The organism is Chryseobacterium lathyri (assembly GCF_030812195.1).
Classification (GTDB): Bacteria; Bacteroidota; Bacteroidia; order Flavobacteriales; family Weeksellaceae; genus Chryseobacterium; species Chryseobacterium lathyri_A.
On sequence record NZ_JAUSSF010000004.1, the window covers coordinates 1 to 115343 of the forward strand.

Below are 115343 nucleotides of genomic sequence, written 5' to 3' on the forward strand. Positions count from 1 at the left end.
GACTAGATTATCATAAACCCACCCACACAAAAAAAAAAAAAAAACAAAAACCAAAACAAAACCTGCCCCGGCCCCAACGTCGGGGGGGGGGGGGGGGGGGGGGCCCCCCCCCCCCCCCCCCCCCCGAAACCTACACCTAAACTTTTGAAAAATCTTATTTCCTACTAATATGAACTTGTTATCTTCAAGTCAATAAACTTTTTTAAATTATCTGTCCTAAAAATTTAAGAACCACAAAATATTTTGTGACTTTTGTGGTTAAAATTTAAATCAGGAATGCTAAAATCTTCTTCCATGCTTCCAGTTTCTTTTCAAAAGATACGGTATGAAGAGGGCTTGTGGAAGGAAGCTGAAAAATGGGTAATTTAAAGCTTTTTCCTAAAAGCTTCTGCAGGTTCTTGTATGATTTTCCTCCGTTACAAAAGATAGCTTTAATATTGGGATATTCCTCTAAAAGTTCAGCAATTCGGTTAGCTTCTTCATTTTTGATCTCCGAATCCAGACTTCCTTTTCTCTCACAGGAGTCGATAACGTCCCAGACTGCTATATGATGTTTCTTTAAAATATTCAGCCGTTCAGAATAATCTTCAGTAAATTTTTCATTGAACAGCTCAAAAATAATGGTCCAGAATTTATTCTGCGGATGCGCATAGTACTGTTGTTTTTCCAAAGATTTCACTCCGGGAACTGAACCTAAAATTAAAATTTCGGACTTATCGTCAATTATTGGTGGAAACGAGGAAATTCTGTTTTGCATATTCAAATATATAAAATTTGGCTAAAGCCTCTCAGATCTGAAAACAAAAAGCGGGCTAAAGCCCGCTCCTATTGAATTTTGAACATTTGAAATTGATATTTTCATCTATTCATTTACATTTTTAATTACAAAGTTTCCTTCAACCAGTCGAAGAATTCTCTCTGCCATACCAGTCCGTTTTGCGGATGAAGTACCCAGTGATTTTCGTTCGGGAAATAAACTAATTTAGATTTCAGTCCTCTTAACTTGGCTGCCTGAAAAGCTTCCTGTCCTTGCTCGTAAGGTACACGGAAATCGATTCCTCCCTGAACAATCATGATAGGTTTATTCCATTTTTCAACAAAATTGCTTGGATTGAATTCTGTATAGGCTTTGGGAAGCGGTTTTTCCCATGGGGAACCAAGATCCCAGTTCGCAAACCAAAGCTCTTCAGTAGTAAGGTACCACGATTTCATGTCGAACAATCCATCATGTGCAATGAATGTTTTAAATCTGTTTTCATGGATTCCGGCTAGCATAAATACACTGTATCCTCCGTAGCTCGCTCCTACTGCCGCGACTCTTTCACCATCTACATACGGTAAGGTCTTTGCAAAGTCTGTCGCTGCCAGATAATCTCTCATTGGCTGTCCGCCCCAGTCTTTAGAAATTTCTTCATTCCATTTTGTTCCCCATCCCGGCATTCCTCGTCTGTTTGGAGCAACGATGATATATCCGTTGGCTGCCATTAAAGAGAAGTTCCATCTTGTACTGAAATACTGTGTGAGTGCAGATTGCGGGCCTCCCTGGCAATATACCAGTGTAGGATATTTTTTATTCGGGTCAAAGTTCGGCGGATAGTGGAACCATACACCCATTTCTTTACCGTCTGATGTTTTCACCATCTTCAGTTCAGATTTACCCTGAGCCAGCTTTGCATAAGCATCTTTGTTGACTTCGGTCACCTGCTTCATTTCACCGTTTTTCAGATTGACAGAGAATAATTCCGTTGCATGGTTTATATCTGTTCTTCCTACTAAAAGTGAAGATTTATTGTCGGTAAAGATTTCGTTAACGTCAAAATCACCTTTTGTGATCTGCTGTACTTTTCCGGCCTTAGGATCTAAGGAGAAAAGCTGCTTTGTTCCTCTGAACGCTGCTGTAAAATAAATGGTTTTTGAATCACCACTCCAGAATACATCTCCGGAAACACTTTCATCCCAGCCAGCAGTAAGATTCGCTATCTTCCCAGACTTCCAGTCCATGATTTTCACATCATTCTTATCCGCTTCATAACCATCTCTGGCCATGCTTTGCCAAACCAGTGATTTCCCGTCCGGACTTAATTTTGGATTAACATCATATCCTTGGTTCGATTCTGTTAAATTCTTTGTTGTTCCTGAAGCCAGGTCGTAGGTAAAAATGTCTGTGTTGGTGCTTGTAGAATATTCTTTCCCGCTTTTAGGTTTTGTAACATATAAAAGTTGAGAAGAATCCGGGCTCCAGATAAAATCTTCTGCTCCTCCGAAGGGTCTTTGAGGAGAATCCCAGGTTTTACCTTCCAATAAATCTTTTGCAGATTCTGCCTTGTCTGTAGCGTTAACGACAAACACATGGTTGTATTTTCCTTCATTGAAGTAATCCCAGTGTCTGTGATTAAGATCTGTATATACCTGAGCTGTTGTTTTAGGGGTATCACTGTATTTATCTTTCCCCATTAACTTTTCTACCAGAACCTGTTTGCTGAACGCAATTTTTTTACCGTCCGGGGAGATTACAATATTGTCAACTTCTCCAATGGTGTAAAATTCTGACCAGGTTTTCCCATTGTCTTTTGAAAGGAAAATTTTATCTCCTTCCTGAGCATAAATTCCGTTCTTATCCCACTGAATTAAAGCTTTTTTACCGAAATCTATTTTGGAAGACTGGGTATTAAGAACATTGAGAAAATAGTTCTCATTTTTTGTTTTTTCTGTTTTCAGATCTACCTGTCCCACTTTATAGATCAATGAAGACTGATCCGGTGAGACGGCCTGTACTCCTACTTTTTTCAAAGTCCAAAGAATTTCAGGCGTCATTAACTGTTGTGCATTCATTAAGAGTGGAGCTGCCAGAGCCAGCAGACTGTACTTAAGTTTCATATATTGATATTCATTTTTAACGGAATTATAAATCGCGCTGATCTTATCATTCCTTTAGTTTATTTCAAAGATGGCCAAAGTTAATATTTAAAATAAAAAGGAGCGAAAGAATTAACATTAAAGTTTTGATTTTTCCTGTTCAAAAGCAATAAAAAAGTCTGCCGTAAAAAACAGCAGACTTATGATTGTATCTTAATATTGGATCAATTAATCTCCATCTGAAAACATAGAATTGGCCAGAGAGGTGACAAAGGATAGCAATATACTGAAGATCAGTGCCCACCAGAAGCCGTCTACCACCATACTGTCTATAAAATAATCTGCGATCAAAATGATCACGGCATTGATCACTAAAGCAAACAACCCTAATGTAATGATCGTAAGCGGCAGACCAAAAAGTCCCAAAATAGGTTTTACAAAAATATTTAATACTCCTAATACAAGGGCAAAAATAATTGCCGAAGAAAATCCTTCGAAATGTACACCAGGAAGTACCTTGGTCAAAAGGTATGCAATGATTGCTGTAATGAACAGCCTGATAATTAAGTTCATATTATTATTTTTTAATGTTTATGGTGTTTACTGAGCAAAACCTGTTCCATTTACATTGAAAAAAGCCTGTCTGGCTCCTTGTTTACAGAATATTTTAATCTATACAGCGGTTATTTTATCCTCATCATCGTTACCAGAGAAGTTGCTACATGACTTTCCGAACCCGTATTTTCATCAAGAACATATATTTCTGTCCTTACCACAATGATTTTTGCACCTCCTTTGATAACATAAGACCGTGATATCAGGGCATCTCCCATTGCAGGGCGAAGATAATTGACCTTCAGTTCCACAGTCACCACATAACAGTCGTCTTTATAATGGCTTACCGATGCATATCCGGAAGAAACATCCACGAGGGAAGCAATCATAGCTCCATTGAACATTCCGGCTTTCCGGGTCATCATTTCCATTTTAGGAATTTTGATGGAGACGAAATCGGTGTCTATTTCCAGCAGTTCGGCCTTATAAAATTTCAATGTTTCTGAGCGACCGAAGCTGTCTGTCATGAGTTTCTTTTTTTCCGGAGTCATGAATATTTATTTAATTTGAATGCAAATACAAAGTACACAAATGTTTTTCAGAAATGCCAGAAAATTTGGAATAAGTTTACTTCTTAATTCTTAATTTCAATGTTTTTACCGTTGTGAAAACAAGAGCAGATAGCAAAAAAGATTTCATGGAAACTTAAATATATTTTTATACTCAATGTATTTAACTTAAAATATTTAAGTGTCCAGTAAATTTTTGCGACTTTTGTGGTTGAATAACAGGATTCATAAAACACTTACAAAATAGTAAATTTGCAGTAAACAGTATTCATATGACCATAACAAAGATCTTCACATTTTTAAGCCTCCTGGTTTGCTGTATTTTTCAGGCTCAGACCTTGCATCTGTACGGCGGTTCCAACCAGGATCAATATCTTGGCTGTCTAAACTGTGATACTTTTGACAAAAATTCGATCTGGAATCCTTACAGTGACTATGGAAATATGCTCAGCTCAAAATCTATATGGAACGGTAATGGAAACTACGGAAGTTCATACAGTACGTATTCTCCGTGGAGCAGTTATGCATCCTATCCACCTGCAATTGTTGATCAGGATGGTCATTTTTTCGGTTATCTTACTTTAAACAGCTACAAATCCGAAAGATCAGAGCTGGAACTGGCGCAGATCTTATGTAAATACCATGATACCATCAAAAAAGACATCAGTGGGTGGTACGATAAATTGTTTCGTTAATTTTTAAGCAAGCTGTACCTGAAAATCTTCTCCAAGCGCTAAAACTCCCTCTGTTAAAGCTTTAGAGTGTGCAGTGAATCCTTTCAATTTTGAAGTTTTCCCTTTTAAAACAAGATCTAAAAGCTGCTTATCTGATAATTTCTTACCGAAAATATCAAAAGTAATTTTAAAACCGCAGTTCTTGAAATCAGAGCATCCTACAGCTGCTTTTCCTTTGATCAGGTGATGTTCTTTACATTTCGGGCATTTTGTTTCTTCCCAGGACTGAAGCTCTTTTTTTACAGCAGGCTCCCGCTTTTTCTTTTCTATAACTTCTTCTTTTTCTTCGTATAATGTAATTACTTTTCCTTTTCCGTACACTACTTTTTCAGTCAGTTCCGTTACCATCTGGATCAGTTCTTCTTTAAACTGATTGGCTTCATATTCACCGCTTTCAATTTTACGAAGCTTTGATTCCCATTCTCCAGTTAATTCAGGGCTTTTCAGAAGTTCGTCCTCAATGGTATCAATTAACTGAATTCCGGTTTGGGTGGCGATCAGATTTTTTCTTTTCTTCTCAATGTATTTCCTTTTAAAAAGGGTTTCAATGATATTGGCACGGGTAGATGGTCTTCCTATTCCGTTGTTCTTCAGAAGTTCACGCAATTCTTCGTCCTCTACTTGTTTTCCGGCAGTTTCCATTGCCCTCAGCAAAGTTGCTTCTGTATATGGTTTTGGTGGTGTGGTTTTACCCTGGTGGATCATCGGATCGTGAGGTCCGCTTTCTCCAACGGTAAACTCAGGAATGGTCTGTTCTTCTTCTTTCTCTTTTTCTTTATCTGTAGATTCTTCTTTGGGCTCTTTGGCATAAACAGCTCTCCATCCCGGTTCCAGGACCTGTCTGCCGCTTGTTTTGAAGGGAATGGTTCCGACTTTTCCTTCTACCAGAGTATTTGAAATTTTACATTCCGGATAAAAAACAGAAATAAAACGTTTTGCAACCAGATCATAGATCAGCTTTTCTTCCCTGCTAAGATTTTGAGAGGGCGGAACTTCAGTAGGAATAATCGCATGGTGATCAGTGACTTTCGTATCATCGAAAACAGCTTTTGACTTAGGAATAGGTGCTTCCAGCAATGGGGAAACCAGCTCCTGGTAAAAATGCATTTTCCGAAGAATTCCTTCTATTTTCGGATACAGACTTTCGGATAGATAAGTGGTATCCACACGCGGATAAGTGACATGTTTCTTTTCGTACAGACTTTGAATATAATTTAGGGTATTTTCTGCAGAGTAGCCATATTTTTTGTTGGCTTCCACCTGAAGTCCTGTTAAATCAAAAAGTCTCAGATTTTTTTCTTTTCCTTCTTTAATTTCAAAAGAGACAATCTCAAAAGGATTTAATTTAAGATACTCAAGTCCTTTTTCGGCGCGGTCTAGAGTTTTTAAACGGTCAATCGCTGCATTGAAAATAACGTCACGGTATTTGGTTTTAAGTTCCCAATATTCTTCGGTATTGAATGCATCGATTTCCTTCTGACGCTGAACGAGCATTGCCAACGTAGGTGTCTGCACTCTTCCAATGGAAAGAACCGCTTTATTACCACCAAACTTTTTGGTAAATAACCTCGTTGCATTGATTCCTAAAAGCCAGTCGCCTATAGCCCTGGCATTTCCTGCCAGATAGAGATTTTTATAATCTTCAGCTGGTTTCAGATTGTCAAAACCTTCTTTAATGGCTTCTTCAGTAAGGGACGAGATCCATAAACGCTGAACAGGTTTGTTACATTTTGCTTTCTGTAAAACCCATCGCTGAATCAGCTCTCCTTCCTGTCCGGCATCACCACAATTAATGACCTCATCACATTCTTCTACTAATCTTTCAATGACTTTAAACTGGTTCTCAACACCTTTATTGGGAATTAATTTGATCCCAAAACTGGCTGGAATTATGGGTAATAAAAACAAATTCCAGGATTTGTACTGAGGACCATAGTCGTGAGGCTCCTTTAAGGTACACAGGTGCCCGAATGTCCATGTCACACAGTATCCGTTACCTTCCATATAGCCCTGTTTAGGCGTGGTAGCACCTAATACTTTGGCGATATCTCTGGCAACACTGGGCTTTTCGGCAATACAAAGTTTCATGAATTTCGGGATTATTGAAGGGGGACAAAAGTCGGAATTTTTTTTGGATTAAGCTAATTTAGTAAGGAGTTGTTAAAGACTGACTAAGGTTATAGAAAAATAATGGTTAAACGTCTTTCTTAATAATTTAAATAAAGTTAAGCATTAAAAAAGTTTGTTATCTATGAATATTAACAAAATTTAAAACAAAATAACCCACTGAAAAACAATTGATTAAAAATCAGGGAAAACAAAAAATATAAAAAGTCTATTATTTAAGTAGACTAATGAAAATATATGTCCTATATTTGCAACCGTATTCAGGAAAATAAAATGATACAAGGATTTAAACATCAGTCAGTGCAGAAACAGACCATCAAAACTATGATGATGTGCAACTGTATGCCTATGCATCAGAAATTCCGTGGCTGACCTTAATTAAATATACCATATTCTAAAGGCCTTACCACGTTGTAGGGCCTTTTTATTTTAATATACATCAGACAAGAACATTCAAAATGATAGAAATCAAGAACATTTCAAAAACATTTCACCAGAAAAAACAGTCCTTCAAAGCTCTGGATCAGGTAAGCCTGAGTATAGAAAAAGGAGATATTGTGGGAATCATCGGGTTTTCCGGAGCCGGAAAAAGCACCCTGATCCGGACTGTAAATCTCCTGGAAAGACCTGATGAAGGGCAGATCATTATCAACGGAAAAGATTTCACCAAATTAAACTCAAAACAGCTTGCAGGTGAACGGAAAAAAATCGGAATGATTTTCCAGCATTTTAACCTGCTTTCATCAAGAACTGTTTTTGATAATGTAGCCCTTTCATTAGAACTGGATTACGTCAGTAAGAATGAGATCAGCAGAAAAGTAAACGAACTGCTGAAAATTGTAGGACTGGAAGACAAAGCCAATGATTATCCAAGAAGCCTTTCGGGCGGGCAGAAACAGAGAGTAGCCATTGCAAGGGCATTAGCGAATGATCCGTATCTCCTTCTCTGCGACGAGGCTACCAGCGCGCTGGATCCGGCCACTACACAATCCATCCTGCAGCTTTTAAGAGATATCAATCAAAGGCTTGGCATCACCATTCTTTTAATCACCCACGAAATGGAGGTTATCAAGGCGGTCTGCAATCATGTAGCTGTCATAGACAAAGGAAAATTATTAGCAAAAGGAACATTAAGCGAGATCATCTCGGATAAAGAAAATCCGGTGATCCGACAATTTATAAATTCAGATATCATGACTATTCCTCAGGAACTAAATAAAAAACTGCAGAAAGAACCACGGGACGGTTTATTTCCGCTGGTTGAAATAGAACTCAATGAACATATCAGTGTTGAAAAACTTCTTTCGACACTTTATGACCAATATAAAATACCTTACCGACTTCTGAAAGCCGATGTAGAATATCTCGGCAACTCAAACTTCGGAAAACTTCTGTTGCAGCTGCAGGGAGAAACCGAGGAAAACCAGAAGGCAATCTATTATTTTAACCAGAATAAAATTCAAAATACAGTAAAAGGATATGCTTAGTGATGCAGTAATTTCTCTTTTGGGAAAGGGACTTTGGGAAACAGTTTATATGACGTTTGTCTCAGGATTTTTTGGATTTGTTTTAGGTCTTCCGGTTGGGATTCTCTTATTTTTAACAAGGAAAGGACAATTGCTGGAAAATGCAGTTTATTATAGAGCAATCTCTATTCTGGTGAATATTTTCCGGTCTATTCCTTTTATTATTCTGATTGTCTGGATGATCCCTTTCACCAGAGTGATCATAGGAACGTCTATTGGAATGAATGCTGCCTTAGTTCCACTAAGTGTAGGAGCAGCTCCGTTTATCGCCAGACTGGTAGAAAACAGCCTTCTTGAGGTTCCATATGGTTTAATAGAAACAGCCAGAGCTTTGGGTGCATCCCCTTTACAAATTATTCAGAAAGTCCTGCTTCCTGAAGCGCTTCCTTCCCTGATCAACAATGCAGCGATCACCCTGATTACTTTGGTGGGTTATTCTGCTATGGGTGGAGCACTGGGAGCTGGCGGACTGGGCCAAATTGGCTATCAGTACGGTTATATCGGTTACGATGCGGTGATTATGAATGTGGTACTCGTACTGTTGGTAGCATTGGTATTTATCATACAGTTTGCAGGAGACAGATTGGCGAAGAAATTTGATCACAGGTAAGCGAAAGTACATGCAAATTAATATTAAATCAAAATAACACAGGTGGATTCGATAGCCTCAATCACCTTTAATAATAAAAAATTCTAATGAAAAAGATAAAAATAATAGGCATTTTAGCTGCCGGGCTTTTCATATTCAATGCATGTTCCGGAAAGAAAGACGATCCGAATCATATTGTGGTAGGAATTACCTACGGTCCGGAACTCGAAATTGCCGAAGCAGCTAAAAAAGTAGCCAGGGAAAAGTATAATCTTGATGTAGAACTAATTCCTTTCAATGATTATGTAGTTCCGAATGAAGCATTGAACAACGGAGACATTGAAGCGAATGCTTTCCAGCATGTTCCTTATTTGAATGAGCAGTCCAAGCAGAGAGGCTATAAACTGGCTGTGGTAGGAAATACTTTCGTCTATCCTATTGTAGCATATTCTAAGAAGATCAAAACGATCAACCAACTTCAAAACGGAAGCACCATCGTTATCCCAAATGATCCAACCAATGGTGGACGTTCCCTCCTGCTACTTCAGAAAAACGGACTTTTAAAATTAAAAGACGGCATCGGACTCCTTCCAAAGGTCACAGATATTACCGAAAATCCGAAACATTTTAGAATCCTAGAGATTGAAGCTCCACAGCTTCCAAGAGTGCTGGATGATAAAGAAGTAGTGATAGCCATTATCAATAACAATTTTGCTTCACAGGCTGGACTAGATGCTGCCAAACAGGGGGTCTTTAGTGAGGATAAAGATTCTCCATACGTCAATGTAATTGTTGCTACCCATGACAATAAAAATTCCACCAAGGTTAAAAACTTTGTAAAGGCCTATCAGTCTGATGAAGTGGCTAAAAAAGCTGAGGAGATCTTTAAAGGAGGTGCAGTGAAGGGATGGGAGAATCATTAAGTGAGATGTGATGAGTTTGTTGCCGGTTGCAGGGTACGAGTTTTGAGTTACGGGAACAGGATTCGGGTAGGATATGTTGTAGCAGAATGCTCAAAATCAAGTAAGGTTTTATATTTCTGATAAAAGATAGGAAACTGCTCCGATAACGGCCACCCAATATTTCTATATCCGCAACCTCAAACGCTTAAACCCTGAAATACCAAACTCTCAACCCCGGAACACGAAACTTATCCGCCTAACCTTAAGATTAAAAAATTTATTGGTTAAAATTATTTTCTCAATTTGAGATAATAAAAATTTTACTTACTTTTGTTGTTAATCAATAAAAAGGCATTTTATGTTCAAGAAAACCGCCATTGTAAGTTTATTCACCCTTATTGCCGCTTCATATATGGCTCAGAATCATACTCAACCCGTTTATTTAGATGAATCAAAACCTGTAGAGCAGCGTATTCAGGACGCTCTTTCGAGAATGACCGTGGAAGAAAAAGTGGCTATGCTGCATGCACAGTCCAAGTTCAGTTCGCCCGGAGTTCCCAGACTGGGAATTCCTGAATTCTGGACAACAGACGGGCCTCACGGTGTACGTCCGGAAGTGATGTGGGATGAATGGGACCAGGCCGGATGGACCAATGACTCGATCATTGCCTATCCTGCCCTTACGGCACTTTCAGCAACATGGAACAAAAAAATGTCCTGGAATTACGGGAAAGCTTTGGGCGAAGAAGCCCGATACAGAAAAAAAGATATTCTTCTCGGACCTGGTGTCAATATCTACAGAACACCACTGAACGGAAGAAACTTCGAATATATGGGTGAAGACCCTTACTTAACTTCAACAATGGTTGTTCCGTACATCAAAGGAGTACAATCCAATGGTGTGGCGACTTCTGTGAAGCATTTTGCCTTAAACAATCAGGAGATGTTCCGTCATACAAGCAATGTCAATATTGATGACAGAACACTTTATGAGATTTACCTTCCACCTTTCAAAGCAGCGGTAACCGAAGGTGATTCGTGGACGATAATGGGCGCTTATGATATGTACAAAAACCAGTATGCCAGCCAAAACCAGTATCTTTTAAATGACATTCTGAAAAAGGAATGGGGCTACAAAGGTGTTGTGGTATCAGACTGGGGAGCGGTAAACAATACGGAACAGGCGATCCACAACGGATTAGACCTTGAATTCGGAAGCTGGACGAACGGACTTTCTGCAGGAACAAAAAATGCGTACGACAATTATTATTTAGCAAAACCCTATTTAGATTTAATCAAAGCTGGAAAAGTAGGAACACAGGAGCTTGACGACAAGGTAACCAGATTACTTCGTCTGGCCTATAAAACTACAATGAACAGGAATAAACCTTTCGGGAATATTGCTTCTGAAGAGCATAAAGCAGTAGCAAAAGAGATCGGAGAAGAAGGAATTGTATTGCTGAAAAATCAAAGTAATGTACTTCCAATTGATATCAATAAGGCTAAAAAAATTGCCGTTATTGGTGAAAATGCCATCAAAATCATGACCGTTGGTGGTGGCTCTTCCTCTTTAAAAGTAAAATATGAAACACTTCCATTGGATGGAATTAGAACCAGATTTGGAAAGCAAGCCGACGTGCAATATGCAAGAGGTTATGTAGGAGACATCGGTGGAGAATATAACGGGGTAAAATCTGGGCAGAACCTGAAAGACGACCGCTCTGCAGCTGAATTACTGAACGAAGCTGTGGAGCTGGCCAAAAAATCCGACTATGTGATTTTCGTTGGAGGATTGAATAAATCTGATTTCCAGGACAGTGAAGGTAATGACAGAAAAAGTTACGGACTTCCCTACAATCAAGACAATTTAATTTCTGCATTAGCGAAAGCCAATAAAAATCTAGCAGTGGTTCTGGTTTCCGGAAACGCGGTAGCTATGCCTTGGATTAAAGAAGTTCCTTCTGTTGTACAGTCGTGGTATCTTGGTTCCGAAGCCGGAAATTCTATCGCTTCCGTTTTGGCCGGTGATGCCAACCCATCGGGAAAACTTCCGTTTACTTTCCCTGTGAAACTGGAAGATAATTCGGCACATCAGTTGGGTGAATATCCGGGACAAAAAGACGAATTGGCTGCCGGAAAAGGAAAAGACCAGAAAAACCCGATCAATATTACCTATAACGAAGGTGTTTTTGTAGGATACCGTTGGCACGACACAAAAAAGATCAAACCTTTGTTCAGTTTCGGACATGGATTGAGCTACACGACATTTGAGTTTGGAAAGGCTTCTGCTGATAAAAAAATGATGTCTCAAGACGATAAGATCACATTCACCGTGACTGTAAAAAATACAGGAAAGAAAGCGGGTGCTGAAGTTGCCCAACTATACATAAGTGACATCAAAGCTTCCGTACCCCGCCCTGCAAAGGAACTTAAAGGTTTTGAAAAAGTATATTTAAATCCAGGTGAACAGAAGGAAGTGACTTTCACGATTGATAAAACAGCTTTGAGTTATTTTGATGCAGATAAGCATGAATGGACGGCTGAGCCCGGGGATTTTGAGGCACAGATCGGGAATTCTTCAGATGCAATTAAGACGAAAGTGAAGTTTACGTTGAAATAGTTTATTATTGATATATTTTAAACATCAAAGCAGGTTCTGAGGAATCTGCTTTTTTCTGTAAAAACATTCTGCATTATTTAATATATTCTTTTGTCTTGAAGTAAAAGACCAAAAGTTCAAGATTTAGAACCTTCCGCTAAAAATGAAATCTGTTCTCTAAAAACTCTAAACTCGTGTGGTAGCACTCTATATTAAGAATCATAATTTTATCCCGCACTCAGACAGAAGAGTTTTTTTAACATTCACAGAATTCATTTTCTTAACGCTCCAGTTTCTTGGGTCAATGATTGGTCGGTATTACAGGTTGAAGAAGCTACTTATAAAATTTACTTTTTTTAGTTTCTTTTTTGCACTCAATTCCTTCGTCAGTATTGATTTCAATTATAATTTCTTTACCTCAATCCACAAAAAATGCCCAGAGATATCCGGGCACCGCATAGCAAATTCACAAGGATTAAAAAATAGATATGCTAGTTGACATTCTCAAAATAATGGATCATCCCACCTTCCGGAAGATGATATTTCTGTATATCAATTTCTGATTCGCTGTTTCCACTGTTTTCCAGAAAAGAATTACTGAACAGGGCATAAGACGGCTGCTCGGCAAATTCATTCTTCAGCATCTGATGGGCCTCCACTATCGTTTTTCCATAAAGCTTTTTAAAACTTCCGATCCTATACTGCGAAAACTTCCCATAGTGTACTATAAATTTCAACGACATGTCGATGGCTGTACTGAGTTCCTTGCTTAGCTCTTTAATCTTTTGGTTAAAGGCATTCCGCATATTCCAGAGTATTTTTGAAATATGCTCATAAGACGGATGATTATCGTATCTGTAAAATAAAATGGCATCACCCTCGATCTCTGAAATTTCAAAATACTGATCATTCATATCGATTAGCGTAGATAGTAGTTGTCTTACAATATATTCTCCTGTATAAAGTTTTGTATTGAACACAAATTCAGTAAACCCGCTGAAATCAGGAATAAGAATAATACCTTCATGTATATTTGTATTCTTCATAATGATTTAGTTTAAAAACCTGCTGCATCATCATAGACGAAGCAGGTTTCATTTTACTTTATTGCCAGCCGCCGCCTACTGCCCTGTACAGAGAAGTAATGGCATTCAATCGTTGTGCTTTCACGGAAGCCAGATCCAGTTCTGCCTGAAGCTTATTGCTTTGTGCGATAATCACCTCCACATAGGTCACTGAATTGTATTTAAATAAAATATCAGCTTTTTTCACGGCCTCACCGGATTTCACAGCCAGCCCTTCTGCAATTTTCTGCTGTTCTTCCAGTTTCTGAATCTGGACCAGCGCATCAGAAACTTCTCCAACCGCTTTTAAGACAGATTGTTTAAAATTAATTTCAGCCTGATCTGCCAGCACTTTAGACTGCTCATACTGCGTTTTTAATTGTTTTCCGTTTAAAATAGGCTGTGCAATCATTCCTGCCGCCATTCCGAAAAGCGAACCCGGAACACTGAACCAGTGACTTGCCTGGAACGCATTTAGTCCGCCCTGAGCAGTAATATTCAGGGAAGGATACATACTCATTTTTGCCACATGGATCGCAGCAGCATTTTTTCTGACTTCAAGTTCTGCGGTTTTAATATCCGGTCTGTAGCTTAACAGTTCCGATGGAATTCCTGCTGCAATTCTGTCCGGTGGCTGTACATTATTCAGACTTGTACTTCTTTCAATCCTATCAGGCATTGAACCTGTCAGAAGGCTTAATGCATTTTCCTGAACCGTTATAGAACTTTCAATAGCAGGAACGGTTTTTAAAATCTTATCTTTTACAATTTCCTGTTGCTGTACAGCTAAAGCGGTCGTTAAACCTAATTCCTGCTGCTTGGTTAAAAACTTCAAGGTTGTATCAGAATACTCCAGATTGGATTTTGTGATCTGCAATTGGGTATCCAGCAGAAGTAAGTTGTAATATCCCTGCACTACTGAAGCTACCAGCTGGGTTTTCACTGCCTTTGCAGCTTCCTGAGTTTTAAGATATTCCGTCAGAGCCTGTTCTTTTCTTCCTCTGATCTTTCCCCAAATGTCAGCTTCCCATGAAATGTTGACCGATGTGGTATAATCTTCCGTATATTTTCTTCCCATGAACTGTCCGGCCATCATTCCGTTCATACTGTTGTCTGAAGGCCTGCTGATGCTCGCGTTCGCAACGGTAGCGCTGATTGTGGGAACATTCCCCCACTTGCTCTGATTATAAGCAAGGGAGGCATATTCTATCTGTTTTAGTGCCACCAGAAAATTATTATTCTGTGCAATGGCTTTATCAATAAGATTGACCAGAACCGGATCTTTGAAGAAATCTCTGTAGCTGATTTTTGCTATATTTTCCTGAGCGTCTGCAACGATGCTGTCGCTTCTGAAAACTTCAGGCATTTTCACTTCAGGCTGTTCATATTTCTGAACTTTGCACGAAACGGCAGCTCCTGAGATCAATGCGATATATGCTATATTTTTAATTGAATTCATTTTAATAATCATTTGGATTAATATTCCCAGTCGGCTTCCGTTATTACTTTTCCGCTCATTCTTTCATGTAAAGCCTGGAAGACCACAAACAGTACCGGTACTACGAAGATTCCTAAAACAGTTCCGAAGATCATCCCTGAAACGGCAGCATATCCAATAGAATGGTTTCCTAATGCTGATGGTCCTATAACAAACAGTAATGGAAGAAGTCCCGCAATAAATGCCAATGATGTCATCAGAATCGGACGTAAACGGGCTTTGGATCCTTCTACCGCAGAAGCGATAAGGCTTTTCCCTGCTCTTCGACGCTGAATGGCAAATTCTACAATCAGGATTCCGTTTTTCGCCAAAAGACCGATCAGCATGACCAAAGCAATCTGAACATAAATATTGTTGGAAAGATCCGCCATTGTAATTCCTACAAATACCCCTGATAAACCTACAGGAATCGCGATCAGTACAGCAAACGGAAGTACATAACTTTCATACTGCGCCGATAAAAGGAAGAATACAAACACAATACATAATCCGAAGATCATCACCGATTGTGACCCTGCACTTACTTCTTCACGGCTCATTCCTTTGTAATCGTACGTATATCCCGGAGGGAGTACCTGTTTGCTTACCTCATCAATCGCTGCCATCGCTTGTCCCGTACTGAATCCCGGAGCCGGCATTACCGTTAGATTTGAAGAGTTGAACAGGTTGAAACGATCTACTACTTCTGCTCCTGTTACCTGTTTTAAGCTTACCAGTGTATTGATAGGAACCATTTCGCCCGAATTATTTTTAACGAAAATACCGTTCAGTGATTCTTTATCTTCTCTCATTTCCGGAGTAGACTGAACCAGTACTTTGTAATATTTCCCGAATCTGTTGAAATCCGAAGACTGAATACTTCCGTAATAGCCCTGCATTACACCCAATACATCAGAAACATTAACGCCAAGCTGCGCTGCTTTCACTTCGTCTACCAGCACTTCAAACTGCGGATAGGTTACATCAAACGTTGTAAATGCTACCGCTACTTCCGGTCTCTGCATCAACGCGCCCATCATTCCGTAAGAGATATTTCCAAGATTCTGAAGCTCCCCGTTCGTACGGTCCTGAAGAACAAGCTCCATACCGCTGGTATTTCCGAAACCATCTACCGTAGGTGTATTAATGACTAGGAAATTCGCTCTTTTATCCTGTGAAAGTGTTCCCTGTACCTGACCGATTATATCATTGATATTACTTACATTTCCTCTTTCTTCTGTTTTTTTCAGTTTAACGAAAATAGAAGCCGCGGAAGATGACATGGATCCACTGAATAAGTTCAGCCCGTCCACCGAAATTACTTTTTCCACTGCCGGATTTTTCATTAACAGGTCTTCGGTATCAGAAACTACTTTGGATGTTCTGTCTTTGGATGCTCCTGGAGCAAGATTGGCTGTTACGATGATAAAACTTTGATCTTCATCTGGAATAAATCCTTTAGGCGTCGTCATAGACATCCACACAAACAGCCCTCCGAATGCAACAATAATGATCCCTGCTACCCATCTTTTCTTTAACAGGAACAGAATTGCTTTTCCGTAACGGAAGGTCAGTTTATTAAAGCTTGCATTAAAACCGGCAAAGAAACGGTCTTTGAAATTCATTTTCTCCTGGGTCCCCGGATGATGCTGTTTTAAGAATATAGCACACAAAGCAGGGCTCAAAGTCAAGGCATTAATAGCTGAAATCACAATGGCAATCGCCAATGTCAGGGCAAACTGCTGGTAAAACAATCCTGTAGAACCACTCATAAAAGCTACCGGAACGAATACCGCAGACATAATCAGGGTAATTGAAACAATAGCTCCTGTGATCTCACTCATCGCCGACATGGTCGCAGCCCTTGGATTAAGCTTTTTATGTTCCATTTTAGCATGGACTGCTTCCACGACGACAATGGCATCGTCCACCACAATACCAATGGCCAGTACCAGGGCAAACAACGTCAGGATATTAATAGAAAAACCAAACAAATTCATAAAGAAGAACGTTCCCACAATAGATACTGGAACTGCAATAGCCGGGATCAACGTAGAACGGAAATCTTGCAGGAAGATATACACCACGATGAATACCAGAATAAATGCTTCAATAAGGGTATGAATCACCTGATCTATGGACTGGTCCAAAGCTTCTTTTGTAGCATAAGGAATTTCATAGGCCATTCCTTCCGGAAAGGATTTCTCAAGCTCTTTCATTCTTTCCTGAAGAGCAATCTGTACCTCGTTGGCATTAGATCCGGCCATCTGGAAAATAGCCATCGTGACTGAAGGTTTCTTATTGAAATTAGAAGAAACGGTATAACTGTACGCCCCGAATTCTACTTTGGAAACATCTTTTAGCTTTAAAACAGAACCATCGTTCAATGCTTTAATTGTAATATTCTCATACTGTTCAGGCTCAGTGAATTTTCCTTTGTAACGGAGGACATATTCCATCGCTTCCTTACTTCTTTCCCCGAATCTTCCGGGCGCCGCCTCAAGGTTCTGCGTCTGAATCGCCCGTGAAACATCTGCCGGCGTAAGATTGTAAGAGGTCAGTTTATTGGGATCAAGCCATACTCTCATGGAGTAATCCTTGTTTCCGTATACCATGGCATCTCCTACTCCTTTTACTCTTTTCAGGTCTGGAACAATGTTGATTTTAGCATAATTTTCAAGAAAAAGGTCATCCATCTTACCATCTTTGCTGGTTAATGAAACCATTGCAATCATACTGTTCTGCCTCTTCACCGTTGTAATTCCGGCCTGAATAACTTCTGCGGGAAGCTGATTCGTCACCTGCGCGACTCTGTTCTGCACGTTAATTGCAGCCTGGTCCGGGTCCGTACCCAGTTTAAAAATTACGGTAATACTTAAAGTACCGTCATTACTGGCTGTGGACGTAATATAGTCCATATTTTCAACTCCATTGATGGCGTTTTCCAAAGGCGGTGCCACGGATCTCGCAATCGTTTCTGCGTTGGCTCCCGGATACGCTGCAGTTACCATCACAGTGGGTGGTGCGATATCGGGAAATTTTGTGATCGGCAGACTGATCATACCGACGATACCCAGAATAACAAGCAATACGGAGATAACCGTTGCCAGTACGGGCCTTTTTATAATTGTCTTTAACATGATTTTTTCTTACGATTTTTTCGATTGAGCATTCTTTTTCTGCGCCACTACCGGAGTTCCCGGCTGCAGTCTGTCGAAACCTGTTACGATGTACTCATCACCGGCTTTTAACCCTTTTGATACGATGAAATTATCACCTGCTTTTCCTGTTATTTCAACCGGAAGCATGACTGCTTTTCCACCTTTGATAGTGAACACGAAGATCTTATCCTGAATGGTTCTTGTAGAAGCTATCGGAAGAAGAACGACATTGCTGTAAAACTGTTCCATGACGATCTTTCCGGTATTTCCGCTTCTCAAAAGATTGTCCGGATTGTTGAATTTTGCTCTTAAAGTGATAGAACCGGTGGTTTTGTTGAACTGTCCTTCCACTGCATCTATTTTTCCGGTCTGCGCATATTTTTCGCCTCCCGAAAGCAGAAGGGAAACTGCCGGTGTATTTTTGATGATCTCATTGATATTGCTTCCTGCCTGTTGTTTCTGGAAATTATTGAAATCATTTTCACTCATGCTGAAATAGGTATAAACCTCATGAATGTCTGATAAAAGTGTAATCGGCTCCTGATTAGAAGGGGTCATCAAACTTCCCAGACGGTAATTGAATCTTCCGATAAATCCACTTACCGGTGCTTTGATCGTAGAGAAATTAAGATTGATCTTTGCAGATTCAATCGCAGACACCGACTGGCTTACGGCACCTCTTGCTGCGTTGTAAACTGCTTCCGCTTCTTTCACCTGGATATCGGAAACCATTTTGTTCCTTAATAATTCCTTTTTTCTGTCGAGATCAATTTTGGAAGTGGAAAGATTAGCCTGAGCTGTGATCAAAGCTGCCTGGGCACTTTTCATCTGCTCTCGGAAGATCTGGTCTTCTATTTTAAACAGAGGCTGTCCCGCTCTTACATAATCCCCTTCATCTACGAAGATTTTGCTTAAATATCCTGTAACCTGTGGTCTGATCTCTACATTGGAGATGCCTTCTACGGATGCTGCATATTCTCTGGAAACAGAAGCATCTCCCTGCTTCACTTTTTCTATTGGAAGTTCAGGGGCCTGCTGTTGAAAAGCCTGGTTTTGATTGTTTTTCCTGCACCCCGCCAAGACGATTAGCGAGAGGAAAAGTATAGTTGATTTTTGAATAAAAAATCTCTGCATAACAATATTCCTTTTAAATTTACTGGGCAAAATTCGCCCTAAAAAAATTCAATAGAAATATTCAAAAAACTCCTTGTTTTGTCAAAAAGACTCCCAATTATTTAAAACATGAGAAATGTCATTTATTACCTTAAATAGAATACATAAATAATATAATTCCATTTTTTGCATCAAAAAACAGCGATAATTTAGCAAAAAGACATCAATTCTATAATTTCAAAAACACAAAACACTGATTATCAATACAAATCATCTTTCTTATACTCTATTGGTGACTTGCCTGTATGTTTTTTAAAGAATTTGCTGAAAGAGGCCTGGTCAGAAAACTTCAGCTGTACGGCTACGTTATTGACATTGAGATTGGGATTCCTTAAAAGCAGTCGTGCTTCTACAGCCAATACCTGATGAATAATATCTCTCGGCGGCTTGAACATGGTTTTATTGATGACTTTGGTCAGATACTTCCGGCTGATACACAGCTTGTCGGCATAGAACTGCACATTATGCTCTTCTTTGAAATGTTCCCGAACCAGCGTAAAGAAACTGGTCGTCAGCTCATCCTCACGGTGGGTGACCTGGTGGGTTTTTTCAATTTTTTTGAAATAATTGTCTATTTCATAAATCACCAGAGAAAAGTGGTGCCAGATCATTTCATTGAAATAATAATCTTCTTTCTCCGTATTGTTCAGGGCCTTCAGCTCATCAAGGTGGAAATTCATTCTTCGGTACAGATCAGGCTCATTTCTGATGATATGGGTAGGATCCGATGAAAGGCTTTTCAGTACATCATTTGATTTATAATTAAATCCTGCATCAGAAATAAAGTCCAGGGAAAAGAAGATATATTTTGCTTTGTAATCCTCTGAGATCATATCTACCCAGAATATTTCTGAAAAAGGACAGAAAATAACATCGCCTTCAGATACGTCATAGCTTTTGTCATCCAACCTGAACTGGATACTCCCCTGCTGGACCATAAAAATGCAGAAATAATCTGAGCGGTATGGGGTATTGAGCTTTATGAGATAATTAGCCTTATCGATTTCCATGACCACAAATTCTTTTACCCTGAGATCAAACTCTACGTCCCGAAGAAGTTCTTCAAAAGTAAACAGGGATACAAATTCTGAGGAGGTTGCTGTGGACTTTTTAGCCATGAAGGATGAATTAGAGTACGAAATTAGGGTATTTGAGTGAAAGGGGCAAAATCAAAAAGATCAAGCGGATAGAGAAAACTTTTTGATTTTACAATTCAATGATCAGCTCTTTTTCATACCCATTATATTTTTCATCGATATAGCCATGCGGGTTACAGATCACCCCGGTTTTCCCAATAGTATATCTGCATGGTGTATGGATGTGCCCATGAATCCAGTACAGCGGCTGATGTTCTGTGATGAAATCTTCCAGATTGGAGGCATAAGCAGAAGTCACAGGATCTTCTTTGTACTGTTCCGGAACAGACTGAATGCTTGGTGCATGATGGGTAATGACAATATTCTGCAATCCCGCAGAACTTTCCAGGCTTTCTTTTAACCAAAGCTTTGAAAACTGATGAATTTTAAAGGTATCAATGGTCCTCATTTTTGAATAGGAAGGATCCCGTCTGATCTTTTTATAATCATTCATTATCGGCTGACAGATCATTCCGTAATGTATAGGATTTCCAAAGATAGAAAAATCCGTCCACAGCGTGGCTCCATGAAAACGAACGCCGTCAATATCCACAGATTCATTTTCAAGAACAAATACATTTGAATCTACAACAGCCTGTTTGATTTTATGCAATGTTTTTGGATAAGAACCTTTATAATATTCATGGTTTCCCAGAACATAAATGACAGGCTTATTTCCTATTTTTAATTTGATCCATTCAATTCCTTTGGTCCCAAGATTAACATCTCCGGCCAATACGACAACGTCTGCATGATCAAAAAATAAATCAGTCGATCCGAATTCCTGATGAAGGTCGCTGATGATCTGTATTTTCATACTGCTAAAATAAAAAGAAACGACATGATAATGCCGATCCTTTTTCATATAGTTGGTATATTTTTAATCCGTTTATGAAACAGCTATTTCCGTCTGCCGGATTTTTAAACTTTTGAAGATAAAATACAGGAGCATTCCAAGAGCCAACAGCGCATATCCAACCAGAATAATCAGGCTTAAATCTCCAACCGCATATTTTGAAGGAAAGATCTGACTCATCAAAGTCATAAACGAAAGTCCGATACCTGCTCCCAGAAAGTAGCTGGTAGAGCTCAAACTGGACGCCACTCCGTAATGAGAAGGCGCTACATCCTGGATCCCCATCACCGAAAGTGCTGTAAAGCAAAATGTCATTCCTATTCCTGAAATACAGGCCGCTCCCAGTAAAACAACAGCCAACGGATGTCCTGTATACACAGCAATCAGTAAAGACAAAGCTCCCGCCAGCATAAAACTCCAGCCGAATACACCCATCTGGGAAGAAGTTAATCTTCTGGAAATACGGGGCAAAACAAATTTAGCTGCCAATGCAGACATAATACTGAACGGCACAAGCATTAACCCAGCTGAAGCCGCACTGTTCCCCATATCTTTCTGAAGCATTAGTGAAATAAGGAACAAAAATCCTATAAAAAACGCTCCCAATGTAAAGAAAACCGCATTCGAAATCATTAAAGACCTATGCTTAAATAACTGCAGATCGATTAGTGGCTGAGCCACAGATTTCAACCGGATAAATACAGCTACCAAAAGCAAAACAGCAAGTACCAGAGAACCGATGATCATTATTGGATTTTCTTTGATATGAACCAATTCATGGGTTCCGTAGGTAAGACTTAGCAGGCCTAAAACAAGCAGTACTCCTGATATAAGATCTGTTTTCTGACTGTTTTCACTTTTTTCATCTGAAGGCAGATATTGATAGGCAAAAATTAAAGTCAGTAAAAGAACAGGAACATTGATCAGGAAAACCCAGTGCCAGCTCAGATAAGTACTGATAATTCCTCCTATGGAAAGACCGCTTCCGGAACCGATCGCCGCAAAGGAGCTGAAAATTCCAATTGCACGGTTACGTTCCTGCTCTCCTCTGAACGTATTGGTCACAATGGACAAAGCGGAAGGCATGATAAAAGCTGCTCCCAATCCCTGAAGGGCACGAAATATAGCCAATGCCTCAAAGCTCTGCGAAAGTCCCGCTCCCAAAGATGTCAACATAAAAATAAGAGCTCCGATGAGGAATATTTTCTTACGCCCGATCTGATCGGAAAGCTTCCCGCCAATGATCAGGAAACCTCCAAAGAAAAGTACATAAAGAGTCTGTAACCACTGCACGGTTTCAGCTCCAATATTGAACTGTTCCTGAATAGAAGGAATGGTTAAATTAATAATGGCAATATCCAAAGCCTCCACAAAAGTTCCTACTGATGCTAATATTAATATTAAATTTTTCCTTGTACTCATTGTATTCAAATTTCCTGCAAAATTAATTTTAAAAGAACATATTTGAAAATTTTATATTAAATTTGGAACAAATTTGTTTATTAATTAATTTTAAAAGAACAAAATTACTACCACCATCAATAGCAAGCTTAAAAACAGAACAAATGACTGCAGAACATTATACTCCCGATGAAAAAGACCTTTCCATCCTTCGTTTGTTGCAGAAGGATGCCAAAATGAGTGTGCGTGATATTTCAGCAAGAATCAATCTAAGCCCTACTCCTACTCATGAGCGCATCAAACGAATGGAAAAACTTGGAATTATCAAGGAATACACAGCTGTATTGGACCGCAAAAAAGTAAATAAAGGCATGATGGTTATCTGTATGATCGCCCTTAATGTCCACAATAAAAAAACGGCAGGAAAGTTCATTGAAGAAGTTGGTAAGCTGAAGGAGGTTGTAGAGTTTTACAATATCAGCGGGGATTTTGATTTTATGCTTAAGATCCTTGCCCCGAACATGGATGAGTTCCATGAGTTTTTTGTGAATAAACTTTCTGAAATTGAAGGCATCGGGCAGACGAAAAGTATCTTTGTAATGAACAGCATTAAGGAAAGCGTACAGATTTTATAAGGTTTGTAAGACTAAATCTTTAACGTGAGCTTTTTTGTCCCTCGCAGATTTAGCGGGTACACAGATGTTTTAAATATTAATAAAATCTTTATTTTCTATTATTTATTAATTTTAGATAACTATATATTTAATTCCTTTGTACAATTAAATATATAGTTATCTAAAAAAATAAACACATTTAAGATTCTTTTAATAGTTAAATTTCTTCCTTTTATTACAGATTGAGTAAATTGTATCCACATTTTAAAATTACAGAATATGCCCTGGAACCCTGACGTTTATAATCAGTTTAAAAACATCCGTTTCAAACCTTTTTATGACCTTGCAGAGCTAATCATCGATGAAAATAACATGAAAGCAGTAGATATCGGTTGTGGAACAGGTGAACAAACTGCTATTCTTACAGAAAAATTTCCCAATGCTGTATTTACAGGGATCGACTCTTCTCCCGAAATGCTTGAAAAGTCCAGTACCCTGGAAAATGAACGTCTTCATTTTAAAATATCAACGACTGAAACAATGCTTGCTGCCGATGAAAACTGGGATCTTATTTTCAGTAATGCTGCCCTGCAATGGTCCGACAACCATCAGGATCTGTTTCCAAAGTTGATCTCCAAACTTAATACGAATGGCCAGTTGGCAGTACAAATGCCATATCAGCCAGGAAATATCCTGAATAAAATTCTATTTGAGCTGGCAGATGAAGAACCTTTCCGTAAACAGCTTAATGAATGGAACCGCCCTTCCGCGGTACTTACCATTGATGAATACGCCCAGATCCTTTTCAATAACGGCATTCAGGATCTGAATCTCTCACAAAAGGTATACCCTATTATTGCCGAAGATCATGAAACTTTATTCAGCTTTATCTCAGGATCAGCCTTGATCCCTTATTTGGAAAAGCTTGATGAGGAACAGCAAAAAACCTTTACGGAGGAGTTTAAACAGCGTATCAGGAAGAATTTCCCAAAACTTCCGGCTATTTATGCTTTCAAAAGAATTCTGTTATATGGAAGGAAAAAATAAAAAGAGCCCTGTTTATTATTTAATACAGGGCTAATCTTTAATATTACTATTTCCAATAATTCCAGACCGTTCCATCAAACACAGCAAAGGTTTTACTGACTGTATCGTAACATATCATTCCCGGGTACGGATTTTTCACATTAAGATGTGGCGAAGATATCTTGGGAAGAATCATGGCTTTATCAGACGATTCCAGAACGAGTACCCCCTCCGCACTTCCTTCTTGGGTGCCGATCACCACTCCATTTCCTGTTTCATCCGAACCGTTAGTTATTGTTGCTGCAGAATTTCCCACATCACTAAGAGCTTTCCATGTATTATTTTCGTACATCTTCACTTTGTTATCTAATCTATCAAATACGAATGTTCCATTTGCCGGAATGCCCACAGGAAGCCCCTGAGTAGCAGGAAGAATAAGACCTTTTGCATTGGTGGAGGTATTATTAAAATCCAGTATGGTGCTCCTGCCGTCAATGGTTTCTTTCCCTATAGCCACCTGAGCATAAAAAGAATTAAAAATTAATAACGTCACAACAGCACTTATGCTTTTTATATGTTTCATAATATATACAAATTAGATTAATCATTACAGCTTCTTTCGATACATTTCCATTGGGTGCCGTTGTACAGTTTAACACAGCTATCCTGAATATCATAAACAATCATTCCTTCTTTAGGCTCTGCAACAGCATCTCCTGGCTGAGGAGTCTGGCTTACATGCTGTACTCTGGTGATAACTAGACCTTTATTTTTTGATTCCAATGCGAGAAAACCATTAGGAATATTCTCAGGCCAGTTATTGGTTTTCTGCTGTGTAGTGATTCCCATTTTGGTATAACTGTCAGGAGTTCCCGAGGCTCCGGGCTTGGTACAGTAATCATCTAATTCATGAACGATCTCATCTGCAAAACCGCAGGCAAATTTATCATTGGGAAGCCCGTCAGGCCACAGATCCGGGCATGAAGCCTGAGTAGCATTAGGTCCGCAGAAGCTGGCATTTCCAGGAGTAAGCCCTGTCACCGTATCCATTGCAATGGCTATAATCTGACTATCATTACTGAGTATGGAGCTTCCTCCTCCATTTACCTGGGCTTTGGCAATACAATAGGCTTTTCCCAAAGGAGCACCAACATAGTTTATAAAAGGATAGGTAATAGACTGCTGGCTGAAAGTTCCGCATATTTCTACAACGCTGTATGTTCCCATATCAATGGTTGAAGTAGCTCCAGGAAATGTTCCCATGAATGAAGGGTCCCCTTGGGAAACCGAACCGGTAAGAGAAAGGTATGCTTTTGTTCCCAGCTTCACTTTTGAGTTCTTCTGGCTTCCGAAAACGCCTATTATTATTGACCCCTCAGATTTTACACTGGCAGCGCTCCTGATCTCAAGGTTACCGTTTACCGCAATACCTTTTACAATAAGTGCACCTCCGGGCTCAATAATAAGAAGTGCATCCTGCGGGATGGTAATATCGCTAGCCAGAGTAAGATTTCCTGTAAGGCAGTAAGTTTGCCCGGGATTCATTACCTGACCTGTGTAAGCTGTGCATTGTGCGTTCACAACACTGTAAAAAAGAACCATTAACAAGAAAATGAATTTCCTATTAATGGCCTCAAAATTTGAATTATCCATATGATTTTATAATAAATTAATATTTTTCAAATAATTTAATAGATCAAAAATAAAATTTTAGTTAGCCCTCTATTCAACAATTTATATACCAAAATTTTATTCAGAGCTCCATCTTAGCTTGAATTATTTCGGTTAAATACACTTAATCGACGCAATGATAGGAAATTAAACAAATGTTTAAAAAATTAAAATTATTTTTAAAAGTAAGATCAGTATTTGCAAATTCAGGCTTGATTTATTTTTAACAGTATTCATAAAAAACAGCCTCGTTATATTGTATTTTTGAATTATGATTTAGAATTATTCACTTCCAGTTTCATTTAAGGCTGAAAAACAATCCTATCTCCATATGATCTGTATTGAAGAGGTTTTCAAACTAATTAGATGATACAAATAAAATATATAGAAATTAATTATAATACACAGATTCCTCTTTATCATTGAACTTTAAACAATAATCAAACCTTTAATATCACATCGAAGTGATAAAAATTTAATTTCATTGATAATATTTCATACTTTAGTGACAACTAAAACCATCAAAATTCAAATTTATGAAAACATCATTATTCTCCATGAAAAGTGGCCTGGCATTAGCTATGCTTCTTTTGACAGGAATTGCCAATGCCCAGCAATGGCAAATCACCGGAAATGCAGGAATTACCGCAGCAAACTACGCAGGCACAGTAGATCCAAGGCCTTTTTTCCTACGAACGAACGGAGCCTCTTCCAATCCGGGACAGGCTATTTTGAATGAAACAGGCTCGTTTATTGTAGACGCCGTAAACAACTCCAATATCGCCAAAGTAAAAGGAAGCATCGTTACCGGAAGCTCCAATATTCTTGGAGGACTGGCCAGCAGTTCCATAGTAAGCGGCTGGGGAAACGACCTCACCAACGGCGGAGGTGCTAATCTCGTGAGCGGACAGGACAACATTGTTCTGAATAATGCCGGTAAATCTGTAGCTCTTGGCTGGAAAAACATCATCAGAAACCAGAATCAGTTTGCATTAGGGGTAGGAATCGATCTTAAGGATGTATATTCCGGCGGATTCGGCATTGATTTGGCGGCTACCGGAAACCGTTCTTTCGTGATCGGATCAGGAACGGGAGGAGTGAAACTGACCAACAATATTCCGCTGTCTATTATGTTTGGATTATCTCCTACATCAACAATGCTGATCAAGGATAAAAGTGTCGGTATTCTTACGCTTGTCCCTACTGCCAATTTCCATACGGTGGGGACGGTAAGACATGAAAATCTACCCACAGGAAGCGGCCGTGCCTTGGTTGTAGATACAAGTGGAAATGTAATGGTTTCCAATACACCACTCAATAGAAGTGCTTCTTCCGATGAAACGATCCAGCAGCTGGAAGACCGTATTCACAATCTTGAAAATACTGTGGAAGAACTGAAACAACTGCTCTTAAACAAAGGTATTTCATCAACTGAGACCTCTTCGGACGTGGCGAAATTAGCTCAGAATGTTCCTAACCCCACAAAACATGAGACAAGCATCGGCTACTATCTTCCAAAAAGTGCAAAAACAGCTTCTATTGAAGTATACAATATCTCCGGTCAGCTGGTGAAATCCCTTCCACTCCGTGAGAAAGGCAACGGGACGATCATCTTATCAGGTTCAGAACTGCAATCCGGCACCTATGTGTATACCATGACTACAGACGGAAAAGTGACAGGTTCTAAAAAGATGGTTATCCGGGATTAAATTCTTGATATAATATTTTCAAAAAGCAGCTGGAGGAGAGACCCTCAGCTGTTTTTTTATTACAAAAAAATCTTATGTTCCAGTGTTAATTGCTCTTAAAGAAAAATCAGTTGTTTCTTTACCATTCCTTTATTACCTATGAACCCTACATTTAACAATCATTGTTTAATTCAATACCAAACACTCCAAATTCGCAATGAATTGATCCAGTATTTTACCATAACTTTTATTTGCTTTTTTATTTCAGATTGGAATGGATGAACCAGCTCAGCCAAAGACAGAAGAGAATTAGTTTCTTTATAGCCCCTTGCTTATCAAAAATAGGGTTAAAGATTTCAGAGGCAAATAAGTATTATAAAATAGCTATCACAGCCCCTTCTTCCCCTCCATCCAATACGCCTGCGACCTTATACACTTCCCATTCACCCCCTTCGCTTTAAGAAACTTCCGGATCATAGACATCGCATTTCCGTTTCCTGTAAGATAAAAAACCACTTCATTATTGTAAACAGCCTGTTTTTCCTCTTTCAAAAAGTCGTTTAAAGCTTCCATAATGCTCTGAATATCATTTTTGGGAGCGTGATAACCGTAAAGTGCTAATTCCTTCAAAACCGATGAATCTTCCAGTTCGTGAAGACAGACAAACGAACCACCTATCTCTTCCGCAGCTTCTTTAATGGAAAGAGAGCTTCCCAGCGAAGTTTCATCACCTATGGAAAAATGGATTTCTGCATTGGGTTCAAAGAAACGTTTTCCTCGCGGCAATAATATCTTTATAGTTTCGCCTGCCGAAAGGCTGCCTGCAAAACTACTTCCTACAGAATTGATATCATGGAGATGGAAAATTACATCGAAGGTTCCGGTGTATTTATTAAAATTGAATGGTGAATAATTGCGGTAATCCCTTTCATTGACCCTTATTCCTATAGCATAAGCAGGTTCAAAGTGAACGTCTTCCAGGCCGGCAGCAAAACGGATAAGGCGAAGATCTTTTGAAACAGATTCTGTATAGATAACGGTGCATTCTTTAAATTTTGAGGACATGACATTTTCTAACGTGTCATTGATCCATTTCGGTAAGCTTGGCATAAATAATTTTTAATGCAAAGGAAGCTTCAAAATGAATGCAGACCGATAGCCTGATCAGGGTATTAGTTGGACAATTCGTGGTTTACTGCCTGCTTCGGTATTTATCACGGAATTCTGTCGGCGGACAGCCTTCAACCTTAGAAAATAAGCGGGAAAAGTAGGCATGATCACCATAGCCTAGCTCATACGCAATTTCTTTTACACTAAGCTGAGTGAAGAACAAAAGCCTTTTGGCTTCTATCAAAACTTCCTGATGGATCCAGTGCTGTGCAGATTTACCTGTTACCTCACGAATAACCTCGGTCAGATATCCAGGTGAAATATTCAAAATCCGGGCATAAGCTGATGGACTTTTCAGGGTTTTAAATTCTTTTCTTATCAAAATCCTGAATTTTCTGGTCAATTGAACAGCACGGCTTTCACTGGATGTTCCTGTATGGCTTCCGCCTAAAAAGATAAGGGCATACAGGCCTGTAAAAGCACTCATTAATGACTGAACAACAAGAAATCCTTCTTTGGTAGCCAACATTTCTTCTGTACAGGACATCTGAAGCATTCCGGCGCAGGTATTGAGCTTTTCAATCCAGCTATGATCAACAGTTACCGGCTGTATATCTACTAAAGATTCTTCAAAAACCGATCTTACAGCATCAGGCAACAGGTCTGCTTTAACTGCAATAAACCATCCGGTAACTTGTTCCATTAAAATCCCCTGATGAACCTGCCCCGGCAGCAGAAAGAAAATAGCAGAATCCCAGGCCTCTATCACTTTAAAATCAACCATCATCTTGGCTCTGCCACTTTCCAGAAACGTAAAAATATAATGACTGTCCCGATGAATTCCTTTATCAAAAAGATTATCTGCGGAACTCATCGTCCGCTTTTCAATTCTTTCGATCAGAATGCCATGCTGGGTAATACTGTTTAAATCGTAGGTAGGGATGCTCTGTTTCATACTTTGGAATCAGTTATTGATACAAAATCATACAGCAACAAGCCGTATGCCCGGCTTATTTAGCTCTTGACAAAGCCATTTTTACAGCTAAATAAGTAAGTACACCCGCCATAAACCATTTCTGAGCCTTCACCCAAAACGGATTATCGGCAAAAAATGCCGCCACTTTTGCTGCAGTGAGCACAATTATAAAATTAACGCTGAAACTTACAAAAACCTGAACAATTCCCAGTTCAAAGCTTTGCATTAAAACAGAACCATATTCAGGTTTAATGAATTGCGGGAAAAAGGACAGGTAAAACACAGCCACTTTCGGATTAAGCGCACTTGTAAGAAAGCCAACAGTAAAAAGCTTTTTGACACCATCAGGCGGACTGTTTTTATCTACCTCAAATATATTTTTACTCTTTGGTTTTACTGCCTGGTAAGCTAAATACAAAAGATAAACGGTTCCGAGCGTTTTCAGGACAGTATAAGCGACCGGAACTGCCAGTAATACAGCTGTAAGTCCAAAAGATACCATGATAATATGGAACATAAAACCACAAACCACGCCTGCCAGAGAAATCATTCCGGATTTTTTTCCCTGCGTAATTGACTTTGAAATAAGATAGATCATATTGGGGCCGGGACTTATCACCAAAACAAGGGCAGCCAGGACAAAGAATAAAAGCTCGTGAAGTGGAATCATCTTTTATGCAGTTATTTATTTAAATATTCTGTACTAGAGAGGTACCTCAGATACGGAGAATAATGGAACAAATATATTGATTTCATTCAAAGCTGTACTCATTTTTTATCCTGCAGTGATCATTTAACATTAAGATGGCCATAAAATATAAGGCTGATAGTCGTATTTTATTATTTTTGTATTCCCGAAAGAGGGATTTTTTCTACTTTTTCTCAGATAACCACACCAAAAACTATGAACCGAAATCAATTGCTGCCTGCTGGCTATTCAAATATTCAGGAAACAATCTGCTGTAAAAGATTGAGAATGCTTCTTCCTATTTTATTATTTGACAGAATATTTTTCAATGTCAGTAATATCATTTAAGTTTTTACGTTTGACAGTAAACTGAGAACCATTTACCTAACATTAAAAGTTTCATTCATCTAATTTACTTTTCTGTAATTGGCTTAGCATCAATCAACCAAAATATACTATTTGATAGGATTTTTACTACATTAAAATTTAAACTCAATGCAAAAATTGTTTTTTAAAACTGCCGTCACCGCTGCTGTACTCTGTTTCAGCTCTGTGGTGCTGGCGCAGCAGAAATATTCAGTAAGTGGTACTGTGAAGGATCACAAGAATGGAGAGCTGCTGATTGGAGTTACTGTAAAAGTAAGTGAAGATCCTTCTATTTCTGTGGTTGCCAATGAATATGGTTTTTACTCACTGTCCCTTCCCGAAGGAAGCTATACACTGATCGTTTCCTATCCGGGTTACCGTGATTTTGAGCTGCCTGTAAAGGTTGAGCAGAATACAAAGCTGGATCTGCCGCTCGACCAGGAAGAAAAAGGGGATGAAAAGGTGGGGAAAATTGACGAGGTCGTTATTTCAGGGATCAAAAAGGATAAAAATCTTACTTCGGCCCAGATGGGAACTGAAACTTTAAGCATTAAAAATATAGAAAAGCTGCCGGTTTTATTCGGGGAAAAAGATGTTATGAAAACGATACAGCTTTTACCGGGAATCAAAAGCAATGGTGAAGGAAGCAGCGGATTCAGCGTAAGGGGCGGAGCTACGGACCAGAACCTGATCTTACTGGATGAAGCACCTGTTTATAATGCTTCGCACTTGTTAGGTTTTTTCAGCACCTTCAACAGTGATGCATTGAAAGACGCCAGCATTATCAAAGGAAATAGCCCGGCTCAGTACGGAGGCCGTCTTTCTTCGGTAATGGACGTTAAGATGAAAGACGGGAACAATAAGGATTACAATGTGAATGGAGGAATTGGACTGATCAGCAGCAGATTGAGTGTGGAAGGGCCTATTCAGAAGGAAAAATCTTCATTCATTGTTTCCGGAAGAAGAACATATGCCGATCTTTTTCTTAAGACGAGTGATGATTATAAGGACAGCAAACTTTATTTCTATGACCTGAATCTGAAAGCCAATTATCAGATCAATGAAAGCAACCGTCTTTATCTGTCAGGCTATTTCGGAAGAGATGTCCTGGGATTGGGTGATACATTCTCAACAGACTGGGGAAATACAACGGCTACGCTCCGCTGGAACAGTATCATCAGCAGTAAACTGTTTTCCAATACTTCATTAATTTACAGCAATTATAATTACAAGATCAGCCTGAAAAACAATGATAATACGTTTGGTTTGGATTCTCAGATCGAGGACTGGAACCTTAAGCAGGATTTTACGTGGTTTGCCGGAAATAAGCATTCGGTGCGTTTCGGACTTCAATCTATTTACCATACGATCACTCCAAGCAGTGCTTCCGGTACAAGTGTGAGCAGTTTTCCGAGAAACCCGAGAAAATCATGGGAAAATGCAGTGTATATTAATGATGATTTTAAAGCCTCTGACAAACTGACCGTGAATTATGGTTTAAGGCTTTCTACTTTCAGCATTTTGGGAGGTGACACATATAATACCTATGACAATGGAGTGATTACAGACAGCCGGTTTCTGGAAAAAGGTAAATTCGGAAAGACCTACTTTAATCTTGAACCGAGAATTACCGCCAATTACCGTATCAATGAGGTAAGCAGCATCAAGGCAGGATATTCCCGCAACACACAGAATCTCCATCTTCTGAGCAACAGCAGCAGCGGAAATCCTACGGACCAGTGGATTGGGAGCAGCTACAGCGTAAAGCCGGAAATAGCCGATCAGATCAGCGCAGGATACAGCAGAAATTTCAATAACAACAATTATGAACTGAATGCTGAGATTTATTACAAATCCATGCAAAACCAGATCGACTTTAAAAACGGCGCGCAGATTACCTTTGATACGGCAGCAGATATAGAAAGCGAATTGCTGTATGGCAAAGGAAGGGCCTACGGACTGGAACTGATCGCCAAGAAGAAAAGCGGAAGACTTACAGGATGGATTTCCTACACATTGTCTAAAACAGAAAGAAAAATAAACGGAATCAATGATAATAAATGGTATAACGCCAGAATGGACAAAACCCATGACCTGTCTATTGTAGCCACTTATGAGCTGAATAAAAAATGGTCATTATCCGGATTATTCCTTTACAGTACAGGAAATGCCGTTACTTTTCCTACCGCAAAGTATGAGCTGAACGGGCAGACTATATTTCAGTACAGCAGCAGGAATGCAGACCGTATGCCCGCCTACCACAGAATGGATCTGAGCGCTACCTATGAACCGGAGTCTACCAAGCGCTTCAAAGGCTCATGGTCATTCGGTATTTACAATCTCTACGGCCGGGAAAATGCCTATACGATTACGTTTGAAGACAACCCGAACAACCCGGGAACAACACGCGCTATGCAGACCTCACTTTTCCGTTGGGTACCCAACATCACTTATAATTTCAAATTTTAGATCATGAAGAATATCATTTTTATCATATTATCCCTGTTTTTACTATCTTCCTGTGAAAAGGAGATCGATCTTGATCTGGATGACAAGAGTGGAAACATCGTCATAGAAGGCAATATAACGAATCAGCCGGGACCGTATATTGTAAGAATCACAAAATCTGTAGCTTTTACACAAAACAATCAATATCCTGCAATCACTGATGCACAGGTTGTTGTAAGTGACAATACAGGTCAGACGGAAACTTTACAGTATGTAGGCGACGGAAAATATATAACCACAGCTTTTACCGGGGTAACCGGCAGGACCTATACCCTGAAAATACAGGCTGAAGGAAAGCAGTATACAGCTCAAAGTACCATGCCTGATGTTGTCAGTTTTGATGGCCTGACACAGGATTCTTTTACCTTCGGAAGCGATACTACCTATACCCTTTTACCTGTTTTCACTGATCCTGCAGTACTGGGAAACCGTTATCTTTTCAATTTTACCATCAATAACATGACGAAAAAGACGTTTGAGGTATTTTCGGATAATGTAAATAACGGAATGGTTAACCAAAGACCTTTGTTTCTCCCGAATGAAGATAATGATGATGACCCTACGGACCATAAGGTAGTGCCCGGAGATACTGTTTATGTAGAAATGCAATCCATCGATCATACTATATTCACCTATTATTCCGCCCTTCTGCAGATTTCAGAGGACGGCGGACCTGGCGGAGGCGTTACACCTTCCAATCCTCCAAGTAATATTGACAATGGAGCTTTGGGCTATTTCTCAGCGCATACGGTGCAGAAAAGAAGTATTGTCATTCAGTAAATTATAATCACCAAGCTATAAAGAAGGCTACTCCTAATGATTGGAGTAGCCTTTTTTTAATCACTGCCAAAAATTATTTTCCTAAAATTTTATCAGAATTGTTTTATCAGAATTCATATTTACAGAATAGATTAAAAAATTCACAAAACCCTAATAAACAACCGATTATCATTATTAAGTATTTCTACTGAAGTTCATATTTGGTTATTTACACGCTAAAATCCGGACCTTTTTCTTCGTTCCTTTGAGTTGTTCAATAACTAATTACAAACACCAACTAAAAAACAAAACAATGGAAACTATTCAAATTACACAGACCGAAGTGGGTTTCAAAGATCCGTTCGAACGCGTTATTTCAACCTCAAAAGCAGGAGGAGAATCCAAAGAGTCTTATTCTATCGAAGTAGCGGGGGAAGGACAGCTTACAGGGCTTTCCTATACTGTACCGCCATTCACTCAGGGAAGGATCACAGCTTCTCTTCAGGTATCTGCCATGTCCAGCCAGGATGTGAAAAATCTGAATGACCTGGCGATGAGCATGCTGAGTGCCAGCTACAAAGAAGAAGTTAAAGAGTATGAAAAAACATCGGCAAGTGCCAACTTATCCGTTTGGACGTGGTTCTTCGGCGGCGGCGGAGCTTCTGCTTCTTATGAAAAAACAAAACAATCTATGAAGTCCAAAGGGCTTACGGAAGCTCAGATCACCACATTAATGGATGCTTTTCTTGAAAAGGCAAAGCAGATGTCTACTGTAAATATTGACTTTTACGTGAATAATTCGGCCAATGACTTTGCCGTTTCGGGTGATCTGTATCTGTATACGGTTTCAGGAACGATCAAGACTGAAAAAGGAACTGCGCAATACCGCATGCTGGCTGATCAGGCTTCTGCAGGTGGACCTCCCCCTTCTGGTGGCGGAGCACCTTCTGCGGGAACCATTAAACTGAACTAACAGTCAGTTTATTGAGATGATTAGAGTTCGGAACGGTAATGCCGTTCCGAATTTTAATACAATAATTATTACCTATCCTATTTATCAATCCAATAAAACCACCAGATCATGAAACTAAGTAAAGAAGAACTGGCTCTGCACGATGAAATGGCCAGAAAACTCCCTGAACTCGTTGAAGAATATTTTAAAAGACCCGAGATCACTTCTTTAGGTGTCTCTTTAAAAACAGTGAATGATAAACTGATCCCAAGTCTTAGCTATACTTTTGGGGTAAAAAAGAAACTGCCTTTAGCCAAAGTGAGCAATCCAATTCCGGCTGTCCTTTTGGGCTGTCCTACAGATGTTGTGGAGTTTGAAATCCAAGACAATAACCTGGCTGCACCGGATGCTGTGGCAGATGCGACCAGAAACGAAAAAACAGATCCACTGATCGGAGGAATCAGTATTTCCGCAAACGGTGAGCTGATGCAGGGAGGAAAAGAAATTGCAGGCAACGGTACACTGGGAGTGATGATTAATAAAAAAGGGGATAAAAATCCTTATATGATCACCTGTGCCCATGTGCTGGCGGGCACTACTACAAAACTTGACTCTGATGTATGCCAGCAATCTAAGTGGCAAACAACTTTAAACTATTGCCATGACTGCGCTTCACTAAAAGATTATTACCGTGAAAATGTCTTTTTTGAAAGAGATTCAGACACTATAGATGCATGGCTGGACTGTGCTATTGCAAGGAAAGGATATTTCAGAAATGCTGATATTGGAAAAGTATATGGAGTAGGAAATATCATTTCAGGATTTGCAGAGATCAGTGCTGCTCTAATCGGTGAAGAGGTTATGAAAAGCGGGATCACTACTGAAATTACAACAGGTGAAGTCAAAAGCATTACTGAGTCTTTAAAAGTTAAAAAATTTGACGGAACAGAAACCGTTGCCCATAATGTAATCACCATCAGGGGCGATGGTGGTTATTTTTCAAGGCCGGGCGATTCGGGAGCCGCCGTTTTTAAGACGGATGACTCTACAATGATTGGTGTACTCTTTGGATCTGCCGCTTCAAGTGGACTGGGTTTAGTATCTCCAATCGATGCTGTTTCAAGTAAATGGCCTGATTTACAGTTCTGATTTAACAGGAAAATCAGGAGGCAACTCCTATTAAAATTATATTGTGAACAAAGAAAAAACAGAATGGTATCCTAACTTTATAGGTAACCATTCTGTCTGATTTTTAAGCTTAAGGAAGTTATATTCCTAAGCAGTAGGCCATTCTGCTTTGTAAGAAGAATTCCCTAAGTCAATCTGCTCTGCACTTACGATGAAGCTGATGTACATACTGTTTTCATCTACTGCATTGAAATCTACTTCGTGCTGGATTACATATCCGTTCTCCCATTTCAAGGTAGTCAATGTTCCTTCTTCGTGAGATTTGTTGAATGTTACTTCACCGCTTGTAGGCTTGTATTTTCCGTTCAGAAGACTTTCCAGAATATCTGATTTTTCTGTAGCTTCCACTGTGATTTTGATGAGAGCATTAGAAGGATCTGATGCCACTCTTCCTGATACGTCCGTAGAACGTGATACACTGTAGTGAAGTTTTAGCAGTTTCTGCCCTTCTCCACCATTAAATTTTAAGATTCCTCTTGAATTTCTTTCTGCCATGATTTGTAAATTAATGGTTAATATTTTGTGATCTGATGTTATTCTATTTCACCAAATATAGAAGTAGTTGCGCTATAAAAAGGACATTTTATGATTTATCTGAGAAAGTGTAGTAGTAGTACGACTAACAAGTGTTAGGTTTTTTTTATTAATTATAAATCAAATATTTATAATTTTAAAGGAAAGATCAGATTTCATTTTATCTGTCTTTGAAATATTTTTTAAGATCTGATATATTCTTTATTTGAAGGTCCTGAGACTGCTTTCTGCGCATCATCAAGGCATAGGAATTATTAAATCCAAGAGGTTTAAGCCATTGAATACCGTACTGTTTTTGAAACTCCGAACTGACATAGCTGTATGTTTTATCAGGACTCTGAGTGACATTCTTAAGGGTTTGATCTGAAGGCTTTAAAAGCACCAACAGTCCGGTCCCCGTATATTCAGGATAAAAATCAATCCCATCATTCATTAAGGCATCAAAACAGATCTTGGTGCCACCCAGCCCTGTTTTCGTTTCCACTTTATAGTCCGTATAGCCTTCAATAAGCATTTTATACATTTCTGTGAGGATATACTGCTCGCCAAAAATCTTTGACCCAATCCGTACCGTCCCCGCATTTCCTTTTCTGGAATTTTTATATAAATTATTTTTAATTAAAAAATCCTTTGCTATTTTTTCCGGAGTCTGGTTAAGGTAATCAGATTTATAATTCAGATCGGTCATTATTGAATCATTGAATTTACCGGCCAGAAGATCAAGGGTTTCTTCCAGCTCAGGAAATTTCTTCAGTGTTTTTGTTTTAATAATTGGTGCTGCAAAATAGGGTGGAAATATTTTTTTATCATCATTCAGAACATACAGATCAAAAGCTTTGATCCTTCCATCGGTAGAATATCCGCTAATGAGATCCAGCTCCTTTTCGTACGCTGCCTTGTACATAATGGCATCGTTTACGACAGCAGGATTCACATCAAGGCCGTACACCGAACGTAAACCAAGATCACCATCCTGTCTTCCCATAAATTCAGGGGTAAAACCTGCCTTGATTTTATTCTTTGACACGGAGGTAAACAGATAAGCTGCCCCAACAACAATAAGGACAGCAGGAATTATATATTTCAACTTCTGAAACAGGCGATAACCGGACTTCTGTACAATAGCAATGGTTTGATCGAGCAAAACAGCCAACAAAGCCGAGGGAATAGCACCTGCCAGGATCATATTGGTATTATTCAGTGAGATTCCTCCAAAAATAAATTCACCCAAACCACCCGCTGCCACAAACGATGCCAATGTAGCTACTCCGACATTGATCACCGCCGCCGTTCGGATTCCGGCAATAATAATAGGCATGGCCAGAGGAAGTTCCACTTTAAAAAGGAGCTGTCTCCTGTTCATCCCCATTGCTTTTGCCGTCTCTACAACAGTAGGGTTTACTTCTGTAATTCCTGTATAAGTGTTGCGAATGATGGGTAAAAGAGCATAAATTAGCAATGCAACGATCGCCGGCCTGACCCCGATTCCAAAAACTGGAATCATAAAGCCCAACAGGGCAATACTCGGAATAGTCTGCAAAATACCGGCAAAACCAAGCACAGGACTGGAAAATCTTCTTTTTCGGGCAATCAATATTCCTAAAGGTACCCCAACAACAATAGCCAAAATTAATGACAGAAATGTAAGCCCCAGATGTTGCACAACCTGGGTCAGTAGTTTTTCCTGCTGTTCTATGATAAACTGCCAAAGACCTTGCTGCGTCATATGATCTGTAATTTCCTATATTCATTGAATGCTCTGATCAGGCCTTCATAATACTCCATATTTCTGTGATCCGAGCTTAATTTTTGCAAAGCATTCCAGACATTGGTATTTTCAGTAAAGCCAAATTCACTGTACAGGCTTTCTGAATTAGTAAGATCCTTCAAAACTGTAATTTTATATTCAAGCAAAAGCCTGTTTTCGGCAAAAAACTCATTAACAAAATTGTTTTGAGGATGATAAAGCATTTCTTTAGGGGTTCCTGTCTGGATAATTTTTCCTTTATCCATCAGGCATATGCGTTGTCCCAGTTCAAAAGCTTCCTGGACATCGTGGGTAACCAGTATGATGGTTTTGTTTTTAAGCTCTTCCAGGGATTTAAATTCTGAATGAATATCAGCCTTAGTAATATTGTCCAGTGCTCCGAAAGGCTCATCCATCAGTAAAACGGGTGTATTCGCGATCAGGGCTCTTGCAATTCCTACTCTCTGCTGCTGTCCCCCGCTCAGTTCATTGGGAAACCGAGAAAGTACATCTTCTGAAAGATGAAGTTTGCTGAGCAGTTCATGGGTCCGGTTTTCTGTTTTTTTCCTGTCCCATTTCAGCAATTCCGGAACTACAGCAATATTCTGTTTGATGGTGTAATGAGGAAACAGCCCGGAATGCTGCATCACAAAACCGATTCCCATCCGCAATTCTTCAGGTTTCTGATCACGGATATTTTTACCGTTGACCAAAATATTTCCTGAATCCGCTTCTACAAGCCGGTTGATCATTTTAAGAGTGGTCGTTTTTCCACAACCGCTCGTTCCCAAAAGGACTAAGATTTCCTGATCATGAGCCTGAAAAGAAATATGGTCCACTGCAAGTCTTCCGTTAAAATTCTTTGAAACTGATTCAACTGTAATCATCGGCAAAAATTATTGAGCAAGTCTGATTCCTGTAAACTGCCATTTCAGGTTGGTCTGAAAGAAATTGCGATAGGTATTCCTGCTGTGTCCGGCAGGTGTAGCCTCAGAAGCACCACGCAAAACCATTTGATTGACCATGAATTTCCCGTTATATTCTCCTACAGCTCCTGCTTCTTTTTTGAAGCCGGGATAAGGCAAATAGGCAGAATTGGTCCATTCCCAGCGGTTTCCCCAATTAAATTTGCCAGATGCCACTTCCCACTCTGCTTCTGTAGGCAGACGCATTCCTTTCCAGGATGCAAAAGCAGAGGCTTCATAAAAATTGATGTGGCAGACTGCCTCATTAAGATCAACTTCCTGCAAACCATTTAGAGTATAATTCATCCATTTTCCATCAATAAAATGCCAGTACAGTGGAGATTTCGTATTGCTCTGCTTTACCCAATCCCATCCCTCAGCATGCCAGTGTCTGAAATCGGCATATCCCCCAGCTTCCATAAACTGCAGATATTCTTTGTTGGTAACCAACTGATCTGCAATTTCAAAGTCATTAAGATAGACTTTATGCCTGCCCAGTTCATTATCAAAACAGAAACCTTCTCCTTCGAACCCAATTTCATAAATTCCTTCGGAAAACTTTAGCATTTCAGTGTGTCCATAGCTTTCTTTTTTTGAAATCATTTCTTTTTTATAGGCTGGAAAAAGCGGATTGTGCCCTAAGATGTATTTAATATCGGTAATTAATAATTCCTGGTGCTGCTGCTCATGATTAAGCCCCAATTCTAAAAGCGGTTCAACGGTTTCAGTCATAAACCTACTCTGAAGAAATATTTTCATATGCTCATCCACATATTGCCGGTATTTAAAGATATCCGAAACGGAAGGGCGGCTGAGATTTCCACGGTCGGTACGGATTACTCTTGCCCCGATAGTTTCGTAATAGCTGTTAAAGACAAAGTTATACTGCGCATCGAAAACTTTATAATCAGGAAAATTGGGAATCAGAATAAAAGTCTCAAAAAACCAGGTAGTATGGCCAAGGTGCCATTTCGGAGGGCTTGCATCTATGATGGGCTGCACTACATAATCCTCGATTTCCAAAGGAGCACAGATTTCTTCGGAGTGCTTTCGGATATCTGTATACTTTTTCACTAAATCCGGTGTCGCTATATTCAGTGTCATGTTCTTTAGTTTTAGTAGGTTATATAACTTAGTGTTAAATAAATATACTTCTTATTTTTACTCTTGCAGATTAAAAGAATATATGCTTCTGTAGATATTCATGTTTTATTTTTCTTTATTTTACTTGCCAAACGGTATCTACAAACCATTTTTTCGAGTCCTTGGTCTCTCCTACCCGTTTAAAATCGGATTTCACTCTTAATTCCTCAATTCTTTCTTCGGAAAATTTTTGAGAGATTTCCATGTCAATGAGTTCATTTTCTTCAAATGAAATGCTGTCAATTCCTATTTTTACGGTCTGCTTTTGAAGGCTTACGAGATAGCTTTTGCAGGATCCGCTTATGGGATCGTAGGTTTGATAATGTTGGAATTGTTTCAAGTCAAAATCAGCATCAAGTTCCCTGTTGATACGGGTCAGCAGATTAAGATTAAATGCAGCTGTAATACCTTTCCGGTCATTGTAAGCATTTAAAATGGTATGAGGGTTTTTCTTGAGATCAAAACCAACCAATACTCTATCACCGGAATTCAGGTTCTGGTTTAAACTTTGGCAAAAATTTTCAGCTTCTTCAGGATTCATATTGCCTATATTGCTTCCTAAAAACAAGATAACCTTCTTTCTTGTGGACAGTGAGGCTGTTTTCTGAAGCATTTCAAAATATTCTCCTTCTAAAGCCAGTATCTCCAGGTCCGGAAGCTCCCGGCTCAGCTTTTCTTTCAATATGGAAAGGATATTGCCTGAAATGTCGATAGGCATATAGGTGAATTTAATTCCTTTTTGTACGAGATGCTTCAGCAAAAATGTAGATTTCATGGCATCACCTGCCCCCAGTTCGATCAAATCGAATGGTTCGTTTTCAGGAATGATAAGATGTGCGAGATCGGTTGTTTTATTTTTGAAGATGTCGAGCTCACACTGAGTGAGGTAATATTCAGGCATTGCCATGATTTCCTGGAAAATGCGGTCTCCGGTTTTATCGTAAAAGTATTTTGAAGATAATCTTTTGGGAGTGGTTTTTAAGCCTTCCAGGACATCCGTTCGAAAGCTGTCAACATGATGATTTTCAACCTTTTGGCATTGGTTTAACTGTAAATTCATATGTTTTAATTTGTGTGGTTGTTAATTCACTACAACTATCTTGCCGCCTCAACACTGAATTTACAAAAAATATTTTTTACTCTTGTTTCATTAACTTAAATATCTGCTTAATTGGTATAACTGATTGATCGTTCTAAGCCTCTATTTCTGCAGCTCATATTCAATTTCACCGTCATTTAGATCTGCTGTTTTTACAAAGCTAAGCCGTTCCAGCAGTTTAATTGCAGGGCTGTTTTGTTGACTTGTTGCTGCCCAGATACGTTTAAGACCTAATGTATGCAGTCCGAAATCAATGGCCAGCGACATTCCTTCAGTCATATATCCTTGGCCGTAATATTGCGACAATAAAACACAGCCCAGTTCACCTTCTCCTTTATCCAGCCCCCGGTAATACCCACAGGTACCAACAATATTGTGGTTTGCATTGTCTACGATGCCCCAATGAATAGAGTTTCCGTCCAGGTAATCCTGATTAATCTTTGACTGCATTTCCGCTGCCTGCTGAACAGTTTCTGCCCGGATAGCATCATAAAACGAAATCTCAATAAGATCTTTAATATCTGTTTCCAGAATCTGTCGTAATGACACTCTGCTGCCTGTCACTTGTGGGAAATTGTCGTATTGAAATAGTTTCATGATGATAGAGTTATTAATTTTGGCGGTTCGCATCACAATGAATACATCTATAATGTATGGCAGCTGATATTATGATTGCATAAAAATACTATTAATTTTACTATAGAAACTAAAAATGCATCTAATCTTTTGACTGAAACCGGAAGTATGGATATTTAATACTAATGCAAAGGATTACAAATAATGCCTGTATATTAAAAATAACAGAGAAATAGCCGGCTTCACTGATCTTATTAAGGCTGGTTTTATAACGTTATTATAGAAATTATTCTGAAAGTTTCTGTTCAGACTTGATTTTATTCACCAAAGGGTTCGCATACATGGCCAGGAAATAGTCTTTGGAAATGGCATCAGAAGGATCTATACGCATTTCAAGTCTCCGTACAAACAGCTGTTTTTCCTGTTCTGTATATTGATCAGCATAGGTATCGGTGTTGTGAAGCAGGTCGTAAGCTATAAATTTAGTAGGCCAAAGCTTATAATTCTGAATGATTGAATCATCAATGATCTGAGCAATAGCCTGAAGCTGCTTGTTTTTATTTTCAAAATTGGCCGAAATATCATCCAGTTCAGTATCAAGGACATCGCCGGCATGCAGGTGAATCCGTTTTTTCTGACCTAAAACTCCGCTGAGCATGGTCATAAAATCCTCATCTTTACCTTTAATATACTCCTCATCTCTGTGCTTTGCCAGAAGCTGCGGCATTTTTAAGGAATCTGTAGGATCGTATTCGTAGGAAATGGATACGGGAACAATTCTCAGTGTTTTAAAATAATCTGCCAAAGGTATATCTTCTGCCGCCATGGCAAGCATTTTTAGGACTCCTTGCTGGGTGACATCGTTTCCGTCTTTTGTACGTCCTTCGCGCTGGGCAATCCAGACGGAACGGTTTTCTTTATGTAAAAGTTCCTTAATATATTCAGACATAATCTGGGAGCTCTTCAGCTGTTCACGAAGCGGCAATCCTCTCTGAACTAAAAAATTACGGTTCAGTTTGGCCAGGTCATGTAAAAAAGTTTTCTGAACAAGATTGTCGCCGATCGCTGAAGCTGTCATGATAAGGCCTTTCTCTAAAAGCACCAGATTGATCAGTGAGGTATCTAAAACGATATCCCTGTGGTTCGAAATGAAAAGGTATGGTGTCTGTTTATCCAGCTTATCAAATCCAGAAGTTGTAAGCCCTTCAGAACTTTTCACAAGGATCTGGCGAATGGTATAAGCAATAAAATTGTGCTGAAAATCACTTACAGAGTGGATATTCTTAAACTGTTCCCTCCAGATTTTCTTATCTGTATCAGGAAAAGTAAAACTCATCAGTGCATTCATCATCGGATCACGGGCTATTCCAAGTAAGGCTTCATTCACTTCACTGTCATCAAAAAACCGGATCTCATCGAACTTCGACATGCAATTATGTTAAAATTAAACTTTTTGCAAAAGAACAAAAATTTATTGAGGGTACATTACAATGTTTGTTAAAGTATCGCATTTGCCATCAAAGCAACTATGCTCTACATATCATTGTGTACATAATTAAAGGTTATTATTGTATTGACATAGTCGGATAGGCTGCCATATAGGTTTTCAGCAACTTTCCTTTAGCGGAGTATTCTGAAATCTGATATCCTTTATTGGTATCTATCATGATTTCGTAACTGTTGTCTTTTTTGATTATTTTCTTTTTGCCTTCTCCATATTTTATTTCCTTATTGATAAGTGTGCCTTTTTCATCAAATTTCTCTTCCATCCATGTGGCATCTTTTTCAAGGTTTTTAGTGCTGGTACGGCTTTCTATTTTATTGGTCTTGCCATAGTAAAATGTACGTGTACCTTTTATATCATCCTGAACATCCCAGCCGGAAAGGTTCATGCTTTTTGAATAAATAAGCGTTCCATCCTTGGCTCTGGATTCACTTTTAAAATCACCATTCGTTTCAAACTGCTTTTCATAGAAGATATCCTGATCAAAGTAACTGGTTTCTATAAGGGTTCCGTTCAGTTTTTTGTCGATTCTGATTAGAACACCGTCTTTGTATAGAGCCTTTACTACAAAATTCTTATCAGGAATTTCAAAGTTCATTTCACCGTCAATATTGCCTGAAACATTCACTTCAAATAATGATTTAACCGTTTTATCATTTTCCCCTTCTTCATCCATGAGCATGATGTATTTGCCGGGAGCCAGTTTCTTTCCGTCCTTATACAGGATGTGCTGCGGCTCATGCTTTTCCATTTCCTTCCCGATACTGAAATCCTGCAGATCACTTTGTTTAATACTGATTTGTGCCTTTGCACAGAAAGCAATCATCAAAAGGGAAAGGATATATATTTTAAGCTTCATCGTATTATTGTATTCGTTTTGTCCGGGGTTAAGATAGGGATAATATTCTACAACATTTCCCAACAGAACTGTAATAAGCTACAGCTTCCTTCTTCATAAGATGATAAGAGCATACAAGAGGAAAATACAACAGATGGGAATGCCTAATTGGGTATAGTAATCGATACTATCCTAAAAAGTATTGAATTAAAAAAGCCAGGTCCCGGATTTATACTCTGAACCTCTATTTTACTTTTTCCAGGAGATATAATTTAGTCCCTGAAAAAGCAAGTTTAGGCATCAGGTTTCCTTCCAATACCATTGTCTTATTATTGACATCAATCACAGAAATGTAATTATTGGAATTATACTCTATATAATTTTCTTTTTCTTTGGTCAGAGGATTTTTCCCGAATTCCATAGAATATTTCACCCAGTCTTCTTCATCAGAACTGCAGTGTACCGGTTTGAATTTAGATTTTTTAGCCTTGAAAATGATCTGATCATAACTATCCGTACAATCTGAAGTAAATGTGCTCTCCGGATTCTGGTCTTTTGAAAAGTCTTCAAAGGAACCTTTATAAACGCCTACTATTTTCCAGGTTCCGTCCAGACGGTCTCCATCTATTTTTCCTTTAGCTTTGCTTACCGCCCAGCTGATGCCATTTACGGTTCCTTTTACAGCTTTGTAGCCTATGGTTGCAGCTCCTGTCACTACCTTTGCAGCAGTTCTTACAACGCAAGAGTTTAGCACAAACGCGGCTGAGATTAGGAATATTATTTTTTTCATATGATCAAGTATATTAAATACGAAGATAAGATTTTAAAAATATTATGATCACTCCTGCAGTTGGGTTTTCCATTTTAATGGTCAGTCATCTTGAAAAAGCATATTTTTCAAAAAAATATAAAAACAGCAAAAACTTACATCTTTGCTGTTTTTTATACTGCTCCAAAAGTATTGCATTGCAGCTATTTTTGTACAAAGATTCTGTGTGGGATAAGAATGTCATCTCCTATTGATGCCATGTTTTATTGTTCTCTTTTGTTAAGGAGAATCTTTTTCCTATCCGTTTGATTGGCATTATAATATAATTCTGACAACCGCTAAATGGTTTTCATAGCATTACTAATTTCCGGCCAGGCAAAACCCACGCCTCCATGCCGGTATCTTTCAGTTTCCAGATAAAAAGAATTCACTCCCTGAAGTCCAACTCCTGCATAATAAACGAACTTGTCTACATGTTCCTGATACTCACCGAACTCGCGATACTCAGCGTGTAAGGCAAGTACTTTTGCCAGTTCTTCATTATGGATACGAAATGCCTCTGAACAAGCATCCTCCAGTGAAAGGTTATATTCCTGCTGCAATACAAAAACCAGGTTAAAAACCTCTGTACCCTTCGCCATTTCTTTTGGCAGAGAGTGAATGTCATTTTGCCATGCAACAACCAGGGTCATATGAGATATCATTTTTTGAACGACAATATGCTCAAAAATATGTTCAGGAAGAACAAGACCAGATTCAATCTCACCCAAGATCAGATAGGGGCGCATAAGAACAGAATATTCACGAATTGTTTTGAAAAGTGTGAGTGACGGCGGACGCTGTGCTATTTTATAAGGATATTCCAGCTCAATCCCATATCTGAAGGACTGATAAAAATAGTAAATAAAGCGTTCAACCCATATATCCGGCATCAAAGCACGAAACTCATCCCCAATTAATGCCATATGATGATACAGGGCATTTTCTTCCGGCCTTGGCTGAGCCCCTTTAAGAATATCTACACAACGAATCCTTAACTGTTGGATTTCCTCCAGGGACGAATGTTCCACCTGATCATCAAGAGCAACGTATTGGAGCATAAACCTGTTGCATGGGATAGTCTGTTCATAGGTTAAGTCCGGCCACATACGGGCTGTGCACATGTGCAGCCTCATTTTTTTGTATGTTGTACGTTGTTTTTCTGTCAGGAAAGTGTAGTCATTGTCAATCCATCCATCCATATCTTTCCCCATCTGCTCTGCATGTGGATTGATCAGATCAGGCCAGGGATAATGGCCGCGTGGTAAATAATCTTTTGAATTATATTCTTCCGGTTTCATTTTGTTTACGGTTTAAGTTTGTAGATTGAGAATATTTATAAGTTTATTTCTCTTTAATCTCATATTTGGTTCAGCTTTTCTTTCAGCTCTTTGGCCCCCGGAAATTCCATAGCATTATAACGGCCAAGTTTTGTAGATATATTCTTCCACCCGCTCAAGACCATACTCATATAATGAACCCAATTGACAACGGCATCCTGCCAGATACCGAAGTCAGGCAAAGAAGACTGTAAGGCCACAAACTCTTTAAGATCTTCATTATGAAGGCGCAGATCTTCCAGACAAGCCTCTTCCAGAGAGATTTGACGTTCGTGCTGGATCACTTTAACAATATTATAATAAACACTGTCGGTGGCTTCATCTTTCACTACGGACTGCACTTCATTGAAATAAGTTACCAGATGGCAGGCCAGGGTCTGCAGGCGGCGGATGACCGGATGCTCGTGTATTTCCTGTGGCAGAATGATTCCTGTTTCTACCTCTGTAAGCTGCAGAAAAGGATAGAGACAGATAGAATCTTCCCGTAAAGCAATACATTCTTCTATAGTTGGAAACATTTTTTTCTCCTTATATTGAAGTTCAGTTTCCAGTCCGGTAAAATACCTGCTGATCATCTTTGTAAACCGGATAATTGATTCCTGAGGGATAAACTGCAACAGCTCCTGCCTTAATGAAGCCAGCATAGATCCTAGTGGTATTGTTGATTCTTCAGCACTTATTTCACCATTGAGAACTGCAACGGATTGGATATGTATTTTTTTAATATCTCCGGATACACTTTCCTCGTACAGGTCATCATTGTACAGTGTCCACAACATCAGCCTGCAGATGGGTTTGAAACGTTCAAGCGATGCTGTGGGAAACCATTGTGCAGCGATATGTGCAGTTTTAGTTTTCTTATACTTTTTTCGGAGGTCGGGATTCTGCTCATAAAGCCACAGATATTCCCCGTCTATCCATTGATTTTCAGTAATCTCTTGCAGCTGGTCTGCGTGTGGATTCTTTAATGTCGGGAACGGATAATTAAATTGTGTGTTAAGTAGTTCAAGTGTGTTCATGGTTTTATTATTTTGCTTTTTTCACATAAGGGTAATATTTCCAGGTACAGTTAGTCCAAATTGGTCACTGATAAACAGGACAAATGAGGCAACTAAAAAGATAATGTTAAAGAATCTGAATATACATTTCACCAAAATGCAACCCAATCAATAAGCTCATCCTTTTTTGACATATCGAAAAATAATTTAATATAAACTAATCCCAACCTAGTCAAAAATATCTGTAATTCTAGTAAAATAAGAAGCTGATATCGGTAACCACATCCACATTGAGATTATTAGTTATATTTTCTGTAATAGGATAGTGTAGGTTTAAAATTCGGAATAAGACCACTTCCTGAGCTCTATGGTAAGAAAAATTTTCATAAGTTTTAATTTGGTTATTAATATTTTTATGGCATTAGTTTGTAGCAATGAAAATAATAAAAAATACAATAAGATTCAAATTTATTTCACACCGAATTGATAAAAATATAACAACATACTGAAATTACAGTATTAATAGCCTTTTAAGAGTAAAAAAAATTTAATTAATTGATAATCTGCACAACATCTTAAAAAATATCCACTTCAATATCAATGTCTATATCCTCTATTTCTATACGATTGATGCTGTCCAGCTGAAATGTCCCTTTTGCTGAAAAAGATTTATTGTAAATGATATTATCCTCCTCATTACTTGATTGCAATGTTAAGTTACACAAAAAAAAGCCTTCTTTAACTGAAAATGTTTTTGAAGAATCGTCAACAAAAATATCCTCTTGATTGATCTCCACCTGCCAATTTTTACAGGCATAATTTTCCGGCTGTGTATTGTTTAATACATCATTCCAAATTCCGTAATCATTGCTAAATTTTTCTGCAATGTGATCTTTAATCTTGTTAATTTCCATGGTTAATAGTTTTTTGATGTTAAAAATTAAAGTAATTTAGTATTTGGCCATCCCAGGCTTATACATCCATCTTTTCAACCTCCAGATAGGCACGTATACAAAAATTACAGACAATACCCCTGCCAGCAGTCCAACAAGTACAGCCATCGCTGTAGCATCCAGCTTATAGTATTTTGAAAAACCGTACTGCGCAAAAAGCAATACAGACAATACCAGTAATCCGGTAATAAGTCCGTGCAAAATACTCAGTTTTGCCATCAGTTTCTTTTTGTTAAGCTGCTCATCTACAGTAAACTCAATGGCGCCCTGCTCAGAAGCAATGACCACTCTGTTGATAATGTCAATCGTTAGGATTACTGGTAAAAAGATGGCCATGGGCAACGTCAGTCGAGCCAGATTTTGGGTTCCGGAAAAAAAGTGCGTGTATCCCAATTCCTGAAAGCTTGCGTAGGCAATAATGAAATTGAAGAATACATTGGGAAGGACATAAAAGATCGCCCGCCTGATTAAAAAGCGTTTCAAGGTGGTTTTCCTGAGTTTTTTAGGCGGTGATGGCTTCAGTTTAAATTTCATAGCAACGAGGTCAGAAGTTCAATGGCTTTATCTTTAATCTTAACAGCTTCTTCTTTGGGAAGGAAATGCTCATTGGACATGAACGTAAAATCCATTTGCTGATTGTACGTAGTTGCAACCAAAGTGTTCGAATTCAGCCACGGAAAAGCAACAGTCGGGCTGAAAATCGTTTCCACTTCAAAATTACTATAATTGCTTGGAATATTGATTCTTCCCATATTGGAAAGCGTTACATCATGTCCGCCTTTACTGGATTTCAACAGGGAAACCATACGTTCAGCGACCGGATGCATCTGCTCACCCATCCATAGTAGCTCTCTAGCCTCCATCTTTTCTATTTTTTCTACAAGATCTTTTTTGATCTGCCTGGCATTATTCAGTATATCCGTACTTCCTTTTTTTAATGACAATTCAACGGTTGGCGCGAAAGCAAATACATGATCCTGCCTGATCTCCGGAATAAAACGGCGAACATCTATAGGACTGATCACCTTGCCTTTTGCCTGTTTTCCCTGAATCTCCTGAAAAGCCTGTATAAATGAAGAACAAAGCAAAGCATGTACAGAAACACCATGAGCTTTGGACTTTTCTGTTATTTGTGCGGTTGTGGCTGAATCCAATTTCCAATGAACAACGTAATTGCTACCAAGGTTTCTTATCTTACTTTTTCGCTGCATAAGAAAAAAGAGTCTGCCTATCATCAGATAAAAACGGGCTTTGCGCTTCTTTTTTTCCATATTGAAATCCAGAGGAAGAAAATCATCTACAGATCCGAAGATTTCATAGGGATTCAATTTCAAAGAAGGATCATCCAGCAGAGAAAGAAGCTCTTTCATCAGGTTGACAATCGTGGTTCCATCACAGATGCAGTGCGGCAGCACCCAAAGGATCTCAGAAATATTCTGTCCTTTAATCCAGACCAACCGGGCCAATGGTTCCTTCATACTTTCAAACAGACGGAACCACTCAGTTTCAGATTCCTGCAGCCAGTCTCCATCCGTTTGCCGTTCCACAATACGGAGCGGAATAGGTTCAATTTCTTTTTCTTCTATAAAAAACGGATACTTTTCACTGCTGCTATCAATCCTTGTTCTCAGCAAAGGATGCTTCTGCTGGATCTTTTCTAAAGCAGCCTTAAAGTTTTCTTCAGGGATATTCCCTTTGATTTTTGCCGTAAATATGCAATTGACGGGTGTTTTGGGATCAACGTACATGATCCGTTCTACCATCATTAAATTTCGCCTGATCATAATACTGCTATGTGGTCTAATTGTAATTTTACCGTTTGAATTACCTCATCACGAATGGCTAAGGCTTCGGCATACGGTAAATATCCTTCGCTTCCTACAAATGAAAAATCCATTTCCCCTCTGAATGTTGACGTTACCATCGTTGTGGTATTGCCCAGAGGCCCTATCACAGAAGGACTGAAAATGGTATCCAGTGTAAATTCTTTGTATTGATGGGGAATCTGAATGCGACCCAGGTTGGAAAACATACAGTCGTTGGAAGACTTGCCATGCTTCAACAGCTTCGTGAAATTTTTCAAAGCATCATGCGCAGATTCCATCACCATCATGGTAATATAAGGATTCAGTTTGGAGGTCTTGCGTTCTACAGATTCCTGCATCAGTCTTAAATTTTCTGAAAAACTTATTTTTTGATTCGCTGAAACCACGATCATCAAACCGAAAGCAAAAATATGATCTTCTTTGATCTGCTTCGCAAAACGTCTGATATCTACCGGACAAGAAACCTTATTGAAAGCTGACTCACCTCTCACTTTTTTAAATGCCTGAAGCAATACTGCACTCAGAAAAGTATTAACGGTAATTTCCTGTAATTTGCAGTAGGCAATCAGTTCCTGGCTCATTTCTCTGTCAAATTTCCAGTGAATCAGGTAATCTTTCTGCCGGTCAACTGCTTTTTTACTGACAGGAATACATTTAATAGCTGTCGCTGCCAGTCTTCCGATCACTTTCGCTTTCAGTTTTTGTTTGCGGTTCGTTAAAATCTCAGAGGGAACCACATCCTGAATTCCGAGTATGGGATTTTCCACCCCAATTTCCGCAGAAGGACGATCCAGCAGCTGTAAAAATTCATACAGGAAAGCCATCGCAGAACCTCCGTCGCATAAACAATGATGAAAAGAAAAAAGCATATCCGAAACCTCTTCCCCTTTGATCCATACAAAGCGGATCAGCGGCAACTCTTCATAATTAAATAAAGTTTGCCACTCTCTTCGGGATTCTTCTTTCCAGTCATCTTCGCCTTTTCGGGGCACAATCCGTATCGGGATCGGCAGATGATTTTCCGGAACCTCAAACCATGGGATATTATTTACGTCATAGCTGATGAGTGCTCTCAACCACGGATGCTTGCCCTGAATCAAGTTCAAGGCATGTTGGATATTTTCCTCTTGAAATGTCCCACGCAGCCGGAACGGAATAACCGCATTAAAGGGTTCTGTACCGTCACCCAGCAGCATGCGCTCGCCAAATAACAATTTTCTTTTCATCTGTAGATATCTATCTTTTTTAAAGGTCTTATGGAATCACGTTGTCTTTATCAGTGGCTGTATTTACCAATAATGGCAATTTTAGGCTTATACCGTTACTAATGTTGAACGATGTTGCTTTACAAAATCTTCCAGAAGTTCTACCGCACGGTCATTGCCGCCGGCATTCAGTAAGTTCGTCTGAACCTCTTTCGCTGCGTTTCTGTATGCAGGATTTTTCAGCAATTCAAACACAGTTTCACGAAGAGCTTCAATACGTAAACGTTTGTATCGGATGCTGATTCCACAGCCTGCTTTTTCAATTAACTTTGCAATATGAAAATGGTCGTAGGCAATAGGCGTAATGAGCATCGGTAATCCATTGGTGAATGTATCATTAACGGTATTAAAACCTCCGTGGCAGATCACTGCATCCATGTGAGGCATCAATGCAGATTGCGGGACAAAACCATTCACAATAAAATTAGAAGGCCATTCATCAAATATTTCCGGTGGAGTTGCCGCGATAACCGTTACAGGCTGATCTGCAAATGCGGCAATCACCTTTTCAAAAAAGGCTTTCCGGATGTCTACCAACAAAGTCCCCAGTGATACAAAAATCTTTGGTGTCGTAGATGCTTCCAGCCTTTCCCAGTCAAAGGGAGCCGGGTTCGGACGTCCTTTTACCGGACCTACAAATCTCATGTGGGACGGAACGGTTTCAAAATCCGCAAAAGCCTGTGATGTGAAAACCAGATTCAATTGATTGGAATGGATAAAAATACCCTCATCATTGATTCCTACTTCTTTCTGAAGATCTTTGATCAGGTTTTGCTGCCATTCGAATATTTTGGGAGCATGAGTCGCGGTATCGCCCATTACATCAGGGGGGACAGGCGTAGTCGTTACACACGGAATATGGTGTTTGTGGGCAAAAAGCGCTCCTCCGAAAGTGATACAGTCATTCACCAGAACATCCGGTTTCCAGCTTTCCATCAAATGTTCCAGCCCCGGCATCATCATTTTGGCAAACGGAACATAGGTTTCTTCCAGCGCCAGCTTCATCACCTCGGGTCCTGAGCAGACTGGCCCGTCATCCTGTCTCTTTAAAATACGCTGAATATCTTCCTGAAACGGAATAAGAGCTTCTTCAGGATAAAAATAGCTTCCTCCTTCCGGAATATGTTTGTTATCCAATGGGGTAATTCCAAACCACTTTACTTCGTGTCCACGGGCGATAAGGCTGGCTCCCACACTTAATGTGGGGCTGATATGTCCAAAAAACGGCGGGATCACAAATAAAAATTTAGACCCTGGTTTTACAGTTTCAGCAGCATGGATCAATGCTTTTTCAAGCAAATTGGCTGCTGTGGCTGTACCTCCGGCTTCGGTGAAAGATTCGCTAACTGTTTGGGCTGCTTCTTTATATTCCGGATTCTTTAAAATCTTTTGAACAGCTTCATTCAAGTGATGGGATTTAAATCTGTTAAAATTAAGACGCTCTCCTGCTCCGGTACGTACCACACGACCTGCTACATGAGACTGATCATATGCAATCGGGATTACCACCAACGGAAGACCATTGGAAAGAGCTTCGGAAACGGTATTATGACCACCGTGGCAAACGACTCCATCCAGATGAGGCAGCAGATCCAGTTGCGGGACCTGATTATAGACCATAAAGTTCTCCGGCCAGCTGTCAAAAAGCTGCGGATCAGAAACCAATACAACAGTCAGATTTTCATCTTTAAATGCATCAACCACCTTTTGGAAGAAAGCTTTTTTATGATCATGATCGAAAGTTGTTCCGATGCTTACTAAGATTTTTTTGTTGGTATTACTTTTGAATCTGTCCCAATCAAATTCACAGGAGATCCGGCGTTCCGTAAGAACAGGACCCGTGAACTGATAGCTTTCCGGCAGTTCCATTTCTCCAAAGAAATATTTTGAGGTTAACACAAGAGTCAACAGATCAGAAGAAGCCAACGAACGGTTTTCCGTTACGCCAAGTTCTTTCTGCAGCTCAATGATCTTATTCACTTCCCATTCGTGTACTTTAGGCAGCTCGTCCATCATTTTAATGGCGGCCGGAGCGGTAACGGTGGTGCTGTAGGGAAGATTCAGTTTTTTAGCAGCAATAGCGGCGGCAAATAACTGATGATCCCCAATCACCATATCGGGCTGATATTGTTTCAGCAAGGAAACAATCCCATTGTAGCAATGTCTGTTTAAAGGAATCAGTACCTCATCGTACAGAAACTTGATACTGTCGATACCATACACTACTTTTTTAGAAATAATATCGAGATAGCTCTCGCTTTCTCTTTTTTCCTCGTCGGTCTGGTCATATTGAATGAGTAAAAGTTCTCCCCCGACAGGAAGTTTTGCACTTAGATTTTTATCAAGACTGATCCAGGCCACTTCATGCCCTCTGTGCAGTAATTCTGCACCGATGCTTAAGGTTGGATTGACATGGCCTGTCAATGGTGGAACAACAAATACAAATTTAGCCATGATTTTGTGTTACTATTTTAGATAATGATTGAGATAAAAAATGAACAATCGATTCTGCGATCTGAACAGGCTCCTGTATCGGGACATTGTGATCACCGGGGATCAGTTTCAGTTCAGAGGAAAAGATCTGCGTTTTCAGCCATTCTCCTGTAGGTTTACAGTTCGATTCAGATCCGTAAAGCAAAAGTGTAGGAGCATTCAGTTCTGAGAAACTGGCTTCACCCAGAAAATGTTTTTCCCTGATCATATCTGCTTTGATGCTGGTCTGTTCAAACAGGAATTCATACATCCGGTGGTTTTTCTCCATCTGCCTTTTGCCCATCTGAACTTTAGTGGTGTCCGTAAAATTGGCTACGTAATGTTCGAGGAATTCTTTGCTGTATTCATCGATGATATTACGGGCTTTTTCATCCTGAGGGTCCGGTGCTTCTATGATTACCAGCTGACTGACACAGCCCGGCGTTTTCAATGCCGTTTTCAAAGCGATAAGGCCTCCGAAGCTGTACCCGGCCAGATGTACTTTTTTAAGGTTTAAAACATCCATCAAAGCCAGCAAATCGGATGACATACTTTCCAGATCATAGCCGTCTGTAAAACGCTCGCTCATGCCGTGGCTTTTCAGATCATACATCACCACGTGGAAATGTTTCGCCAGAATCGGGGCAATATTAAAATAATAAATGGAGAGGTTGCTGAACATCCCATGAATCAGCACCACCGTCTGTTCAGCCCCTTTATTGAGCTCCTGAATATGAACCTGTTTATGGTTTACATTGATTATTGGCATTCGTAGATATAATTGATGATCATACGGAGGTCAAGGTTGATCAGTTCGTCTAAGTCCATAGAAGACAGCCATCCCGTGAAGTCAATCTGATCCCCGAAATGCGCTTTGATCTTCTCGGAAAAAGAAACGATTTCTATACTGTCCATTTCCAGGTCTTTGGTGAATGAGCTATCCGGAGTGATATCCATTTCCTCTACAAATTCGGCGCCTATCACTTCCGTAATAAAACCTTTTAAAAGTGTGAACAATTCCTCGTGATTCAATTGTAATGTGTTGTTTATAGTGTCCATCCGATAATATATTTTTTATGTTTAATAGTTTTTATTTCAGTTTGGTTGATCCATAAATGATCTCCCTCAATATGGGTGATTTCAAAGGCTTTTGGATTTCCTTTCAATCCGGTTCCGAGAAACTTTCCGTACGCTTCTTTAGCTACCCAGAATTTGGTAGTCCATTCCGCCTGATCCCTGTCTTTTAATAAGGTTAATTCATGACCGGTAAATACCAGATCATAAAATCCGGAGCTGCGTTCTTCCATGATCTCCATATCGATTCCCACAGGGCCGCCCTGACGTGCAATACCAACGGCATCCTTTTCTTTATGAGCAAGAGAGATGTGAATATCTTCCGTGGCATTACCGATCAGATAAGGTTTTCCGACTTCATTCTTTCCGATTTCAAAAGTGATGGGAAAACAAGGGTGATTCTTCTTTTCACGGAGAAGATTCCGAACGGCATCCTTCACGGCTACACGGCTCACCATCCATTCTTTCCGCTTGTTGGGAAGCAACTGCTGATGATATTGTTTTTCAGTCCGGTTGAAGTATCTTTTGAGAATAAAATCCCACGAAGCCACTCTGGTATACGCCTGATGAAAGAAAAATACCTCAGGGACTATTTCCTCCGAAAGACGGTTATGCAAAGGCGACATGGAAACGTTCCACAGCGGTTCATCGATTTCCAGCCGGCGGTTTTGCCAGCCTGTAATCGCGCACCATACTTTTCCGTCTCTTTTAAGAATGATATCTGCAATGGCAAATTCTTCATTGAGCTCAGTAAGGATGCAGGTACATTCAAAAAGGCCGTTCTGATCCTCCATATCCCCAAAGAACTCGATATCTCTGATTTTCACAGGGAAAGCAATACGGTCTTTTGTCAGGGTAAGCTGCAGCCACAATCCGAATAGTTGTCCGGCATTATCCAGTAAGGATCCTTTTCCTCCGTTTCCTTTGATTTTTCCTACAATCCCTTTCGTTCCCACTGCTGAAATCTCTGTAATTCCCTGGTACGATTCCCCATGGAACATATGTTTGTCATAGATCTCTTCTGGCGTTCTTTCAATGGGTAGAAGATCCCCGATCGATAGGTTAAAGGCTGGTGCAGCAGGTGTAGATGAAGCCAGCAGGATTTCTGCATTCGCAAAGTTCTCGATATCAAGATAAGCATGGTTATTTGAACGCCATTCTCCTTTGACTGTTTTTTCAAAAGGTTTGGCAACATTCATCCATTGAAACACGCTCACATTCATAATTTTATGAACGCGGGTTCCAGGTATTTCGGCCTGTGCTATTTCTGCCAACTGCTCAAAAATCATGGTCATCGGGATTACCGGCTCCATATCCGAAACATGGGCCCAACCTTTCGGCTGTCTCAGTAAACTGTGATCGATAAGGTAAGGATGAGTGTCTAAAGTTACATGTAGCAGTTTCGAGAAATTCTTACTGACAGGCGCTTTAGGAACTACAGGTTTTGGGATTGTAATTTCCGGGCGGTTTTGAAACAGCGTCAGTACTTCTTCCTGCATCCGGATCATATCAGTGATATTTTCCTGGAAAGCCTGAACAAGAGGATGACCGGTCTTAGCTATCGTCGCAGAAACCGTATTTTGTTTTGGCATCCCAAAAGGCTGAGCCAGATTTTGAATTTCTTTAAAATCACGGATGATCGGCGAACCTAACTGTAATTTGATTCCCTTTCCTGATGATTTTTTAGATAGGTTTTGTATTTCTAAAAAGTCCAATGCTACGGTTTTACCTTCCACGAATAATGCGGCTACCACACGTTGCAGCTGAGCCAGTGCGGATCTTGTGGCCACGCTGGAAGCAATCGTACTGAATGCTTTTCCTTTTAAAGTATCATCAATAAACCCGATCAGTCCTCCGGTACCTATCTGGATAAAGAATCGAGCTCCTTCTTCGTACAGTTTATCCGTCAGTTCGCGGAAACGGACCGGCTGAACCAGATGCTCAGCGCTTAGTTTTCTGATTGCATCCTGATCGTCCGGATACGGTTCCAAAGTCGTTGCAGACCACAACGGGATTTTCGTCTGTTGAAACTGTGCTTTTTCCATTCCCGCTAAGATCACATCCAGTTTATCAGCAATAAACGGTGAGTGAAAACCGGACTGGAATGGCAGAACCTGATGAAAGACCTGTTTTGATTTTAACAATGGAACGAGTTCATCCAAGGCTGCATTACTGCCACAAAGGATCACCTGATTGGGACAATTGTCATTGGAAATATAAAGATTGGGAATGGTATCAATAAGAGGTTTTATCATATCAATCCCCGCCCCGATGGCAATAAATCTTGAATCTTTTAATTCAAAGGTTTCCGGATTAAGAACATTGATCAAAGCTTTAACAGAATTTACTTCTGCCAGCTCAGAGGAATATCCTGCCAGCCATTCTCCCAGGCTGTGTCCGGCATTCATATCCGGAACAATTCCCAATTTTTTCAGTGCATGATCTAAAATGCTGCATTTGTTGAAAACCCCCAATGCATCGCTTAGTAAACCGTCCCCTTCTGTTTTGATAGGTTCGGTTAATCCAAAATAACGGCTCACACTGTCTACTTCACCCTTAGCAAGGCCATCCAGCCCTGGAAATACAAAAGCGATTTTGCCTCCAGCTTTCAGTAAAGGCGTATTGGTGTACCAGATGTCCTGTTTATTGCGCCATGGATTATTTTTAGCTACAATTTTAATAGCTTTTTCTCTTCTTTCAGGTGTCGGGTCGAATAAAGCAATCCGGTAATCCCCTTCTCCTACTCTGTTGTCATTATTTTTTAAGGCGGAAAGCAATTCTTCCTGGGTAGGTCTTGCCAATACTAAAACACGGTCTTTTTTCGGCATATCATAGCCTTCCAGAACGACGTGCGCATTGATCCCTCCAAATCCGAAGGCATTGACTGCCGCTACTTTCGGCAAGCCTGTTTTTGACCAGCTTTTCGGTTCCTGTACCGGAGCAAAACGGGTCTGCTCCATATCTGCAATTGGATTTTCACAATATAATGTAGGCGGTAAAGTATCATGATGAAGCGCCAGACAGGTCTTGATCAAACCTGCGATCCCGGCAGCCGGCATAGCATGTCCGATATTGGATTTTACAGATCCGATCCCCGCAGCCTGGGTTGTTTCTTCTTTAGTAAAAAACTGAGCCAGGGTCTGAAGTTCTGTTTTGTCTCCAAGCGGTGTTCCTGTGCCGTGTGCTTCAAGATAACCGATCTGTTTTTCATCCAGATCCGCATTGATCCAGGCCTGTTGTAAAGCTTTAAGCTGACCTTTAACGGACGGGCTCATCACGCTGGTTCCATTACCATCGCTGCTTACCCCAACGCCTTTGATCACTGCATAGATTTTATCCTGGTCACGGACTGCATCTTCCAATCGTTTTAACACGACAAAACCACAGCCTTCACCAATTAATAATCCGTCTGCATCCGTACTGAACGGTTTGATCTGCTGCTGATGAGACAGGGCTCCCAGCTGGGCAAAAATACTCCAGAAAGCAGCATTCTGTCCGGTATGTACACCTCCCGCAATGACCATATTACAACGGCCACGGTTAAGTTCCTGAACGGCATGATCTACTGCAATCAGAGCACTTGCACAGGCAGCATCTACTGTAAAAGCTGCACCTCCCAGATTGAACCTGTTGGCAACTAATGAGGCAACGAGATTAGGAATCAATCCCATGGCTGTATCTGCTGCAAACCGTCCTTTTCGCTCCTGGAAAGCATGTTTTACCTTTTCAATATCTGCTGAAGATACCTGAGGAAGCAATTCCTTCAGTAGCGAAGAAATCTGTTCTCCGGTACGCACGATTTCAATGGCACGGGTTGCTCCGGGACCTGTATAATTTCCTTTACCGATAATGATTCCTGTTTTTTCAAGAGATATCTGCTTTTGAAATACCCCTGCATCTTCCAGGGCTTTCTGTACCAGATCAAGCGTTAATAAATGATCTGGCTCGGTGCCTTCGACTGCTAACGGGAGAATACCAAAAGCCGTCGGATCAAATTCATAATCTGAAATAAATCCACCGCGTTGGCAGTAAAATCTGTCAACAGGATTGGTAGCATCACTGAAGTGTACAGGATCAATCCTGTCAGCAGGAGCCAATTGAGTAGAATCTACCTTATTGACAATATTCTGCCAAAAAGTATGGGCATCCTGTGCCCCGGGAAAGACACAGGATAAGCCAATAACAGCAACATCTGTTTTTTTCATAGTTATCGTATACAGAGGTTTACCAGTTGTTTCCTGACATGATCAATACCTGACTTTCGGTTCCGTATTTAATCTCATTAAGAAAAATTTCTTTCCCCTGGTCCAATGGAATTAAAGAAATACCACGACGTTCATATTCTGTTTCCAGAGACGATGAAACCATTCCGGCTCCTTTCCAAGGGCCCCAGTTGATGGAAATTACTTTTCCTTTCAGTTTTTTGTTTAAAGCTTTCGCATAATCATCCAGTACGGAATTGGCCGCAGCATAATCGGTCTGCCCTTTGTTTCCGTATACTGAAGCAATGCTTGAGAAGAGCACTACAAACTGACAGTCGGCACGCAGCTGTTCTGCCAATACACGAAGTGGTTTCACTTTGGTATCAAAGACCCGCTCAAATGAGCTGGATGTTTTCTGTCTGAACAGTTTGTCTTCCAGAAGACCGGCTCCATGTATCACCCCGTCTAAACGGGCGTATTTCTCGTAAATATTTTTGATCAGAACTGATAATCCTTCTTCATCACAAAGGTCTAAGGACTGATACACCACCTTATTTCCCAGTTGTTCCATATCTCGGATCGTACGCAGGATCTGATTGTTTTTGAAAATTCTTACAGTCTCTTTTTCTATTTCGGCAGGAGAAGTGAATGTTCCGGTTTTAATAAGATAGCTTCTTATTTCCTCCTTTGTCTTCATATCTTCCACTTCTTTTAATCCTGCAATTGCATCTCTCGGATCTGCTGATCTTCCTACAAGAATATAGGTGCACGGATACACTCCGGACATATGCTTCACCAATTCAGAAGTGATTCCCTGCCCGCCTCCGAGTACTAAGACTACAGATTCCTGATCCAGTTGGATATGCGCTTCTTCAAGGCTTGTTGACAATGGAGAGGGTATGATATCTATTTTATGCCTTTGGTCATGTTTATAAACGACTTCGGAAGGTTTATCTGTGGATAATATTTCCTTTAAAGTAATCTCGGTAATCTGATCTGCTTCCTGTGGCGTACTCAGACTGATCAGCCTGCAAGAGGTTTGTTCAAATTCTCTCGCTAAACTTTTGAAAAGTCCCGGATAACCTTTGTAATGGCGTAAAAGACGGGTATCAGTCAGCTCCTGAATATGGGCAGGAATGTCTGAAATCAGATACACCCATTTGGCTTTATCAAGATCCAGTTTCTTAATCTGATCCACATGATCAATGATGCTGTGTTTTACCGTTGAGGAGAACAGATCCAAAATGATCAGCCCATCGAAATCTTTAAGATCTTTTTCTGTATCGACCAATTCTGCGATGGCGCCATATTTCTCAAGAGCATTTTTGATTGCCATCGTCTGCGGGCTGTTGTCCTGAGTGATCGCAAAACGCTTTCCCTTTATGATTTCTGTATTCTGTTCTGTAGAAACATCGGTGGGAGTCAAATCAAAACGAAGACGTGACAATGAGTTCTGTACCGGCTCAGCATCGGTGTTCCCACTCATTTCGCTGATCCATGAGGCCAATCCTTTTAATGTTTTAATAGCAGCCAGTTTTTCCATCAGATCATCCGCCTGGTCCATATCTTCGCCGAAACCGATTTTGGTTTTAAGGTCTCCGATAATTTCCATACGCTTAATAGAGTCGATGCTCAGGTCTGCCTCCATATCGAGATCCAATCCAAGCATTTCTTTCGGATAACCTGTTTTCTCACTGACGATATCAAGAATTACATTTTGAAGTTCTTCAAGGGAAAACGCAGATTTGCTTTGTACTTCTGATGTCGGTGTTACTGTAGTTCCACTTTTTCCAGGAGCAGCTGTTGGAGTTTCGGTATATTCTGTCAACCATGACACCAAGCCATTTAAAGTTTTGATCGATGCTAATTTTTCCATGATCGTATCTTCATTGGCGTGATCTGATGTAAGTGCACCCAGCTCACTGCGAAGTGTTCCAATGATTTCTACCCTTTTGATAGAGTCAATACTCAAATCAGCTTCCAGGTCCATTTCCATGCCCAGCATTTCATGAGGATACCCGGTTTTATCACTGACCACCTGTAATAACAAGGTTTTAATGTCTTTTACCGGAGCCTGTTTTACTACAACAGCAGCAGGCTTTTCTACATTGACCGGCTGTGCTGGAATCGTCACCAAACGGTCATTAACAGGTGAATGTACCGGCGCAGGATAAACAGGTGCAGGATTGATCTGTGGATTCTGTCCCAGGAAGGAAAGCATCACATCACGCTGTGCCTGGATCAGCTGTTTCATGGTATCCAGATATTCGTGAAGCATACGTTCAGCGGCTGGCTGAGATTCTGCTACAGGGGCTGGCTGATTATTAGTAAAATTGTTCATTGGAATAGGATTTAATATCGGTAATGCACCATTAGCCGGCAGATTACCTGTGGTTGGCTGTGCCGTCTGTCCGTTCACACGCCAGATGGCTGGGCTTTTCTTATACAATTCGGGCTGATCAATCTGAATGAATCTGGCAGTACGGCCATCGAAAAGTTTTTCAATATTGAAGCTTCGGCCTGTTCCCAGATATTGCGCCAGCATGGAAAGAAGATGGCTTATTTTATTTCGGTTGCTGTCTTCTACATATAGGATCAGCTGATCTTTTTCCAGGCAGGATTTGGTCAGTCCGGAAAGTACTTTTCCTGGGCCTACTTCAATGAATATTCTGGCTCCGTCTTCATACATCGCCTGAATTTCTTCTACAAACCTCACAGGTTGTACCAGATGATCCGTTAATCTTTCTTTGATTTCAGATGGACTTGCCGGATAAATTTCTGCAGTGGTATTCGACCAAACAGGAATCTGCATTTCGTGGAAAGGAACGTCTTTTAAGACCTCATCGTATAGGCCTTTGGATTTGGCCAGTAACGGACTGTGGAATGCACAGGCAACTTCTAATTTTTTAGCAGAGATACGTTCCTGTTTAAGGATCTCCATTAATTTATTGATGGCCAGCGTACTTCCTGCCACCACACATTGGGTTGGAGCATTATAATTAACCGGATAACAGCCTTCTGCCTTGTCTAATACCGGCTGTAACTGTTCTCTTGTTGCACTTACCGCAATCATGGTACCCGGATCTCCGCCTTCTACTGAATTCAAAATGGCGTGAGCCCTTTGAATACTTAGATCAACCAGTTTTTCTTCTTCAAAAGCTCCAGCAAAACATAAAGCAGGTAGTTCACCATAGCTGTGGCCTGCTACCATATCCGGAACGATATCCAGTGATTTCAGGAATTTAGCTAAAGCCAGGTCAACAATTCCTAATATAGGCTGGGCCAGGCGGGTATCTTTAATGGTTTCTTTCTGTTGTTTTAAAGCAGCTTCATTAAACGTCGCTGAAGGGAAAACTACTTTCTCCAGCTCGGGATATCCTTCAATCAGGTTACGCATGGCCGGAAAAGCGACGAACAGATCGCGGGCCATATTGATTCTCTGACTGCCCTGTCCAGGGAATAGGAAGGCTACTTTACCTTCGCGTTTATTTACTGTAAAAGTGTCTTTACTTTCGATGCCGGATAATGCCAGTTCGATGTTCATCATCAAATGTTCAGCGGTATCAGCAACAATGGTTAACTGAATCGGTTTGTCTGAGCCTGCCGCTAAGCTGTAAGCCATATCTTTTAATGGGATATCACCGTTAATCTCTAATAAGGACTTAATTTGTCCCAATTGAATTTTAGCCTCTTCATAAGTATCTCCTCGGAATACAAATAATTCTGACGGCCACGATTGCAATACTGCAGAATCGTCTTCTTTAGGATGGTTCGCAATGACTGTATGGAAATTGGTTCCGCCGAATCCAAAAGCACTGATTCCTGCATAACGATTTTTCTCACCCCACAATCCACTTTCTGCATAAAAAGCAAAAGGGCTGGTTTGGGCATTGTAATATGCATTAGGCTGCTGCAAATGAAGCGTTGGTGGTTTTACACCATGGTATACCGCCAGCGATGCTTTGATAAGCCCGGCTAATCCTGCCGCACATTTGGTATGCCCGATCTGTGTTTTTACAGAACCTAAATGAGTCTGTCCCGGTATGGCTCCTGAACGGCTGAATAAATTCGTAAGCGCGTTCAGCTCGGTTTTATCGCCTACTACAGTGCCGGTTCCATGAGCTTCCACTAAACCGACTGATGCAGGACTGATCCCTGCCTGAGAATAGGCACGTTCCAATGCGCGTACCTGTCCTATTTTTCTGGGTGCCGTAAGACCCAGCGCCTTTCCGTCACTGGATCCTCCTACTCCTTTGATGACGGAATAAATACGGTCGCCATCTCGAACGGCATCTTCATATCTTTTTAAGACAAGAATTGCAACTCCTTCTCCAAGGGCAATTCCGTCGGCATCACCATCAAATGTTGCACATCTTCCTTTTCTGGAAAGTGCGTGTGTACTGGAAAACATCAGATAATCATTGATTCCGTTGTGTAAATCCGCTCCGCCGGCAAGAACCATATCAGATTTCCCCAATACAAGTTCCTGGCAGGCCAGATCAATAGCTGCCAAAGAAGAAGCACACGCTGCATCTACCGTGAAATTTCTTCCCCCAAGATCCAGACGATTCGTAATCCTACCTGCGATCACATTCGCCAAAATACCTGGAAATGAATCTTCCGTCGTATGTGGAAATGCCTGTTTCACTTCTTCATGAAGCTCTCCGAAAACCTGTTTATAGTATCCTCTGAAACTATAGCTGTTGGCCAGATCATTACCGCCTTCAGCGCCTATAATGACAGAAATATTTTCTCTGTTGATCTGTTTTTCTCCATAGCCTGCATCTTCCATGGCACGCTTGGCCACCAATAAAGTTAACAGCTGTGTTGGTTCAATGGCAGCAAGGGATTGTGGAGGAATTCCGAATTCTAAAGGATCGAAATCAATTTTTGGAATGAATCCGCCCCATTTGGAGTGAGATACATCCGGCCCGTCTGAATCCGGATGGTAATAAAGTTCTTTGTTCCAACGTTCATCAGGAACTTCTGTGACGCTGTCTCTTCCCAAGATGATATTTCGCCAGTATTCTTCAAGATTTTTAGCTCCCGGGAAAATACATTCCATCCCGACAATCGCCACATCCAGAGGTTTTTCTTTGGATACCGGCTGTTCCGGCAAAGCAGCCTCTTCAATATATTTATAATTATCAATACTTACATTCTGATGAAGGGATGCAAGGGAAATCACACGGTTCTGCATCGTGGCCACCTGCCCGATCATGTACATCCCAAGATTCAGCTGCTCATTTTTAGGAATACTAACCAACTTGTCACCTTGACGGTCGATTCCTTTTGCAGCAATCCTAAGCCGGCCCACATTTAGTTTTTCAAGCTGTTCCCAAACTTCTTTTTTATCCATTCCAGCTGCCAGAAGTTTGATCTTCTCGGTACTGAAATGTTTAGCAAAAGCTGTATTTAAACAACGGGTTTCGTGTCCTGGTGCTGTTTCCAATAAAACGGTGTCTTTTGCCTGCATGGCCTGCATCTGGAATTCTTCCTGAATAGCTCCGGTACGTACAGCTTCTTCTGTATACAGATAGGCTGTTCCAATCAATACTCCAACCTTTACGCCTCTGGCTGCTAACGGAGCCGCCATAACAGAAACAAATGCTGTTGAAAATGCATTATGAATTCCGCCGGCAAAAAATACACTGATCTTTTCCGGATGTTCTTCTTTTAAGATACGTTCAATCTGTTTCTCCCAAAGAACCATGCTTGAAAGCGGACCTACGTGTCCACCGCACTCACGGCCTTCGAAGATGAAATTCGTAGCGCCTTCTTTTAAGAACATATCCAGTAATGCAGGGGAAGGAACATGAAGGAAGGTTGTTATTCCTGCCTTTTCAAATACCTTAGCCTGTGCAGGTCTCCCTCCGGCAATAAGAACAACGGAAGGCTTAGCTTCCAGAATATAAGAAGTCTGTTCTTCTCTCAATTCCTGAGGGGCAAACCCAAGAATACCTACGCCCCATGTTTTTTCACCAGCCAGTTTTTTAGTTTCCGTCACTAAATCTTTTGCCTGTTCACCTTTAAGTAAAGATAAAGCCACAAAAGGCAAAGCACCGGCGTCTGCCACCGCATTGGCAAATAAAGGAACATCACTGACCCGTGTCATTGGTCCCTGAGCAATAGGATAACGCAAGCCAAGCTGTTTAGCCATTATATTATTCTCGCTTATCACTTTAAGGGCTTTTGCCTGTTTCAGATGACCATACATTGATTCTCTGAACCCAAAAATCATTCTTTTCAGGTTTTTGAAATCTTCATACAGATCTGTTGCTAACGAGATATCCTGGCCCATAGGAATGTAATTTTGACTCAAATCAAGGCCGGTAAAATATTCTCTAAGCTCTTCAGCAGTAACATTTTCTTGTAACGAAGGTGAATTTGGCCTCATCAGTACCCGATGATTGGCTATTATTTTAGTTTCAGTACCATTCAGTTTTGAACAAAGGTCTTTGATCTCCCGGGGAACTGAACTCTCCGGGAACAGGGCAAGCTGACTATCCAGCACAACCCCGGTTGCTCCTAATGCTTTCGCAGCAGCAGCTGTATGAATCCCTACTCCTCCCTGTATCCAAACAGGAATAGAATTAATTTCTTTGATGATACGCTGAAATAGCACAAATGTGGACTCATACCCCACCAAGCCACCTGCTTCATTTCCTTTTATAATGATCCCTTCAGCACCTGACTGTTCGGCCAGTCTGGCTTCATCTAAACTGGTTACCTGATAAATAACGGGAAGATCTGGTATAATATTCATTAAAACACCGGACGGAAGAATGGCCAGCTTGGCTTTTTCGGGGATCTGAAGAGATATAAATTTGTCGTTCGGCAGATAGATCCCATAAGAAGGTATATCTGTCTGGTTCATTTGATTCAGTGCTTCCTGAGCAGATTTTGAATCATGTCCTAGGCTTAAGACTGGAAACGCACCCGCCTCATGCAATTTCAGCATAAGATTAACATCCGGCTTTTCAAAAGGCGTTACACCAATAATGGTTAAGTTTTTCATTGCATTCATGGTATTGAGATAATAACTGGGAAATTATATAACACAACTCGCAACCTTTCGGTATAAAGAGCATTTATCAATTATTAGGGAATAAAAATAATAAATTTATATTACATTTCTAATCATAAATAAAATTTAATAATTAATTATTAACAATTAATTATTATTAATTTAAATACCATTAAAAAATGTAGATTATATTTTTATTATCGAAAATGACACGGTACAGCCTATAAGCTTCAATTATAAATGTTTATAATTGATAATTTAAAGCAAATATAGAAATAAAAAATAAAATAAATCAATAATAAGAGAATTATTTACCCTATATTACAAAAATATAACACACCTGTAAAAGCGTATGAAATCTACAAAATATGAGTTTACTGATCCGGTAAAAAGAATCTGAAAATTCAGAATTTCGAAAAAAAATAATAGCAAAATTCTATGAAAATTTCACAAAAAAAATAACGTTACCCGAAAGCAACGTTATGAAAATAAGATGATTATAGAATTATTTTTTATTCATTGGGATCAATCATGCAACAGATGATTTAAGATCAATCCCTGTTCCCGCTTTTAGCCTGTCGTACCGTCTGATTATCTTTTTGGTTGAACCTGTAAACCAGCGTTAACCGGTAGCGGGCAGCATTAGGAATATTGGTCTGGCTTATTTCATAATCTGCCCCTGCAGTTCTGCTGTTTAATTTTCTTAATCCAAACAAGTTGCTTATATCAAACATAAGTGTTGCTTTGTCTTTTAAAAAAGTCTTGCTGAGCCCAAAATCAATGCTATGAAGAGCATCTGTATGGGTTTGGGCAGTAGCATTGGCTCCTCTGAAATTATAAAGCGTTTGAAAAGCAAGTTTGTTCTTTAATTTCAACTGGGCACTTACACGAGCGGTTAAGGTATTCCCGGAATAATCAAAGCTTTGATCCATATAACTGCCCTGTTGGGCATAATGAAACAGATTAAGCTCTGTATTAACCTGTAACCATTTGAAAGGATTATAAAGCATGGACAGCTCAAAACCATAACGGGTTTCCGCTTTTATATTAACCGGCATTGTAATAAACAGCCCTTTCGGATTGCGAAACGTATAATCTTCCATTATCCCGGTATTTCGCTGATAATAGAGGGATGGATTAAAAGTAAGCATCTTCCAGTTTTTAAGGAAAGCAAATTCAAAGACGTTGGCGTATGATGGGTTAAGATCCGGATTTCCCACATAACGGCTGGTCAGATCAGTCAGTTCATTAAAAGGATAAATCATATTCAGCCTTGGCCTGTTGATTCTTTTGCTGTAGCTTCCTTGCAAAGTTGTTCGTTCATTGAAACGATAGCTTGCATTTAATGTTGGAAACAGACGGTTATAATTTTTCTCATTGGCATAACTGCCCGCACGGTCTTCGATACTGATATGGGTAAGCTCGCCGCGTACACCGGCTTGGTAACTTAAAGCTCCGGTTTTTCCGGAAAACTGTACGTAAGCACTTCCAATCAATTCTTTGTATAACAGATGATTATCAATCTGATCAATGATCTCCCAGCCGGCTGAGTTCTGCTGTTCCGCGATAAAGTCGCTGTTTACTCTCCGGTCTTCCAATTTCAAACCGAATTCCAGAGTAGAGATACTATCCAGTGGCTGCACCATATCTGTTTTAATCATAAAATCTTTACTTGCACCCATTGAGCTTGTTTTGATCACGGGTAAATCTGCAGCAGATGGAAATACTTTGCTGGTTGATAAGTTCCAGTCTTTGTCACTGTCCCAAAAATCATACTGCATATCTACCGTCAGCTTCTTTCCTGCTCTAGCAAAGTTTTTGGTATAATTGAATTCGAACTGGTTATAGCTGCGCTTTTCCCATGATTCACCTTTTCTGGTGAGACTACTATCAATAACATTGTTTTTATTTGAATATAAATAATTAAGCTGGGTCTTGTCGTGATCATGGGTTGAATTTCTCATGAAAGCTGCCGTAATGGTATTCTGATCATTAAACTTAAAATCTGCTCCAAAATAAAGCAATTTGGCATCATCATGCCGGTTCTCATCCTGCCTCTGGTCCAGATCAACCGGTGTTCCTGAAAGTCCGGTGGACTGTTTCATCGTGTACAGACCTACATAATCTGACAACCGAATACCATAGGTAGCAAACAGATTGAGTTTATTTGATTTATAATTCAGGCTGGGACTGATACGGGTTTCGTTAGGTATCCCGCCTACCAGACGCAGCTGACCACTGAACCCTGCCTTTTTATTTTTTTTAAGTATGATATTGATAATCCCCGCAGAACCACCTGCATCGAATCTGGAAGAAGGGTTGGTGATCACCTCCACACGCTCTACCTGATCTGCCGGTACCTGTTCCAAGGCATTGCTCTGAGTCAGTCCGGTCCGGCGACCGTCAATTAAGACCAATACATTAGAGTTCCCCCGTAAACTGATTTCTCCACCCGGACTCACACTAACAGAAGGAACAATGTTGAGAAGATCCGTTACCGCACCCGACTGCGAAAGAATATCCTTACCGACTTCAAAGACTTTTTTGTCGAGTTTTAAACTGACTGATGAACGCTGTCCCGTTACAGATACTTCCTGCAATAGTTTTGTATCAGATTCTAAAATGACCGTTCCCACATTGACTACCTCATCAGGCTTAACCGCTACAGGCCTGTTGATCGTTTGAAAACCCGCAAGAGCATAACTAACGGTATAATTTCCAGCCGTAACGTCTTCCAGCCTGAATATTCCTTTAGCATCCGAAATGCCGGCGGCAATCACCCGATCTGCGTTATCCTTTAATGTTACCGTTACATAAGATACGGGGACATCCTGTTTTTCCTGAATGATTCCAGTAATCTGACCTTTCTGTGCAAATGAATACTGAACAGAAAAGATGATAAAAAAAATAATGGCTACTTGTTTCATGATGTAAATTTAAATCGCAGAAAAAGCCATTCACAGAAAAAACATCTGAACAGCTCCACAGGCTTTCAAATGACATCCGCTTTTTCAAATTAGCTTGTATATTTACATTATGTATTATTTAATATTTTTATTAACGTTGCTTGACCTGCTGGCCATACCTGTTATCCGGAATGAAGATCCGGTACCGGTTTATAAAACCGGAGACAATATAGCTTGGGCAAGTAAAAATTACAATGATAAAGACTGGTCTGAAACCAGGGGTAATACTTCGGATAAGATATTCTGGTCACGTACACATGTTGATCTACGTCCGGTGGAAAACAAACTGATACCTCTTGGTCTTCAGATCAATTCTTTCGGGACTTTTGAAGTGTACTGGGATGGTGTACTGATCGGCAAAAACGGACAGCTTCCGAAAAATGGAAACCCGGAAATACCGGGAACTGAATGCAGTTATTACAGAATTCCGAATCATCTGATTTCGCCTGGTCTTCATACTATTGCCATGCGCAGCTCCCAATCACTTTATCCGGATGTTCAGCGGAACATTGGATTCACAATAAATAATTACGAAACATTATTAACAAACCCACTGATCATAATGGCCTATATGAATCTGATGGCCGGAGCTTTTCTGATTGCAGCCGTTTATTACTTCTTCCTTTATCTGAACAGCAAAAGAAGGCAGAAGGACATCCTTATATTTGCCACCATATGTCTTCTTTTTTTTACTTTACTGATCATGGAATATCTGAAATTCCATGTGATGATCCCTTATTCTGAGTTCTTCGTACGTCTTGAAATCATCGGATGGCTGACGTTTACCAATGCGCTGCTGGTTCCATGGTATTTTATTATTCAGTTTAACTTCAGGCATGGGAAATGGCTGATGCTCGCCCTACTGCTGACCCTGCTTGGACTCTATTGGTTCAATTACGGGCACTATGATCTGACTGCCCGGCTCTACAGCCTGGCCATGCTGATAACTGCCTTCATTGTAGTTCTGAATGGAATTCTTCAAAAGGAAAAAGGTGGTTTTATTGCTCTGGCTGCTCTTTTGGCGAGTGCATTGGTCAACAGACTTGTGGTTTATGATTTTGGGCTGTTCATCAGTTTTACCATTATTGTACTCTCAATGCTTTATCTGCACTCTATCCGTACCAGTGTCATTGAGGCGGAACATCAAAATGCTGTTTTACTTTCATCAAGGCTGCAACTGGAATTGCTTAAAAAGAATATTCAGCCTCATTTTTTAAGGAATACGCTGACCTCGATGATGGATTGGGTAGAAGAATCCCCCAGGGACGGAGCCCGCTTTATACAGGCATTGGCTACAGAATTTGACATTATGAACGAGATCTCTGAACAGACCCTGATCCCTGTTACCAAAGAGCTGGAGCTTTGCCGGCAACACTTATCAGTTATGGGTTTCAGAAAGGAAATGAACTATATCTGGGAACAAAAGGGAATCGATGAAACCCAGCTGATACCTCCGGCGGTTATTCATACTTTACTGGAGAATGGTATTACGCACAGTGAGCCATTGTCTGGAAATACAATTCAATTTGTACTCCATTATTCTTTATCAAAAGAGGCTCACCAATATACTTTTGAAACTATCGCGAAGAACCGGCAAATCATGACGGACCGCGCGGGTGGAAATGGCTTTAAGTATATCAAAGCGAGACTGACTGAAAGTTATGGACAAAACTGGACATTCGAATCGGGTTCTACAGAAAACGGCTGGATGTCTACTATTCAAATTTTAAAGTAATGAATATAGTAATTATAGAGGACGAGGCCAGAATTGCCCGCCGTTTGCAGCGTATGACATCCGAATTCTTTACAGACAGACCCAGTGAGATCATTATCTGTGACTCCCTACAAAAGGGACTTGACCAGGTTTCGGGCCGGATTCCTGACCTTGTATTACTAGACCTTAACCTCAATGGAGATAATGGTTTTGAGCTACTGGAGCAGATGGTAGCTGCTTCTTTTCATACGATCATCGTTTCTGCCAATATTGATAAAGCAATTACCGCTTTTGCGTACGGAGTTCTTGATTTTGTCCCCAAACCTTTTGATCAGGAAAGGTTTTTTAAGGCTTTGACAAGATTCGTCAGCCCTACCCTAAAACCACATGAAGACATTAAATATCTTGCTGTAAAAAGGGCCGGACAGGTTCGTCTGATCAGTATTTCTGAGGTGATCTACATCAAAGGAGCCGGCATTTATACGGAGCTGCATCTGAATAACGGGCAAAATGAACTCCATGATAAGTCCCTTGAATATTTGCAGCAACTTCTTCCTGAGAGGTTTGAGCGTATTCATAAGTCTTATCTTGTCAATTTTCAGCAGATCGAAAAAATTATTATCACTCCCGGCACACGATATGGAGTGTTGCTTAAAACAGGTGAAGTACTGCCTGTAGGGCGCTCCAAGTATAAAGATTTGAAAAATAAAATGGTCTGATGTCTGAATTCAGCATGTAAAGACTTATTTTTAAAACAGACTCAGATCGTACTGTTTCACCAGGTCTAAAATCATGTGATAACCGGCTGAAGAGTTTCCATGCCGATCTAAAGCAGGACTGAAAACACCGATTCCCATTTTCCCGGGAACACTTACCGTAATTCCGCCTCCAACACCGGATTTGCTCGGCAAACCTACTGTCCTGGCATATTCTCCACTGAATTCGTACATACCGGCAATGAGCATTTGTGACTGTATCAATCTGGCAAGATCCTCATTTTTATAGGCAGAATCTCCATCGAACCGCACACATTGATTAGCAAAGAAGTAACCGATTTTAGCCAAATCTTTGGCTGTCAGCTCAATAGAACACTGCTTGAAATAATTGTCCAGCTGATCCTCATTTCCTGAGATCAGTCCGTTGTTTTTCATCAGATAAAACATGCCACGGTTACGGTGTCCTGTCGATTTTTCGGATTCGTAAACAGATGTATTGTAGTCAATTGTATTATTTTTGGTTATATACCTCACCAGATCCAAAATTTTAAGAAAAGGTTTTTCACCTTCTCCTGAAATTAATGAAGTTGTAAGAATCGCTCCTGCATTCATCATCGGATTGAGCGGCTTACCAGTAGTTTCAAGGTTGGAGAAGTGGTTGAAAGGCCTATCGGTTCCGAAATAGCCCATTTTATTAAACACATCTGCTTCGCCTTTTTCATTGACAGCAATCATCAGTGCAATGATTTTGGAAATACTCTGCATGGTAAATTTTTTGTGAACATCACCGGCATTAAAGATTTTTCCACTTTTACCAACCACTGAAAAAGCGATTGCTCCGGCGTCCATTTTTCCCAGCTCAGGAATGTAATCAGCCACTTTCCCCTGTGTATAATAGGTTCTGTTTTTTTCCAGAATACTGTTCAAGGTTTTTTCCGAAATTGTGGAAACATCTGCTGTTCTCTGGGCATACATTACCGTATTGAAGGAAAGAAAGGCTGCAATACAGATCCTTTTTGCAGAAAGTAAGAAACTATTATTGTTCATAAAGGCATTTCCGGCCGATAACTTATCATCAGCCCTGAAAAACAAAGATAAAGCATTTCCTCCTCTGCCAACAAGTTTCACGGAAAATATCAGTTTTACAGCTTGGTTCTCCTAAGCTAAGTATTTCTACCCAAAGCCGTAATTGGTCATTTGTACTCTAAAACAACCGTATTCTTCTTTGTTACTTTGGAATACGGAACAATTAATAAAAAATAACCAACAAAATAAATTCAATATGGGAACTACAAATGTCAATGCCAACTCTTCCGGTAAGCTTGAGTTGGGCGGAGGGGCACAATTCTGGGTTTATCTTTCACCTCAGAACAATACCGCTAAAATGATTTCTACATGGCGTGTCACATTTTTCCAGGGTAACTGGAGCGATTCGATTTCCAGCGATGACCCGACGAAACAAATCCAGACTCCCAATCTTTCGGGTATTTTTGAGATTAAAGTGGAATTATTAAGCGGTTCCACGGGTACATGGCGTCAAATTCCGCCTCAGGCAGGAAGTTACAATGAAATAGGCTGCAATTCGAACTGCGCTTCCATGGTAGGTCTTGTTGCTGACAGCACCAACCCGCCGCCCGGAGCTATAAATGCCCATTTCTGGACAACATGGGATGCTATGTGTAAGGCAAGATAAAAAGTCATCTTATGGCATTAAGCTGTCATCTCTTGATTTAAAGAATATAATGTACAACAGATAAAGCCGTCTCATTACTGAGATGGCTTTATATTTTTATCACAGAAATCGTCTGAACATTATCTAACAAAAGTCAAGTGCATTGGCAAACGGTTGTAGGAACTTTGTGTTATTAAAATAAGCAATTATGACACAGAAAAACCTGGCTTTAGTTTCCGGGGCCAACGGACATTTAGGAAATAACCTGGTGAGATTCCTGATCAAAAAAGGGGTTCCTGTAAGGGCCAGTGTACGGAATATTACAAATAAAGCACCATTTACAGGTTTGGACTGCGAGGTGGTTCAGGCAGATATCACCGATAAATCATCTTTTATAAAAGCTTTACAGGGTGTGGAGACATTTTATGCAGTGGGAGCATCCTTCAAGCTATGGGCACAGGATCCTGAAACAGAAATTTATGATGTGAATATTCAGGGAACAAAAAACACCATTGAAGCTGCAGCAGAAGCGGGTGTAAAACGTATTGTTTATGTAAGTTCCATAGCAGCATTAGATTATACAAAACTCCCTACCAAAGAAAGTTACGGCTACAATCCTGACCGCAGGGACATGTATTACAATTCTAAAAATGACGGTGAAAAGCTGGCATTTGAACTGGCCAAAAAACTGGGAATAGAAATAGTATCCGTTATGCCTTCAGCAATGATCGGAAGTGAAGCTTTTTTACCTCTGAATGTTTCTTATGGAGTTTTAAAGCTCATTCTCAACAAAGAAATTCCGGTAGATACTAAAATCACCCTGAACTGGATTGATGTAAAGGATGTAGCAGAAGGCTGCTATCTGGCTGCACTGAACGGCCGGCCCGGGGAGCGCTATATCCTTGCCAATGAAAAATGCATGACCATCACAGATACTACTATTTTGGCCAATACATTATTTCCTGAGCTGAAGATCAAAATACCCGGATCTGTTCCTAAATCTATTTTATTTATCATTGCCGGAATCATGGAGCTTACTGCTAAAATACAGAAAAGACCGCCTGTTTTGACCCGTAAGGATATTGCCATGTTTTCCGGTTTACAGCAAGATTTTGACATTACAAAAGCAAAGAAAGAATTGGGATTCAATCCCAAAAGTCCGGAACAGGCAGTCAAAGAAGCATTACTTTATTTAATGGAACATAAAGATCTATTGAAATAGTTATTGTAAATTCGAATATATAATCACTGTAAGGTATGATGCAACAGAAATTAATTGATTTTATCCAATCCGGACACCCTCTTTCCCCAATAGATAAGGATTTGATTTTCCAATATTTTGAGCCGGTACTTTTTCCTAAAAACCGTATTATTGAAGAAGCGGGAAAAGTACCGGAATACCTTTATTATATTATATCAGGCTATTTGCGCCTATTCCATTATAATGAAAATGGAGACGAGGTGACCACCCATATCAATTGTCCTCCAGGATTTTTCACCTCTTATTTTAATTTCGTAAATACGACAAAATCCAATGAAAATGTTGAGTGCATCACTGAATGTGAGCTTCTACGAATCACCAAGACAGATCTCGATGCTCTCACTTCAAGAAGTGAGGCTATGAAAAATTTCAGCATAGAAGTTTTTCAAAAATCTATTGTCTATAATGAGACCCGATCCAATGAGCTTGCCACTCTTTCCGGAGAAAAACGCTACAGGAAACTTATTGAAAACTATCCGGGAATCCTGCATAATGTTCCTATTACCTATATTGCTTCTTTCCTGGGGATGAAGCCTGAAAGCCTGAGCCGTATCCGCCGGAAACTGATATAAAAACATAAAAATCCAAATAATATCTGATAGTAAACCTCATTATCTTCCAGCCCTAATTCTTATTTTTGCAGAGCATTAAACAACTTAATTGTTTATTCTAAATTATGAACCGAACATTTTCCGACAACAATCAAATTGGAGTAGTTTCTACTTTTTCTGAACTTGTAAATACCAATTTTCAGGGAGCAATGAATGCAGTTTGCTGGAACAGAAATTTAGACGGTGATTTTAAAGAAATTGTGTCTCAACTTCAATTAAAGGAAAATATTACAGAAGTTTCCATTGAAGACCTTTTAGCCCTACAACTATCAGAAGAAGGTAATACTGCCAGGAAAATTATCTTAAGTGATTTAGAACTATTAACTGATTTCGGAGCATCTCCTTCACTTAATTTACTCAAAAGTTACGAGCGAGATGAGGAGTTCGATTTCATTTCAACCGATGTGTATTCGTATCATGTAGACCGTTCGCCTGTGGGTACACAAACTTTTTTATGTACCTACCATGGTGCTGCAAGTGATATCTTACCCAATGATCAAGCTACACAAAAAATCCTGATTCCTGAAGTCCGGAAAAAGCTTAAAGAATTATATGATGGTCCGGAATCCGAATTTGAAACGTTCCTGAAAGGCTGTTTCTTCGATCTGCATTATCAGCCTAAACCCAATGCCCAACCTATCAATTTAGAATTAGGGCATCTTTGGAAATTGTCGGTAGACCATCCGGGACAGCAAGTTTTGCCTTGTGTTCATAGGGCTCCAGCTGAAAATGAGGGTGAATATAGACTGCTTTTGATTTGTTAATAGATGATAATATGCTAGAGTTATTTATTTCCCGATATAAAACTTCGGAAATCCTTACTGTCAGCTGTTTATTGTTCTATTGGCAAGCCAAAATTTAATCACGTTGAAAAACCTGAGCAATTTTGTTTTACCAATTTAGCTGTCATTTCTGTCATTGTAAAAATCTGTGATAAATTGATCAACCAGCTTGTCAGGTTCCATTAAGGACTGGTCACGCCCTGCTGTTATTGATGTATTTATCGATGAGGGAATGATTTCAAAAACTTTGACCTGTGTATCTTCCAACTGATACTTGAGCGATTTGGTAAAACTGCGAATTCCAGCTTTTACAGCACAATAAATAGCTGCAGATTTCTGTGATCCTATAAACTGATCAATACTGGCATTTACAACTGCACTGTTTTTATTCTTTAGCAATATCGGCAACATTAATGTGGTAAGATTTAATGGTGCAATAAGATTTAAATAAATTTCATGGTTGGCCTTACGAAGAAAGTCCGGATCATCCATTATATCATAGTTGTACTGAATAGCAGCACTGTTAACCAATATATTTGTTTCCGGATATTCCTGTTCAATAAAAAGGACCAGATCATTTATTGAATTTTGTTCGGTCAGGTCTCCTGCAAGTACAATCAATTCAGGAAAATCTTTTTTTATCCCTTCAAGTTTTTCAAATTCTCCTCCTGTAATGATCACCTTATTATTCAACAAGAGGAAACGTTTTGCCAGAGCCAGACCGATCCCAACAGAACCGCCAGTAATCAATATGGTGTTGTTTGTAATTCTCATTTTATTTCTTCTTTACCTGTCTTCAAATCTTAAAAGAGATTGCCCGTTATGTCACCCCTGGCTCCCATAGCATTTCCATGGGAATTTTAAAATTCCGCAGATTTTGTACGGTAACCATCATGAAATCTGAAAGAGAGGAGTTTTTCATTGTCAAATAATCCTGCATCAACAGTTTGACCTAGCTGCATGCAAATTAGGTATGAGCTACTCTTTTGTGCCTTTTAAACAAGGCCATTTGAGCGTGGCATTCTTTAAGTCTGGAACAGTGCAGGACTTTTAGCTTGACTTGGGAGTTCCCCCAAATTGAGTATGACTTTAGGAATAATACTGTCAATAGGGAAAAACAACTCCTTCATTTTGCAATGTTATTATTTACTGTGCAAATATGGAAAAGGAATTGATGAATTCCATTTACATAGGTAAAGAAATCACCTGCTGAGAATTTTTCTTCTGATACGGCTAAGCTGGGTAGGACTTACACCGAGATAGGAAGCAATATGATATTGTGGAATTTGCTGTTCTAATAATGGAAAGTCCTTTTGGAAAATAAGGTACCGTTTTTCTGCATCCAATAAGACGATCTCTATTTCCCGCTTTTCTTTTTGTATAAAAAGCTGTTCTGCTACTACACTTGCCATTCGCTCAATGTCGGGAAATGTGTGATAGAGATCTTGCACATCTTTAAAGTTAGCCACTAATAGACTGCAGTCGGTAAGTGCCTGTTGATTGATCAGACTTGATTTTTTAGAGATCAATGAGGCATATCCACCAATAAAACAATAGGGTAGAAAAAAATGTTTATTATATTCCACACCTTCATTATTTCTATAAAATGCTCTAAGGATACCTGTTTGGAGGAAGCCAATCTCATTTGCTATCTGACCTTCCTCGATATAATAATCACCCTTTTTTAAAATTTTTGGAGTGAACAATGTGGAAAACCTATTCCAGCTTTCAGTGGAAACAGGAGAAAGTCCATTTAAAAAAGATTTAAAGTTATCTATTAATCCGTCTGGGGAAGCATCTATTTTTTGCATACTCTTATAAAAACACAAAATCAAAGAGAAAAGCGACTGTAAAATACAATAACTTATATTTTACAGATACTTACAACTATTCGTTTATTGTAGTTTATTGATATTTACCGGTCCTATTTGCCGATACAGAAAGTGAATAATATTAACAGTCAGGACTTTAATTCACCATAAGGGGTAAATAGAAATTGAATACTTTCCAACTATTAATAACTAAAACAAAGGTACAAATATTTTGAAAATAAACCAATTCTAACGGAAATAGTAAATAATCCACTTTCTCAACTGTACCTAAAATTTTATTTTTCCGCTGGATAATTAATATTCTACTCATGCTGTCTTATTTTTTTTAAAAACTCTTTTGTTTTTTTGAAGTTTTATGCTTTGCAGACCTATAAGTCTTCAATTGTGATTAATATTCGTAGAATCTCCTAATTAGTCCAGTTCAATTCGGTACGCATCACATAACAAATTAGAATCTCATTTTAAAAGCCCTCATATGACTGAGATTTCCATCATTGAAACCCTTTCCAAGCTCCATTGATAGCTGAGTAGCGAGATTTTTCAAAATTGATTTACTTTTTATAAATTTTGACTTTTGCATCAATCAAGCTCTCTAAATATACTAGTTTTCCGGTATTTTTTTTGTTAATGGAAAATGTTATTTTTGAAGGAAAGTTAATACTAAACATGATGAAAAGTGTAAAATGGTTACTTCTAATTTCGTATATGTTTTGTTGCAAAGCTTTTGTAAATGCCCAGGAGGGACCCATTCCTGTTTTTCCCGCCTCATCATTTAACAAGGACCAGGCTGACAACATGCTTAATAATGGCACAGCAATATTACAGGGAGTAGTAGCAAAGAAGAAAAAGAACCCGGACAATACCTATCTGGGTATTGTAGTAACACTTTTTCCCTGCACATCCTATTTTGATGAATGGTATGAATTAAACAAAAAGAATAAAAAGGGGAAAACGCTGGCAATGATGTCGCCTGAAGCCTACTCTTACCGTATAGTTACAAAGGCTTCGGATAAGGATGGCACATTCCGGTTTCGAAATTTAAGACCCGGAAGGTACTATCTCCAAACAATGGTACGCCAAGGTAAAATGCAAGAAATGTGGAACCAGGTAGGCACTTCAATGTCTGTCGGTTACAATATATATGGTCAGGCTGTCACCTCTTACTCACGGCCGATATATGAGGACTTTAAGTTGTTTTACGAAACACAGGACCTGGTGAAAACCTTGGTCGAAATTACATCCGAGGGACAGACTGTAAACGTTAAGCTATAAAAAACTAACTATGAAATGTTGTCAAATACTATTTAGCTTCATTTTATTGACGCTATGTCTATGTTCTGCTAACGCGCAGGTCATCAATTTCCCTGATCAAAGTTTCAAACAGGCACTCATTAAGAAGAAAGTAGATGCTAACAATGATGGGGAGATACAGGTATCAGAAGCGCAGAAGGTAACCAAATTGTATCTGGAAGAGACCACCTTTTCATCTATGGAAGGCATAAAAAGCTTTAAGAATCTGGAGGAGTTCGGTACTTACAAAAACAAAATCAGGCAGGTAGACTTGCAAGGGATGACCAGCCTTAAACGCTTGTACCTTGTGGGCAGCGAAATAGAAATATTGGATATAACAGGTTGTGTCAATCTTGAGCACCTGTCACTAATTGGCAATAAGCTCAAGGACATAGATATAACAGCGTTTAAAAAACTGACGGAGCTTAGCCTGAATTACAACCAGCTTACCAGAATAGAGATAAACAATTATCCTGAGCTAAAGACAGTAAATCTTTCGAATAATAGTATTGTCCATTTCAAGATCAATGCTTGCCCCAAACTGCAATCCCTCATGATTCAGAAAAACAGAATAGCAGGGGATTTAGATCTTGCCAGATTTCCGGATATGCGTAGTTTTTCTGCCGACAATAATTTGCTGTCAGGCGTAAACATCCGTGGCTTAAAAAAACTGGAATCTTTTTCCTGTTTGTATTGCAATGTTACCACACTGAATTTAAGCGGTACAGAAAGCTTGGTCGATCTGATATGGTAAAGTTATCAAGCCTAATTAATATGAATGCTAAAGAATGGATTTTGTCTCCAACGCACTGTTCGACGGCAAGAAAATTCGTTGCTTCACTTTAGTGGATAATTATAGCTGCAAGTGCCTTTGGGACAAGGGCTGAAAGGCCCGAAGAATCCAGTTTTTTTTTTATCATAAGAACGATGTTTTTGATTTAAGCTATCATTTATTTTTAGTGGCAATCCAAATATTCCGCCCGCTATTGCCCAACCCTCGTTGGTGGCAGTTTTTCTTGATTGCTTAATTTTAATCGTCCAATTTATAACAGATAAAATATACAAAATATCATTCCTAAATTAAATGCCGAATGACAAATTATAGCTCCCAAAATTGAGTCTGATTTTTTTCTGAAAGTTAAGAATAACAAACTCACTAAAAACATACTTGTTACCCAAATTATAGTCGGAATAGTAAAAAAGTCCCATTTGTCATTAATGAAAATCAAGCCGAAATGTGAAATGTGAGTTAATGCAAATGCTGAATTGTCAACTATCGATGCTCTTTTCTCTCCGATTGATTTTGCAAAACTTGAATGTACAATGCCTCTGAAAAACAACTCTTCTCCGATTGGGCTAAAAGTCATTCCTGTTATTGCCATAATAGCAAACATTATATTTTTGTCAGATTGAGTTATAGTCGCAGGAATTTTATATGATTTCCCAATGTACTGATACCAATTCTGATATGAATTACCATATAAAATCTGTCCGAAAAAATAAAGCAATATACTTGCAATTAGTCCACAAACAAAAGCAATAAATAGCCATTTAAAATTTCGAGGTTTTGTAATTCCTATTTCTTTACGTCCATATTTGGTCAAAAAGACAAATGGTACAATTGCCGAAATCATCATAATCAGTCCAATAAAACCATAATTTCCCGAAGAGTTTGCATTTAGCACCAAAATAAATCGAGGAATACACAAGATGAGAATTAGGAAAAGTCCAAATTTCCAATTAAAGTCAAAAAGTCTGCTCCAAAACGATTTTAATTCTCTGTCCATACTTAATATTTGTCAAACGCTACTTGCCTGTTAAATGTTCATTATAATTAAGTTTTCTTTGGATTGACGAATATTTTCTGTTCATTTAAATAGTTTTTTTACAATTTTTTGTGGCTTAAAGATAATTATTCTATCTATAACAAAATGAGAAATACTGTAAATCGCAAAATAAAATAAAATTTACAAGGTAATTCCAAACGTTATGCTGCGATCCAATCTCCAACAACTTTTTCATAAGAAATTAAGATGGAGTTATTCATTTTTTAATTGCCATATTCTTTATTTCCTCATTTGAATGGTTGTCCAGCATTTTTAGTATAACAAGAATAATAAAGACCCGTAAAAAACTCATTTTCTTTTATATTTCAATTGTATTAAAAATGTTCTGTTCAAGAGTTTATACTTCTGAATAGTTGTCATATTTTTTGGTTATAAAAACGGTCAATTTTCTTTTCATTCTTTCCACTCAGTTGGTCTGCTGTCCCCAATATTTTATAGGATAATTTTCATCAAAAAAACGAAAAAAACAAGCTCTTAAATTATAATACGACATGTTTTGACGCTGTGCGCCAGTACCTTTGTATCAGAGCTAAGATAAAGAATCCCGGGAAATTAATTGTCTTACTAAATTTTAACCTTAAAATAATTCTTTAAATTATGTGTAAAAAACAACTAATAATCATTTTTCTTTTTTTATTTTTCATTTCCTACGCGCAGAATGAATTTGTTACTCTCTGGAAACCAAATGCAAATGGTATTATTGACCATTCAATAACTTTCGGCGGCACAGGAACCGATTACACTATTTATTGGGAAGAAGTAGGATATCCTCAGCATAACGGAGTCATGAATTCTGTAACCTCTAACAGCAACAACCCTATGACCATAACTTTCGGGCCATCATTACACACAGATCCCCTGCAGGCAACCTACCAATTGAAAGTATCCAGCGGTAACGGTTTATTTTATGGGTTCAGGGCCAATACCGGCATTATGCCTCCCAGTGGAAATCAGGAGCTCATAGAAGTCAGCCAGTGGGGAAATACTACATGGCTTCAGCAATTCGATAGCGCATTTGCCAACTGTCCCAGTCTTGACGTAACGGCTGCAGATACTCCTGATCTTACACAGATAAGCAGTTTATCACAAATGTTCCTCAACTGTTCATCTTTGACAGGCCATACTTCATTTTCTTACTGGAATCCTTACAATATTACGGACATGAGCGGTATGTTCAGCGGAGCGACTCTGTTTAATCAGAATATTGGAAACTGGGATACAGCAAAAGTAACAAATTTTAGCAGTATGTTTTCTTTTGCCTCTGCTTTCAATCAAGATATTTCTGCCTGGAATACAATATCCGGCACCGATTTCTCTTCCATGTTTTCGGATGCATCAGCTTTCAACCAGCCATTAAATTCATGGAATACAGAAAATGCTACTAATTTCCGCTATACATTCTATAATGCAGCAGCATTTAATCAGCCTCTTAATAACTGGAATACAGGTAAAGTAACAGATTTTGAGCATATGTTTGAAAATGCAGTATCATTCAATCAGCCTATCGGAAACTGGGATGTAAGTAAGGTTGATTATATTGCCGGATTTAATATGTTTGCGGGTGCTTCACATTTTGACCAGGATATTTCTACATGGAATATCAAGCTTCAAAACTTCGAATGGAATTCAATCTATTTCGGATTTAAAAATGCGGGCTTATCATGTACGAATTACAGCAATTTTCTCATTGCTCTGAATAATAATCCTACATGGACGAACTCAACAATAACATCCGGAACTATAGATGCAACAGGACTTGTTTATTCTACACCACAAGCCATGCTGGCCAGAGCCCAACTGATCAACAAAGGGTTTAATATTATTGGGGATTCCTATATTTCCGGTTGTTTTCTGTCAACAACAGAAGTTTCAGCAAAAACAAAAACTTCGGCTTATCCTAATCCAACGACAGGAGTGATTAATGTGGAATCCGCAGCGGATGAAAATGTTCATTTATATGACATCAACGGTAAACCCATTAAAAATGTGATGTTTAGAAAAGGGAAAAACACGATCGATCTTACTGAATATCCATCAGGGAGCTATTTCTTAAAAGGTGATACTATTTTGACTAAAATAATTAAGGAATAGTGGTCAACTGAAAGGTTACCTATTTAAATTCAGCTCCAAAGTCATTGTACTTTGGAGCATTTTTAAGTGTTATATTTGTGTAAGCGAAGAAGATTTTAGAAGACGATACAATATGACAAAACTTTTAACAATTACTATATTATCCTTATTCTCATTTTATTTAGAGGTAAAATCACATGATTTTATCCAATTTTTGAATTAACTCTTCTTTTTCTCCACTTCCGGTTGTTGAGAAACGTATAAAAAGGGATATTGTATTTTTCCAAGATTTATTTTTTATTAAGTCCCGGTTACTTCGCCGGGTTTCTTTTTTGTGGAATTCAAAACCATCAACTTCTATGGCTAAAACAGGATGCTTACTGAGTTTATTGAAGATAAGAAAATCTAAATGTGTTGAATGGTGTTTTGCGTAGTTTTCTTCTTCATTCGTTAACTTTCAAAAGTTCGAAATCCAGATGTTGGAATGGAAAGTGTAGAATAACATCATACTAAATGCAGCTATGAACAACTTTGTGGTATGTTTTGTTTTATGCAAAAATAAGTAAGTGATATTTTAAATTCCGATCCGTTCTCCCCTCTTAATAGTATATAATTATTCTTTCAATCTTCAACCGTTCTAATATGCAATATGCTAGAAGTATGCACTCCAGGCTGATCAATAAGAGATGCTCAATAAACATTTGGAATCATATAAATTTTTTAGCAGCTCTTGGGAATTCTGCTTTTGACAATTTACTATAAATTGCAAAAACTACAATTAAAACACTGATAAACAAGCAATTAATTATATTTTAGATCTTGTCATTTTCCTGAAAACAACAAGATATTACCTTTCGGATAATGAGCCAAACATTTACTTTTACTTCACTTTAAGTTGTCTTAAGGTATTTACTTTAATGGTAATCGATAAATATTATTTCAGATTCAGTCATATTTTAACTATATAAAAAACAATGAAAAAAACAAGTTTACTGTTGTGCTTCTTGTGTACTCAGCTGTTCCTTTCCCAAATTGGGATCAATACTAATAATCCGAAATCAACACTAGATGTAACTGCAAAAACAACGGATGGAACAAAACCTGAAGGGCTTATTGCACCAAGACTTTCGGGAGATCAGATCCAGGCCGGAGATGCTCAATATACAATGGATCAAAAAGGAAGTATTATATATGCCACCTCTCCTGTAGCAGCAGCTTCTCCAAAAACCATTAATATTACAGAAGAAGGATATTATTTTTTCGATGGAAATATATGGCAGAAAATAAGTCAGGATACCAACCTCTATAAAAACAATGGAACGCTTGAATCGAACAGAGTGGTAACAATGGCTGATAAAACCCTTTCTTTCAACTCTTCTGCTACCACAGGAACCAGCCATTTTCAGGTAGACAACACTACATTGAATATAGATGCCGTAAATAACAGAGTTGGATTGGGAACGACAGCTCCTGTCACAAGATTAGATATTGATAACGGAAATGTTGCGGGAGCCATTAAAATTACAGACGGAACACAGGCGGAAGGAAGAGTTTTGGTTTCTGATGCTAATGGTGTTGGTACTTGGCGTGATACTACAGGTTCAGCAATTATAGTTAACTCAACAACAGGTATTAGTGTTAATATTTTAGGAACACTCACCTACGTAGGAGCAAGTGCAGTTGTTACTGTTTCGGGATATTATATTGTTTCTCCACGTCTTATTACGAACAAAACACCATCGGGTTGTGGGTCTTTTATTGCTTATAATTTAAGTAAGAGCGCAACAGCATCTGTAGATCCTGCTTTTCCTTCCCAAGATGTCCATCTGGCTTCTGGAGCGGGAAGCTTTGACTTTATTTATACCTCAAATATCGCCTACCTGACACCCGGAACGTACTATATGAAGGTAAGATATTTTAACGGCTGTACCACTAATATATCGAGAAGTACTTTTGCTGAAAATAGCTTTACATTGACATTACTTAAATAATATCGCATACTGAGAATTATTATTCTTAATTCTTAGCAAACTATAAATCTATCCGTAAAAAACTCCTCAAAACGAGCATCCATGCCAATCAACTATAAAAATATACATATTGGTACCCTTATTGAAAAAAGAGTATCGGAATGTAATATAAAAGTATCCCGCATATGCAATTTTTTTGATTGCATTGAGAAAGATGTCGAGGAAATGTATAAACAAGAGGATATGGGTACCAAGATTCTTCTGAAATGGTGCAAATTGCTGAAATATGATTTTTTCCGCATCTATACCCAGCATCTGGTACTGTTTTCACCTCCTGCTTCACATGATAATAAAGATCCGGATCGAAAATCTGAACTCCCTCAATTCCGCAAAAACATTTATACCAAAGTAATGATTGATTTTATTCTGGAACTTATCAGTACAGAACAAAAAACAACACGGCAGGTCATTGACGAATATAAAATCCCAAAAACCACGCTCTACAAATGGATCAGCAAATACAAAATTGATAAAACTTAAAATTATTTTTTGGAAAAACAAGGTAAACCAGATTATATAAAAATATATACAGACCTTATTGAACTAAAATATCCTGAAAAGAGATATAAATGCCAAGCAATACTGTCTAAAAGCAGTCTCTCACCATTGGATGTCATTGACCTTGAAAGAATTCTTTTTAAAAGTATAGACAAAGAATTTGATGACTTTAATCAGGCACACAGATCATACAATGAAAAAGCAATTCTGGAGATATTAGAATATCAAGATAAAAACAAACTTAACAACAGTGAGATAGCCCGACACTTTAAGCTCAGCAGGAATACCATAGCCAAATGGAAAAAAATTTATATGCCCTGATATCACAGGTGAGACAGCCTGTACAAAAACACTTGAAAACGCAGGAGTTAAAGCGGAAGCAAGAATTAATAGTGTTAAGCTCAAGCCACAATATTTCAACTTAATAAATAAGAATATAAATTAATTAGTTTTAAAATTATTATGAAAAACAACATCCTCCTTTTAATGTTTCTGATTGCAGGAAATATGTTTGTAACAGGTCAGGTCGGTATTCTGACATCAAACCCACAAGGCTCGTTTCATATTGATGGGGCTAAAGATAATTCAGCAGCTGGTATCCCGCCTGTTGCACAGCAAGCTAACGATGTGGTTGTAACATCACAAGGAAGTGTTGGCATAGGAACAATAGCACCGAATACTTCTTCGGCATTAGAAGTAAATTCTGCAAATCGTGGCTTTCTGCCGCCAAGAGTTACCCTTACATCAGCTACGGATGCAACAACAATTCCGACACCGGCTACGGGATTAACGGTTTATAATCTGGGAAATGCAGCGTTAGAAGCGGGGCTTTACAGTAATGTAGGAACTCCTGCTGCCCCAAGATGGAACAAAGGAGCCATTATTGACACGAATAGTGGTGGGGTTGTTAAAAAGCTCATTTACAGGGGTAATGCAGACTTAACGAAAACTGTACAAGCCGGATTATTTGAGTGGAGACTGGCAATAAGGGATGCTACATATATTGCCTTACAAGCACGTTTAATTGCTCAGCCCACAACATCCGTTACGATACAGGGTCCCAGAATAGGCTGGAAACCGCCAAATGTAGTACCGATTGCAACTATTCAAACATGGACAACTACAGACTGGAATTCATGGAAAGAAATTGATTTTCAAGCCAATGAAGCATCTCATTTACTTTACTTAGACGTTTCAACAACAGATGACTTTTACAGGGTTTCGTTCTATACAAGAAGGAATATATATGAATCTTTACTCGTTGAAGTTTATTAGCCTTACAAATTACATGAATAAGTTTAATATTTTAATGCAATCGATTAACTCTTTAACAACAAACCATAACTAATGAAAAAAATTATTACGCCAATTTTGCTTCTGGCAATAAGCAGCAGCTATCTAAATGCTCAAGTCGGTATTCAAACTTCAAATCCACAAGGTCCTCTTCACATTGACGGAGCAAAAGACAATCCTGCTACAGGAAATTTAACGGCCGCACAACAAGCTAATGATGTGATCATCAATTCTATAGGAAATGTAGGAATCGGAACTTCAATACCTACTAATAAACTTGAGGTAAACAGCGGAACTTCAGGCACTTCAGGAGTAACAATAACCCAGCTTCCTTCAGCTTCCATACTTTCTACAGATGCCAATGGAAACATCATCTCAGGAAACTCAGAATCTGCGGGAGTAAATGTTACCAAACAGTATCTGATAGCACCTAATACTGCTGTTGTACTAAACAGTGGCTCAGGAAAGTATTCCTTCAGGTATTCCGGCTACAATGCGAGTACGCTGCTGGGTGGAAGATGGCAAATGAGAATCAATGACGGTGTTGCAAGACAGTTTAATGTATGGGATACGGAATATACGGGAGCCGGCGGAGGCTCAACTGTATATCAGGCGAGAAATGTGGTCAACTTTACACCGGGAGTGTGGGCTCCCCTGAATAGTGCAAATGGAGCAGGCGGTGCAGATGAATATAATGTATACCATGTTTATGACAGTTCCACGGGAGTTGTATTAAGATTTACCTGCACACTCTCCAATATGGGAACAACTACAGCGGGTATCAGGGAATCTATGATCCTGGAAGAATTTTAGTAAAGCACAATATATACATAGAAACTAATTAACATGAATTCACTCGTTTAACGATTCTAAAAACACAACATCACAGATTGTATCCATACTGTCTCTCATTTATGGATAATTTAAATTGATCAAATTCTAATTCTAGTTTTTATGAAATCCGGAAGTTATTTTCCGGATTTATAGTTTTTATTCCTTTATCAACTGAAAGGTAAAGTTCACAGCATCGGTAACTATACAGCATAATTTCGATTATGCTGCTTAGTATTTTATATTTATTTGGGGCTGATTTTAGAGATATTTGTTGCTTCTTACAACAATAACATTAAGATTGTGGTCTAAGAAAATATTCTGCTTTTACTTGAAGGAATAAGTCATACAATTCCAATTTTGTTTTAACTTACTCTTCACCAGTTTCTTCCTGCAGGTACTTTAGAAACAGTGAGGGAGATAACGATGTTACTTTTTTAAAAACTGTAGTAAATTTGCTGTGGGAAGAAAACCCAACTTCGTCAGCTAAAGAAGCTATTTTATAGTTCCGGTACTGAGGTTCATTTTTGAGTTTTTCAATGATATAATTTATCCTTAATTCATTGATATAATTATTGAAATCTTTTTCTTTATGTTTGTTGATAACATAGGAAAGGTATTTCGTATTGGTTTCAAAGTGTCCTGCTAAAAAAGGAAGGGAAATATTTTTATTATTGAAGAGATTCGATTTTTCAAATTTATTCAATTTTGAAAGCAGCTTTTCTTCAGTTTCTAAAGTCATCAATACAGGTGTTACATGACGTTCTGCCTGAAGTTCCTCAATCTTGATTTCTTTTATGTCGATAGGATCAGCCAACCTGGAATTTTCACCGGATCTTCTCAATATTTCTTTAAATTTTACAAGATTTTTCTGTTGCTGCACCTTAGATCTTATATATAATAGCAGGAAAAGAATAACAAAAAATCCAGTAACTAATATAATGTAGCTTTTGTAGATACTTTTTTTCTCTGCCTTTACTATCTTTTTGTCAAGGTTAGTATAAGCCTGGTCAATAAACTGGCGGGTTTCTGTCGTTATTTTTTCCTCTATCGTATCTTGTTTTAGCTCAACATCTTTTAATTTTTCAATATTTCTGGTTTTTAAATAATATTTCTCGATCGTATTATATACATCATTTTTTAAACCAAAAGATTCTCCTTTATCAGCTAACTTTTGGGCAAGATCAAGATAATTTTTTGCTTTAACTAAATCGTTTTTTTCTAAATAAATATTGGCCAGGCCATCATAAATTTTCCCCATAACCTTGCTTTGCGGAATATTTCTGGCGAACTCCAATGCTTTTTTATAGTGAAGCAATGAAGCTTCCATATTCTTAAGATGATAGAAATTAGAGCCAAGAATTTGTTCGTTATCAGCAGCAAAAAAGTCTTTATCTTTTATGATATTATTAAAATGAAATTGAGATCGATAGACGTATTGAATAGACTTTCTATATCTTTTTCTATCCTGCTCAAAGCCAGCCATCTCCTGAAAAATTAAACCTTGAATATTATGGCCAATTAAAGTATCTTTAATCATCTGGCCTGTTTCCAGCGTTTTTTCAGCATATTTTTTAGCCTGGCCATACAGTTTCAATGCCCGATACTGGCTGGTTAAAAAAAGGGAAGTTCGGGCTTTCCAGTTTAAATTATCTGTATTTTCAATAATTGCCTCTGCTTTTTCGGCGTACCATAGAGCTGTTTTGAAATCTTTTGCATCTCGGTATAAAGTTGCGGAAAGCATGAGACTTCTCGTCTGCAAAGTAGGTGTTTCTGAAGTTTTATATAAAGAGTCGGCAATGTGCAGAGCTTTTTTAAAGTTAACTGGAGCTGTTTCTAAATAGGTTTTAACATATAATTTGTTATACGCAGCTAAATCCTGTGCATTAGCGGATATGCATACTATAAGAAGCAGAAGGAAAATTTTTATTTTCATGTACTACATATATTCTTTTAAAATAATGCTGGTATTTAGAGAGGAGTTAAATTTTAGTTCTGATTTGAGGAGAACATTTACTACAATAGTTAGTCTGAATATCGATATTAACTATTAAATTGATACATCATTAAAGGAATTTGGAATTAGCATGTTTTTTATGGTATGTATCTTAAAATTGTGCTATTTTACAGCAGTTTTTACATGTATACAAATTTATATTTTCCGATTTTAATATAAAAATTATTATTGATATAAATTCAGATAAATTGATATCAATATGGTTAAATGGACTATAAAAAACATAGGGTAACCAGATCGTCAGTGTAACAGAGAATATCACCTTTGATTATGAATTGTTAATCAATTTATAGAGAAATTAGGTTCGTTAAGAAACAGTTAGAAGAACGACCAGCAAGTATTGTTTTCACCCAACTAAAGTCTGGCATCAAGATTTGCGATGCAGAAATTAAAAAAATAGTTTTTCATCATCTTGTTGAGATGTTTGCCGTTTTAGAACTGTCAAATCAGAATCAGACAACATGCTCAAATTTTGGGTCTTTTTCCATTGCCTTATTAAGCACCAATCGGTTTTCTTCGCCCCATTGTTCAATAGTTAAGATCAATGGTAACAGTTTTTCGCCAAGTTCTGTGAGTTCATATTCAACTTTAGGAACTTTGGTGTGGAAAGTTTTTTTATTGATAAATCCGTGCAATACTAATTCCTGCAACTGTTTATCCATCACTCTTCTGTCGGCATTTGGAATTTTGCGCTGTAATTCACTTGGACGTTTGAGGTTTTGGGAAATATAATAAACAAGCATCAGTTTCCATTTGCCATTCAGAAGTTCTTTGAAAAACTGCAATCCGCAATCAAGCTGAACGGGTGTTTTCTTTTGATACATAAATAATGATTTTGCCACTGTAAAATTACAAGTTTTTCAACTGGATGGCAACCGATTAAGATACGCATAAATTTATGCGTAATTGCCCAATAAAGGGAAGCATTCTACTTTTACACAAAATAAAATTATAAACAGACAATGATTAAATTCACGTTTTTAGTACAGAAGCTACCAAGCCTGAGCCTTGAAGAATTTATAGATTATCATAAAAATCAACACGCTCCATTATTCTGTTCCATCCCCGAAACAGAACTATACGTTAGAAAGTATGTAGTTAACCACCCTATAGTAGCAGAAGGTTTCCCTAAGCCTTTATACGATGCTGTAGTGGAAATCTCGTTTGACTCGTTTGAGGATTTCAACACCTTCTTTAACTCAGAAAATTATTTAACAAAGGTTCGTCCCGATGAGCCCAAATTTTTTGATAATGAAAATTATATTGCAATGGCAACTAATGAGACAATAATTAAAGCTGGCGCATAATTAATACCCTATCAATGCCGCATATTTAAACCATTATTGGTTAGATGTGCGCTATTTAAATGAAAAGAAGATGAAAGATAATATAGTCCTGTCATGTTCACACAAAGCCAAATGGCGCCACTTTTCTCAAAGTGGCGCCATTTTAAGCTGACATCTATAATCGAACATCGCAGAAGTAATTATAGATTCTTCTATTAATCCAACGCTAAGCGAATGGCCTGCTCAACAGGTGAATAGTCATTAGCATTTGAAATGTTTAATTCACCTTTTAAAAACAATGGCGGTTGTGCCATAAATCTGGGCACTGTTCCTTTGTGAGATTGGGCAGAATGTATCAGAAAAGGATGGCATAGATACACCGTTCCTGCTTTACCCGTCGCAAATACTTTTTTTCGTTCGGGCAGGTTATCCGATTCATTGGCAATTTGTAAAAACGAAAGACCTTCTTCCCCTTTATCAGCCAAAAGTCGCGCAATATCCATATGAGAGCCCTCATAAATGACCGTAGGTGCATCATTTTCACTTACATCTGAATACAATGCCAACATCAGCAAAGCTCTTCCTTTTGATTTAATATTTACACGCCATTCAAAATAATTATTCGGATCGTTACCCGGAAAACCTGCATCTACATGCTTTCCTGTATCATTCGACTGCCTGGTTGTTGGAAATCTCACAGGAAATGCCCCAACACTCTGACAGGGAATCCACCTATCCTTTCCCACCAACTGGTTATAAATTGAGTGTAATTTTGCTGTGTTCAGCGATTTGACAAAAGGGGGCTGAGAATACATTCCCAACCAGACAACCGGTTCTGTCCAAGTTGTTGGGTTTGACCTTTCAAAAGGGATTTCCTTCCATAAAATATCTAATACCTCATCTGCAATTTCCTGTGAAAATGCATGATCAATACGAATAAAACCATTTTGTATAAAATGTTCTATTTCAGTTATATTTAAAATATCTGACATAAAATTTGAGTTTAAAACTAATAAGGCATACCAATCTCATTAGTTATGTTTATAAAAAAGTATGTAAAGAAACACGCTAATAAACGGTATTAGCGGAAAGCTTAAGAATTAAGCTGAAAAAGGATATTATAACATTACTGTCATTGTCATATTGCAAAAATAAAAAAATGATAATCATATACACTATTGGTGACTATCATTTTTCTGTTGTAGGCATCGCGAATGTCAATTAAATGACTGTCTAAATACCAATGGTGTCTGGTTCGTTTTATTTTTAAACACTTTGCTGAATGATTGCGGATATTCAAAACCTAATCGATATGCGATTTCACTTACGGATAATTTTGTTGTCGATAAGAGTTCTTTGGCCTTTTCTAAAAGCTGGTTTTGAATATGTTGTTGTGTGGTTTGTCCTGTCAGGTTTTTCAGCATATCGTTTAGATAATGAGGGGATACAAACAACTTTTCGGCAAAGTATTGAACGGTCGGTAATCCTGCTACACTCAAGTCATCATTCTGATAGTATGTACTCAGCAAATCTTCAAATTTTAAAAACAGATCATTTGACACTTTTTTTCGTGTGATGAATTGACGATTGTAAAAACGGTTGCAATAATTCAGTAACAAATCAATATGAGAAACAACAACATCTTGCGTGTAATTGTCTATCATTGCTTCAATTTCTTGTTGTAGATTCTGCATTAATCCTGCGATAATGGTTTCTTCTTTGTCTGAAAGGTGTAATGCTTCATTATTAGCATAAGAGAAAAACCCATATTCTTTAATGCGTTTTGCCAAAGAGTAACTTTGAATAAAATCGGGATGAAAAACAAGCATCCAGCCTTCTGCTTTTGCTGTACTGTTTTCTTCTATCGAAAACATTTGTTTTGGTGCAAAAAATGTCATTATCCCATCGTCAAAATCATAATATTGTTGCCCATATTTTATTCTTCCGTCAAAATTCTTTTTCAAATAAATGGAATAGTAATTAAAGACAATCGTGCTCACTTCTTCTGTACCGATACAGCCAAGATCATCAAGATTTACAACACTGACCAAAGGGTGCGTCGGTTTTTTGATATTCAGAAAATGATGCAGTTCTGAAACCGAGTTAAGAAAATAAGTCTTATTGTTTTTCATACTATAAATTTAATAAAAACAGCGGATAAGCAATTCAGTTATCCGCTGTTTTGTATCTTACAAATTAACGCCTTTCATTGATGCTGCGTCATATCTTGCACCATTATCTGTTCCTAATGGAATAATTTTCTCCAATCGGTCCAAATCTTCTTGCGTTAACGACATGCCTGCTGCTGCTATATTTTCTTCCACATATTTCACGCGTTTTGTGCCGGGAATAGGTGCATGTCCCTTGGCAATAACCCAGGCAATAGCCAATTGTGCAGAAGTAATATTTTTTTCGGCTGCCACTTTTTTAATTTCATTCACCAACTCCACATTCTTGTAAAATTGCTCGCCTTGATATTTGGGAATAAATTTTCTAAAATCATTTTCGTTAAAATCTTCAGGCTTTTGTATTTCGCCGTTTAGAAAACCCCTTCCTACTGGTGAATAAGCAATTAGACTGATGCCTAATTCTTGCAGCGTATCCAGAATGCCCAATTCTTCAATTTGTCTTTCAAACAAGGAGTATTCCGACTGTACTGCCGTAAGCGGGTGAATTTTGTGTGCTTTTCTGATGGTTTCAGAACCTACTTCAGAAAGACCAATATATTTTACTTTGCCTTCTTTTACTAATTCGCCCATTGCTTCAACAGTCTCTTCAATTGGTGTATTGGTATCCAGTCGATGTAGATAATACAGATCAATGTAATCAGTACCAAGGTTTTTTAGTGAACGCTCTACGGCTTTTTTTACATAATTTTTACTGCCATTGAATGCTCCTGTTGCTTGTCCGTTATCGTCAATTTCAAAGCCGAATTTTGTGGCTATTATGTATTTCTCCCTGTTTCCCTGAATAGCTTTTGAAATCAGCCTTTCGTTAAGAAAAGGACCATATATATCTGCCGTGTCCAAAAAATTACCGCCCAACTCTAATGAACGATGAATGGTAGCAATCGCTTCTTTTTCATCTGCTTTTCCATAAATATCTCCACCAAACCCGGTTGTCATACCCATACAGCCAAGACCGATAGCTGGAATCACCAATCCTTCACTTCCTAATTTTACTTTTTTGATTGTACTCATAAAATTACATTTTAAATATTCAATGCAAATGTCAAACTATTGTTTTAAAAAAAAGTATCTAAATGGGATGTAGTTGTATCCAAATGAGAGAGGTTAATAATTTCCTTCACTCAATAATCTGAGGAAATTTAAAAATCAAGAATAGAAAATAATTTTTGGTGTCTTAATAAAACAACTGCCTGAACTCCAAAGGCGAAACATTGGTCTTCGTTTTGAACAATTTGTGGGAATGTTATGCAGGGGCAGGCAAGAATACAAGGAAAGTTATATTGACAAGATAATACAGAATTTACCAAATGGTAAATACCAGCAAATAACAATTGCTAACTTTGCAAAGATGAATGAATTAATAAACTATATTTTACATTTTGGCGATCTGAACCAACAACAAGTTGAATTTATCAAAAGTAAAACTATTGAATTGGAACTGAAAAAAGATGATTATTTTTCCGAAGCAGGAAAAATTCCAAAATACATTGGTTTTGTTTTGGAAGGCGTTTTTCGTTTTTGCTATTACAATAATAAGGGCGAAGAAATAACCTATTACTTTATTAGCGAAAACAGTTTTGTTTCAGACCAGCAAAAATTTGATGCACAAGCAGCAGCAACTGATTACATCCAAGCTGTTACCGATTGTAAAATGCTGGTGTTCTCTAAAAAAGATTGGGACGAAATTTTAAATACAATTCTGGATTGGGATAAGATTTCTGCTAAAATAACACACAAATGTTTAACCGAAGCGATGGACAGAAGAAGTCCGTTGGTTTCTGAAGATGGGACTACTCGTTACCTGTCATTCCTCGAAAAATATCCAATGCTTATCAATCGTGTTCCGCTTTCCTTGGTTGCTTCGTACTTGGGCATTACACAACAATCGTTGAGTAGAATTAGAAAAAACATTCGCTAAAAATCTCTTTTTACCAAATGGTAAATGTTTTTATTTTTAAAGTTTGGAGCTTTGTATCATTAGTTTAAAACAAAATATAATGAGCAAAAAAATCGTATTAATTACAGGAACAAATAGCGGATTTGGATGGCTTACCGCAAAAAGTGTTGCAGCTTTGGGACATCAAGTTTACGCAACAATGAGAGATACAAACGGTAAAAATTCAGATAAAGCAAAAGCCCTTTCAGAGATAGAAAACATCACAGTTTTGGATGTTGCACTTACGGACGAAAATAGTGTCCAGAATGCCATAGATACAATCATTGCAAAAGAAGGAACAATAAATGTTCTGGTAAACAATGCGGGTTTTAGCAGAAACGGTGTGGCCGAAAGTTTTACCACCGCTGATGTGCAAGAAATATTCGATATCAATGTCATCGCACCTTGGCGACTGATGAAATTGGTGTTGCCATTTATGCGTAAACAATCCGAAGGTCTGATCATCAACATCACCAGTGGATTTGGTACCGTTTCGTTTCCTTTTGCAACGATGTACAGTGCTTCAAAATTTGGATTGGAAGGTATCAGCGAAGGTTTGCATTACGAAGTAAGGCCGTTGGGTGTGGATGTTGCCATCCTACAACCAGGTGCTTTCCCGACAGAGATGTCACAAAAATTCAACCCTGGTTCCGACGCTTCGGTTAACGATGCTTACCAAGCCATAGCAGATTATCCTAATAAAATGGGTGCTGCTATTGGCAAGGCATTCGAAACCTTAAATCCTAATCCGCAAGATGTAGCAGATGCCGTGGTAGACTTAATCAGCTTACCCAAAGGTCAGCGACCGATAAGAACCAATGTTGACCCTTTCACAGGACAATACATCAAAGCTGCAAATGATGCCGTACAAGTTGAATATGATAAAGCGTTAACGGCCTTTGGATTGCAAGATCTGTTGAAGTAAGAAATCCCCTTAAAATACAACTCAAAACCCTCATTGATTGAGGGTTTTATTATAATATCTGGTATAGAAGATAACAAGAATTAGTAATATCACTATCGTTCCTGTGGCCAGAGTTGGATGTTTTGTTCTGCCAATTGATGTTTGTAGTAGAAATTGTGCCTATTATCCTTTGCTCCATATTATAAAGAATAATAGCACCTGCACCTTTTTTACGTGCAGATTGCACTATTTTTTGTTGAATCCAGAACCAAAAATGCCCGAAATACCATCTATTTTGCCGATAACTTCATAGCTTTTTTTAACATTAATTTTTAGTGTAAATAATTTTGTATTATAAATAGAATATCAAAGACAAGCAAAATGAAGAAAATTCCAATCTGTACTTTTTCATTTGATGATTTAATCCCGACGATACAAAGGGCGATATGCAGTAGATTTCTTGCCGGATATGTCCAATGCAGCGATTGGAAATAATCTTTGCCCTTCAAAAGAGAATCTCCAAAATCTATCACAAAAACAAGGATTTGAAAAAAGAAAAACCAGTTTTTTCTGGAAAAAAAGTAATCTTTGTAACCGCCATATTCATTAATATCATCCGGGAAAATCAAAACACACAGTATGTAATACAATGTGGTATAGATGATTAAAAATAAGTAGGTGAAAAAATTCCAGTCCTGAACCATTTCTAGACGATGTTCCCACCACCAAAAAAGTATAATTAAAATAAAAACATAAAACACCCAGCATAAATGCAGCCAGTATATGGATTTTCTTTTTGTTGGATGGTCTATTAATTTAACTGTATTTTTTAGCAATTGAGCTACTCCAAAGCCCAAAATCATACTTATTATAACCCTGATATGAGAAAATGCGTCCATTATTTTTTATGATTTGGTGATTTTTTTAGATTAATGAGCTTGCCCTATATCTAATCTGTCAAATTTGCCATCAGGATTTTCGTGGAAATGTAAAAATACAGGAAAAGTACCCCATTGTCCGGCTTTGAAGTTTCCTTTGAGGTCCTTCCCCGTTCGTTACAGTATCGATGGTTAGAAATACTTCTTTACCACAGGCTTCTTTTACAAAACTTTGAAAGTTTCGTGGGTTGCCATCGTCGGTCATTGTGGCGTCTGCAGTAAAATAACTGCCGTTCTCCAAATCCACATTTACATAGGTATAGCCTGGTGTAAGGGTTAAATATTTATTTATCTTAAAATTAGGCAATATCGGTAGGGCTAAAACCACCATAAATAAGCAATTTATTGTTTTTAGGAATATCCATACTTGCACCGGCAACCAAAAAGGAACTCACACCATCAATATCTTGAGCCTTTAAAAATTGTGTCGAAAAAGTAAAAAATACAGTTAGCGCAACTGTTTTTAAGAGTTTTGGATATTTAGTTTTTAATTTCATTTGTGTTTCCAAATACAGGCAGGATAAAAGAAAACGAAAAACAGATCATATTCTATTTCCCGTTTTCATTGAAAAAAACAGATTATTCCGATAAAGCTTCAATAACTAATTGTGATGCCAAAAAGCTACTGTGTTGTTGTTGTGCGGTAATCAATCTTCCATCTCTGATTGCAAAGGGTTCTAGTGGGCCAGCTACTTCAAAGTTGGTGTTTGGATTTTTACGGGCTTCTGTTTCGATGGTGTAATCGTTCACGGTCATTCCAAACATTTCATTAATCATATTTTCTTCGCTATCAGCAAATCCGGTCCAGGTTTTTCCATCCGCTAAAAGTGTCCCGTCACTTAATTTTGTCCATAATAGCAAAGATGTTCCGTGGCAAATAAGGCATACTATTTTCCCAGCTTCATAGAAATCTGCAATAAACTTATGTAGCTTTTCATCATCTTTAAAATTAATTAAAGGGGCACCACCACCAGCTACACAAATGGCATCATAATCGTTTACATTGAATTCATCAATTGATGGTGTATCTTTCATCAATTTGCCATAGTCTTTATGATGAACAAATCCGATACTTATCAAATCATTTTGATAAGCACCATTTGGATTTTCCGGGTCACTATGTCCATCAAAAATTACTTCTCCACCCCAAGGCGAGCAAAATTCCACATCAAATCCTGCATTGATAAAATCAAAAAAAGGACGTGTCATTTCTTCCGCAAAAAAGCCAACTTTCATACCGTGAAGGATTGCCGGATTTGAAACCAAACACAACACTTTTTTCTTAGGAAAGGTATGTTTGGGTTGTTTTCTGATTACATTATTTTGTTCGTTCATTATTTTAAAAAGATTGTATGTTGAAAATAAAAAAAACAGCTGTCATTTTTATAACAGCAGGTTTTCAATTAATTATCTGGTTGTATAGCCACCATTTGCAAAAATAGTTTGCCCGGTAATCCACCAGCCGTCAGTTACCAAAAATTCAACCAGTGGAGCGATGTCGTTAATGTTCGTCAATCCGCCCAAAGCCGATGCCGATTTGTGGTACGCAACTGCATCAGCACTTTCCTGTCCATAGAAGAAAGGCGTGTCCATTGGCCCCGGGGCAACTGCAGTTACAGAAATGCCACGGGCTCCAAATTCTTTTGAAGCTGCTCTTGTAAAATGCTCAACCGGTGCTTTTGCACCCGCATACGTAGAATACAAACCCGTATAAGCTGCTAATAATGACGTTACAATGGTACAGATTTTACCATTATCATTCAGTTTTTTGCCAGCTTCCTGCAAGAAGAAATACGCTGATTTGGAATTGATGCCAAACATTTTGTCATATTCTTCTTCAGTGGTCTCAGTGAATGGTTTTTTAAGCACCATCCCTACTGTATTGATGGCCACATCAATGCCGCCAAATTTTGCAATAGCTTCGTCAAAAAACTTAGTTATATTTTCTACTTTGGTCAGGTCGCCTTGAAATAGAAACGCTTCTGCACCTAAAGCCTGAACTTCAGCCAGCGTTTTCTCGCTTTCTTCCTTAGAGCTTTCACTATTATAATGTATTGCTAATTTTGCTCCTTTTGCTGCAAAATCTTTGCTTAATAATCCACCAAGGTTTTTTCCTCCTCCTGCGATTAGCACTACTTTTCCATTAACATCGTGTGTTGACATAACTTGTTTGTTTTTTGTTATATATAAGAATTATAACAAAAATATGTATTAGGAAGATGTGCGGTATGGTGAACTTTTCAGGGGTTGTGAGAATTTCGGAATTTCACACGTGCTCTTTTCTATTCTGTATTGAACTACCAAATTGTCTCTAACTGCCGGAAGATCTTCCAATTTTTCATACAGTTCTGCAATTTTATTTTCAGTAATTTTGGTTTGATATTCAATTTGAGTAATGTCCGAAATATCCAAAACATCAGCGCCCTTTTTCATTGCCTCTAAATACCTTCCCTGTTTGGATTGCAGTTTTTGAAGCATAAAGACATCAATACTGTCATTGGTAAGCATAAAATTAACCCTGCACATTTTCGTTCTTTCTAACTTATCTTCAAGCCATTTCCAAATTTCGCTCTTTAATCAAATTTTTGTAATATTCCGAGGGTGTTTTCCCATTAATTTCTTTAAAATAGCGGTTAAAAGACGATTTTGATTTGAAACCCGCTTCATAAGAAAGAAACAAAAAGTTAATATTTTCGTTCTTTTCTATCGCTTTCTCAATACCTTTCTTGAAATATTCTATCCTATATTCATTGATATATTGGTAAAATGATTTGTTTTTGTATCCATTCAGCATTTCGCTGATTTGGTATTTGTTGATATTGGTTTTGGTCGCCAATTGATCCAATGTCAAATCGCAATCTCTGAAAAGTTGCTGCCTTTTTACAGATTCATCCAATTTTTGCCAAAGATCTTTGAATTTGAATTCAAAATCAATGGTGTTGAGATGAACTACTTCTTTACTTATATCTGTTTTTTCTATTTCAATTTTTGGTTTTAAAATAGGTTCTAGAGAATTTTCATTTTGAATTTTAAAGCTCTTTCTGATAATTAAAAGACAAATGATAAGCAACGTGAAATATGTTAAACTTCTAATAATAATATTGATCGTATTGCTATCCTGCGGAAAAATCAGTTGCAATATTTTAGAAATAGGAATGAAAGATTCTATAAAAAGGATACAACACGAAATCTTTATAATAACACCGTACTCAATCTGATGAAGTAGTGTCTTTTTGTTTTTATTGGCGATCAAAATACTCTTTACAGGATAGTAAAGATTAATTATAAATATTAAACTCAGGCTTAAATCATTATATAAGTCTAACAGTTTTTTATCAACTCTATTTAGAATCAAAAAAACACAAGAAACTGTAAAATATGCAATCATTAAAACAAAAAACGGAAGAAAAACGTACCATTTCTTGGCTACAAGAAAGTCTTTTTTTGTTTTTCTTAAAGCGTACAAATAAATGATTGGACCATAACATACAGAAATAAACGTATTCATCTGCTGCCTGATACTCTGATCGGGTACATAATTGAAAATAATAAACTTAATGATTAAATGTACTGCAATGGCAGAAAGTAGAAAAATAAACAGATAATTAGAAGATACTTTTCTGTCTCTGACCAGCAAAAGCCAAAGTGCAACAAGTGCTTGAGACGCCCCTATGATGATAATATACTGCATCATTTATTTTATACAAATCAATAACAATTAGATCACTTTATCGCCTTTAGATTATTATTTATTTATTAAAAATTTTCCAGCAAATTAATATTGGGTTCATGAATAAATAACAAACAGTTAAAGAACAATAAAACACTGTTAATCAAATAATTAAATGCACTTTTCCAACGAGTGACACGTGGCGTTAGTTGGTTTTTTTTGTAGGACGAAAAGAAAAGAAAATCTTTACACTTTTGCCTTGAAATAAATCTAAGTCATTATGAACAATCCAAATTTCACTAATTTCTCAAAACAAAAAAAGAAGGTCATCCAAATATCTGCTTTTTTCTTTTTGGCTTCTTTTGGAACCATCCAGGCGCAGACCATTAAAGGAACAGTTATCGGGAAAACAAGTGGTGCGCTTCCTGGCGCAAACATCTCGATTGTGGATGCTGATACCAGATCAGTTTCCTCCCTAGATGGAGATTTTAATTTATTTTCCCCAAGACTTGGAGAGGTAAAACTGAAAGTACAATACATCGGGTACGAAACTAAAGTTTTTCCTATCACCATAAAAGAAGGCACCAACGACATTGGATACATTACCATAGAGCCTGAAAATAAAGTAAAGAATGATAGGGTTAGCGACATTGAAGGAGTTGTGATAAAGCGATCAAATGCTTTGACCCAAGCTAAAGCTTACGAAATTAAAAAGAATAACAACGCGATCATGGAAGTCATTGCCGCTGATGCCATAGGGAAACTACCAGACAGAAATGCAGCAGAAGCGGTACAAAGAGTACAAGGTGTCGCCGTTGCAAGATATCACGGAGAGGCCGATCAGGCAACCGTACGAGGAACTCCTTTTGCGTGGACTTCGGCATTACTGAACGGAAACCGACTTCCTAGTGCGAATGTTTTAGGAAACCGTTCTTTCGTATTAGATGTGATTCCCTCGGAATTAATCCAGTATGTGCAGGTTTCTAAAGCCATTACGCCAGATATGGACGCAGATGCAATTGGGGGAAGCATCAACTTCATCACAAGAACTGCCCCGGCAAAGAAAACATTGAGTGTAAGCGGTGCCGGAGGTTACAATACGTTCTCTCATAACGGAACCTATAATGGTTCTATCGTATATGGAGACCGTTTTTTCAAAAACAAATTGGGCGTTCTTTTGTCTGGTGCCATTTGGGACAGGCAATGGGGAGCAGATTCATTTGATGCCACTTATAACACAAGTGCTGCAAATGTTGGTCAAAGAAAATCCATAAATACAGTTCTAATGAAAAGATATATGGGAACAAGAAGAACTATTGGTTTGAATGGTGGATTAGAATATAAATTCAATGCCAATAATAAAGTCTATTTCCGTGGAATGTTCAATAAGTTTGACGATATCCGTCCTGTTTATGAATCTTATGTAGATTATACAAACAGCAGATATCAGTACAATTTCAGATATTCTCATTACCAAACAGAATTATACGGAATGGAATTGGGTGGAGAGCATAGCATCACCTCAAAACTGAATATAGACTGGGCGGTAGGCGATTACACCGCAAAATATTTCCTTGACACACCTCCCACCAATGATACCAAAGGTCTTCCTATCGCCACATTTCGTCAAAAAATCCTTGGAGGATTCAATAATATGTCGAGCGATGGCAAAAGATACTGGGGATTTGATTCGCCAAATGGTGTTGGTGGAGAATATGAGGATTACAGCTCTGATGTAAAAGACCCGAATGAAGTAATGAGCCCTAATAAATTGCTATTATCCCAATTGGTCATTTCAAAATTGGACAATAACGAAAGAGATAAAATCGCGAGAGTGAATTTGAAATATGATGTAAATTCAAATTTTTCATTTAAAATCGGAGCCAAATACCGTAACAAAGAACGGGTAAGCGATTATGGTTACAATACAGTTTATGCTCCAGCAACAGCAAATTTGTTGAGCCTTTCTCAGCTTTCCACAACAAATCCTCCGAAAGGAACTGATTTTCTAGGTGGGATGAACGGCAATTATAATGCTTACATTATGAGCCCTCCTACGAAAGATCAGCTTTTCCAAATGTTTTCGCCAGAATTTTTGCAACAAAATGGCTTCAAAGATTTTTCCAATGCAGCATCTAATGCGACAAGCGTTTATACCGGAGAGGAATCTGTTTTTGCAGCATACGCAATGGCAGAAATAAAAGCAAGTGAAAAGTTTAAAATTGTGGGAGGTTTCCGAAATGAATCTACAAGATTAACATTAAATGGGTCAAAATCTACAGTGTCAGGAACACCAGCAACCACGGTAGTGAGTACATCTGTTGTAGAAAGCAACTACAATGCTTTTCTACCTATGCTACATCTGCGTTACAACTTCACACCACAGGCGAATGTAAGATTTGCTTATACGAGATCTTTTATCCGGCCTAATTTTGGAGATATGTCTCCGGGATCGAGCATCGACAATACGAGTAGCCCAAACAGAATCACACGAGGAAACCCGGACTTGAAACCTACTTTTAGTCAAAATCTTGATCTGATGGGAGAATATTACTTCAGTAATATCGGTATTATCTCCGGAGGAGCATTTTATAAGAAAATATCAGACATTGTATTTTCGGATACCTCTATGCTGAATGTTGGAGGAACAGATTATATGGTCACCCAGTCGAAAAACCTTCAGGATTCTAATTTATATGGATTTGAAGCCGGCATCAACAAGCGTTTCGATTTCTTAAAGGGATTTTGGAATGGTTTCGGGGTAGAGTTTAATTACACTTACATCGATTCTAAAGTAGAAGTTCCAAGAATGGTAGCAGGCGTACAACAATATGATAAAACATCGCTTCCCAACCAAGCCAAAAACTTGTTCAACGCCATTTTGTACTACGAAAACAGCAAAGTAATGATTCGTCTGGCAGGTAACTTCAGAGGAAAATCCGTGGAATCTATCAACCAAAATCTAGGTCCGGATTATTACATCTGGTCAGACAAAAACTTTACCATTGATTTCTCCGCTAGCTATGACATCAGCAAAAAAGTCAAATTATTTGTTGAGCTGAACAACTTAAATGGCGAAAGTTTAAGACAATATATGGGAGACAACAAGAAAAGAATCACTTCTCAAGAATGGTACGGAAGCAGAGGGCAAATGGGTGTTCGTTGGCAAATATTTTAATTTAAATTAATTGATAAATAATAATAAATCTATGAAAAAAATAGTATTAATAGCAGCGGTATTGGCATTGGGAACAACAATCAATGCACAGCTCAGCGACAGCCTCCGCCGTATTGTAAAAATGGAAGGTGCTTACAATTTCCGAGATACCGGCGGCTATAAAACAGAGGACGGAAAAGAAGTCGTTTTAGGAAAAGTTTACAGAAGCGATGCCATTAACAAATTATCCGAAAAAGATCTCATTACTTTCAAAAATAAAAAAATAAAAAAAGTTGTAGATTTCAGAGGAACAGAAGAAGCCAAAAAAGCGATGGACAGGCTTCCTGAAAATACAGGCTACCTGTTATGCCCTGCCGGAAGCGAGAACCTTCCGGATGCACAAAATATGGTAAAACTTTTGAAAGAGAAAAATTTCTTGCTTGGTATGTATGGAACAGAAGGATTGCCTTACTTCGGAGAAAGATACAGACCCTTGTTTGTGCAATTGCTTACTTTGAAACCAGACGAAGCACTATTATACCATTGCACCGGCGGACGAGACAGAACTGGGATGGCTTCTGCATTATTCTTAAAAATACTAGGAGTTTCGCAAGCAACTATAGAAAGTGATTTTGTTGCATCTAATTTTTATTTGGCGAAAAACCCAACAATGCAACAAATGTATTCTGGACTTTCAAAAATGGCGGGTTTAAGCGAAAGTGAAGTAAAAGCTGAAATGGAATTAAGACCAGAGCTCATCAGAACTTTTTTTGCCGCTATCACCAAAAAATACGGAAGTATCGAAAACTTTTTCCAAGTAGAGATGGGGATTGGTCCAAATGAAGTGGCTATTTTAAAACAAAAATACACAAAATAACCTCCTTTTTTCAGATTTACTTTTTGAATAAAACCGTCTCCAATTGAGGCGGTTTATTTTTTGTTAAATTATGCATCCTACATTTAAATATATTAACACTTAATTTCATTATGTATGAAAAAAAAATTTAGTTTCTCAACTTGGGGAGTGAGGGATTTGAACCCTCGGTCCCTTTTGTGATGCAATCGATTAAATGATAAAAAATGCGAGTTATACCCTTTGGATGCAACTAATATGGACAAATTTTATACGTAGGGTTTAATATAAAATACATGCATTATCATCTTCCTCTTTAAGTTCATCGTCTATAAAAACTGCTTTCCAGTTTTCTTCATTATAAATTCCAATTCACGATATTCTTCACAGCAAGCATTCAAATCAAATATTTTGGTCATTGTAATAACAGCTATAGGATAATCTTAAGTTATTCAAAATATAATTATGTCATATCAAATAATAACCTACTTTAGTATTTCAAAACTAAACCAAAAAACATCACAATATGAACAGTGAAAATTTTAGCAAACTTGAGCTGCTTTACAAACAATTTAGGTATCCTTTCCCAGCATTCCCCTTACGCCGAACAATTAAAGGAGATTACTGAGAATCAATGGATCAATGGGGAATATCTGTGGCTTTATAAGCAGAATTCTCACCTCCGTAAAAGTAAAAAAAACTTATCCTAGTGTGACAGAATGTATTGCATTACGTGAGAATTCTATATGTCTTTATCTCTTCCTACAACTTACAGAAGTAGAAACCGGAATAATTTTGCCTCCAGAGATACACGAGCATCCTGTGATCCGCCATTTACAAACACTGGCTTGTCATCTTGTTACTTTTTTCAATGAGGTACAACCGGTAATCAAAGACGAAGCCACCGAAAGTATTTATTATAATATTGTAAAAAAGTAATTCAGCATGAGCACCAGATGTCCTTGAAAGAAGCCTGCCTTGAAGATCTGCGCCTACACAATGAAGACCTGAAAGAATTTGTAGAGCTGCAGGCTTCTCTTCCCGATTTTGGGATATGGCATGATGCGGTAGTCAATTGGGTACACTATATGAGCATGGTTCTAAGCGGTTGGAAGAATATATCCACAAAATTAGACCGTTATAATGCTATGGAATTTCCAAATGCAGCAGAACTCAAGAAAAAGCTGAATCAGATATAATATCACCAATTAATCATTTATAAATAAAAACAATATGAAACCAGAAAACTTTAATCCAAGGGACTATCTCCCATTAAACTATTACCCTTGGCCCAATTTGATTAACCCACATGTAGACAAAATAGGAAAAGAAATGGATGACTGGATTGATAATGACTATACCTTTTTATCAGAAAAACTGAGGGGAAAATACAAACGGCAAAAACAACATTATTGTATGGCGCGAATGATACCAACCGCAAGTTACGAACGTGCTGTGCCTTGTCACAGGTTTATACACTTTTATGATACGCTTGACGATCAAATGGAATTTCATACGGTTGAAGAATCGGAGCCAATACTGGAACGGTTGATTACAATATTAAAAGGAGCGCAGCCTCTTACTGACGAAAATGCGTTTTTTCAACATGCAGCCCTTTTCAGAGATGAATTTCTAGCATTTATGCCTGAAATATGGTTAGAGCGTTTTACGGGAGCTTTACACCGTTGTTTTAAGTATGGTATTCAAGCAGAAGCTCCCTATAAAGGAACCTCAACTATACCAAGGCTTGCTCAATATATGGTGATACGCGAATATTCCGTTAATATGCTGCCATTTTTTTATCTGGTAGATGTTGAGGTAAATTTTGTTTTGCCAAAATTCATTGAAGAGCATCCCATTATACAAAAATTAAGAACATTGGCCGTTAGAATAATAGCATGGCAAAACGATATACATTCTTTGCCAAAAGAACTGCTTTTGGATACGGAAGTGTTTAACCTTGTTATTGTATTACAGCATGAGTACAACTTATCACTTGAAGCAGCCCTCACCGAAACCATGCGCATTCACGATGCGGACGTAGCCGAATTTATTATACTGCAAGAAAATTTACCTGACTTTGGCATATACCAGGAACAAGTGCAGGATTATATAAAAGCCATAGGAATTATGATACAGGGAATAAACACTTTCTATATTGTAGACACCTCGCGCTATGTACCTGACGGCTTTGCATGGCCGGAAAGAAATAGTAATGAATGACATGGAAAACTTAAAAATATCATAGCCACACAAGAGGTAATCAGCAATTATTCAAATTTTAATTAATCCAAACCCTAGACAGTTAGGCTATTTAAACAATTCTACTCATTTTTTTGTTGTGAATACACTTAATTATTCACCATATATATCAAAAGAAATTACAGAATTGGGAAGAGCATATTATCAGCAGTCTTCTGTACTTATTTTTTTCTTTACAGTAAAAGAATATTACAAAGGGCTCATTCTCGGATTGTTCTGTTTATTCGTTGGATTTTTATTGATAGAGACTTTTTTACATAGCCGATTAACACATTGTTTTGAAAATGTTTCACGGCTTGATAAGGTGAATTGAGAACTCTTTATATGAGCAGTCATTCTCTGACACGAGATACAAAAAAAGGCCGTTTCACTGATTGTGAAGCGATCTTTTTTATTAAATATCATTCAGATAAACTATCTCCCTATTAATACCACTATTTAAGGAATATTACTGTTAAATTTCAATTTTTTGTGAAATAAAATGCAATTATAATACAATACGGTTGTAAATTAGCGTGAAAACCAAACCAATAAGAGATCAAATTTATGAAAGAAGAACTTAAAATCCCGATTCCTAAATATCCTTGGCCATATATTCCAAGTCCTCTAACGCTTACTTTTGATGAGATAGAAAAGCAATGGATAAAAGAAGATTATGCTTATATGGGATCTGAGAGCGTGAAAAGATATATCAATCAAAATATAATAAAGGTGGCACCTTACATGTCAGCCACAACTACCAATGCAGATCTTCTGATACCAATCTGCCGATTTCTATTGTATGAAACCTACTTTGATGATTATGTGGAAATTATGCCATTGGAAGAAGTTGCAGCTCTTAGGGACCGTGCTTTTGAAGTAATGACGGGTGATAGTGCCCGTCCGGACGAAATCGGGATGTTCAGGCAGATGGAAATTGCCAGAAAGGAATGGATTGCTAATGGTATGCCTCAATTCTGGATTGAAAGAATGGCAAAAGGTTTCTGGGAGTTTATTACTTATGGCATCATGGAAGAAACACATTTTAAACTTACCCAAACCTACCCCACATTAGCCCGTTATCTATTAATTAGAAGTCATTCAATAGGTCAGTTAGCTTATGGTAATATGATTGATCCGGCACTTGGGTCCGCACTTCCCGAACATATTCACAAGCATCCGGCAATTCAAAGGGTATTGTTTCTCCATTCCATTATCATAGGTATACAAAACGATTTTGCCTCAATAAGAAAAGAAATGGCGACCGAAAATGAAAACTTTAACATTATACTTTTACTTCATCATACTCATCACCTTTCTCTTGAAGATGCACTTATAAAGGCAATGGCAATTCACGATGATTTTGTAGCTGAACTGGAAGATATTTCCCAATGCCTGCCCGACTTCGGTCCTTATCAAAAAGAAGCAGAGAATTATGTATATCATGCAAAGCTGATGATTACCGGCCTTAACGAATGGTATTACAGCTCTGGAACAAAACGTTATGCACCTGAGGGTTTTGCAACTCCAAAATACGGTGTACAAGGTGAAAAACCATTGGATTTTGAGGTAAAGCACATTCGCCAGGATTAAATGGGTAATGGAAGGACAGCGCGCATACTAGCAAACCTAATGGTTCGGAAAGCAGGCTATGATCTGTTAGAATTTGATAAAATAGAAGGAGCGATATTTGAACAATATATGCTAGCAGTTCAAAAAGCATCACTAAAAAACTACCAGCCTATGGCGGAAATTATCAGGATGATTTTCTCATCTTCGCCTCAACTTTTTTGAACGAATCACTAGCAGTGAGAGCTGAAATTTTTATTTGACATAAGCTTTTATAACACGATCAGTGGTGTTTAATGAAAATAAATTACATTCGGAGGTATTGGAAACTCGGTATTGGGAACTATCACGGTGAGTGCGGCTTTCTTACATTCTCCCATCAGAAATCAGTTATCGAAAAAAACAACCTGGGGAAAGCCGGACTGGAAATATCCCCCTTATACAGATAAAAAAATGCACTGGCTGAAAAAGGTGATGTAACAGAGATTATGTTACAACTTTCGTTAATTCAGATACTTTGCTTTTTAGGCTGATTACTGAACTTTGTATAATAATTTAAACAGCAAAAGATATGCAAACGATATTAGGGGCTAACGGTCAGATTGGCGAAGAGCTCGCAAGAGAACTTAAAAGAAATTTTACTTCATCAATACGAATTGTCAGCAGGGATGCGAAAAAAGTAAATGACACTGACGAAGTTTTTTCTGCAGATCTATCGATTCGTGAGAAAGCGATAGAGGCAGTAAAAGGCAGTGAAATTGCCTATTTTACATTAGGCCTTCCGATCAGTTCAGATCTTTGGGAAAAACAGTTTCCGCTTATCCTTCGTAATGTGATTGATGCCTGTAAGATTAACAATACAAAACTGGTATTCTTTGACAACACGTATATGTATCCCCAGGATGATCGCGTATTGACAGAAGAAACAGCTTTTGCTCCTGTGGGAAGAAAAGGAAGAGTCAGAAGAGAGATGGCCGAAATGCTGTTGAAGGAAATGGAGTCAGGTGAACTTGAAGCCGTGATCTGTCGTGCCCCGGAATTTTATGGTCCCGGCAAAACACAGAGTATTACCAATACCCTAATTTTTAATAATATTAAAGAAGGCAAAAAGCTGAAGGTTCCATTGAGCGTAAACAAAAAAAGAAGCCTGATATGGACTCCTGATGCGAGCCGAGCCACTGCTTTGATCGGGAATACTCCTGACGCGTTCGGCCAGACCTGGCATCTCCCGGTAGATAAAAGCCATCCCACCTACAAAGAGTTTATCCGAATGGCTTCCGGAATTTACAGCAGAGACCTGAAATACTCTACTGTCCCAAAATTGATGTTTAAAATAAGCTCATTTTTCAACAAAAGTGTAAAGGAATTACTGGAGCTTCTTCCGAGGTATGAGCACGATAACATATTTGATGATTCAAAATTCAGAAAGAAATTTCCGGATTTTCAGGTCACATCATATAAACAAGGTATCCTTATCATAAAAGAACAGCTTTCAGGGAACAAAATAAATAAGTAAATTAGTCATGTACAAATCTGAAAATCAGCATATGAAAACTCCGGAAAAAGTATCATCAATAAGTACACTTCATCAATTTTTGGGGTTAAAGGAACCCGCTAACCCGCTGATCAGTGTGTTTAATTTTGACGATGTCAAACTGGAACCGGAAACTATTCTAGGAGCTATTACAACCGACTTTTATGTCATTGCTTTAAAGAAAGACTGTGCCGGAGGAAAATGTAGATATGGCCAGCAATATTATGATTTTGATAAAGGTATTATGTCTTTTATTGCCCCGCATCAGGTCCTACAGTTTGATGATATACTGCTTAATAAAGTAAGAGGGTTCGTTTTGGTGTTACATCCGGATTTCCTGCATGGATATAAATTGGCCTCCGACATTAAAGAATATGGTTATTTTTCCTATACAGCCTATGAAGCTCTGCATCTTTCTGAAAAGGAAGAGAAAACTATTTTTGATATCATAAGGAATGTTGAACAGGAAATTGATATCAACATGGATTCCTTTACACAAGATCTACTTGTCTCTAACCTTGATCTTCTGTTAAAATACTGTGACCGTTATTACAACCGCCAGTTTTTGACCAGAAAAAAAGTGAATAGTGATCTTCTTTCAAAGCTGGAAATGTTATTGGATAATTATTTTAAAAATGATAAATTAACCATCAGCGGGATACCCACAGTTCATTCCGTTGCTGAGCAACTGCACCTGAGTGCAAATTATTTGAGCGACATGCTAAGAGTTCAAACAGGGCAAACCACGCAACAGCATATCCAGAACCGGTTGATCGAAAAAGCAAAAGAATTACTCTCTACTACCTCAATGTCAGTCTCCGAAATTGCCTATCAGCTCGGATTTGAACATCCGCAATCATTTCATCGTCTTTTTAAAAGCCGAACATCATTTTCTCCACTGGAATTCAGATCATCATTAAATTAATGAGGATGATTTAAAAATGAAAATTGAAATACAGAGATTCGGTTACTAATTCCCGTAATTAAGTTACTGTTAAATCGTCCAATAGTGCGAATTTTGTTGTAATCAAATAAGTGATTCATGAAAAATCTTTTATTAATAGTTACCAATGTCGATAAGTATGCAAGTGGTCTTCCAACCGGACTATGGCTCAGTGAGCTGACCCATCTTTATCATAAGGCCAAAGAGAAAAAATGGAATATGACAATAGCAAGTCCAAAGGGGGGGCATGTACCTATTGACCCTGAAAGTCTGAAACCGCTTGTTCTTGATAAAATATCAAAAGATTATTATGAAGATCCAATATTTATGGAGGAGCTGAATAACTCCAAAAACTTAAATGAAGTAATTCATGAATCTTTCGATTGTGTATATCTTGCCGGAGGACATGCTACCATGTATGACTTTCCAGATGATGAAAGTATTAACAAAATCATCAGCCAACAATACGAAAACGGGAAAATGGTCGCTGCAATCTGTCATGGAGTTGGTGGATTGTTAAATGTAAGGCTTAACAACGGTGAATATCTGATCAAGGGAAAATCAATGACCGGCTTTGACTGGTTTGAGGAAACTATTGCCAGAAGAAAACGGGAGGTACCATTCAATCTTGAAGCTGCCATTAAAGAGCGGGGTGCAGATCTTAAAAAAGCTTTTATTCCCATGACCTCCAATGTTGTTGTTGATGGTAATTTGATAACAGGCCAAAATCCGTTCAGCTCAAAGGAAATGGCAAAAGTGGTTATTGAGCAACTTGAAAAAATATAAACTTTAATGATCTATCAGGTTATTACATACTGCTGATTTAAAAATCAATTTGAAACAATTGACCTGTGGAATCTTGAAGTTTTTACTTTGGAATTGAGGGACAAAACTAGGGGCAAATTCAAGTGATTTATAACATTAATTTCTTTATTTAAAATACGTAAAACGCTGTAAAATAGCGCGTTATATTGTGTTTTCTAAATTTTTGTCCTTTTTATATAAGTGTTTGATTTTCAGTGTTTTGATCGGATTACTTTCCGATACAAAAATAGTTAATATTAATTATCAACAAGTTACATAAAATAGTAACAATATAGAATCAAATGATTTGAATTTTTAAATTTTCATCGAAATTTCGTCAACTTTCAAGTTACGAAAATATTCATATGGATATTATATAGTAGTACAATTGTCATTGCAAAATTTTGAGCATTTTATCTCCATTACACACACTGCTAAAAATTGTGGAAAATTATTATTTTGAAAAAAAATACATAGAATTACTTAATACCATTTTAGACATATAGAATAATAAAAGCAATCGCTATCTCTAAGTCTAAGAAATCCACATTTCTAATACAATACTTTGCATCATAGTATTTGTTGCATTCTTATGTTTAGGTGGGTAATCCTTATCTAGTTTCAAATTCAAGCAGGAAAAAAATTCCACAAAAAAATGTTGAAGTTTTTAAACCTCCAAAAAAAAGTTTGCCATACTTTTTAAAGGTGGGGGGTACGGCAAAAACTCGTCTTACACCCTACCTCTAAATCTAATATGGGTAATCAAGTGAGACATATAAAAGATTCTTAGTAATAGTTTTTATTATTTTATTACATGAAATGTAAGTATAAATCAAAAACAATCAAGTTTTACGGAAAACCGTATACAGTAAATATTTTTTTTTACTATAATTACTCTTTCTAATAAACAGTTAGGATAAAAACTAAAATAATTAAACCATGAAAGAAAGAACGGCTATTGATACAATAAAAGGTTATTTCTATCAATTCGATTTTGCCATTGTAAAATTATTAGAATTAAAAAAAGATTCAGAAACAATTGTTATTGAAGGAATTGAAGACATAGATATAGATACTGCAACAGAAGAAACAGCAATTCAATGTAAGTATCATGCAAAAAAGGAATACAATCATTCAGTTATTGCAAAGCCTATTCGGTTAATGCTTGACCACTATAAAGAAGTTACAAAAGGAACTAAAAAACGAATAAATTATAAACTTTATGGATATTTTGAATCGGGACAAGCAAAATTAAAGCTACCAATAGATTCAAATTTCCTTAAAAAGCATTTCCTAACTTACACAGAAAAAAAAGTTGAATATTATCACCACTTAAAGCATAATTTTACCAACACTGAACTAGATGATTTTATTTCTTTACTTGAAATAAATATTAATGCATTGGAGTATCAATCTCAGGTAACAAAAATCTCATCATTATTAGTCAATCAATTTAGTTGCAAAACTTTTGAAGCAGAACATTTTTTTTATAATAATGCTCTCAAAGTCATAAAAGAACTTTCAATTGAAAATGACATAAAAAAGAGAAAAATCAGTAAGTCAGAATTTTTAAAAAAAATTGATTTTAAAAGAGTTTTATTTAACGAATGGTTTGTTACATATAAAGGTGAAGCAAAATTATTTGCAGAACTAAGAGCTCAATATTTTACAACTTTCAACATTTCTTCCTTTGAACGTTTTTTTTTAATTGAAATACCAGCAAAAAATTATGTGAGAACAGAATTAAAAGATGTAATATTCACTATTTCAAAAAAATGGTCCAAACTTTCAAAAAGAGAGCAAAATCCATTCTGCCCATACATTTACTTACATAATATTCCTCACCAAGAATTACTTGACCTAAAAAAAGAACTTTATTCGGAAGGTTTCATATTTACAGATGGGTTTGATTTTGATGGAGCAGAATTTAGCGCAAAATCAATATGTAAAACAGCTAATAATAACAATTCCATAAAATTCAAATTACTCAACAAATTGGAACATATTAATCTAACATTGAATGAGATAAATAAAACCAAGGAGATTTATCAATTCTATAGTACAAATCCTTTTTTTAATGTTTCATACACTAATATGAAGCAAGCAGAAATTCAATTTTCACAACTCACTGATATTAAAAAAATTGTATAATATGGCACAAGAGACAGTAAAAATAAACGCAGAAGTAATTGCGGTTTATCCAGACAAAATAAAGATTGTTGTTGATAATCTTGAAGATTTTCGAGTGGCAGGAGAATCATTGCAAGTTGGTTCTTATTTAAAAGTTTCAGACAACGAAAATGCTGTATTAATGGCAATCATTGAAAATTTTTCAATAATTGTAAATGAAGCGGGAAAGAGAGATTATGCGATAGAAGCACTTCCTTTGGGAATGATAAGAGATGGTAAATTTATCAGAGGTGGGGACTCTTTGGCAATTCCCCCCAAAAAAGTTGAACCAGCTACTGAAGAAGAAATAAAAAAGATATATGACCAATACATCGACCAAAAAGAAAAGTTTACTTTTGCTTCTTTATCTTCCAATCCGAACATCCGAATATCAGTAAATGGGAATAAATTTTTCAACAAACATGTTGCAATAGTAGGCTCAACAGGCTCGGGAAAATCTCATACATTATCTACAATAATACAGAAAGCTATTGCTGAGAAAAGTGGAGATTTTTCCATAAACAATTCTCATATTATAGTATTTGATATTCACTCTGAATATAAACCTGCATTTCCCACAGCAAATTTTATTGATATTAAAAACTTAGTATTGCCTTACTGGCTTTTAAACAGTGAAGAACTTGAAGAATTTTTCTTAGATACAGAAGCAAACGACCACAATCAAAAATTCATTTTTAAAGAAGCCATCGTTAATGATAGAAAAAAACATTTTATTGGGTCTGAAGTGAATAAGAATAAAATTCATTATGACTCGCCTTTGTATTTTGATATTGATTACGTTTTGGAATATGCTAACTTTAAAAATACTGAATTAGTTGATTCTGGTGAGGTCTACGCAGCAAGTAATAAAGAAAAAGCAGGACAACCCAAACTCACAAATGGTAGTCTCAATGGTAAACTTACTAATTTTGTAAATAGATTAGAAAATAAGATAAACGATAACAGGCTTGACTTTTTACTCGGACAAAAATCAAAAGATATAACTTTTGAAGAAACATTAAATCAGTTAGTAGGTTATCAAACAGAAAAGCAATCTAATGTTACTGTTATTGACTTA

General features: G+C 38.2%; 93 protein-coding genes and 1 pseudogene (1 of these 94 running past the window's edge). 40 read left to right on the forward strand and 54 right to left on the reverse strand.

The genetic code is table 11. The annotated features are described in order from the left end of the window. Positions 1 to 265 precede the first annotated feature (265 nt). The 4 genes from J2T03_RS19805 to J2T03_RS19820 all read right to left on the reverse strand — a co-directional run bounded on the left by J2T03_RS19805 (position 266) and on the right by J2T03_RS19820 (position 3962). Entirely contained in the window at positions 266 to 757 is a 492-nt protein-coding gene (locus tag J2T03_RS19805; RefSeq protein WP_307221136.1) for a DNA-deoxyinosine glycosylase, read from the reverse strand. Positions 758 to 882: 125 nt separating this feature from the next. Next, positions 883 to 2877, reverse strand: a complete 1995-nt coding sequence (locus J2T03_RS19810; protein WP_307221138.1) for a S9 family peptidase — start codon at positions 2875 to 2877, stop codon at positions 883 to 885. A 207-nt stretch (positions 2878 to 3084) separates the two neighbouring features. After that, on the reverse strand, positions 3085 to 3429 hold the full coding sequence (locus J2T03_RS19815; protein ID WP_306846332.1) for a phage holin family protein: 345 nt from the start codon (positions 3427 to 3429) through the stop codon (positions 3085 to 3087). Positions 3430 to 3539: 110 nt separating this feature from the next. Further along, complete coding sequence (locus J2T03_RS19820) at positions 3540 to 3962, reverse strand: PaaI family thioesterase (protein WP_306846334.1); 423 nt, start codon at positions 3960 to 3962, stop codon at positions 3540 to 3542. A 290-nt stretch (positions 3963 to 4252) separates the two neighbouring features. Here J2T03_RS19820 and J2T03_RS19825 point away from each other — a divergent pair, with 290 nt between their 5' ends. Continuing rightward, entirely contained in the window at positions 4253 to 4675 is a 423-nt protein-coding gene (locus tag J2T03_RS19825) for a hypothetical protein (RefSeq protein WP_307221140.1), read from the forward strand. 3 nt (positions 4676 to 4678) lie between these two features. Here J2T03_RS19825 and J2T03_RS19830 read toward each other — a convergent pair whose 3' ends face one another. After that, a complete protein-coding gene (locus J2T03_RS19830; RefSeq protein WP_307221142.1) occupies positions 4679 to 6802 on the reverse strand; it encodes a type IA DNA topoisomerase in 2124 nt (707 codons plus the stop codon). Between the two features lie 497 nt (positions 6803 to 7299). On the opposite strand from J2T03_RS19830, the gene J2T03_RS19835 reads away from it, so the two are divergent. The 4 genes from J2T03_RS19835 (at position 7300) to J2T03_RS19850 (ending at position 12478) form a co-directional block, all read left to right on the forward strand. Next, the gene (locus tag J2T03_RS19835) at positions 7300 to 8328 is read left to right on the forward strand and encodes a methionine ABC transporter ATP-binding protein (RefSeq protein ID WP_306846341.1); all 1029 of its coding nucleotides are present in this window, start codon (positions 7300 to 7302) and stop codon (positions 8326 to 8328) included. Continuing rightward, positions 8321 to 8977, forward strand: a complete 657-nt coding sequence (metI, locus tag J2T03_RS19840; protein ID WP_307221145.1) for a methionine ABC transporter permease MetI — start codon at positions 8321 to 8323, stop codon at positions 8975 to 8977. The genes J2T03_RS19835 and metI overlap by 8 nt, the downstream gene beginning before the upstream one ends. 86 nt (positions 8978 to 9063) lie before the next feature. Then, the gene (gene metQ / locus J2T03_RS19845; protein WP_306846344.1) at positions 9064 to 9879 is read left to right on the forward strand and encodes a methionine ABC transporter substrate-binding lipoprotein MetQ; all 816 of its coding nucleotides are present in this window, start codon (positions 9064 to 9066) and stop codon (positions 9877 to 9879) included. A gap of 337 nt (positions 9880 to 10216) precedes the next feature. Further along, positions 10217 to 12478, forward strand: coding sequence for a glycoside hydrolase family 3 C-terminal domain-containing protein (locus tag J2T03_RS19850; protein WP_307221148.1), 2262 nt, complete (start codon positions 10217 to 10219; stop codon positions 12476 to 12478). Between the two features lie 470 nt (positions 12479 to 12948). Here the strand turns inward: J2T03_RS19850 and J2T03_RS19855 are convergent, their stop codons facing one another. From J2T03_RS19855 to J2T03_RS19885, 7 genes are all read right to left on the reverse strand, one after another. Beyond that, the gene (locus tag J2T03_RS19855; protein ID WP_307221152.1) at positions 12949 to 13503 is read right to left on the reverse strand and encodes a DUF2652 domain-containing protein; all 555 of its coding nucleotides are present in this window, start codon (positions 13501 to 13503) and stop codon (positions 12949 to 12951) included. 58 nt (positions 13504 to 13561) lie between these two features. After that, on the reverse strand, positions 13562 to 14980 hold the full coding sequence (locus J2T03_RS19860) for an efflux transporter outer membrane subunit (RefSeq protein ID WP_307221156.1): 1419 nt from the start codon (positions 14978 to 14980) through the stop codon (positions 13562 to 13564). A gap of 17 nt (positions 14981 to 14997) precedes the next feature. After that, on the reverse strand, positions 14998 to 18138 hold the full coding sequence (locus J2T03_RS19865) for an efflux RND transporter permease subunit (RefSeq protein WP_307221159.1): 3141 nt from the start codon (positions 18136 to 18138) through the stop codon (positions 14998 to 15000). A gap of 9 nt (positions 18139 to 18147) precedes the next feature. Beyond that, a complete protein-coding gene (locus tag J2T03_RS19870) occupies positions 18148 to 19293 on the reverse strand; it encodes an efflux RND transporter periplasmic adaptor subunit (protein WP_307221161.1) in 1146 nt (381 codons plus the stop codon). Positions 19294 to 19532: 239 nt separating this feature from the next. After that, a complete protein-coding gene (locus tag J2T03_RS19875) occupies positions 19533 to 20450 on the reverse strand; it encodes a helix-turn-helix domain-containing protein (protein WP_307221163.1) in 918 nt (305 codons plus the stop codon). A gap of 88 nt (positions 20451 to 20538) precedes the next feature. Then, positions 20539 to 21333, reverse strand: coding sequence for a metallophosphoesterase (locus tag J2T03_RS19880; RefSeq protein ID WP_307221165.1), 795 nt, complete (start codon positions 21331 to 21333; stop codon positions 20539 to 20541). 24 nt (positions 21334 to 21357) lie between these two features. Next, entirely contained in the window at positions 21358 to 22746 is a 1389-nt protein-coding gene (locus J2T03_RS19885; protein ID WP_307221168.1) for an MFS transporter, read from the reverse strand. 143 nt (positions 22747 to 22889) lie between these two features. Between J2T03_RS19885 and J2T03_RS19890 the strand changes: the two genes are divergently transcribed. After that, positions 22890 to 23360, forward strand: a complete 471-nt coding sequence (locus J2T03_RS19890; protein ID WP_306846360.1) for an Lrp/AsnC family transcriptional regulator — start codon at positions 22890 to 22892, stop codon at positions 23358 to 23360. A gap of 258 nt (positions 23361 to 23618) precedes the next feature. Continuing rightward, positions 23619 to 24386, forward strand: coding sequence for a methyltransferase domain-containing protein (locus J2T03_RS19895; protein ID WP_307221171.1), 768 nt, complete (start codon positions 23619 to 23621; stop codon positions 24384 to 24386). Between the two features lie 46 nt (positions 24387 to 24432). On the opposite strand, the gene J2T03_RS19900 is transcribed toward J2T03_RS19895, so the two are convergent. Next, entirely contained in the window at positions 24433 to 24948 is a 516-nt protein-coding gene (locus J2T03_RS19900; RefSeq protein WP_307221173.1) for a hypothetical protein, read from the reverse strand. A 17-nt stretch (positions 24949 to 24965) separates the two neighbouring features. Further along, a complete protein-coding gene (locus J2T03_RS19905; RefSeq protein WP_307221175.1) occupies positions 24966 to 26018 on the reverse strand; it encodes a hypothetical protein in 1053 nt (350 codons plus the stop codon). A 554-nt stretch (positions 26019 to 26572) separates the two neighbouring features. On the opposite strand from J2T03_RS19905, the gene J2T03_RS19910 reads away from it, so the two are divergent. Next, the gene (locus J2T03_RS19910) at positions 26573 to 27745 is read left to right on the forward strand and encodes a T9SS type A sorting domain-containing protein (RefSeq protein WP_307221179.1); all 1173 of its coding nucleotides are present in this window, start codon (positions 26573 to 26575) and stop codon (positions 27743 to 27745) included. A gap of 366 nt (positions 27746 to 28111) precedes the next feature. Here the strand turns inward: J2T03_RS19910 and J2T03_RS19915 are convergent, their stop codons facing one another. The 3 genes from J2T03_RS19915 to J2T03_RS19925 form a co-directional block, all read right to left on the reverse strand. Then, positions 28112 to 28834: a siderophore-interacting protein gene (locus J2T03_RS19915; RefSeq protein WP_307221181.1), complete on the reverse strand. Its 723-nt coding sequence runs from the start codon at positions 28832 to 28834 to the stop codon at positions 28112 to 28114. 82 nt (positions 28835 to 28916) lie between these two features. Further along, the gene (locus J2T03_RS19920; protein ID WP_307221183.1) at positions 28917 to 29789 is read right to left on the reverse strand and encodes a helix-turn-helix domain-containing protein; all 873 of its coding nucleotides are present in this window, start codon (positions 29787 to 29789) and stop codon (positions 28917 to 28919) included. A 55-nt stretch (positions 29790 to 29844) separates the two neighbouring features. Then, on the reverse strand, positions 29845 to 30480 hold the full coding sequence (locus J2T03_RS19925) for a LysE family translocator (RefSeq protein ID WP_307221185.1): 636 nt from the start codon (positions 30478 to 30480) through the stop codon (positions 29845 to 29847). Between the two features lie 513 nt (positions 30481 to 30993). Here J2T03_RS19925 and J2T03_RS19930 point away from each other — a divergent pair. The 4 genes from J2T03_RS19930 to J2T03_RS19945 all read left to right on the forward strand — a co-directional run bounded on the left by J2T03_RS19930 (position 30994) and on the right by J2T03_RS19945 (position 36232). Continuing rightward, entirely contained in the window at positions 30994 to 33333 is a 2340-nt protein-coding gene (locus tag J2T03_RS19930) for a TonB-dependent receptor (protein ID WP_307221188.1), read from the forward strand. 3 nt (positions 33334 to 33336) lie between these two features. Then, positions 33337 to 34152: a DUF4249 domain-containing protein gene (locus J2T03_RS19935; protein WP_306846380.1), complete on the forward strand. Its 816-nt coding sequence runs from the start codon at positions 33337 to 33339 to the stop codon at positions 34150 to 34152. A gap of 292 nt (positions 34153 to 34444) precedes the next feature. Beyond that, the gene (locus J2T03_RS19940; protein ID WP_306846382.1) at positions 34445 to 35104 is read left to right on the forward strand and encodes a hypothetical protein; all 660 of its coding nucleotides are present in this window, start codon (positions 34445 to 34447) and stop codon (positions 35102 to 35104) included. Positions 35105 to 35212: 108 nt separating this feature from the next. Further along, positions 35213 to 36232: a hypothetical protein gene (locus tag J2T03_RS19945; RefSeq protein ID WP_307221190.1), complete on the forward strand. Its 1020-nt coding sequence runs from the start codon at positions 35213 to 35215 to the stop codon at positions 36230 to 36232. Positions 36233 to 36358: 126 nt separating this feature from the next. On the opposite strand, the gene tssD is transcribed toward J2T03_RS19945, so the two are convergent. The 21 genes from tssD to J2T03_RS20050 form a co-directional block, all read right to left on the reverse strand. Beyond that, positions 36359 to 36766 carry a type VI secretion system tube protein TssD gene (gene tssD / locus J2T03_RS19950; RefSeq protein WP_116011228.1) on the reverse strand — a complete coding sequence of 136 codons (408 nt, stop codon included), beginning with the start codon at positions 36764 to 36766 and terminating at the stop codon, positions 36359 to 36361. A gap of 199 nt (positions 36767 to 36965) precedes the next feature. Then, complete coding sequence (locus J2T03_RS19955; protein WP_307221192.1) at positions 36966 to 38531, reverse strand: ABC transporter permease/substrate-binding protein; 1566 nt, start codon at positions 38529 to 38531, stop codon at positions 36966 to 36968. Beyond that, positions 38528 to 39439, reverse strand: coding sequence for an ABC transporter ATP-binding protein (locus J2T03_RS19960; protein WP_307221195.1), 912 nt, complete (start codon positions 39437 to 39439; stop codon positions 38528 to 38530). Before J2T03_RS19960 ends, J2T03_RS19955 begins: the two co-directional genes overlap by 4 nt. Positions 39440 to 39448: 9 nt before the next feature. Then, entirely contained in the window at positions 39449 to 40621 is a 1173-nt protein-coding gene (gene egtB / locus J2T03_RS19965; RefSeq protein ID WP_307221198.1) for an ergothioneine biosynthesis protein EgtB, read from the reverse strand. A gap of 115 nt (positions 40622 to 40736) precedes the next feature. Further along, complete coding sequence (gene egtD, locus J2T03_RS19970; RefSeq protein ID WP_307221200.1) at positions 40737 to 41720, reverse strand: L-histidine N(alpha)-methyltransferase; 984 nt, start codon at positions 41718 to 41720, stop codon at positions 40737 to 40739. 141 nt (positions 41721 to 41861) lie between these two features. Continuing rightward, positions 41862 to 42356: a GNAT family N-acetyltransferase gene (locus J2T03_RS19975; RefSeq protein WP_307221202.1), complete on the reverse strand. Its 495-nt coding sequence runs from the start codon at positions 42354 to 42356 to the stop codon at positions 41862 to 41864. 265 nt (positions 42357 to 42621) lie between these two features. After that, a complete protein-coding gene (locus J2T03_RS19980; RefSeq protein WP_307221205.1) occupies positions 42622 to 43764 on the reverse strand; it encodes a 1-acyl-sn-glycerol-3-phosphate acyltransferase in 1143 nt (380 codons plus the stop codon). Positions 43765 to 43900: 136 nt separating this feature from the next. Continuing rightward, complete coding sequence (locus tag J2T03_RS19985) at positions 43901 to 44698, reverse strand: hypothetical protein (protein WP_307221208.1); 798 nt, start codon at positions 44696 to 44698, stop codon at positions 43901 to 43903. A gap of 223 nt (positions 44699 to 44921) precedes the next feature. After that, positions 44922 to 45467 (reverse strand): hypothetical protein, encoded by a 546-nt coding sequence (locus J2T03_RS19990; RefSeq protein ID WP_306846401.1) that lies wholly within the window; start codon positions 45465 to 45467, stop codon positions 44922 to 44924. Positions 45468 to 45784: 317 nt separating this feature from the next. After that, positions 45785 to 46786, reverse strand: coding sequence for a terpene synthase family protein (locus tag J2T03_RS19995; RefSeq protein WP_306846403.1), 1002 nt, complete (start codon positions 46784 to 46786; stop codon positions 45785 to 45787). Between the two features lie 59 nt (positions 46787 to 46845). Beyond that, positions 46846 to 47844, reverse strand: a complete 999-nt coding sequence (locus tag J2T03_RS20000) for a terpene synthase family protein (protein WP_306846405.1) — start codon at positions 47842 to 47844, stop codon at positions 46846 to 46848. Between the two features lie 554 nt (positions 47845 to 48398). Continuing rightward, positions 48399 to 48737, reverse strand: a complete 339-nt coding sequence (locus J2T03_RS20005) for a hypothetical protein (RefSeq protein WP_307221211.1) — start codon at positions 48735 to 48737, stop codon at positions 48399 to 48401. A gap of 36 nt (positions 48738 to 48773) precedes the next feature. Continuing rightward, entirely contained in the window at positions 48774 to 49310 is a 537-nt protein-coding gene (locus tag J2T03_RS20010; protein ID WP_307221213.1) for a hypothetical protein, read from the reverse strand. After that, the gene (locus J2T03_RS20015) at positions 49307 to 50560 is read right to left on the reverse strand and encodes a phthiocerol/phthiodiolone dimycocerosyl transferase family protein (protein WP_307221215.1); all 1254 of its coding nucleotides are present in this window, start codon (positions 50558 to 50560) and stop codon (positions 49307 to 49309) included. The genes J2T03_RS20010 and J2T03_RS20015 overlap by 4 nt, the downstream gene beginning before the upstream one ends. Beyond that, positions 50557 to 51828, reverse strand: a complete 1272-nt coding sequence (locus J2T03_RS20020; protein WP_306846412.1) for a condensation domain-containing protein — start codon at positions 51826 to 51828, stop codon at positions 50557 to 50559. The genes J2T03_RS20015 and J2T03_RS20020 overlap by 4 nt, the downstream gene beginning before the upstream one ends. 87 nt (positions 51829 to 51915) lie before the next feature. Then, a complete protein-coding gene (locus tag J2T03_RS20025; protein WP_307221218.1) occupies positions 51916 to 54321 on the reverse strand; it encodes a glycosyltransferase in 2406 nt (801 codons plus the stop codon). After that, a complete protein-coding gene (locus tag J2T03_RS20030; RefSeq protein ID WP_307221220.1) occupies positions 54314 to 55108 on the reverse strand; it encodes an alpha/beta fold hydrolase in 795 nt (264 codons plus the stop codon). The genes J2T03_RS20025 and J2T03_RS20030 overlap by 8 nt, the downstream gene beginning before the upstream one ends. Further along, positions 55099 to 55398: an acyl carrier protein gene (locus J2T03_RS20035; RefSeq protein WP_260543597.1), complete on the reverse strand. Its 300-nt coding sequence runs from the start codon at positions 55396 to 55398 to the stop codon at positions 55099 to 55101. Before J2T03_RS20035 ends, J2T03_RS20030 begins: the two co-directional genes overlap by 10 nt. Then, on the reverse strand, positions 55386 to 59618 hold the full coding sequence (locus tag J2T03_RS20040; protein WP_307221225.1) for a beta-ketoacyl synthase N-terminal-like domain-containing protein: 4233 nt from the start codon (positions 59616 to 59618) through the stop codon (positions 55386 to 55388). Before J2T03_RS20040 ends, J2T03_RS20035 begins: the two co-directional genes overlap by 13 nt. 19 nt (positions 59619 to 59637) lie before the next feature. Then, positions 59638 to 66633, reverse strand: coding sequence for an SDR family NAD(P)-dependent oxidoreductase (locus tag J2T03_RS20045; RefSeq protein WP_307221227.1), 6996 nt, complete (start codon positions 66631 to 66633; stop codon positions 59638 to 59640). 560 nt (positions 66634 to 67193) lie between these two features. Continuing rightward, positions 67194 to 69569, reverse strand: coding sequence for a TonB-dependent receptor domain-containing protein (locus J2T03_RS20050; RefSeq protein WP_307221230.1), 2376 nt, complete (start codon positions 69567 to 69569; stop codon positions 67194 to 67196). 109 nt (positions 69570 to 69678) lie between these two features. Between J2T03_RS20050 and J2T03_RS20055 the strand changes: the two genes are divergently transcribed. Both J2T03_RS20055 and J2T03_RS20060 read left to right on the forward strand, forming a co-directional pair. Further along, positions 69679 to 71343 carry a histidine kinase gene (locus J2T03_RS20055; protein WP_306846427.1) on the forward strand — a complete coding sequence of 555 codons (1665 nt, stop codon included), beginning with the start codon at positions 69679 to 69681 and terminating at the stop codon, positions 71341 to 71343. Further along, positions 71343 to 72041, forward strand: coding sequence for a LytR/AlgR family response regulator transcription factor (locus J2T03_RS20060; protein WP_307221231.1), 699 nt, complete (start codon positions 71343 to 71345; stop codon positions 72039 to 72041). Before J2T03_RS20055 ends, J2T03_RS20060 begins: the two co-directional genes overlap by 1 nt. A gap of 30 nt (positions 72042 to 72071) precedes the next feature. Here the strand turns inward: J2T03_RS20060 and glsA are convergent, their stop codons facing one another. After that, positions 72072 to 73085, reverse strand: a complete 1014-nt coding sequence (glsA, locus tag J2T03_RS20065) for a glutaminase A (RefSeq protein ID WP_307221342.1) — start codon at positions 73083 to 73085, stop codon at positions 72072 to 72074. Between the two features lie 235 nt (positions 73086 to 73320). On the opposite strand from glsA, the gene J2T03_RS20070 reads away from it, so the two are divergent. The 4 genes from J2T03_RS20070 (at position 73321) to J2T03_RS20085 (ending at position 76346) form a co-directional block, all read left to right on the forward strand. Continuing rightward, on the forward strand, positions 73321 to 73731 hold the full coding sequence (locus J2T03_RS20070; protein WP_307221232.1) for a hypothetical protein: 411 nt from the start codon (positions 73321 to 73323) through the stop codon (positions 73729 to 73731). A gap of 187 nt (positions 73732 to 73918) precedes the next feature. Beyond that, entirely contained in the window at positions 73919 to 74932 is a 1014-nt protein-coding gene (locus tag J2T03_RS20075; protein ID WP_307221233.1) for an NAD-dependent epimerase/dehydratase family protein, read from the forward strand. Between the two features lie 35 nt (positions 74933 to 74967). Then, on the forward strand, positions 74968 to 75543 hold the full coding sequence (locus tag J2T03_RS20080; protein ID WP_306846437.1) for a Crp/Fnr family transcriptional regulator: 576 nt from the start codon (positions 74968 to 74970) through the stop codon (positions 75541 to 75543). A 104-nt stretch (positions 75544 to 75647) separates the two neighbouring features. Continuing rightward, positions 75648 to 76346, forward strand: a complete 699-nt coding sequence (locus tag J2T03_RS20085; protein WP_307221235.1) for a DUF1826 domain-containing protein — start codon at positions 75648 to 75650, stop codon at positions 76344 to 76346. A 135-nt stretch (positions 76347 to 76481) separates the two neighbouring features. Here J2T03_RS20085 and J2T03_RS20090 read toward each other — a convergent pair whose 3' ends face one another. Beyond that, positions 76482 to 77138: an SDR family oxidoreductase gene (locus J2T03_RS20090; protein WP_307221237.1), complete on the reverse strand. Its 657-nt coding sequence runs from the start codon at positions 77136 to 77138 to the stop codon at positions 76482 to 76484. A gap of 428 nt (positions 77139 to 77566) precedes the next feature. After that, the gene (locus J2T03_RS20095; protein ID WP_307221240.1) at positions 77567 to 78175 is read right to left on the reverse strand and encodes a Crp/Fnr family transcriptional regulator; all 609 of its coding nucleotides are present in this window, start codon (positions 78173 to 78175) and stop codon (positions 77567 to 77569) included. A 726-nt stretch (positions 78176 to 78901) separates the two neighbouring features. Between J2T03_RS20095 and J2T03_RS20100 the strand changes: the two genes are divergently transcribed. Both J2T03_RS20100 and J2T03_RS20105 read left to right on the forward strand, forming a co-directional pair. Further along, positions 78902 to 79468, forward strand: a complete 567-nt coding sequence (locus tag J2T03_RS20100) for a carboxypeptidase-like regulatory domain-containing protein (protein ID WP_307221244.1) — start codon at positions 78902 to 78904, stop codon at positions 79466 to 79468. 10 nt (positions 79469 to 79478) lie between these two features. Further along, positions 79479 to 80240: a leucine-rich repeat domain-containing protein gene (locus tag J2T03_RS20105; protein WP_307221246.1), complete on the forward strand. Its 762-nt coding sequence runs from the start codon at positions 79479 to 79481 to the stop codon at positions 80238 to 80240. 289 nt (positions 80241 to 80529) lie between these two features. Here J2T03_RS20105 and J2T03_RS20110 read toward each other — a convergent pair whose 3' ends face one another. Beyond that, positions 80530 to 81273, reverse strand: a complete 744-nt coding sequence (locus J2T03_RS20110) for a CPBP family intramembrane glutamic endopeptidase (RefSeq protein ID WP_307221248.1) — start codon at positions 81271 to 81273, stop codon at positions 80530 to 80532. A 657-nt stretch (positions 81274 to 81930) separates the two neighbouring features. Here J2T03_RS20110 and J2T03_RS20115 point away from each other — a divergent pair. Continuing rightward, complete coding sequence (locus J2T03_RS20115) at positions 81931 to 83424, forward strand: BspA family leucine-rich repeat surface protein (protein ID WP_307221250.1); 1494 nt, start codon at positions 81931 to 81933, stop codon at positions 83422 to 83424. Positions 83425 to 83596: 172 nt separating this feature from the next. Here J2T03_RS20115 and J2T03_RS20510 read toward each other — a convergent pair. Further along, positions 83597 to 83833, reverse strand: a pseudogene (locus tag J2T03_RS20510) (DUF2726 domain-containing protein); the annotation flags it as partial. A gap of 544 nt (positions 83834 to 84377) precedes the next feature. On the opposite strand from J2T03_RS20510, the gene J2T03_RS20120 reads away from it, so the two are divergent. The 5 genes from J2T03_RS20120 (at position 84378) to J2T03_RS20140 (ending at position 88037) form a co-directional block, all read left to right on the forward strand. Further along, complete coding sequence (locus tag J2T03_RS20120) at positions 84378 to 85394, forward strand: hypothetical protein (RefSeq protein WP_307221253.1); 1017 nt, start codon at positions 84378 to 84380, stop codon at positions 85392 to 85394. A gap of 204 nt (positions 85395 to 85598) precedes the next feature. Next, positions 85599 to 85913: a hypothetical protein gene (locus tag J2T03_RS20125; protein WP_307221256.1), complete on the forward strand. Its 315-nt coding sequence runs from the start codon at positions 85599 to 85601 to the stop codon at positions 85911 to 85913. A 9-nt stretch (positions 85914 to 85922) separates the two neighbouring features. Then, positions 85923 to 86252, forward strand: coding sequence for a helix-turn-helix domain-containing protein (locus tag J2T03_RS20130; protein WP_307221257.1), 330 nt, complete (start codon positions 85923 to 85925; stop codon positions 86250 to 86252). A gap of 141 nt (positions 86253 to 86393) precedes the next feature. Then, complete coding sequence (locus J2T03_RS20135) at positions 86394 to 87206, forward strand: hypothetical protein (protein ID WP_307221260.1); 813 nt, start codon at positions 86394 to 86396, stop codon at positions 87204 to 87206. A gap of 72 nt (positions 87207 to 87278) precedes the next feature. Continuing rightward, the gene (locus J2T03_RS20140; RefSeq protein WP_306846461.1) at positions 87279 to 88037 is read left to right on the forward strand and encodes a hypothetical protein; all 759 of its coding nucleotides are present in this window, start codon (positions 87279 to 87281) and stop codon (positions 88035 to 88037) included. Positions 88038 to 88425: 388 nt separating this feature from the next. Here the strand turns inward: J2T03_RS20140 and J2T03_RS20145 are convergent, their stop codons facing one another. Further along, positions 88426 to 89991: a helix-turn-helix domain-containing protein gene (locus J2T03_RS20145; RefSeq protein WP_307221262.1), complete on the reverse strand. Its 1566-nt coding sequence runs from the start codon at positions 89989 to 89991 to the stop codon at positions 88426 to 88428. Positions 89992 to 90524: 533 nt separating this feature from the next. Further along, positions 90525 to 90896 carry a winged helix-turn-helix transcriptional regulator gene (locus J2T03_RS20150; RefSeq protein WP_293943929.1) on the reverse strand — a complete coding sequence of 124 codons (372 nt, stop codon included), beginning with the start codon at positions 90894 to 90896 and terminating at the stop codon, positions 90525 to 90527. A gap of 138 nt (positions 90897 to 91034) precedes the next feature. Here J2T03_RS20150 and J2T03_RS20155 point away from each other — a divergent pair, with 138 nt between their 5' ends. Continuing rightward, complete coding sequence (locus J2T03_RS20155) at positions 91035 to 91379, forward strand: EthD domain-containing protein (protein WP_307221264.1); 345 nt, start codon at positions 91035 to 91037, stop codon at positions 91377 to 91379. 194 nt (positions 91380 to 91573) lie between these two features. On the opposite strand, the gene J2T03_RS20160 is transcribed toward J2T03_RS20155, so the two are convergent. From J2T03_RS20160 to J2T03_RS20170, 3 genes are all read right to left on the reverse strand, one after another. Further along, a complete protein-coding gene (locus J2T03_RS20160) occupies positions 91574 to 92350 on the reverse strand; it encodes a hypothetical protein (protein ID WP_307221267.1) in 777 nt (258 codons plus the stop codon). A gap of 225 nt (positions 92351 to 92575) precedes the next feature. Beyond that, complete coding sequence (locus tag J2T03_RS20165) at positions 92576 to 93490, reverse strand: helix-turn-helix domain-containing protein (protein WP_307221270.1); 915 nt, start codon at positions 93488 to 93490, stop codon at positions 92576 to 92578. Positions 93491 to 93547: 57 nt separating this feature from the next. Next, positions 93548 to 94558: an aldo/keto reductase gene (locus J2T03_RS20170; protein ID WP_307221273.1), complete on the reverse strand. Its 1011-nt coding sequence runs from the start codon at positions 94556 to 94558 to the stop codon at positions 93548 to 93550. A 337-nt stretch (positions 94559 to 94895) separates the two neighbouring features. On the opposite strand from J2T03_RS20170, the gene J2T03_RS20175 reads away from it, so the two are divergent. Next, entirely contained in the window at positions 94896 to 95465 is a 570-nt protein-coding gene (locus J2T03_RS20175) for a Crp/Fnr family transcriptional regulator (protein WP_307221275.1), read from the forward strand. Positions 95466 to 95544: 79 nt separating this feature from the next. Next, positions 95545 to 96408, forward strand: coding sequence for an SDR family oxidoreductase (locus tag J2T03_RS20180; RefSeq protein ID WP_307221278.1), 864 nt, complete (start codon positions 95545 to 95547; stop codon positions 96406 to 96408). A 948-nt stretch (positions 96409 to 97356) separates the two neighbouring features. On the opposite strand, the gene J2T03_RS20185 is transcribed toward J2T03_RS20180, so the two are convergent. The 6 genes from J2T03_RS20185 to J2T03_RS20210 all read right to left on the reverse strand — a co-directional run bounded on the left by J2T03_RS20185 (position 97357) and on the right by J2T03_RS20210 (position 100833). Next, positions 97357 to 97656: a hypothetical protein gene (locus J2T03_RS20185; protein ID WP_307221280.1), complete on the reverse strand. Its 300-nt coding sequence runs from the start codon at positions 97654 to 97656 to the stop codon at positions 97357 to 97359. Then, positions 97625 to 97822 carry a hypothetical protein gene (locus J2T03_RS20190; RefSeq protein WP_307221283.1) on the reverse strand — a complete coding sequence of 66 codons (198 nt, stop codon included), beginning with the start codon at positions 97820 to 97822 and terminating at the stop codon, positions 97625 to 97627. Before J2T03_RS20190 ends, J2T03_RS20185 begins: the two co-directional genes overlap by 32 nt. 82 nt (positions 97823 to 97904) lie before the next feature. Continuing rightward, complete coding sequence (locus J2T03_RS20195; RefSeq protein WP_306846709.1) at positions 97905 to 98660, reverse strand: type 1 glutamine amidotransferase domain-containing protein; 756 nt, start codon at positions 98658 to 98660, stop codon at positions 97905 to 97907. A 72-nt stretch (positions 98661 to 98732) separates the two neighbouring features. After that, the gene (locus tag J2T03_RS20200) at positions 98733 to 99488 is read right to left on the reverse strand and encodes an SDR family oxidoreductase (protein WP_307221286.1); all 756 of its coding nucleotides are present in this window, start codon (positions 99486 to 99488) and stop codon (positions 98733 to 98735) included. Between the two features lie 48 nt (positions 99489 to 99536). Beyond that, complete coding sequence (locus J2T03_RS20205; protein WP_307221289.1) at positions 99537 to 99851, reverse strand: hypothetical protein; 315 nt, start codon at positions 99849 to 99851, stop codon at positions 99537 to 99539. Positions 99852 to 99873: 22 nt separating this feature from the next. Continuing rightward, entirely contained in the window at positions 99874 to 100833 is a 960-nt protein-coding gene (locus tag J2T03_RS20210) for a helix-turn-helix domain-containing protein (protein ID WP_307221292.1), read from the reverse strand. Between the two features lie 442 nt (positions 100834 to 101275). Here J2T03_RS20210 and J2T03_RS20215 point away from each other — a divergent pair, with 442 nt between their 5' ends. The 11 genes from J2T03_RS20215 to J2T03_RS20265 all read left to right on the forward strand — a co-directional run. Further along, positions 101276 to 104173: a TonB-dependent receptor gene (locus J2T03_RS20215; protein WP_307221295.1), complete on the forward strand. Its 2898-nt coding sequence runs from the start codon at positions 101276 to 101278 to the stop codon at positions 104171 to 104173. A 31-nt stretch (positions 104174 to 104204) separates the two neighbouring features. Further along, the gene (locus J2T03_RS20220; RefSeq protein ID WP_307221297.1) at positions 104205 to 105029 is read left to right on the forward strand and encodes a tyrosine-protein phosphatase; all 825 of its coding nucleotides are present in this window, start codon (positions 104205 to 104207) and stop codon (positions 105027 to 105029) included. A gap of 618 nt (positions 105030 to 105647) precedes the next feature. Continuing rightward, positions 105648 to 105944, forward strand: coding sequence for a terpene synthase family protein (locus tag J2T03_RS20225; RefSeq protein WP_307221300.1), 297 nt, complete (start codon positions 105648 to 105650; stop codon positions 105942 to 105944). A 17-nt stretch (positions 105945 to 105961) separates the two neighbouring features. Then, positions 105962 to 106204, forward strand: a complete 243-nt coding sequence (locus J2T03_RS20230) for a hypothetical protein (RefSeq protein ID WP_307221302.1) — start codon at positions 105962 to 105964, stop codon at positions 106202 to 106204. A 34-nt stretch (positions 106205 to 106238) separates the two neighbouring features. After that, positions 106239 to 107228 carry a terpene synthase family protein gene (locus J2T03_RS20235; RefSeq protein ID WP_307221305.1) on the forward strand — a complete coding sequence of 330 codons (990 nt, stop codon included), beginning with the start codon at positions 106239 to 106241 and terminating at the stop codon, positions 107226 to 107228. Positions 107229 to 107813: 585 nt separating this feature from the next. Further along, entirely contained in the window at positions 107814 to 108839 is a 1026-nt protein-coding gene (locus tag J2T03_RS20240; RefSeq protein WP_307221308.1) for a terpene synthase family protein, read from the forward strand. Between the two features lie 547 nt (positions 108840 to 109386). Beyond that, positions 109387 to 110331, forward strand: a complete 945-nt coding sequence (locus J2T03_RS20245; RefSeq protein WP_307221309.1) for an NAD-dependent epimerase/dehydratase family protein — start codon at positions 109387 to 109389, stop codon at positions 110329 to 110331. A gap of 31 nt (positions 110332 to 110362) precedes the next feature. Continuing rightward, positions 110363 to 111274 carry a helix-turn-helix domain-containing protein gene (locus J2T03_RS20250; RefSeq protein WP_307221312.1) on the forward strand — a complete coding sequence of 304 codons (912 nt, stop codon included), beginning with the start codon at positions 110363 to 110365 and terminating at the stop codon, positions 111272 to 111274. 117 nt (positions 111275 to 111391) lie between these two features. Then, on the forward strand, positions 111392 to 112078 hold the full coding sequence (locus J2T03_RS20255; RefSeq protein ID WP_307221314.1) for a type 1 glutamine amidotransferase domain-containing protein: 687 nt from the start codon (positions 111392 to 111394) through the stop codon (positions 112076 to 112078). Between the two features lie 957 nt (positions 112079 to 113035). Further along, a complete protein-coding gene (locus J2T03_RS20260; RefSeq protein ID WP_307221316.1) occupies positions 113036 to 114247 on the forward strand; it encodes a DUF4297 family anti-phage-associated protein in 1212 nt (403 codons plus the stop codon). Between the two features lies 1 nt (position 114248). After that, positions 114249 to 115343, forward strand: partial view of an ATP-binding protein gene (locus tag J2T03_RS20265; RefSeq protein WP_307221319.1) — the 5' portion only. It continues 585 nt past the right edge of the window; 1095 of the gene's 1680 nt are visible here — the first part of the coding sequence; the start codon lies at positions 114249 to 114251; the stop codon falls past the right edge of the window.

Bases quoted from the DNA above. Each gene is read 5' to 3' on its own strand.
- J2T03_RS19805 (WP_307221136.1), bottom strand. From the start codon at position 757: ATGCAAAACAGAATTTCCTCGTTTCCACCAATAATTGACGATAAGTCC.
- J2T03_RS19810 (WP_307221138.1), bottom strand. From the start codon at position 2,877: ATGAAACTTAAGTACAGTCTGCTGGCTCTGGCAGCTCCACTCTTAATG.
- J2T03_RS19815 (WP_306846332.1), bottom strand. From the start codon at position 3,429: ATGAACTTAATTATCAGGCTGTTCATTACAGCAATCATTGCATACCTT.
- J2T03_RS19820 (WP_306846334.1), bottom strand. From the start codon at position 3,962: ATGACTCCGGAAAAAAAGAAACTCATGACAGACAGCTTCGGTCGCTCA.
- J2T03_RS19825 (WP_307221140.1), top strand. From the start codon at position 4,253: ATGACCATAACAAAGATCTTCACATTTTTAAGCCTCCTGGTTTGCTGT.
- J2T03_RS19830 (WP_307221142.1), bottom strand. From the start codon at position 6,802: ATGAAACTTTGTATTGCCGAAAAGCCCAGTGTTGCCAGAGATATCGCC.
- J2T03_RS19835 (WP_306846341.1), top strand. From the start codon at position 7,300: ATGATAGAAATCAAGAACATTTCAAAAACATTTCACCAGAAAAAACAG.
- metI (WP_307221145.1), top strand. From the start codon at position 8,321: ATGCTTAGTGATGCAGTAATTTCTCTTTTGGGAAAGGGACTTTGGGAA.
- metQ (WP_306846344.1), top strand. From the start codon at position 9,064: ATGAAAAAGATAAAAATAATAGGCATTTTAGCTGCCGGGCTTTTCATA.
- J2T03_RS19850 (WP_307221148.1), top strand. From the start codon at position 10,217: ATGTTCAAGAAAACCGCCATTGTAAGTTTATTCACCCTTATTGCCGCT.
- J2T03_RS19855 (WP_307221152.1), bottom strand. From the start codon at position 13,503: ATGAAGAATACAAATATACATGAAGGTATTATTCTTATTCCTGATTTC.
- J2T03_RS19860 (WP_307221156.1), bottom strand. From the start codon at position 14,980: ATGAATTCAATTAAAAATATAGCATATATCGCATTGATCTCAGGAGCT.
- J2T03_RS19865 (WP_307221159.1), bottom strand. From the start codon at position 18,138: ATGTTAAAGACAATTATAAAAAGGCCCGTACTGGCAACGGTTATCTCC.
- J2T03_RS19870 (WP_307221161.1), bottom strand. From the start codon at position 19,293: ATGCAGAGATTTTTTATTCAAAAATCAACTATACTTTTCCTCTCGCTA.
- J2T03_RS19875 (WP_307221163.1), bottom strand. From the start codon at position 20,450: ATGGCTAAAAAGTCCACAGCAACCTCCTCAGAATTTGTATCCCTGTTT.
- J2T03_RS19880 (WP_307221165.1), bottom strand. From the start codon at position 21,333: ATGAAAAAGGATCGGCATTATCATGTCGTTTCTTTTTATTTTAGCAGT.
- J2T03_RS19885 (WP_307221168.1), bottom strand. From the start codon at position 22,746: ATGAGTACAAGGAAAAATTTAATATTAATATTAGCATCAGTAGGAACT.
- J2T03_RS19890 (WP_306846360.1), top strand. From the start codon at position 22,890: ATGACTGCAGAACATTATACTCCCGATGAAAAAGACCTTTCCATCCTT.
- J2T03_RS19895 (WP_307221171.1), top strand. From the start codon at position 23,619: ATGCCCTGGAACCCTGACGTTTATAATCAGTTTAAAAACATCCGTTTC.
- J2T03_RS19900 (WP_307221173.1), bottom strand. From the start codon at position 24,948: ATGAAACATATAAAAAGCATAAGTGCTGTTGTGACGTTATTAATTTTT.
- J2T03_RS19905 (WP_307221175.1), bottom strand. From the start codon at position 26,018: ATGGATAATTCAAATTTTGAGGCCATTAATAGGAAATTCATTTTCTTG.
- J2T03_RS19910 (WP_307221179.1), top strand. From the start codon at position 26,573: ATGAAAACATCATTATTCTCCATGAAAAGTGGCCTGGCATTAGCTATG.
- J2T03_RS19915 (WP_307221181.1), bottom strand. From the start codon at position 28,834: ATGCCAAGCTTACCGAAATGGATCAATGACACGTTAGAAAATGTCATG.
- J2T03_RS19920 (WP_307221183.1), bottom strand. From the start codon at position 29,789: ATGAAACAGAGCATCCCTACCTACGATTTAAACAGTATTACCCAGCAT.
- J2T03_RS19925 (WP_307221185.1), bottom strand. From the start codon at position 30,480: ATGATTCCACTTCACGAGCTTTTATTCTTTGTCCTGGCTGCCCTTGTT.
- J2T03_RS19930 (WP_307221188.1), top strand. From the start codon at position 30,994: ATGCAAAAATTGTTTTTTAAAACTGCCGTCACCGCTGCTGTACTCTGT.
- J2T03_RS19935 (WP_306846380.1), top strand. From the start codon at position 33,337: ATGAAGAATATCATTTTTATCATATTATCCCTGTTTTTACTATCTTCC.
- J2T03_RS19940 (WP_306846382.1), top strand. From the start codon at position 34,445: ATGGAAACTATTCAAATTACACAGACCGAAGTGGGTTTCAAAGATCCG.
- J2T03_RS19945 (WP_307221190.1), top strand. From the start codon at position 35,213: ATGAAACTAAGTAAAGAAGAACTGGCTCTGCACGATGAAATGGCCAGA.
- tssD (WP_116011228.1), bottom strand. From the start codon at position 36,766: ATGGCAGAAAGAAATTCAAGAGGAATCTTAAAATTTAATGGTGGAGAA.
- J2T03_RS19955 (WP_307221192.1), bottom strand. From the start codon at position 38,531: ATGACGCAGCAAGGTCTTTGGCAGTTTATCATAGAACAGCAGGAAAAA.
- J2T03_RS19960 (WP_307221195.1), bottom strand. From the start codon at position 39,439: ATGATTACAGTTGAATCAGTTTCAAAGAATTTTAACGGAAGACTTGCA.
- egtB (WP_307221198.1), bottom strand. From the start codon at position 40,621: ATGACACTGAATATAGCGACACCGGATTTAGTGAAAAAGTATACAGAT.
- egtD (WP_307221200.1), bottom strand. From the start codon at position 41,720: ATGAATTTACAGTTAAACCAATGCCAAAAGGTTGAAAATCATCATGTT.
- J2T03_RS19975 (WP_307221202.1), bottom strand. From the start codon at position 42,356: ATGAAACTATTTCAATACGACAATTTCCCACAAGTGACAGGCAGCAGA.
- J2T03_RS19980 (WP_307221205.1), bottom strand. From the start codon at position 43,764: ATGTCGAAGTTCGATGAGATCCGGTTTTTTGATGACAGTGAAGTGAAT.
- J2T03_RS19985 (WP_307221208.1), bottom strand. From the start codon at position 44,698: ATGAAGCTTAAAATATATATCCTTTCCCTTTTGATGATTGCTTTCTGT.
- J2T03_RS19990 (WP_306846401.1), bottom strand. From the start codon at position 45,467: ATGAAAAAAATAATATTCCTAATCTCAGCCGCGTTTGTGCTAAACTCT.
- J2T03_RS19995 (WP_306846403.1), bottom strand. From the start codon at position 46,786: ATGAAACCGGAAGAATATAATTCAAAAGATTATTTACCACGCGGCCAT.
- J2T03_RS20000 (WP_306846405.1), bottom strand. From the start codon at position 47,844: ATGAACACACTTGAACTACTTAACACACAATTTAATTATCCGTTCCCG.
- J2T03_RS20005 (WP_307221211.1), bottom strand. From the start codon at position 48,737: ATGGAAATTAACAAGATTAAAGATCACATTGCAGAAAAATTTAGCAAT.
- J2T03_RS20010 (WP_307221213.1), bottom strand. From the start codon at position 49,310: ATGAAATTTAAACTGAAGCCATCACCGCCTAAAAAACTCAGGAAAACC.
- J2T03_RS20015 (WP_307221215.1), bottom strand. From the start codon at position 50,560: ATGATCAGGCGAAATTTAATGATGGTAGAACGGATCATGTACGTTGAT.
- J2T03_RS20020 (WP_306846412.1), bottom strand. From the start codon at position 51,828: ATGAAAAGAAAATTGTTATTTGGCGAGCGCATGCTGCTGGGTGACGGT.
- J2T03_RS20025 (WP_307221218.1), bottom strand. From the start codon at position 54,321: ATGGCTAAATTTGTATTTGTTGTTCCACCATTGACAGGCCATGTCAAT.
- J2T03_RS20030 (WP_307221220.1), bottom strand. From the start codon at position 55,108: ATGCCAATAATCAATGTAAACCATAAACAGGTTCATATTCAGGAGCTC.
- J2T03_RS20035 (WP_260543597.1), bottom strand. From the start codon at position 55,398: ATGGACACTATAAACAACACATTACAATTGAATCACGAGGAATTGTTC.
- J2T03_RS20040 (WP_307221225.1), bottom strand. From the start codon at position 59,618: ATGAAAAAAACAGATGTTGCTGTTATTGGCTTATCCTGTGTCTTTCCC.
- J2T03_RS20045 (WP_307221227.1), bottom strand. From the start codon at position 66,633: ATGAAAAACTTAACCATTATTGGTGTAACGCCTTTTGAAAAGCCGGAT.
- J2T03_RS20050 (WP_307221230.1), bottom strand. From the start codon at position 69,569: ATGAAACAAGTAGCCATTATTTTTTTTATCATCTTTTCTGTTCAGTAT.
- J2T03_RS20055 (WP_306846427.1), top strand. From the start codon at position 69,679: ATGTATTATTTAATATTTTTATTAACGTTGCTTGACCTGCTGGCCATA.
- J2T03_RS20060 (WP_307221231.1), top strand. From the start codon at position 71,343: ATGAATATAGTAATTATAGAGGACGAGGCCAGAATTGCCCGCCGTTTG.
- glsA (WP_307221342.1), bottom strand. From the start codon at position 73,085: ATGAACAATAATAGTTTCTTACTTTCTGCAAAAAGGATCTGTATTGCA.
- J2T03_RS20070 (WP_307221232.1), top strand. From the start codon at position 73,321: ATGGGAACTACAAATGTCAATGCCAACTCTTCCGGTAAGCTTGAGTTG.
- J2T03_RS20075 (WP_307221233.1), top strand. From the start codon at position 73,919: ATGACACAGAAAAACCTGGCTTTAGTTTCCGGGGCCAACGGACATTTA.
- J2T03_RS20080 (WP_306846437.1), top strand. From the start codon at position 74,968: ATGATGCAACAGAAATTAATTGATTTTATCCAATCCGGACACCCTCTT.
- J2T03_RS20085 (WP_307221235.1), top strand. From the start codon at position 75,648: ATGAACCGAACATTTTCCGACAACAATCAAATTGGAGTAGTTTCTACT.
- J2T03_RS20090 (WP_307221237.1), bottom strand. From the start codon at position 77,138: ATGAGAATTACAAACAACACCATATTGATTACTGGCGGTTCTGTTGGG.
- J2T03_RS20095 (WP_307221240.1), bottom strand. From the start codon at position 78,175: ATGCAAAAAATAGATGCTTCCCCAGACGGATTAATAGATAACTTTAAA.
- J2T03_RS20100 (WP_307221244.1), top strand. From the start codon at position 78,902: ATGTTTTGTTGCAAAGCTTTTGTAAATGCCCAGGAGGGACCCATTCCT.
- J2T03_RS20105 (WP_307221246.1), top strand. From the start codon at position 79,479: ATGAAATGTTGTCAAATACTATTTAGCTTCATTTTATTGACGCTATGT.
- J2T03_RS20110 (WP_307221248.1), bottom strand. From the start codon at position 81,273: ATGGACAGAGAATTAAAATCGTTTTGGAGCAGACTTTTTGACTTTAAT.
- J2T03_RS20115 (WP_307221250.1), top strand. From the start codon at position 81,931: ATGTGTAAAAAACAACTAATAATCATTTTTCTTTTTTTATTTTTCATT.
- J2T03_RS20120 (WP_307221253.1), top strand. From the start codon at position 84,378: ATGAAAAAAACAAGTTTACTGTTGTGCTTCTTGTGTACTCAGCTGTTC.
- J2T03_RS20125 (WP_307221256.1), top strand. From the start codon at position 85,599: ATGTATAAACAAGAGGATATGGGTACCAAGATTCTTCTGAAATGGTGC.
- J2T03_RS20135 (WP_307221260.1), top strand. From the start codon at position 86,394: ATGAAAAACAACATCCTCCTTTTAATGTTTCTGATTGCAGGAAATATG.
- J2T03_RS20140 (WP_306846461.1), top strand. From the start codon at position 87,279: ATGAAAAAAATTATTACGCCAATTTTGCTTCTGGCAATAAGCAGCAGC.
- J2T03_RS20145 (WP_307221262.1), bottom strand. From the start codon at position 89,991: ATGAAAATAAAAATTTTCCTTCTGCTTCTTATAGTATGCATATCCGCT.
- J2T03_RS20150 (WP_293943929.1), bottom strand. From the start codon at position 90,896: ATGTATCAAAAGAAAACACCCGTTCAGCTTGATTGCGGATTGCAGTTT.
- J2T03_RS20155 (WP_307221264.1), top strand. From the start codon at position 91,035: ATGATTAAATTCACGTTTTTAGTACAGAAGCTACCAAGCCTGAGCCTT.
- J2T03_RS20160 (WP_307221267.1), bottom strand. From the start codon at position 92,350: ATGTCAGATATTTTAAATATAACTGAAATAGAACATTTTATACAAAAT.
- J2T03_RS20165 (WP_307221270.1), bottom strand. From the start codon at position 93,490: ATGAAAAACAATAAGACTTATTTTCTTAACTCGGTTTCAGAACTGCAT.
- J2T03_RS20170 (WP_307221273.1), bottom strand. From the start codon at position 94,558: ATGAGTACAATCAAAAAAGTAAAATTAGGAAGTGAAGGATTGGTGATT.
- J2T03_RS20175 (WP_307221275.1), top strand. From the start codon at position 94,896: ATGAATGAATTAATAAACTATATTTTACATTTTGGCGATCTGAACCAA.
- J2T03_RS20180 (WP_307221278.1), top strand. From the start codon at position 95,545: ATGAGCAAAAAAATCGTATTAATTACAGGAACAAATAGCGGATTTGGA.
- J2T03_RS20185 (WP_307221280.1), bottom strand. From the start codon at position 97,656: ATGGTGGTTTTAGCCCTACCGATATTGCCTAATTTTAAGATAAATAAA.
- J2T03_RS20190 (WP_307221283.1), bottom strand. From the start codon at position 97,822: ATGAAATTAAAAACTAAATATCCAAAACTCTTAAAAACAGTTGCGCTA.
- J2T03_RS20195 (WP_306846709.1), bottom strand. From the start codon at position 98,660: ATGAACGAACAAAATAATGTAATCAGAAAACAACCCAAACATACCTTT.
- J2T03_RS20200 (WP_307221286.1), bottom strand. From the start codon at position 99,488: ATGTCAACACACGATGTTAATGGAAAAGTAGTGCTAATCGCAGGAGGA.
- J2T03_RS20205 (WP_307221289.1), bottom strand. From the start codon at position 99,851: ATGTGCAGGGTTAATTTTATGCTTACCAATGACAGTATTGATGTCTTT.
- J2T03_RS20210 (WP_307221292.1), bottom strand. From the start codon at position 100,833: ATGAATACGTTTATTTCTGTATGTTATGGTCCAATCATTTATTTGTAC.
- J2T03_RS20215 (WP_307221295.1), top strand. From the start codon at position 101,276: ATGAACAATCCAAATTTCACTAATTTCTCAAAACAAAAAAAGAAGGTC.
- J2T03_RS20220 (WP_307221297.1), top strand. From the start codon at position 104,205: ATGAAAAAAATAGTATTAATAGCAGCGGTATTGGCATTGGGAACAACA.
- J2T03_RS20225 (WP_307221300.1), top strand. From the start codon at position 105,648: ATGGGGAATATCTGTGGCTTTATAAGCAGAATTCTCACCTCCGTAAAA.
- J2T03_RS20230 (WP_307221302.1), top strand. From the start codon at position 105,962: ATGTCCTTGAAAGAAGCCTGCCTTGAAGATCTGCGCCTACACAATGAA.
- J2T03_RS20235 (WP_307221305.1), top strand. From the start codon at position 106,239: ATGAAACCAGAAAACTTTAATCCAAGGGACTATCTCCCATTAAACTAT.
- J2T03_RS20240 (WP_307221308.1), top strand. From the start codon at position 107,814: ATGAAAGAAGAACTTAAAATCCCGATTCCTAAATATCCTTGGCCATAT.
- J2T03_RS20245 (WP_307221309.1), top strand. From the start codon at position 109,387: ATGCAAACGATATTAGGGGCTAACGGTCAGATTGGCGAAGAGCTCGCA.
- J2T03_RS20250 (WP_307221312.1), top strand. From the start codon at position 110,363: ATGAAAACTCCGGAAAAAGTATCATCAATAAGTACACTTCATCAATTT.
- J2T03_RS20255 (WP_307221314.1), top strand. From the start codon at position 111,392: ATGAAAAATCTTTTATTAATAGTTACCAATGTCGATAAGTATGCAAGT.
- J2T03_RS20260 (WP_307221316.1), top strand. From the start codon at position 113,036: ATGAAAGAAAGAACGGCTATTGATACAATAAAAGGTTATTTCTATCAA.